Source organism: Moryella indoligenes, from assembly GCF_030812885.1.
Lineage (GTDB): Bacteria > Bacillota > Clostridia > Lachnospirales > Lachnospiraceae > Moryella > Moryella indoligenes.
The window spans coordinates 1-115343 of the sequence record NZ_JAUSTO010000004.1; the positions used below are offsets into that span (position 1 = coordinate 1).

The window sequence follows — 115343 nt, forward strand, 5'->3', positions numbered from 1 at the left end:
CATACAAAACTGGCGTTTCGCTTTCAAATATGCAGTTTTCAATTTACAAACAAGCATCTCGCCTTACAAACTGGCGCCTCAGATTACAACTCAGCACTTTCTATGAGTCTCTAAATCTAACTTAAAATATTATATCATATTCCAGGATAAAAATATAGCGTTCTCTCCATTTTTGTTTTATATTTTATAAATTTCTATATTTTCTCAATATAAATATGTGAAGTCATAAAATATAAGAAGTCGGCGTCGTCGTAAGACCACACCGACCATAAATTTATCTCTCAGCTTCTTTGCTTGCTTCTTTCTTTTCTTTTGGTTTTTCCTTATCTTCAGCCCGATGCCTCTTAATTGCTCCAATAATGGATTTCTTTTTCTCCTCCGTTTTATCCCTACCAAGATAATCATTCATATTAACTTTAAGATGTTCCAATCCCTTATGCTGTGCTGCTAATGAATTATATTTCTTGATTATCTCCTCTTGTTTAGCTTGTAATTCTTTAGAATGCTCATTTAATTTCTTGAAAAGTTTTTTACTTGATTTTGTCTTTAACTCTCCTACTACAATATGTCTTAAGTGTGGAAATTGCTTAAGGAAAATATCTATTTCCTCATAAGACTTCTGATAGGCTTCCACATCTTTTCTGTTCATCATCATATAGATTTTATCATTAGGATTTTTACGGTAGCCTTCATAATGTTCTCGCTTGCTGATGCAGATTTGAATATGCTTTACAACATCTTTTATCCTCTTCTGTTCCCATGAAAGTTTGTCAAATTCCTGTCTTAGTTCATTCTTTTCATTGGATATTCGACTAATGCCACGCTCCAATTCTTCCATTGACCTAAAGCCTTTGTTTCTAATCTCAACCAGCGTTGAAGCCGCTGTTTTAAGATTATGCTTTTTCGCCCAATGCTCATATTCTCTACTTGACTTTGCTTTATCGTTGTTCTTAATATCTACGATATTGCCAATCTCTCTATCTTTATTCAGGATTCGTTCCTTAATTCTTTCTTCGGTATAGTTAGCTCCTATGGTCTTTGCTCGGGTAAATCTCTGCTGATTTTTAGTCCTGAAAGCTATGTGTTTTCCTTGTTTAATCTCATAACCATAGCTTTCCATTTTAGATAAGAAGTCCTGCCAGTTGATGGACTGTTTTATAGTTCTATCAATATCAAACTGAAGCCTTGATTTATAGCTATTCCCTTTTTTATCCTCATTCCAGTCATACCAATTCACAAATTTTCTTCTCTTTATCTCGTTGATTTCTCTTTGTGCTTCTTGGTTGATGACAGATAAATTATGTTCCTTGCAAAGTCTGTCGCTTTGGTTTCTGATGTTCATATAGGAGCCGTAATAGGAATGGTACACCTTACCCTCATCAACATCTATGGAATTAAAGATTATGTGATTATGAATATGATCTTTGTCGATATGAGTGGCTAAGACATATTCATATTTCCCCTCTAAAATCTTTTCGCAAAGTTCAATTCCAACTTGATGGGCTTCTTCAAAACTCACTTCTTCCGGAACAAAAGATTGAATCAAATGATGTGCCAATGTCTTTGTTCTCGAGCCAAATTGTTTCTTGGTAAGTTCAAATTCTTTATGAGCATTTTCTCTGCTGCACAGGTGAGTTGTAACATAGATTTCATCGTCGGTTTTATCTTCGTTACAGATATAGTCTATCGCCTTTTTCAGTGTAGTTTTAATCGGATGTATCTTCGTAACCGCCATCAGCCAATCACCTCATTGATGATATAGTCGGAAACTTTTTCTCTAAATTCTGATAGGAAAAGCAGTTCCCCTTGCAAAGCTTTTTTGATGCTTTCAATATCATCTTTGTAAATAACTCCTGTGCTGTTTATCGCCTTTGCAATCTGATTCAAGTTCGCTGAGTTACGACTGACAAGAGAAGATAATTCCCTCAATTCTTTTCTAAACTCACCGGATATATCTATGCTGATAATTCTGTTTTTGAAAATACTGTCTCTATAAAATTCTCTTTTGCTCTTAAAATTGGTCAATGCAAATCTTCGGTTCAGTTCTTCCATATCTTCTTCGTTCACCATAAAATGAACAGTACAATTATTTTTACGATTAACGGTCTTTGCCATTTTTCATCACTCCTTTCTTCTTCGGGGTCTTAGGGTCTCCCTAAAATTGATTAAGCTGAATTGTCAGCTTACAAGCCTACTTTTTCGACTGTGGTCAAAAAGTATATGCTTGCTATCTCACTGAAAATAATACTTTTACTAATAATCTCTTATAACTATCACAGAAAAACAGTGACATTTTGTCTCAAGCGGTGCTTCTCAATATTTCCTCTGTTTTTTATTAAAGTTTGAAAGTTGTCGCTACCACTACCTCACTACCTTTCATATCAGGTAGCAGAGTAGCGGTAGCGGACTTTTTCAAAACTCTTACAATGGTATGTCCGAAGAATCAACCTCAATAAAATCAACACTTTCATTTCTCTTATAAAACTTCTTGCTAACCCGAACCACTCCGTCAATTCTCACTTTCTTACTTTTAACAGATGGTTCCAATATCCACTCGCTAGCCATTTCATTTGCCATAAGTTCCGAAAATACTTTTTCATTGGTTTCAGGATATTTGCTTGTAAACTCAGCAGAACACAACAAATTCGGTGTATCAGACTTTGTAGATTTCCATTCCATGAAGTCCAAGAAGTTTTGGATGTGTCTGTTATCACTCTTATGCGTTTGAATTACAAAATCTAAATCAGGTCGTAACTCTTTCGGTAAATAGAAATCGTGAAGTTTGTTTTCGTAAAGATATACTGCTTCTGCGATAGCTCCTTCAAAATCCCGTTTCATGATTTCCTCATGTTCGTTTCTTGTGATAGTTTCCAATATCGGATATTTTTCAGGATCATACATTAACGGGACTTTTATGTTCTCAGCATTAACCTTTACGGGCAAATATCTTCTTTCTCCGGAAAAATCACTTAAAAATGTTGCATCATTTGTAGTCGCAATCAATATGCAAGTTCGTTTCACATCAGTTGAAAACCTTTCATATGGAAGTCTTACTGTACTTGTTCTTGCAGATATAAAAAGTTTAGCTTCATCAGCACTTTTCGTATTTCTAAGAGCGACAAATTCCTCAAGCTCTACTACAACTTTTCCTACAAGATTACTGACCGCATCCTTACCCTTGATATTATTTAAGGAACAGTACCACTCGGGAAGTAATGCAAGTTTTTCTATGAAAGAAGTCTTACCCACACCTTGAATGCCCGTGAGGACCATCAGCTCATCAAACTTACAACCGGGATTAAAAACTCTCTTTACCATACCAACTAAAACATGCTTCATAATCCAAGAATTTAATGCTGTATCCTCTGCTCCAAGATATTTTGGTAAAAGCTTTTTAATATATTCTCTTCCGTCATAACTTAATGATTTCATATACATAGCCGGTAAATTAACGGTTCTCTTATGTGCAACAAAGGTAATGGCATCTTCCATTCGGTTCTTTGAGTACTTGATCCCAAATTCCCTTTCAATCTCAACACCAAGTACATTAGTCATATGATCATTCCATTTTCTTATCTCCAATTCGGAATGTTTTTCTCCTTTTAGCTTTCCATAAAACTGAATCGTCCTGCTGCATGAATCAAAAAATATATTCCCTGATATAATGGATTGCTCTTTGCAGAAAGAGGGATTAACTAACACAGTAATTAGGTTTGTTGCTGTACTTTTGACTTGACCTTTATCTGTGATTTCCAACTCACGATTTAGATAATCGTTAAGCTCCACATCATCAAATTTAAGCCAATTATTCAAGAGCATACCCTCCTCCATCTCTGTGATAGTTATAATCCCAATATCGTTTGTTTCCTCCCTGTATAGCTTTTGAAATACTATCTTCCAAGTATTTCAGATATCCTTTTTCCGTTCTTCTTTTGCTTCGATCGCCTATGCGATTAAGTGCAGATTTCAAAAATAATTCTTTCATCATTTCTGCATTTCCATGAGTAAAACTGTTTAGAAAAAGAAGCAATGAAAAGTCATCTTTACTGGCATCTCCGCTGGTATATGAGCCTTCAAACAATGCTCTTGCCCTTGCGTTATACCTGCACATCGTTTCTATAACCGTATTACTGTCAGGAACACATTCAGCTGCTTCCTGATACTTTCTAATAATTTCTCTGACACTTCTTTTTGGAGAAAATATCTTGTAGTATTTATCCAACTCCTTTTGTTTCAAGAGAACTTTTTCTGCAACAAAATCATTAAATTTATAGATATTACCTGTCATGGCAATACATCTGTTTTCTTGATACATCTCCACTTTCTCAAGTTGGTTATTAAAGTTCTTTTCTATTTCCCCCTTTGCAAAAATGTGTATTCCTATTCCCGATTGTGAAATTTCTACATAAGTATCATTGAAATCATTTATAAGCATATCCTGCTTTTTATTATTTACATTGTCCAGGTCGATACACACAAACGGATCGTCCCTGCTTAACACAAAAGACAATCCGTCACAACCACTACTTTCTATATTATTAACTGCTGTTTCAAAATCTGCCCATTGATCTTTATTATTCCAGTCATCAGATTTTAAGGTAATCGGACTCACAGGAAGCTTCAGTATTTTTTCCTTCCCTTTCAGATCCTGTTTTCTGATTTTCTTAAACCATAGCCACTGTTTGTATTCTCTTAATTCAATCGGAATATTTCGTAAGTAATTTTCCTTGTTAATCATCGTAACCTCCAATCTTTATATTGCTGATGGAAGTACAACCTGCTAAAATAATCTTGTCAGGGATGAAATACCAAGTTGTACTTTCATCTTGCCTTTGGTCTTTATGGCTAAAGGCTTTTTTCTTGTATTGCTGCTTCTATTATTTCAGTAATCATTTTCAATTCATGCCTATAACCCGCATCCAATTCTCCGTACTGCTTCACTCGTTTAAGTTCCGATAGAATTTCCTTTAGCTCATTTTTACAATTATCTATAACATTTCTTGTTGCGAATACTTTTATAGGAGCGTTAAGGATTGCATTAGTCATATATTCTTGTCTACTAAGTCCGGACATAGCAATCTTTTTGAAAATTAGCTCTCTATCTTTTTGATTTGTTCTGAACGCTATGGTTACATCCTTTTTCCTGTGATTAGCAAATCGCTTGCCTTTATCTCGTTCCTTTTGTTTCCTCTCATCCTCCAATGCTTGCCATTCTTCTTTACTCAGCAAATTTTTGGTCTTTTTCTTTTTACGATTTACAGCTTCATCATAGCTTGGAAATTTCGGTGCTTTCACTATATTCTCCCTCCTTGTCCAATTTATCAGCCATATCCACCTGTTTATTGGGGAACATATGACTATAATCCATCAACACCTTTATGCTTTCATGCCCTGTTCTCGCTGCAATGTCAACAGGTGTAAAACCCATTTCTATAAGCAGCGATATATGGCTGTGTCTCAGTGCATGAAGTTTGATTTTCTTAACTTTCGACTTTTTAATTCCTCGCTCCATTTCTTTATTGAAATAGGTTTTGCATTTAGGAAAGATTTGTTCATCTTCCGAAAAATATTCAATTTTCAGGAAATAGTCTTTAAGTTCCCTGATTAAAAAATCAGGAAGCATAATTGTTCTTTTGCTTTTCGGCGTTTTCGGATCGGTAATAATTTCTTCTCCGTTAATTCTCTGCGCTGATTTACTTATCCTCATCGTCTTTTTATCAAAGTCGAAATCAGCTTTTGTTAATGCTCTCAATTCTCCCAACCGAATACCTGTCCAATAAAGAATTTCAAAAGCATAAAATGAAATATCCTTGTCCTTAACAGCTTCTATAAACTGTAGGTATTCCTCTTTCGTCCAAAACTCCACTTCCTCATCGCTTCTTTGCTTTCCTATTCGTCCTGTTACCTTACACGGGTTTTGCCTTAATCCGTAATATTTAACTGCATGATTGAACATACAACTAAGCTGTGCGTGAATGGATTTAAGATAGGTCGGCTTATAGGCTTCTCCTTCCGCATTTTCAATGTTTAAGAGTACATTATGCCACTTCTTTACTATAACTGGCTTAATTTCACTCATTTTCATACCGCTGAAAAACGGTAAGATCTTTGTTCTTATCATATGTTCTTTTGTCATCCAAGTATTTAACCTTATTGTGCCTATGACATCAGCCTTATAAAGTTCAAAATAATCTTCAAAGAGCATATTGAGTGAACCGGACATCTTTACCGTGAAATTTCTCTCGTAAGTAATTGCCTCTTTCTTCGTTTCAAAACCCCTTTTCAGCTTTTTTCTGCTCTGTCCGTCCCAATCCTTATAATAGAATGAAGCGAACCATTTCCCGCTTTTTTCGTCCTTATATGCAGGCATTATTCTCCCTCCTTCGCTTTGTAGATTTGTTCCATAAAATATTTCTTATTAATTCTTCCCCTAAGGACAAGAAAGCCGTGTTCAGCAAGCTGCTTATTCATATCTCGGATGATTTTATAAGCTTGTTGCTGCGATATGTTTAGTAAATCGGCAACTTCATTTGAAGTAAGAAATAATTTCTCCATCGTACTTTCCTCCTTTCTTTTCAGAAGCATATTTGTTTCTATTTCTATTTTAGATTATAAGTAGCTTTTTTGTTTCTGTTAATACTTTTTCTAAATTTTATTTTTCTATTGTATTTTTGCCTATTTTCGATTATATTATTAAAGAGAAACAAATTTGCTCCTAAGGAGGTGTTTAAATTGAGTTTGGGTAAATTGATAAAGAAATTCCGTGAATTAAGAAGAATTACGCAAAAGGCATTAGGAGACAGAATCCATTTAAATGATGTAAGGATAAGACAATACGAACTTGATATTCGTACTCCTAAAGACGATGTCTTAGAAAATATTTCTGCTGCACTCCATGTAAACAAAGAATATTTAAAAGAGCCTGATTATCCCTATACGGAACATGATCTAATGCGATTTTTATTTAAGCTGGATGATAGTATTGAAGTAAATATACGACCTGTTATCCTAAATGATGAAGATCCTGAATACACCACCACAGGTATATATTTCGGCAGTGAAGCTATTCTTAGAATCCGTAATATGCTTGAACAGTGGCAGAAAATGAAAGATAAATATGAAAATAACGAAATTACCAAAGAAGCCTTACAGGATTGGAAGGCTAACTATCCTGACAGCCTGAAAAAAGATTATGTTCCTTTTGAAGAAAGCAATGTAAAATTTTATAGAAAAGGTATAACCGCTAAGGTTCCACCGGATATAAAATAAGCATAGAAAAAGCACATAGCTGAAAGATTTTATAATCTTAAAGTCATGTGCTTTAACAATGTAAATATTGTTTTGTACAGATAATCAATGCAATAGATAATCACATATTTTAACAACAGCAATCCCGTTTACAACAAAATTACATATAAAATGCGCTGTCATTGTAACATATATGTTTTTGGTTTTAATGTAGGAAACACTCAACGGCAAAGCCCATATCATACATAAGAAAATTCCCCAAATTACAAATGTATGTTCTAAGCCATATGCAAACATGCTAAACAGTGTTGTCAAAATTAAAATTTTTCTATTTTTAAAAGATGTAAGGTTTTTTCTATAAAATACTTCTTCTACTATTGAGGGTAAGACTATTGTAGAGCTTATAAACAGAACAAGCTTCAACCAATTATCCGCTTTTAAATTTGTCATTCCCGTATTAAGATATGGGAACATTTTTTCTAAGATATTTGTAAATACGAAAGCAAGACAAAAGAACAATATCGTCAACATCACATGCTTCCAAAAAGCATTTCCTCCCTTAATTGCATTCAACCATTCTTGAATGGAAAAATCTTTTCTTAACCGGAAATAAATTGCTAATACTACATAAAACAGAAAATTGATGTATATATAATATCCCTGAAATGGCAAACATGCTAATACAAACAGTACCTCAACAATAATTGGAAAGATATTTAATTTGATATATTTATTGTCCATACGCTTTACACCAATTTACCATTCACTATTTCCACAAAATCCTCCCACCAAAATGATGGAAGGCTTTCTAAACAATTTATCTAAATTCAACAACTCCCTTTTAGACCTGCTTTTTCTCATTTTTAGTATCAAAACAGTATCACTTAGGAGTTTTTTGCTCCCGCAAAACGCTGAAACGCTGTATTTTCAACAGTTTTATAATAGAAACATATTTGTCACTCTATTCAAACTCTATCGTTCCCGGCGGCTTGCTCGTGATATCGTACAGCACGCGGTTCACGTGGCGAACCTCATTGATGATACGGCTGGTGACCTTCTGAAGCAGAGGCCAGGGAAGCTCCGCGCTCTCCGCGGTCATGAAATCTACCGTCTGCACTGCGCGGAGGCAGACCGCGTAATCGTAAGTGCGCTCATCGCCCATAACACCGACAGAGCGCATGTTTGTCAGCGCTGCAAAGTACTGATTGATCTCCCGGTCAAGACCTGCATTGGCAATCTCCTCGCGGTAGATGTAGTCTGCTTCCTGAACGATCTTTACCTTCTCCTCCGTCACCTCTCCGATGATGCGGATGCCAAGTCCCGGTCCCGGGAAGGGCTGACGAAAGACAAGCTTCTCCGGAATTCCCAGCTCCAGGCCCACCTTTCTCACCTCATCCTTGAAAAGCGCGCGGAGCGGCTCGATGATCTCTCTGAAATCTACATACTCCGGCAAGCCGCCGACATTGTGGTGGGACTTGATGACTGCACTCTCTCCGCCGAGTCCGCTCTCAACCACATCCGGATAGATGGTTCCCTGCACAAGAAAATCCACCTTGCCGATCTTCTTCGCCTCTTCCTCAAAGACACGAATGAACTCCTCGCCGATGGTCTTGCGCTTTTGCTCCGGCTCCGTGATTCCTGCGAGCTTATTGTAGAAGCGCTGCCGCGCGTCTACATGAACGAAATTCAGCTTGTACGGCCCCTGCGGCCCGAAGACGGCATCAACCTCCTCCGCTTCATTTTTGCGGAGCAGACCGTGATCCACAAAGACGCAGGTGAGCTGCGGGCCAATTGCCTTGGAGAGCAGCACCGCCGCCACCGAGGAATCCACTCCGCCGGACAGCGCGCAGAGCACCTTGCCGTCTCCGATCTTTTCGCGCAGCTCCTCGATGGTACGCTTTGCAAATTCATCCATGCGCCAGCTGCCCGTGCATCCGCAGATATCAATCACAAAATTCCGGAGAATTTTAGAGCCCTCAACGGTGTGCAGCACCTCCGGATGGAACTGGATCGCGTAGAGCCCCTCTGCGCGGTTCTCAGCCACTGCGACAGGGCAGCTTGGGGAATGCGCCAGCGAAGTGAAGCCTTCCGGCAGCCGGAAGATGGAGTCAAAGTGGCTCATCCACACGACTGTCTTCTCAGGAACGCCCCTCAGCAAGGGGGAATCGTTCGGCTCCACTGTAATTTCTGTCTTTCCGTACTCTCGCTCCGCAGCGCGGTGCACCTCACCGCCCAGCTTCCAGCTCATAAGCTGTGCGCCGTAGCAGAGCCCCAGCACCGGAATGCCCATGCGGAACAGCTCCGCATCACAGGAGGGTGCGCCCTCCTCGTAGCAGCTGTTCGGACCTCCGGTCAGAATGATGCCCTTCGGCGCCATCTCCCGAATCTTTTCAAGCGGGGTCTTATAGGAATAAATTTCACAGTACACATTGTTCTCGCGCACTCTTCGTGCGACGAGCTGATTGTACTGACCGCCAAAATCGATCACAATGATCTTTTCCTGGTTCTGTATCTCCAAATTGTGCTCCTTCCTGTTCATGCCCCGCGGGGCATATTCTCAATTCACCGATGCATATACCTTCATGTGCAGCGCGTGCACGGCACTTCTGCCCGCCGGCCTTTACAGATCTTCACCTGCATCTTTGGCTGCGCCATATGCACAACACACAGTATACAGAAAAACTCAGCTCACAGCCTCCTCTTCCTCCCGCTGCGCAAGATATGGCTTCAGGTATTTTCCGGTCCACGAGCGCTCTGTCTCTGCCACCTGTTCCGGCGTTCCCTGCACAACTACTGTGCCGCCGCCTTCTCCGCCCTCCGGACCCATATCGATAATATAATCTGCAGTCTTTATCACGTCAAGATTGTGTTCTATCACAATGACGGTATTTCCGCTGTCAGACAGCCTACGGAGTATCTCCACCAGCTTGTGGACATCTGCAAAGTGCAGACCTGTCGTCGGTTCATCCAGAATATAGATCGTCTTTCCCGTGCCGCGCTTCGAGAGCTCCGCCGCCAGCTTGATGCGCTGTGCCTCGCCGCCGGAGAGCTCCGTGCTGGGCTGTCCGAGACGAATATAGGAGAGCCCTACATCATAGAGAGTCTGAATCTTCCTCGCTATGGAAGGAACGTTCTCAAAAAACTTCAACGCCTCCTCGACTGTCATATTCAGAACATCATAGATGGACTTCCCCTTATAACGCACCTCCAGTGTCTCACGGTTGTAGCGCTTACCGTGACACACCTCGCAGGGCACATATACATCCGGCAGGAAGTGCATCTCGATCTTCACAATGCCGTCGCCGGAGCAGGCCTCACAGCGCCCGCCCTTCACATTAAAGCTGAACCGCCCCTTCTTGTACCCCCGCGCCTTGGCGTCGGGCGTAGCCGCAAAGAGATCGCGTATCATATCGAACACCCCGGTGTAGGTCGCCGGATTGGAGCGCGGCGTCCTGCCGATCGGAGACTGATCAATGGCGATCACCTTATCCAGTGCCTCTGTTCCCTCAATCGCCCGGAACTTTCCGGGAATCTCATGCGCCCGGTTTAGCTTCTTCGCGAGGTACTTGTATAGTATCTCATTCACGAGAGAAGACTTTCCTGAGCCAGAGACTCCGGTCACACAGGTCATGATGCCCAGCGGAAAGCGCACATCAATATTCTTCAGATTATGCTCTCTGGCCCCGCGCACCGTGAGCCATCCCTTTGGCACACGCCGCGTATCCGGCACCGGTATCCGCAGCTTTCCTGCGAGATACTGCCCCGTGATGCTGTTCTCATTCCGCATGAGGTCCTCAGCAGTCCCCTCAGCAATAACCTCTCCTCCGTGCTCCCCTGCGCCGGGCCCGATATCCACAATCCAGTCTGCGGCGCGCATGGTATCCTCATCATGCTCCACCACGAGCACCGTGTTTCCAAGATCCCGGAGATGCTTCAGCGTCCCGAGCAGCTTGTCATTGTCCCTCTGATGCAGGCCTATGCTCGGCTCATCCAGTATGTAGGCAACTCCAACCAGTCCCGAGCCGATCTGCGTCGCGAGACGTATGCGCTGTGCCTCGCCGCCGGAGAGCGTCCCGGTCGCCCGGGACAGTGCGAGGTAATCAAGCCCCACATCAATAAGAAAGGAGACGCGATTCCGAATCTCCTTCAGAATCTGCTCGCCTATCATCCTCTGCATCTCTGTGAGCGTGAGCTGATCAATAAAGCTCCGGAATTTCACGATAGACATGTCTGTCGCGTCATAAATATTCAGATCGCCCACCGTCACCGCGAGGCTGGAACGCTTCAGCCGTTTTCCGCCGCAGGTCTTACAGGGAATAATGCGCATAAAGGACTCATACTCCTCCTTTGCGCTCGCGGAAAATGCTTCTCTGTAGCGGCGCTTTTCATTCTCGATCAGCCCCTCGAAGGCGACGTCATAGACCCCTTCTCCGCGCTGGCTCCGGTAGCGCACCTTCACCTCTGTTCCGCCGGTTCCGTGGAGCAGAATGTCCCGTATCTCCTCCGGATAGTCCTGAAAGGGTGTATCCAGACTGAAGTGATAATGCTCCGCCAATGCAGAGAGCAGTGCGTTTGTAAAGCTTCCCTTCTGATTACAGGAGTTCCAGCCCGGCGCAATAATTGCCCCCTGATTGATAGAGAGACTCTCGTCCGGCACCATGAGCTCCAGGTCAAACTCCATCTTGTAACCGAGACCCAGACAATCCGGACAGGCCCCAAAGGGATTGTTGAAGGAAAAGCTCCTGGGCTCCACCTCTTCGATGGAGATCCCGCAGTCCGGGCAGGCAAAGCTCTGTGAAAAGTGCAGCTCCTCGCCGCCGATTACATCGACCGCTGCTGTTCCTCCCGTCAGGGCAAGTGCCGTCTCCAGTGAATCTGTGAGCCGTTTTTGTATTCCCTCCCGGATCACCAGCCGATCCACCACCACCTCAATGGAGTGCTTGATATTCTTATCAAGCGCGATCTCCTCGCTCAGCTCATAAAGATTTCCGTCAATGCGGACACGGACATAGCCGCTCTTCTTCGCCTGCGCGAGCACCTTCTCGTGGCGCCCCTTCTTGCCGCGTACCACAGGCGCAAGCAGCTGCAGCTTCGTCTTCTCCGGCAGCTCCATGATTCTGTCCACCATCTGATCTATGGTCTGCTTCTGTATCGGCTTGCCGCAGTTCGGGCAGTGCGGAATCCCGATGCGCGCATAGAGCAGACGCATATAGTCATAAATCTCCGTCACCGTGCCGACCGTGGAACGCGGGTTTCTGTTGGTGCTCTTCTGATCAATGGAGATCGCCGGGGACAGTCCCTCGATGCTCTCCACCTCGGGTTTCTCCACCTGCCCGAGGAACATGCGCGCGTAGGAGGACAGCGACTCCATATAGCGCCGCTGCCCCTCCGCATAAATTGTATCAAAGGCAAGACTTGACTTTCCGGATCCGGAGAGGCCCGTGAGCACCACAAGCTCGTCTCTCGGAATATCCAGATTGATCTGCTTCAGATTGTGCTCTGAAGCACCTCTGATTTTTATATATTGTTTTGCCATTTCTTCTCTTTTCCACTCAGATATATACCTGAAACACTGCTGCGACAGCGGTACTCTGCCCACAGCCGTCGCATACCCGGCGACGAAGCACGCGGGTAATGCTCCCCTCCCGCAGCATCTTCCCACTCCGGTGAACCCAAGTGTATCACACTCCCTCCGGAATTGTGAATAGCTTCCGATACAAATACAAGGTCAGCTCCCGGATAATCCGGCGAGCGGAGAACGGAAACTTCCCGTAAAACAAAAAGTCCGGCTGCCGCCCCTTGCAGAGCAGACCTCCGGACTTTCAAAATTCATATGGATTACAGATACGCAGTCACAGTACCTTGCTTAAGAAAGACTGAAGACGCGGATCCTTCGGATGCGCAAAAAACTCCTGCGGGGCATTTTCCTCAAGAAAATATCCGCCGTCAAGGAACATCACCCGCGAAGCGACCTCTCTCGCAAACCCCATCTCATGCGTCACGACCACCATGGTCATCCTCTGCTCTGCGAGATCCTTCATAACATTCAAAACCTCTCCGACCATCTCCGGATCCAGTGCAGAGGTCGGCTCATCGAAGAGCATCACATCCGGCTTCATGCAGAGCGCCCGGGCTATGGCGATGCGCTGCTGCTGCCCGCCTGAGAGCTGGCTTGGGTAGGACTCCGCGCGATCTGCGAGTCCCACCTTCTCGAGCAGCTCCATCGCAGTCTCCTTCGCCTCTGCCTCCGACTTCCCCTGAAGCTTCATCGGACCCAGCGTCAAATTTTTCAGTATATCCATATGCGGGAACAGGTTGAACTGCTGGAACACCATGCCCATGCGCTGTCTGTGGAGATCAATATCCGTCTTCGGGTCGCAGATATCCACGCCCTCGAAAAAAATATGCCCGGAGCTAGGCTCCTCCAGACGGTTCAGGCAGCGCAGGAAGGTTGATTTTCCCGAACCGGATGGTCCGATCACACAGACCACATCCCCCTGGTTGATATCCACTGTGATATCCTGTAATACTGTCTGCCTGCCAAAGGTTTTTCCAAGATTTTTCACCTGAATCAAAGACGTCTCAGCGCTCACTCTTCTTCAGTCTCCTTTCCAGATATTTTACTCCCTGCGAAAAGAACAGCACCATGGTGAGGTAGATAACGGCAACCGCAAGCATGGGCATGAAGGCTGCATAGGTACGGCTTCGGATAATATCTCCGCCCTTTGTGAGATCCTCCAGCGCAATATATCCTGCAACCGAGGTCTCCTTCAAAAGCACGATAAACTCATTTGCCAGCGTCGGGATCACATTCCGGAAGGCCTGCGGCATGATGATATTTGTCATGGTCTGAACATAGTTAAAGCCGAGACTTCGACCCGCCTCAAACTGTCCGCGGGGAATCGACTGAATGCCCGAGCGGAATATCTCCGCCTGATATGCACCGGAGTTGATTCCGAACGCGATGACCGCGACAAAGGTCTTGTCAACTCTGACCGAGCTGAAGACGCCTAAATAGATCAGCAAAAGCTGCACTACCACCGGTGTTCCGCGTATCACAGTGAGATACAGGCCGCAGATCGCATTCAGCAGCTTCAGCTTGCCCGTGTTCTCATGCGCACTTCTCACCATCGAGACCACAAAGCCGATGACCAGCCCGAGCAACACCGCAAAGAAAGTGATCTTCAGTGTCACCCCGAGGCCATTCGTCAGATATCTCCAGCGATTGTCCTTGATAAAGTTCAGGACAATCCCCTCAGTAAATTTCTGCCACATACGGCACTCCTTCCTGATTTATATTTCACAGGCAAAACGCGGCACAGCGCCGCAGATATAAACTGCAGCGCCGCCCCCACCTGCTTCAGGCTTTTGTGGAACTTACTCCGCCTTGATGTACTTCGCTACGATCTCGTCGAGCTTGCCCTCTGCCTTCAGCTCCGCCAGCGCTCCGTTGATCGCTTCTACCATGGCAGTATTGCCCTTCTGAACTGCAATCGCATACTCCTCATCCGTGTAGGACTCATCCAGAATCTTGAGCCCCTCAACCTGCTTAAGATACTGCTTCGCAGTCTCACCGTCAATGATCACTGCATCGACCTTGCTCTGAGACAGCGCCTGCACGGCCTCCATGCCCTTTGCGTAGCGCTCTACGGAATCCTCACCGAAGTCATCTGTCACATAGATATCTCCGGTGGTTCCCTGCTGCACGCCGATGACCTTTCCCTTCAGATCGTCCGGTCCCGTAACAGTAGAATCTTCCTTCAGGATAATCACCTGCGTCGCCTTCGCGTAAGTATCAGAGAAATCCACGTTTTTCTTGCGGTCCTCCGTGACAGTCATACCCGCAGCGCCGATATCCGCTTTACCGGACACGACCTCCGGGATGATCGCATCAAATGCGATGTCCTCAATCTCCAGCTCCAAGCCAAGCTTCTCTGCGATTGCTGTGCAGATATCCACATCAATTCCGACAATCCCATCTGCATCATGGTACTCGTAGGGCGGAAACTCCGCATTGGTGCTCATGACGAGCTTCCCCTCGCTCACGGTCTTCAGCTCCGCCTTCTCTGCTGCAGAGCCGGCTTCCGTCTCCGCCGCCTGCGTCGTCGCTGCCTGCGTATCTGCCGCAGCGGCTGTCGTCGCTGCGCCGCTTCCTCCACAGGCTGTCAATGCTGCTGCCATCACTGCTGCCAGTGCCATGCCGAATATCTTTTTATTCATATTTTTTCCCTCCTGTGTTTAAAAATACATTTACTTTTGCTTTATTATAATCATTATTCCCGTATAATCAAGTGTTTCTTGCAAAAAAGTAGCGGGGCAGCCTTCCAAAAAACCGCCCCGTTTTGAATAATTATTTATTCATTTTTTAAAATACGCATGGCCCGCTCAAGCTGAGCATCACTCTCCCCATTGATTGTATCGCTCTCGCCCGGCTCCAGAAACACATCCGGCTCTATTCCCTTGCCGTGCAGATCAAAACCGCTTGGCGTGTAATAGTGCTGTGTCGTGAGCTTCACTGCCGAGCCGTCCCCAAGCGGAAGCACAAACTGAACAATGCCCTTTCCAAAGGTCTTTGTCCCTACCAGAGTGGCCCTCCCGAAGTCCCTGTAAGCCCCGGCAAATATTTCTGCAGAGCTTGCAGAATTTCCGTTGATCAGAAGCACGGTCGGAACAGAAACCTCGTGACCATCCTCAGAATAGTATTTCTCTCCGACTCCGTCTCTCCCTGCGGTGTAGACCAGCAATCCGTCCGGAAGCATGTAGTCGAGCATCTGCACCGCCGACTGTACCACTCCGCCGGGATTGTTTCTCAGATCAATAACAAGCTTTTGCATGCCCTGCTCTGTGAGTGCATCCACTGCACTCTGAAACTGTTCCGCAGTGACCACATCAAACTGGAGTATACGCAGGTAGGCAATTCCATCCTCCTTCAGCTCGTACTCCACTGTCGGCACATCAATGCTTCGGCGCGTCACAGTAAACGTGAGCTGCTCCCGTGTCTCTCCGCGGAGCACAACGATCTCTGCGCTGCTTCCCTCCTCACCGTGTATATAGGTGGACACAAAATAATCGAGCTCCGCTCCCGTGATCTCATTTCCGTCTACTGTGTAGAGGATATCTCCCTCCCTCAGTCCGGCCTCTTCCGCAGGCGACCCTGCAAAGACCGTGACCACCGTGCAGATGCCGCTCTCCTTATCCTGAGAGAGCAGCGCGCCGATTCCGGAGTAGGTTCCGCTGGTCTCCTCATTCATCCGGGTGTACTCCTCCTCCGTATAATATACGGTGTAAGGGTCCCCCAGACCTCTCAGCATACCGGCATAGATTCCATTCTCCACCTCCTCCGGATGCTCGTCAAAGAGAAAGTTTTTGCTGATGACTCTCTGAAGGAGCTTGATCTTCTTCATAATCTTATCGTAGTCCAGGTGCTCCGGATTCGGCAGCTCGCTGATCGTCGCGGTCTTCTCGCTCTGTGCCCCCTTCCGTGCACTCGCGGCATCTGGCAGAAGCCCTCTGCCAAGCTGATACAGAAAGCTGCCCGCCACAATCAATACGAGCAGAGCTGCTGCCGCAAGACCCCAGAAAAAACCCTTCCAGAAGCCACTCCCCTTCTTCCCCGTCGCACCCGCTCCGGCGCGAGCGGCGGACACAGCAACGGAAGTCTCCGCGCCATCCTTTTCTGCATTCAGCTGCTCCGTTTCACTCTTGTTCTCGTTATCCATCTCTCTTCTCCCGCCGCAGCACACTGCGGTTCTCCTCTGTCGCCGCCATACTCAGGCTCAGGCAGATATACATGACTCCGTGTGTCTTCTGTCCGGATATGCCACTCTCTGCCCATACTGCAGCTGCCTCATGGACTCACATACTCCGCCGGATTCACGTATGTCCCTCCGGCGCGCACGCCGAAGTGCAAATGCGGCCCGGTGGAGATTCCGGTCGAGCCCACCTTTGCAATGGTCTGTCCGGCGCTAACCCGCTCCCCCTGTCCCACATTCAATGTGGAACAGTGCATATAGAGTGTATACACACCGCCGCCGTGATGAATCATGACGTAATTGCCTGCGCTCCGCGAGTAGCTCGCAGTGACAACCTCTCCCGCCGCTGCTGCAGCGATCGCTGTACCGGTCGGTGCAGCAATATCGATCCCCTGGTGGAAGGAACTGGCCCCCTTTGTCGGTGAGCTGCGCCTGCCATAGCCGGAGGATACCCGGCTGCTGGCCGGGCAGGGCCAGCTGAAGCGGATGTCTCCGATGGATTTGGCTGCCGCACTGCTCTTCTTCTCCTCCGGATCTATCGTCTCCCCCGCTGCGAGACGTGACGCCTCCTCTGCCCTGCGGCGCCTCTCTTCCTCCTCGGCGCGTCTCCGCTCTTCTTCCTCCCGCGCCTTCACCGCGGCCTCCACCGCCTTGATTTCTGCCTCCTGTGCGGCGATCTGTTCCTTGTACTCCGCGAGCTCATCCTGCGCCTCTCCGATCTGCTCCGAATAGATCGAGAGCTCCTGTACCTTCTCTGCCATCAGAATCTTCAGGGAGTCCTGCTTCGCTGCGGCATTCTGCCGGAGAGCCTCAAGCTCCGCTTTCTCCTGCTCCAGCCTCTGCTGCTGATCCTGAATCTTCACACAGATCGCCTCATAGACATCCAGCTGTTTTCTGTCGTACTCCGATATCTTCTGCACATACTCCGCGTGATTAAAAAATTCGGAGAGATTTCTGGAAGAAAACAACAGCTCCAGGAAGCCGGTATTTCCCTTCTCATACATGTATTTTATGCGAAGCTTCATATCCTTATACTGCTGCTTCGCATCGCGCTCAGCCTGATCCAGCTCCTCCCGCGTGCCTGCGAGCTCCGCCTCCTTGTCGGCTATCTCCCCCTCAAGGCGCTCCAGCTCTCCCGCAACCTCCGTGAGATGCTGATCCAGTCCCTCCACATAGGCCGATACGTCAGACTTCAGCCCGCTCAGCTCAGAGATGCGCTGCTCCGTCCTTGCCTGTTCCTGCTCCAGCTGCTTCTTCTGCCCGGCCGCATTCTGAAGCCTCTCCTGCTCTACGGCATTCGGTGCTGCGAGCGCTGTCTCCCTGCACAGCAGCAAACATCCCAGCAGCCCCAGCACTGCCGCCGCTCTTCTCCCGACTCTCATCATCACAGCCCTCACACTCTCAGGTGCTTTCGTATGGTCAGAAAACTCACGCCAAAGCCGATGCCGCAGCCGAGCAGCAGCGCAGTCCCCGCCATCTGCGGGAATATGGCCCTCAGTGGAAGAAAGCGGAAAATGTCTGTCAGAAGTCCGAAGCGCTCTGTGAGGTAGTTCACCACTCTCCCGTAGAATATACTCACCGCCCCCAGCGGCAGCAGCGCCCCCACAAGGCCGATCACAGTTCCCTCAATCACAAAGGGCGCGCGTATCATTCCGTTTGTCGCACCGATCATGCGCATGATCTCATTTTCCGTCTTCCGGAATGCAGCCGCAACCGTGATGGTATTTGCGATAAGAAACACCGCAACCATCAGAAGAATGAGGATAATGCCGCCGGAGAGCAGGGTGATGACCCGATTCAGGCGCATCAGGCTGCTCACCGTGCTGCGCGCATAGTTCACCTGACGGACCCCCGGCACAGTGGAAAGCCACGCGACGAAGGCATCCTGCTCACTGATATCATTCAGCAGAATATTATAGGAAGCGCTGCCCGCGAGCGGATTGTCTTCATTAAAGCCCGCCGCAAGCTCCTCCTTTCCCGCGAAGTACTCGCTCTTAAACTGCTCCCAGGCCTCCTCCGCTGAGATAAAGCTCAGCTCTCTCACCTCAGGACGCGCCGAGATCTCTGCCCCGATCGCCCGTATCTCCTCTTCGGAGAGTGTCTCCTCAAAGAGCGCTGTGACGCCCATGCTGCTTTCCGCATTCCGCACGACATAATCTAAATTTCTCACAATGGCAAAAAACATACAAAATAAAAAAATACACGCCGAAACGGTCGCTGCACTCGCAAGCGAAAACTTTAAGTTCCGGCATATATTTTTCATTCCCTGCTTCAGGCAGTATGCAAACATGCTGAAATTCATTGACTCACCTGCTCCTCGTCACTTCTGAGTGTCCCGTGATCCAAAATGACGACGCGCCTGTGCATCCTCTTCACCGTCTCCCAGGAATGTGTGATTACAACAACCGTAGTTCCCTTCGCATTGATCTGCTCCAGCAATCCCATGATCCCCTCCGCAGTCCTTGCGTCCAGATTTCCTGTCGGCTCATCCGCCAGCAGCAGCTTCGGACGGTTCACCAGTGCTCTGGCAATCGCAACCCTCTGCTGCTCTCCGCCGGAGAGCTCACGGACATTCGCCTTGTACTTCGCAGAGAGCCCAACCAGCCGGAGCACCTCAGAGACATTGTCCCTGATCTCCCGTACCGGCTTCCCGATCACGCGCTGCGCAAAGGCGACATTCTCATACACATTCAGATGCTTCAGCAGACGAAAATCCTGAAACACGACGCCGATCGTCCGGCGATAGTTCGGGATCTGGCGCCGCGGCATGCGGTTCAGCTCAATGTCATTCACCACAAGCCGTCCCTCCGTGGGCTCCGTCTCCTTCATGAGAAGACGCACCAGCGTGGATTTCCCCGCGCCGGAGCGTCCCATAATAAATACGAACTCGCCGTCCTCTATGCTCAGATTGATATTTTTCAGCGCCCGCGACGCCCTCGGACCGCGCTCGTAGCTCTTGCTTACATTTTCCAGTACGATCATCAGTAATCGATCGTCTCCATGTATTTCATATACTTCACAACCATCAGGGCAATCTTAAAGGTGATGGCATCCTCAAAGACACGCAGATCCAGTCCTGTCGTCTTCTGAAGCTTGTCAAGGCGATAGACCAGCGTGTTGCGGTGAATGTAGAGCTGGCGCGAGGTCTCGGACACATTCAGGCTGTTCTCAAAGAATTTGTTGATGGTCTGCAGGGTCTCCTCGTCAAAATCGTCCGGGTTCTTGCCCTCGAAGATCTCACGGATGAACATCTTGCAGAGCGGAATCGGCAGCTGATAGATGAGACGTCCGATGCCGAGTCTGCTGTATGCAACGATATTCTGCTCGCTGTAGAAGATCTTCCCGACATCCAGCGCCATCTTCGCTTCCTTATAGGAGCGGGATACCTCCTTGATCTCGTTGACAATCGTGCCATAGGCGATATTGACATTCGCAATTTCGGCCCCGTGGAGGCTGTTCAGAATCTCCTCTGCTGCTCTGTCGAGATCATCATAGGTCTCGCCGTCACGGAGCTCTCTGACAAGGATAATGTTCCGTCCGTCCACAGCTGTGACAAAGTCTCTGCTCTTGCCCGTAAAGAATCCGCGCACAGTCTCGAGGACATTGACCTCTCTGTCGTTCTTCGTCTCAATGATATAGACCACGCGGCGCGCATCTGTATCGATGTGGAGCTTCTTCGCACGATTATAGATATCTACCAGCAGAAGATTATCAAGAAGCAGATTCTTGATGAAGTTGTCGCGGTCAAAGCGCTCCTTATAAGCGGTCAGGAGATTCTGCACCTGAAAAGCCGCAAGCTTTCCCACCATGTAGACGTCGTCATTGGTACCCTTCGCAAGCAGGATATACTCCAGCTGATTCTCATCGAAGACCTTGAAAAACTGACAGCCGCCAACGACCTGTGAATCCGCAGGAGAGTCTGCAAAGGCGAGGGCCGAAGCCTCGTACTCCTCCGCTCCCGGGAAGGTACCGGCAAGCACCTTGCCGTCCGTATCCGTGATGCAGAGCTCTATGCGCGTAATATTTTTCAGGCCCTCGAGCGTGGTCTGCAAAATCTGATTCGATATCATTTCCGTCTCCTTTCAGCCGCACAGGCGGATTCCGCCGGGGATTTTATACAACTCTCTCCAGTTTGAATTTTGGTCTCTTTAGAGCATTGTAAGGCACTATCACAAGAATTTCAAGCGGCTTGTTGAAAAAGCAGCTTTTTTTCTGTGCATATTTCACATTTCTTTTTTAAAATGTTGGTTATTTTGTGCTGAACTTCTGCTCAATCCCCTCTGCTGTGAGCAAAATTTTCCCTTCCCGCAGCAGACGCCCCAGCGCGCGCTTGAAGGCGCTTTTTGAGATGCCGAACACCTCGCGTATCTTCTCCGGATCGCTTCCATCCCCGTAGGGAAGCGTTCCGCCCGCTGCCGCAAGTGCCTCCATGATCCGCTCGGCATCATCTCCCATCTGCTGAAAGGCCTTTTTTCTGGGACTCAGGTCCAGCTTACCGTCCTCGCGGACACGCATGACCCGTGCGCTGATCTCCTGGCCTATGGAAAAATGCTCATAGACCTCACTCCTCGGAATCAGTCCGAAGTAACGGTCATCCACCGCCACAAAAACTCCCATATCGCGAATCTCATACACCGTACCCTGCACAACATCATCCGTCCGATACGATTCCGCCGCTCTGAGATACGGATAGACGCGCATGGTTGCCGCAAGACGTCCGCTGTGGTCCACATAGAGCGCAGCCAGAACGCTCTGCCCCGGCTTGATCTCCCCTTCCCGCTCCCGGAAGGGCAGCAGCACATCACGCTCCAGACCGATGTCCAGAAAAGCGCCGATCTGCGTAATTTCCCGGATTGTGAGCTTCCCCGTCTCACCCACCGTGAGCAGCGGCTTCTTTATCGTCGCAATTGGACGGCCGGCACTGTCTTTATATAGGAAGACGGTGAGCTCATCCCCCACCTTCGCGCCCTCCGGCAGCTGCTTTTTCGGCAGCAGCACAGAGTCGGCATCCGGCGCGTCGCTCTCTGCCAGATAAGCCCCGAAATCGCGAAAGCGGACGATGCGCAATGTCTGAATTTTTCCAAGCTTCATATTTTCTTTCCTTCCCGACGAGACTTAAGTCCCCTATCTGAGCGCAGTATAACAGCTTCACGGCGGACCGGCAATGCTTCTGCCGCACACAAGGGATACTTTGCGCCTTTCTCTGCCATAGGTAAATACCTATGGTCCAAAATATAAAAAGATATTTGAACTGTGGGACGAAGCTTTATATATTGTAACTATACAACTTTATTTCTCATACAAAAGGAGAGGTGCAATGAATCAGGTAGTTGTCGGTATTTTGGGTTTTTTATGTATTATTGCCATTGTTGTCACGCTATTCAAGAGCAGGACCCTTCCCAGCATCGCCTTCATCCTCTTCCCGTCTGTTCTGGCGCTGATTCTGGTGCTGGGCGGCTACTACAGCTTTGATGACATAGCCTCCCTGATTAAGGCCGGCTTCAAGAGCACGGGCCCCACCGCAGCGCTCTTCGTCTTCAGCGTGCTGTTCTTCGGCATTATGACAGACGCCGGGATGTTCGATGTGATCATCGGTAAACTGATGAAATTTGTCGGAGACAGCGTGATCGGCGTGACCGTGATGACAGCGATCATCGCTCTCATCGGCCATCTGGACGGCGGCGGCGCTTCTACTTTTCTGATCGTAGTCCCGTCCATGCTTCCTGTGTATAAGAAGATGCATATGCGCCCCACCACCCTGCTTCGCGTCGCCGTCCTCGCGATGGGCATTCTGAATCTCATGCCCTGGGCCGGTCCGACCATGCGCGCAGCCTCCGTGCTCGGCATGGAAGCAGGCGGTCTCTGGAATATGCTGCTCCCGATTCAGCTTTTTGGCATCGTGCTGGTGCTGGCGCATGCCGTACTCGCCGGAATACAGGAGCAGAAGCGCGGCGCCGGCCTGAACGGCAGACTGGCAAAGGAATCGCAGGCAGCTGAAGTACAGAGCGAGAGCAGCGCAGAGACTGTCAACGAGCTCGCCCGCCCGAAGCTCTTTGCCTTCAACATCTGCCTCACGATCGCCGTCATTGCACTCCTGATCTGGGACGTCTTCCCGAGCTACTTCCCCTTCATGCTGGGTGTCGGCATCGCCATCCTCGTGAACTACGGCGAGATCAAAATGCAGAAGAAGATCATCAACTCCCACGCCGGTCCCGCTCTCATGATGTGCACCACTTTGATGGGCGCAGCCGTGCTCATGGGTATTCTGGTAAAAAATGTCACAGTAAATGAAGTCGAGGTTGCAAGCGTCGTCTCCTGCATGGCAGATCTCATCACCATGGTGCTGCCACCGGCACTCGGCATGCACCTGCCGCTGGTCATCGGTATCCTCTCTGTACCGCTCGCGCTGGCCTTCGACACGGACAGCTACTTCTACGGTATGCTCCCGGTCATGATCGGCATCGGGGAGAGCTTCGGCATCTCTGCACTCCCGATCGCCATCGCCATGGTCGTCTGCCGCAACTGCGCAACCTTCATCAGCCCCATGGTTCCGGCTACTCTGCTCGGCATAGGCCTTGCAGAGGTCGATATCAAGGATCACATCAAGTCCAGCTTCTTCTATGTTTGGGGCTTCTCTGTGATCTGCATGCTCTTTGCCATTGTGATCGGAATCCTTCCTCTGTGAGCACTGCATAGCTCCGGAATGTCTTGTAACATAGGAACTTCAAGGGAAGTTCCCGTATGGGAATCACAGCACCGCATCCTCACCAGGCCGGTACTCCGGCTGCAGCAGTCGGATGAGCGCCGTCATATACTGCGGAAGATAGCGGTCCCGCCTGTGGCAGATATAAAAATGCCGCTCGCGGTCAATGCCGGAAACCGGATAGCTCACGCAGTCCCGGTAGAGCTCCGGCGATATGTCAAGATAGTTCTTCGGGCACAGAAAGACTGCCCGGCACGGTGCGACAGAGCGCTTCGCGACCTCAATGCTCTCCGTCTCAAACAGGACCTCAGGAGACATGTGCCGGTCAACGAATAGCCTGTCCTCTGTAATCCGGGTACTGTGCCCGGGCTTCAGGCGGATAAAACGCTCCGCCCTGGCCTCTGCTATATCGATCTCTGTTCCGCCCGGAATGCGTCCTGCGATTGCCGTGTGCTTCCCGGCAAGCAGCATGATCTGCTCCTGGGCGATCAGAATATAGTTCAGAGGATTGGCCTTTGCGGAGGTTGTGAGACAGGCCATGTCCAGACGATGATTCAGGAGAAGAGACTCCAGACTGTCCGAGCCTGTCTCCGTCAGTCGGATTCTGACCTCAGGATAATGCTCCTGCATCCATGGGAAAATACGCGGCACCACCTCAAGTGCGCGCTGCACCGGAATACCAAGCAATATCTCGCCTCTGCTTCCGGAGCGAATCTCATCCAGCTTTCGGCTCAGATTCTCTTGAATGCTCCGGATGGAACGGGCTGCCTGCATATAACACTCCCCCTCCGGCGTCAGCACCATCGGTGTAGTGTGACGGACAAAGAGCTCAGCGCCCAGCTCCTCCTCGACTTTACGCACCATCTGGCTCAGAGACGGCTGCGACACATACAGCAGCTCTGCAGCCCTGCTGATACTGCCCTCCCGCAGTATTGTCAGCATATACTTCATCTGTCGATCGTTCATGCCTGCCTCCAAAAGGAAAACGATATAGCTGCTTCGTGCCATCCGGCACTTTGAATACAGTATAGCACAGGAACATTGATTCTATTGGATTGGAAAGGAGCTTTTCTATGGATATTAAAAAATCTGCAGTGGCAGGAACGCTGGAATCCAGCGACTGCCAGGTCACGGTGGAGCCGGGGGACGGCGGCATTGACTTCTCTCTGGACAGTGTCGTGATTCACCAGTACGGAAACCAGATCCGCAGTCTGACCTACGATACCCTGAATGATCTCGGCATCAGCAATGTGCGCATCTCCATCGTGGATAAGGGTGCACTGGACTGCACCATACGCGCAAGAATCGAGGGCGCGGTATTCCGCTCCGTCGGGCAGTACGACAAGCTTCCGTGGGGAGGTGCGATCAGATGAGCCATCCAAACAAAAAAAGACTGAGACGTTCCATGATGTTTCTGAATGCGCAGAAGCCGTCCCTCATCAAGGATCCCTATATCTACAATGCCGACTCCCTGATGCTGGATCTCGAGGACGCAGTGGCGGTCACCGCAAAGGATACCGCCCGCTTCTCCCTCTATCATGCGCTGAAGACAATTGACTACCGCGGCTGTGAGAAGGTGGTCCGCATCAACGGGCTGGACACAGATCTCTGGCGCGAGGATATCCGCTGCTCCGTCGCGGGCGGCGCAGAGGTGCTGCGCATTCCAAAGACCGAGAGCGCAGAGATGGTGAGGACGGTTGAAGAAGCCGTACTCCGGGCGGAGCAGGAATTTGAGCGTCCCGTGGGCTCCACTCTGCTCATGGCTGCGCTGGAATCCGCGCGCGGCGTCATGAATGCCTACGAGGTCTGCACCTCCTCCGATCGTATGATCGGAATTGCGCTATCCGGCGGCGACTACACCAAGGACCTGCAGACTGTCATCACCGGAACCGGCGTCGAGCTGATGGGCGCCAGACAGCAGATGATCATCGCCGCGCGCGCAGCCGGCGTGCAGTGCTTTGACACTGTCTGGACTAATCTTCAGGACATGGACGACTTCCGGAAGGAGGTCGAAACCATCAGGCAGATGGGCTTTGACGGGAAGTCCATCATCAACCCCCGCCAGATTCCCATCGTGCACGAGGTTTTCACGCCCAGCATGAAGGACATCATATTTGCAGAAAAGGTAATCCGGGAGATCGATACCAAGAAGGCGCAGGGCATAGGCGTGTTCACAGTGGACGGAAAGATGATCGACATCGCCTTCTACGATGGAGCCAGGAGAACCATATCACTCGCCAAAGCATCCGGCGTATACAGAGGGGAGCTGTAATATGCAAAACGCAGTTGGAAGAGAAATACCAGAAGAAATTTTACGTCTCACAGGTAAGGAGCCTTTCCGCGGCACGCACAGCTGTGATGGAAAGGAATTCCGGAAGGTCGGCCCCAAAACCCGCTGTGTCATCAACTCCGATGGCGACAAGCGCGTCGCTTCGATCCGGGAAGTACTTTTAAAATGCGGCATCCGCGATGGCATGACCCTGGGCTTTCACCATCACTTCCGCAACGGCGACAAGGTGCTGAATCTTGTCATGCAGGAGGTGCATCGCATGGGCATCAGAGATCTCACCATCTGCGCCTCCTCTCTCGGGAGCCAGAACGATGAAATCGTCTCCATGCTGGACGACGGCACAATCACAAATATCCAGTCCTCCGGCGTGCGCGGGGAGATAGGCCGTGCAATCTCGGAGGGGCGTCTCAAGGGACTCGCCATCATGCGCTCCCACGGCGGCAGGGTGCGTGCCATTGAGTCCGGAGAGACAAAGGTAGATATCGCCTTTATCGGCGCACCGACCGCAGATGAATACGGCAATCTCTCCGCAAACGGCGGCAAGGCAAACTGCGGAGTTCTGTCCTACGCGGCGGTAGATGCACAGTTCGCGGATAAAGTCGTCGCTGTCACCGACTGCCTCGTCCCCTTCCCGAACCTGCCCGCGCAGATCAGCCAGATCTATGTGGACTATGTGGTCGTGGTCGATGAGATCGGCGATCCGAAGAAGATTGCCACCGGCGCGGCGAAGCCGACCTCTGACCAGAGAAAGCTCCTCATGGCGCAGTACTGCACAGATTTTGTGGTGAATACTCCCTACTTCAAGGAGGGCTTCTCCTACCAGACCGGAGTGGGCGGCGCCTCCATCGCCTCCACCATCTCTCTCGCAAGGATCATGCGGGAGCGCGGCATTCATATGAGCTTCGGAGTCGGCGGCATCGCAAAGCCGATGTGCGAATTACTGGAGGAAGGCCTCATTCACAAGCTGGTGGATACGCAGGACTTCGATGAGTACGCGATCAACAGCGCAGCGACGAATCCAAACCACTTCTACATCACGGCCGGCGAATATGCGGATCCCTTCAATAAGGGTGCCTATGTCAACAAGCTGGATTTTGTCATTCTGGCGGCACTCGAGGTCGATACGCACTTCAACTGCAATGTCGTTGTGGGCTCTGACGGCATCATCACCGGTGCGCAGGGCGGTCATCCCGACACTGCTGCCGGGGCAAAATGCACCATCGTGATTGCCCCCATCCTTCAGGGACGCATTCCGACCATCTGCTCAGATGTCACCACAGTGACCACACCGGGCGAGGATGTCGATGTCGTCATCACAGACTACGGCATCGCCATCAATCCACGGAGAGCAGACCTCATGGAAGCAGTAAAGAATGCGGGCCTTCCCTTAAAGAGCATTGAAGAGCTGCGCGATATCGCCTACAGCATTGCAGGCGTCCCCGAAAAGGTACAGTTCGGCGATCGCGTGGTCGGTATCATAGAGGCAAGAGACGGCAGCATCATGGATGTAGTCCGTGAGATCCGCCCCTTCCGGTTCAGGGACTGAGGACGATTATGAACAATGCAGAGCACAGAGAGGCGGCGGCTTCGGTATCCGTCTACGATATGCTATCCGCCAGAGAACAGCGCGCGGAGCGGCAGAAAGCCCTGCTCTCGGAATATCACAGCCCGCTGATCTGTTTCACCATGAATATCCCCGGCCCCGTAAAGAGCGGGGAACCGATACACGCCGCATTCTGTGAAGGTGTAAAGCGCATACGGCGTGCCCTTGCTTCCGGTACAGAAAACGACGCGAAGACCTCCCTTCACATTCTTCACGAGGAGTACAGCGAAGCAAAGAGCGGTTATGAATACTATGCCGCCGTATCGGGGAGCGCCGCCGCGCTGAAGCGCATCTGCACCGGAATCGAGGAAGCGGATCGACTGGGACGATTGTTTGACATCGACATTCTGGATAGAGACGGCAGGAAGGAGAGCCGCAAGACGCTGGGGCTTCCCCCGCGAAGGTGTCTTCTCTGCGGAAGGGACGCGCGCATCTGCGGCAGGAGCCGGGCACACGAGCTTCCGGCGCTGCAGCAGGAGGTGCTGAAGATCATAGAAGACGAGCTGCATTTTTTCTGAGACTTGAAAACGCCGCCGCACAGGCAATGCTTGAGGAGGTTTTCACCGCACCGAAACCAGGACTTGTGGATCGCTTTGACAACGGCGCACACAGCGATATGGATGTCCGGACTTTTCTCCTCAGCACCGCTGCCATAACTCCCTTTCTTCGGGAAATGGCAGAGCTTGGCTATCACTATGAGGGCAGTGCAGAAAAGCTCTTTCCCCTGCTTCGCCGCAGCGGAGGCGCTGCAGAACAGGCCATGTTCCGCGCGACCGGAGGGGTCAATACCCACAAGGGAGCAATCTTTACGCTGGGTCTGCTCTCTGCCTCCGCCGGACGTCTCCGCCGGAGCACCGCACAGCTGAATGCCGCAGAGATACTCTCTGAGGCACAGAAGATCGCGGCTCCCTCCATGAAAGCAGAATTCACCCGTATGAGACAGCTCTCCAAGGACAGCCCGGAGCTGAGCCACGGTGAGCGGCTCTTTCTTCTCCATGGAGAATGCGGCATCCGCGGAGAGGCCGCAGAAGGCTTCCCTACCCTTACGCGGCACGCCATTCCGGCTCTCCGCGCGGCGCTGAGCGCTAAGCTCTCTCCGGACGCAGCCCGGCTCGACACCCTTCTGCACATTCTGCTCTATCTGAACGACACCAACATTCTGAGCAGAGGAAGTCACAGGGATCTTCTCTGGCTGCGGGAGGAGAGCCGACGCATACTCTCCCTCGGCGGAGCCTCCTCCGAGGCAGGTATGAGAGCTCTGAAGCAGCTGAACTGTGACTGCATCAGAAAAAAGCTCAGTCCCGGCGGCGCAGCAGACATACTCGCAGCAGCGCTCTTTCTCTGTGCCCTTGAACATATTTAACATTTTTTCAACAACTCACAGCAGAGGACTCCCGTCACCGGCGGGAGTCCTCTGCTCCTCTATATCAGAAAAAACTGCAGCTCAGTCCGTAAGCCACAGCCCTCGTATTTTCTGTCGAAGCGGCAGGATATTTTGGGGGTTCACAGACAGCACACTGATACCCATACGAAGAAAGCGCTCTGTGAGACTCAGGTCCGCGGCGAGCTCTCCGCAGATTCCGACCTCAATGCCTCGCTTTCGCCCGGCCTTCGCCGTCATCTCAACTGCCCGAAGCAGAGCCGGGTGATGTGGATCCAGAAAACACTCAAGCGCTGCATTCTGCCGATCCAGTGCCAGCAGATACTGCGTCAGATCATTGGTACCGATGGAAAAGAACTCACACTCTGCGGCGAGCTCCTCCGCACAGAGTGCCGCCGCCGGTGTCTCAATCATAATTCCGATCTGAGGCTCAACCGCACACACACCCTCAGCCTCCAGCTCCTCCCTGCAGGATTGAAGCATGCGCTTCGCCTCACGCAGCTCCGCCGGGGAGATGATCATAGGAAACATCACCGCCAGCCTGCCGTAGACCGAGGCGCGAAGCAGTGCGCGGAGCTGAGTCCGAAACAGCTCCCTGTGCCGGAAACAGAAGCGTATCGCGCGACAGCCCAGCGCCGGATTGTCCTCCTTCTCTGCGGGAAGATAGGAGAGCTGCTTGTCTGCGCCGATATCGCAGGTGCGGATCACAACTCTCCTGCCCCTCATTGCATCCAGCACCTCGCGATAGGCCGCGAGCTGCTCCTCCTCTGAGGGGGCCTCACTTCGACCCAGATACAGAAATTCCGAGCGCAGCAGTCCGACGCCCTCCGCGTCATTCTGAAGCAGAGCCGGAATATCCTCCGGCCCGCCAATATTTGCCAGCAAAGTGACTTGGCGTCCATCCCGCGTGACACTCGCCTTTCCCTTCAGGGTCCTGAGCCTCTCATCTGCCTCTCTTTCCTGTTCTATCCGCGCCTCATAACACCGGAGCAGCTCCGGCTCTGGATCGATATAGACGCGCCCCTGCTCCCCGTCGAGAATCGCAGACCTGCCCTCCCAGCTCTCATCAATTTCCGCGCACTGTACCAACGCCGGAAGATTCATGCTGCGCGCCAGAATCGCACTGTGGCTGTTACAGGAGCCTTCGCGGGTGATGATGCCGCAGAGCTTCCCCTTGCCTAGCCGCATGATCTCCGAGGGCGTCAGCTCCTCTGCAACCAGTATCACAGGCTCGGTCTCCTCCGGCAGCTCAACGGCATTCCCCGCCAGAGCATCCAGCAGGGCCTGTCTGATATCGTGAATATCCGCTGCGCGCGCCTGCATATAAGGATCATCCATATCAAGAAAGGTCTGCGCCTGACGCCCACAGGCCGTACAGACCGCCTTCTCCGCACTGCATCCCTCCTCGCGGAGACAGGCACGCACGCTGTCCGTCAGCAGTGCATCCTCCAGTATCATGGTATGAACCTCAAAAATCGCAGCCTCCGCCTCGCCAAACCGCTCCCTAGTCTCTGCCGCCAGCGCACGCTGCTGTAAGATCACCCGCTGTAGCGCAAGCTCAAAGCGCGCTGTCTCCTCCCTCGGAGAGACTCCACGCTCCAAAGAAAGCCTGAATCCACAACCCCTGTAGATTCGCAGCTTTCCGATGGCAATTCCGTTCAGAATACTCTTTCCGTCTGCAATCCGCATTCCAACCTCCGCTCTCTCCGCTCGCCCTTGTAGATCCACGCCATCTCCACGCTGTCATGAAGATATCGCTGCTCTGTGATCCGCTTCTTCTCCGGTCCCAAAGCGCGCAAACGCCCTTTTCTGCACGATCAGAAAGCAGATCAGCTGTACTGCCGCCGTCAGGGCCCACGAAATCGGGTAGGAAATATAGAGAATAAACTGCGTGGGCTCAGCCCGAAAGACTGTCATAATCCACACAATTCTCAGCAGACAGGAACCGATGAAGGATACAAGCATAGAGAGAAAGGAGTATCCAAGTCCTCTCAGTCCTCCGGTGGAGGTGTCCATCAGCCCGCAGAGAAAATAGGTCGTGCATATCACGGACATTCGTGCCATGCCGTACTCGATCGTCGCCGCATCATTTGTATACACAGAGAGCAGCGGACGTCCAAGTGCGTAGACGCCCTCTCCGGTGATGAGCCCCACCACCAGAACCACCGCCAGGCAGGAAAAGAGCGCCCGGTTCACGCGCCTTCTGTCCCTCGCGCCGTAATTCGCAGAGATAAAGGTGACGCTCGTCTGCATCAGCGCGTTCATAGCAAGATACACAAATCCCTCCAGATTCTGCGCCGCCGCGTTTCCCGCCATCACAGTGGAACCAAAGGTATTCACCGAGGACTGGATCATCACATTGGAAATGCTGAAGAGAGCTGTCTGCAGACCTGCCGGAAAGCCGATGCGAAATATTGCCGCAAGCCTCCGCGGGTTGACAAACAGCAGCTCCCGGACCGTCCGCAGAAAGCGACGCAGAATCCCCTCAGCCTGTTTCTCTGCTGAAGTACAGAGCGTAAGCTGAATGGCTCCTTCGTAATGCATAAGACAGCGCAGCACCAGCGCTGCGGACACCACCTGTGACAGTATGGTCGCGAGCGCCACTCCTGCGACACCGAGCCTGAACACAATGACAAAAATCAGATTCAGAACAACATTCATCGCACCGGCAATACTCAGGTAGAGCAGCGGTCTTCTGGTATCTCCGACACCGCGAAGCACAGCACTTCCAAAATTATAAAGCATAATAACCGGCATTCCGAGAAAATAGATTCTCAGATAACGTGCTGCAAGACCGATCACATCCCCCGGCGTTCCCATAAGCGCAAGCACCGGATGCGCCAGAAGAAAACCCAGTGTCGCGAGAATAAAGCCCGCGAGCAGAGAGAGCACCACTGCAGTCTGAACGGTCTCCCGGCTGTTTCTCTCATCTCCCGCGCCGTAATACTGCGCAATCAGCACATTGACGCCGACAGACAGCCCCATGAAAATGCTGATCATCAGATTCACAATTGCTGTCGTCGAGCCCACCGCCGCGATAGAGGCCGGACCGGTAAAACGTCCCACCACGATAATATCCGCAGCATTAAAAAGCAGCTGCAGCACCCCGGAGAGCATCAGAGGCAGAGAAAACAGCAGAATCTTTCCGAGCATCGGCCCATGCACCATATCGATCTCGTAATTGGCGCCGTGCCCGTGCTGCAGTATACCGGCCATACTCAGACCCCCTCTGCCGCCTCTTCCGGCACGCCATCTTCACCCTCAGCAAGAATGCGATCCAGAGTCTCCCGCAGAAACTCTCTGGAGCGCACAGTCACAGACGGAATCCCGGCACTCCTTGCGCCGTCCGTATTCACCCTGCGATCATCAAAAAACAGGCTCTCCTCCGGCTTCAGCGCATAGGTATCCAGAAGATATTCATAGATGTCTCTGTTGGGCTTTAAGAGGTGCATGCGGTAAGATATCACAGCGCCGTCCATGTCCTGCATAAAGGGCTGAAATGCCGCGTGCGCCTCCCACATTTCCTTCCCGTAATTTGAGAGAATGAAGAGCCTGTAGCCCTGCTTCTTCAGCTTATGCACCCTCTCCCATATCTCCGGGCGCGGTACATAGAGTGTCTCCGGATGTTCCATCATCCACTTTATCTTATCCCCCTGCTCCGGATAGACAAGACGCATCTTCTCCGCCACCTCCAGGGGCGTCATGACCCCGTAATCCATCATAGTCCAGATCGGATCATGCACCATGCGCCGTCCCAGTGTCCGCGCCTCCTGTTCGGGAAGACCGAGAGCCATCAGCGCCTCCGGCCAGCGATACTCAAGCAGAACATCGCCCACATCAAAAATAATATTTTTCAGCATACTTCTGTATCCTTTCACAAACTTGTTAAGGCTCCGGATATGACTCCTCCATTATACCCCCGCAGCTAAACATCCGCATCCAGATATTCGCTCGGGGTCCTTCCCGTAATGCGTCTGAAGCTCGCAGAAAAGTACGCGATATCGCGGTAACCGCTCTGCTCCGCAACCTCATAGACCCGGTAGTCTCCGCTCTTCAGAAGCTCTATCGCTCTCCGCATCCGGTAGCGTGTCAGATAGGCGAGCAGCGTGAGTCCCGTCTCCTTCTTAAAAATATGGCTCAGATGCCCTTCGCTGATTCCGAGTGCCTCCGCAATGATGCCGACGCTGAGCTGTACCTCTGCGTAATGCGCAGCAATATAATCTACCGCGCGAACCACATGGCGGCTCATACCGGACGCCCCCAGCTCCGGCAGCCAGTCCTCTCCCTGTAGCGCAGGCTCCGACGGTTCCTTTTTTCTGAGCCGCAGCACTGCCTCCTCCAGCTCGCCGTCGCGAAAGGGCTTCAGCAGAAAATCCACCGCGCCGAGACGCAGCGCGCTCTGCGCATACTGAAAGCTGTCATAGGCTGTAAGTATGATAACCTGCGCGGCGCAGCCGCGCTCCCTGAGACGCGTGAGCATGCCGATTCCGTCGAGCTTTGGCATCTTCAGATCTGTGACGATGAGCTCCGGTCTCAGCCTCTCCTCTGCCTCCAGCCCCTCCTCACCATTGGCGGCCTCTCCGACCACCACGCAGTCCAGTGATGCCCAGTCCACTGTGAACACGATGCCCCTGCGTATCATCTCCTCATCTTCAACAATCAGTACCCTGCGCATCCTGACGCACCTCCTCACGGCTGCCCAGCGGAAGCAGCGCTATCACCACAGCTCCCGGCTTCCCGCTCCGATTCCGGAGCCAGAGTCCATACCGCTCTCCGTAATGCTTCTTTAAAATTGTATCAACATTGTAAAGCCCCAGGTGATGCCGCGCCGCTTCTCCCTCCGGGGCCCTGTACGGCCCGCACAGCTCCTCCGGAAGTCCACAGCCATTGTCCTCCACCGTGATACAGAGAATCTCTCTGCCGCTTTCCTCTATGCGGTCAGTTCCATCTGCGCAGAAGGTGGCTGCGCTTTTTGTGATATTCTCCGCCATGCACAGCTCCACAGCTGCCTCCGCTGTCATTTTCCGCGCTCTGACGCTCACCGCTCCCTCGCTGATGCCGTCGAGTCCGTGTAGGATCGCATTCTCCACCAGCGGCTGCAGCAGCATCTTCGGCACGGGCAAAGGCTCCAACTCCGGCGGAATATCGAGCGCAAACGAAAGTTTTCCGGAATGCCGTATCTGCTGAATTTCAAGGTAACGCTCCAGAACCTCTGCCTCCCGCTTCAGACTCACGAACTCTTCCGGGGAGATCGCAAAGCGCAGGATATCCGCGAGATCCGTAGACATCAATGCAATCTGCGGAATTCTGTGTATCTTCCCCATCCACTTCATTGTGTCCAGCGTGTTGCACAGGAAGTGAGGGTTCAGCTGTGCCTGCAGCATGCGAATCTCCGCCTCATTCAGCTCCCGCTGGTTCTGCACAAGCCGCGCCTGATTCTGAAACAGCGCCTCCCGGTTCTCCCGCAGCGCCTGTATCATGAGATTGAAGCGGCCCGCCAGTTCTCCGAGCTCATCCTCTCCCTCCTCAACCCGGGTATCCAATCTGTCCAGTGTGACCTCCCGCATCGCGCTGTGCAGACGGTCTATCGGCCGTACCAGCTGTCGACTCAGATGATAGCTCATGATGAGGGAGACAAGAAACCCCAGCAGTATCGAGAGCACTGCAATACTCAGCAGCAGGATATCTGTGCCCCGCGTAAAAACATTTGGGCGCCGCAGTACCGCATACAGTCCGCTCGCCGTCTGCGGCGAGACGCTGTAGATCACCTCACTGTCCTCGCCGCCTCTCGGAAGCTGCCCATCCGAGAGCAAGTGCTCCCGCAGACGCTGTGCCGGGCCAAGCAGCAGGGTAGGGTCCGCACAGTAGACTGGGCGCCAGTAGCTGCTGAGCAGCAGCAGGGCATTCTGTGCGCCATAGCTTCCCTCCAGAAGCTCCTGAAAATGCTCCCTGTACTGCTCCATCACGACATATCCAAGGATCTCTCCGGAGTCTTCTTTCCGAAGCGCAAGCGCGCCTCGCATCAGCGGCACACTGCTGTCAGCGCTGTCCTCCGTGGTACTGTAGACCAGCCCCTCCTGCAGTCCCGCCTCCTTCAGCACACCCCAATCCACCGAAAGCGGCTCTCTTCCCGGACGGTTCAGCGTGGAAAATCTGCGTCTTCCCTCGCTGTCACAGAGCTCAAAATATGCAGCCTTCCTGAGATTCTCCGTCGCAGAATAAAGCGTCGCATTTACTGCCGTTGTGCTGACAGCCTCTCCCCCCAATGCCTCTCTGACCAGCGAGGAGGACGCGAGCAGCTCTGCCGCCTCAGAAAACCCCTCATGCACTGTATTGAGCCGCTCCACAATTCCCTGAAGCTCCCGGGCCGCCTCCTGCTCTGACTGAAGCCGCTGACGGCTGCGAAAGGCTCCGCTCATCACGATCAGCGCAAGGGAAAGCGGAATCAGCGACACGCAGAGCATCGCCGCGAACAGACGCAGACGAAAGGACGCGCGAAATCTGGTTTTCACTGCCCTGCCTCCTCCTCCGGTGTTCCGAAATAGAACTCCCAGCTCATGAGCAGCGCATCCCGTTCCATGCTGATCTCTTCCAGGTCATAATTGATAGGATGAAGCTCCTGCAACGCGGGAAATGCTGCTCCTCCCTCTGCCTGTTCCAGAAGCCTGGCTGCATCTTTTCGCACAGAACGCCGGCAGAGCCTTCTCTGTAAAAGCCGCTGTACATCCTCTCCGCTCACAAATTCCAGAAACCTCTCGGCATTTTCTCTGTGCCGCGCACCGCACAGCACAGCACTCCCGTCCGGAATCACACTGGTTCCCTCCGCAGGATAAACCAGTGCAATATTCTTTCCCGCGGCAATTCCCTTCAGAGCACTCTCCTCCAGAGTGATTCCTGCAAGTGCTTTTCCGTCCGCCACAGTGCTCATCACATCTCCGGAATTGTCCAGAAGCACACCGCCCAGCTGCGCCGCAAACTCCTTCAGCACCTCTCGCTCTCCATCCGGGCCCGGCTGCTTCGCAAGCACCCGGCAGAGCGTCACAAGTGCAGTGAAATTAGAGCCGGATTTCGCCGGATCCGCAAACGCGAGCTTCCCCTGGAACATTGGACGCATGAGATCTTCCCAGCCCCTCAGCTGACCCGGCTCCAATAGCTTCGTGTTATAGATCAGAACCACAGGAAGTGCAGAAAATGCTGTCCAGTAGCCATTCGGATCTCGAAATTCCGGCGCGATGCCGGAGAGTCCCAGAGGCTCGCAGGGCGCAAAGAGCTCTCTGCTGGACTGAAGGGTATCCACACCGCCCCCAAACATGAGGTCCGCCTTCGGCTGTCCACTCTCCTCCGCAATCCGCTTCAGGAGCTCGTTGCTTCCTCCCTCTGTGACCTCCGTCCAAATGCCGCTGCGCTCCTCAAATTCCTTGACGATCGGCCACCATACCTCCCGCTTATGCGAGGTATAGATCACAAGGCGCTGCTCCTCGGAAGGCAGAAGCTCTGTCTCTAAAATCCCTTCTCTTTTCCCGCAGGCAGAGAGCAGCATGAGCAATAAAACAGAGAGCCACATCTTTACCAGAATGCTGCTGCAACGCTTCTTCCTCTGTCTCTCTGCTCTCTCCATCTATCCCTCCCGCAATTTCTATTTTATTATAACATCATTCCCTTTAAAACAGAGCTCCGAAACCGAAGTTCCGGAGCTCTGGTTCACATAGCTTTTATTGAAATTTCAGCTGGCACGGAGACAGTAAAAACACTCTGCTCCGTCTTACAGCTTTCTGAAATCCGATGCCGGATGATGGCATACCGGACACTCAAAATCTGCCGGGAGCGGATCTCCCTCGTAGATATATCCGCAGATCGTGCAGATCCAGCCCTTCTTTTCTGCGGGCTTTGCCTCCGGCTTCGGCTTGATGTGCGCAAAGTAGTAGGCATAGGTCGCAGAGGGTGTGTCAGAGAGCCATGCACCATCTGTCACCTCCGCAATAAACAGAGTGTGGCTGCCCAGATCTATGGTCTGAAGCACTCTGCCGGAGAAATACGCATTGGTATCGCTGCTGTCCAGATATGCAACGCCATTTTCTGCGCGCTTGCACAGAAAATCTTCAAACTTATTGACATCTCTGCCGGACTGGAATCCAAAGCGGCGGAAGATATCAAAGCTTGCGCTCTCGCTGAGAACAGAGATGTTGAAGACCTTCGTCTTCATGATCATATCGTGCGTGTAGTTCTGCTTATTGATCGCAAAGGACACCGTATTCGGTGTGCTCGCCACCTGAATAAAAGTATTGGTTATGCATCCGTTATCCTTCTCTCCATCCCGTGCCGTCAGTACAAACAACCCGTAGGAGAGCTTTTGCATCACTCGATCTTCCATAGCTCAGATTTCCGCCTTCCAGAGACCGTGCAGGTTGCAGTACTCATAAGCTGCAACCGGAGCATCACCCTCTGCTACGCAAAAGACTGCCTCCGGAGCCTCTCCCGGCTTCAGGAACTTGGTCTGATAGCCCTGCTTCGTCTCAAGCACGATCCACTGAATGGAGTGCTCCTCAAGCATCGGGTGTGCAACGCTTCCGACCTTCACTGTGACCTTGCTGCCCTCTAAGGCAACAACAGGAACGTGCTTCTCCTGCGCGGCATCCGTGGTGTTTGCCGTGAGCTCGCCCATCTTCTCGCCGCAGCACTCTACGCTGACACCCGAGTCCTGAAGAAACGTAACAATATTGCCACAATGGGAACTTCTGTAGAACTTCATAATTTTCTCCTTCTTTTACGCGGTCTCAGCCGCATTTTATATTGAAATGCCTGAGGAAGCTTCCTCAGATTCTGCCGGGCGATATCAGTCCCACCAACAGCGCCCGCCTGACTCCGAATCCCTGCTCAGATCACAAGACTCGGTGCGGCATAGACGCGGGCCGCCAGCTCCTGATTCAGTGCATACAATCCCTTCGGATCCTTTCCGAAGAGCTCATACTTGCGGATCATATCCTCCGCATTCTTCTCTTCCTCGCCCTGCTCCTTGATGAACCAGTCAAAAAACTGCATGGTGCGGTAGTCATTGATATCATCTGCCGCGCGGTAGATCTTATTGATCTCCGCAGTAATGTAATTCTCATGCTTCAGAGAAGCCTTCAGCGGCGCGGCAGTGTCCTCATACTTCATATTCGGCTGATCAATCACACCGAACTTCACCTCTGCGCCGTTGTTGTGGAGATATGCACGCATCAGCATCGCGTGATCCCGCTCCTCCTGCGCCTGAATATCATACCAGTTTGCGAAGCCATCCAGTCCCTGCTCATAGTAATAATTGGCAAAGTCCAGATAGAGATACGCAGAGTAAAACTCCTTTGTAACCTGCGCGTTGATCAGCTCACTTAGCTTTGGGTTTAACATTTTGTGCCTTTCCTGAAATAACGTGAATACTGTGATTAGTAATTTTCCAGATGAATCTCGAAATAGCTCTGCGGGTGGTTGCAGGTGGGACATACCTCCGGAGCCGCGGTGCCGACAACGATGTGTCCGCAGTTGCGGCACTCCCACACCTTGACCTCACTTCTGGCAAAGACCTGTGCCATCTCCACATTCTTCAGCAGAGCTCTGTAGCGCTCCTCGTGGTGCTTCTCAATTGCTGCCACCAGACGGAACTTTTCTGCGAGCTCCTTAAAGCCCTCCTCCTCGGCGGTCTTCGCAAAGCCCTCATACATATCTGTCCACTCGTAATTCTCGCCCTCTGCCGCATGCAGCAGGTTCTCCGCTGTATTGCCGATGCCCTTCAGCTCCTTGAACCAGAGCTTTGCGTGCTCCTTCTCATTGTCCGCGGTCTTTAAGAAGAGAGAGGCGATCTGCTCATAGCCCTCCTTTTTCGCAACAGATGCGAAATAGGTATACTTATTGCGCGCCTGTGACTCCCCTGCAAACGCAGCCTGAAGATTTTTTTCGGTCTGTGTTCCCTCATAGGGATGTAACTTTACCTTCTCAAAAGCAGATGCCGGCTGCTTGCACTTGGGACATACAAAATCCTCCGGAAGCTTCTCTCCCTCATAGATGTATCCGCAAACCTTACATTTCCACTTTGCCACGCGCTTACCTCCTTCTATGCGTACCCGCCCTTATCCGGCAGATATCTGTGATGCCTGTCTATATACATACAAGGTTACTGTACCACTTCCCTGAAGCAAAAACAATCCATCCTCAGCTACACTTTCTTAGGCAGCACTGATTAAATCTGCAAGAGCTTCATATTGTCCTCAACCGAGCCAATGCCCGCAATTCCAAAATTCTCTTCCCTAACGAAGTCTCTTGCTCTTATAGCCTTGTGCCACCTTCTTTCGCTAAAACAGAACCCTTACAGCTGAAAGCATAGGACAACACAAAAAGGAAAGCTGTTACAATGGCAACAACTCCCCACAAAATCGGTATGTTTTGAACTCACTACCTCAAATGACACGGGTAATGCCGGCAGCGGCTGACAAATCTCAGCCCGCGCTGCGCACTGCGGAGCCAACGAGTGCCGCCGCTTCCTCCGCTTTTGCCGTAAAGCTCTGCCCCTGAAGTTCTCCGGAGAGCCGCAGCGTATCCCCGGCTGAGAGTCTCCATGAAGCCCCGTCGGAAGCCACAATCTCCACCACTCCGCGCGGGCAGTACAGAAGAAGCTCTTCTGCCTCCGGAATAGCCTTCATAAGCTGTTCGCTGAGTGCAGCAGCCTCCCCTTCCTTAAGAAGAAGCGGAAGCACAAAGCCCTCACATTTCCCCTTCCGCAGCATCAGATTAAAATCCACAACCTTGCCCACACTGACGGTCTCATCCCCACCGTCAAAGTCGTGCGTCTCAAACTCAGGAAGACTGATCCACTCTCCGCCGTTATGTCTCAGGCGTATCCCTCCCTGCAGGGTCATGATAATGCGATTGTAATCCGGAAGTGCTGTAAAATTGCTCTCCTCGACATCAACTGTCGCGGAGCTGAGTCTCCAGAGAAAGTTTCGCTCCGCATAGATACTGCCTCTCGGCGCAATTGCGAGCTCTGTCGTCGTCCCGCCGCTCCAGTTTGTGACGCTGTAATCCTCTCTGTGCAGTAATTCCGCTGTGTAATTCTTCATTTTCTCCTCCACACGTCCTTTTTTCTTCCGCTCTGCTGCATACTTCCGGAAACACTTTTTCCCGCCGGCAAAATGCGCGCTCCGTCTGCATTTTCCGCGCAGTACCCTATTCAGAGTATAACACGCAATGGAAAGTTCCTGTGAACGGATTTTTACCGCGCAGGCAAAAAATGGGTTATAATAGAATCAACGCGTAATCATAAAAACTTTCAAAAGTGCCGCCTCACGCAAGTCTGTTTGCAGCCGAGTGAAGGCACAGCGTATAATCGACTTTCAGCGCATAAATCATGAGATATATGTGCATATTTATATACGGAAAGGCGGTCCAATGATGGATAATACCGATCTGAAAATCATCAACCTCCTTCAGGAAAACTGCAAAATCTCAACTCGGGACCTCGGCAAAAGCGTCGGGCTCACCGCCCCGGCTGTCGCAGAGCGCATTCACAGGCTGAAGGAATCCGGTGTCATAGAGGGTTTTCACGCACAGATCAACGAATCGCTCCTCGGGAACAATATCACGGCCTTTGTGCAGGTCAATGTCCCCCCCAGAGAATATGAGCACTTCTGCCGCTTCTGCCTTGATGAGCCCTCCATCACGGAGCACCACCACATCGTCGGCTACAACAATGTGCTCTTAAAGATACGCGTTGCAAACTCCAGCGCCCTCGATCACCTGCTGGAGCAGATCCGAAAATACGGTCTCTCCAACACCTCAGTTGTGCTTTCGACCTATTTCACCCGCAAGCATTTTCCACAGCGGGAAACGGAAGAGAATTGAAACAGGCCGGGCAGGTTTAAACCGTACTTTTCACGAGACAGGAAAGGAGTGCTGACCATGGAATTCACTCTGGATATCATCATGGCGGATCCCGCCGGAAACCGCACTGCTTTTGTGGAGACTCCGGTAGCACCGGAATATTACGCCCCCATCGGCGCGGCGCTGCTCTCCGTCCCCTCCCTGCAGGCGGAACAGGCAGGCTTTCTATGTCCCCCGCTTCGGGGCGCAGCCGGACGGCTTGTGATGAGCGGAGGGGAATTCTGCGGCAACGCAAGCCGAAGCTTTGGCCTGCTGCTCGGAAGAGAGAGGGGACTGAAGGACGGCGATACCGTCGAGATCGAAATATCTGGCTGCGATCACCCGCTCACCGTGTCCCTCCGGACCGAGGGCGCGGCAGTTTGCATGCCCCTGCCCCGCGCACTGCGAAGCATTGCAATTCCGGAAAAGAACAGCGGTCAGCTCACCCTGCCCGCAGTTGAATTTGAAGGCATCACCCATGTAATCATAGAAAACCGGAAAGCGGAACAGAAACTCGCTGAACACGCAATTGAGGCAGTCCGGGCTCTGGGAGCGGTTGATGCTGTCGGCGTCATGTTTTTAAACGACAGCTCTATGGTTCCCTGCGTATGGGTACGCGAGACCGGCACCATGATCTGGGAGAGCAGCTGCGGCAGCGGGACTCTCGCCTGCGCAGTGGTGCGTGCCCAAAAGACAAGTGATGACGCATTCTGCCTCTCACTCCGCCAGCCCGGCGGCGTCCTCTGTGCTGAGCTGAAAAAACAGGGCGGGAAAGTTCTCTCTGCGCAGCTTTCCGGTCCCGTCACACTGGAACCTCGCGTCACAGTACAGCTCACAATCTGAGCTTACACACCAGCATAGCGGCGGCATGAACAAAATGTTCATGCCGCCGCTGCTATTTGTCCATTGTTTTGTTCCTTACTTACTGGGAAATTTCCCAGCGGTCACGCTCCGCCGAGATAGGCCTCCTTCACCCGGCAATTGCTCAGAAGTCCCGCAGCTGTATCCTCCAGCACGACCTCCCCGAGCTCCATGCAGTAGCCGCGCTGCGCAATGCGAAGCGCCTGATTTGCATTCTGTTCAACCAGAAGCACCGTCGTCCCATCGCGATTGATCTTCTCTATAGTCTCAAAAACCTGATCCACAATGACAGGCGCAAGTCCCATAGACGGTTCATCCAGCAGCAGCATCTTCGGACGGCTCATCAGCGCCCGGGCTGTTGCAAGCATCTGCTGCTCTCCTCCCGAGAGCGTCCCGGCCAGCTGACGCCTTCGCTCCTTCAGTCTCGGGAAGGTCTCGTATGCCCGCGCCATATCCTCGCGCACAGCCGCCTTGTCCCTGCGAAAATACGCTCCCAGCAGAAGATTGTCCTCCACAGAGCTCCGTGGAAAGACATGTCTCCCCTCCGGCACCAGCGTCATCCCGCTCCGCACGATCTGAGCCGTCTGCTTTTCTTCAAGCGCCTCGCCGCAGAAGGAGATACTCCCTCCCGCGATCGGAATCTGCCGCATAATCGCAGACATAAGCGTAGTCTTCCCCGCACCGTTTGCACCGATCAGCGAGACAATCTCTCCCTCATTGACGTGGAGGCTGATGCCGCGCAGCGCATGAATCGCGCCGTAATATACCTGAAGCTTTTCTATATTGAGCAGCTGCTCCATTCACGCGCTCCCCCTTTTCCGAGATAGGCGTCCACCACAAGCGGATTGTTTCTCACTTCTGCGGGTGTCCCATCCGCGATCTTCTCTCCGTGATCAAACACCACCACGCGCTCCGCCACATTCATAACCACCTGCATGGCGTGCTCGATCAGAATGACAGAATAGCCATCCCGGGAGAGCTTCCGTATCAGCTGAAGCAGCTTTTCTTTCTCATTCGGATTCATCCCGGCGGCAGGCTCATCCAGCAGAAGGAGCTTTGGTTCCGTGGCGAGCGCCCGCGCAATCTCAAGCCTGCGCTGCATCCCGTAGGGCAGGTTCCCGGCCCGCCACTCCGCCTTATCTAAGAGCCCCACATACTCCAAAAGCCGCTCCGTGACGACGGCATTTTCTGCATCCTCTCTCTTCTTCTTTGCTGTCCCAAGCAGCGCAGCCAGGATCCCGGCCGAGCCGCGGCAATGCCGTGCGACAATCAGATTCTCGCGAACCGTCATGTTCCCGAAGAGACGGATATTCTGAAAGCTCCGGCATATGCCAAGCTGTGTGATGCGATCCGGCCTGAATCCTGTGATATTTCTGCCCTCAAAGAAGATCTCTCCCGCACTGCTCTTTGTGATACCGGTCAGCAGATTGTAGAAGGTGGTCTTTCCGGAGCCGTTCGGACCGATGATTGCGACAATCTCTCCCTCATCGATGTGAAAATCAATATTGGAATTGGCCACAATTCCGCCGAAGGTCTTTGTAAGTTTTTTTGTTTCCAGCAGCATAACGACCTCCCCTACTCCCGCACTCCAAACAGTCCCTCAGGCCGAAAGCGCATGATCAGCACCAGCATCAGCCCGTAGAGTATGTACCATGGATCGAAGGCAAGCCCCAGAACCCCCTGAACAGAGCGCAGAAGCTCCGGCAGAATCACAGCGATAAAGGCGCCGAGGATTGCTCCCTTTATGCTCCTCCTGCCGCCGATCACCAGCATGGTAAAAATATTGATGGAGAGCGTCGCACTGAGGAGTGTCGGATCCACCAGATTGGAGAAGACTGCGTAGAAGCTTCCCGCCACACTGCACACCACCGCCGACATCACAATCGCCTTCAGCTTATATGCCCTGACATCAATTCCCATCGCCTCTGCAGCGATCTCATCCTCCCGTATGGCTGCGACCGCGTAGCCTCCCCGGGAGTGCACAAAGCGCCAGCTGAAGAAGGCAAGTGCTGCAACAATCGCATAGAGAATCAGGATATATCCGTCCTTATTGGAAGGCAGAAAAGGAAGCTTTGTGATCTTCACGCCGAAGATCTTCGGCGCCTGAATTCCGGCAATACCCGAGGTGCCGCCCAGCGCAGCGGAGTTAATCACGGCATAGCGGATGATCTCACAGAAGGCATAGGTGATCACAACCATGAAGGAGCCCCTGACGCGCCGCCCAGCGAACGCCACCGGAACCGCCGCGAGCGCCGCCGCGCACATGCCCAGCGGGACCGTGAGCCAGAAGTCGAGACCTGCGTGCACCGTAAGATATCCCGTCACATAGGCCCCGATCCCATAGAAAGCCGCATGTCCCAGCGAGGTCTCCCCGAGATAACCGGAATAAAAGTTGATTCCGAGACTCGCAATCGCGTAGATCAGGCTGTCTGCGACTATGTACTTGACATAATTTGGGATGATATCTCTGCCCGGGATCAGCATATCTGCAAAGCAGAACACCAGCACCAGCAGAAGAGAGCCGAGAAATGTCTCCCGACCGCTCAGGCCGAATAACCACTCTGTCTTTTTTTCTGTTCTCTGCATGGCGACCTCAGACCTTTTCCTCAAACTTATAACCCATGAGTCCCGTCGGGCGTATCAGCAGAACTAGAATCATGATAGCAAAGCTGACGGCATCCTTGTAGCCCGGGGAGAGGAGACCGGAGGTCAGATTTTCCGCGACACCGATCAGAATCCCACCAATCAGCGAGCCGGTAATGCTTCCAATACCGCCGAGAATTGCACAGGCCCAGCCCTTCAGGCCGGCCAACGCGCCCATCGTCGGAAATATCGTGTAGAGCGTCCCCATGAAAAATCCTGCGGCCGCCCCCAGCGCGCCGCTGAGCGCAAAGGTAATCTTTATGAGACGCTCTGCATCTGCGCCCATCAGTGCAAGCGTCTTCATATCCTGCGAGCCCGCCATCATCGCCTTTCCGATCAGAGTCCTTGTGAAAAAACACTGGAGCACCGCCATAATAATAAGCGAGCCCAGAAGGATCTTCAGATGAATGGAGCTCACGGTGATCTCATTTCCCCCCATGCAAAACAGTGTGATGAGCCGATACTCCATGAGCTGCGGATATACTCTCGGATCTGCGGTAAATGCAGCATTTGCCGAGTAGCGCACCAGCGTCGAAAGCCCGAGCGCAGTGATAAAACCGGACTTCACAAGTGCTCCCTTCTTCCGCAGCGGCACATAGCCAAACTGATCCAGCAGCACAGCAGCCGCAGCCCCCGCAACCATCGAGATGAGCAGTGCCGGCAGCAGAGACAGACCTGCGCAGGCGGTCAGAAAGTAACCTGTATACGCGCCAATCATATAGACCTCGCCGTGTGTCCAGTTGATGATGCCGACTATCCCAAACACCGTCGTCCAGCCAATCGCTATCAGCGCATAGATTCCCCCTGCCGCAAGTCCGTTGATAATCTGTTGTATCAGTACCGCCATAATCCTGCCTCCGCACCGACTTTCCGGGCCAGCAGCCCCGCACTCTGTTTCCGCCGACCGCCAGCGCCTCTCTTCTGCTTACTCCGCCAGCGTAAAGGCACCGTCCTTTACTGTGAGCGTCAGATAATCGCGCTCCCACTCATTGTCCTCGGTAAAAACAACCGTTCCCGTGACTCCCTCATGATTCGTGGCTTCCATGCCCGCCTTCATGCCTTCCCGGGTCACCTCACCGTCGTCTGCACGCATCGCGTGGTCTGCCGCTTCTGCCAGTACATAGGCCGCATCGTAGGCCATCGCTGCAAAGCTGTCCGGGGTCTGTCCGTACTTCTCCTCAAACTTCTGCACAAATTCCTGCACACGCGCAGCCGGATTGGTAGAAATATATACGCTCACACAGGAGGCACCCTCCATCGCATCTCCCGCGATTTCCAGTGCTTTCTGACTGTAGAGGGAGGTGTGGCCGATAATAAAGCTCTCAATACCGAGATTCTTCATCTGCTTGATGATGAGCGAGCAGTCCGTGACTGTGCCACAGAGTGCCACTGCCTCGGGCGCATCGTTCTTCACAGTAGTAAGCATTGCGGTAAAGTCCTGATCCGCAGGATTGTACTCAATGCTGTTGATGATCTCGCCGCCGTTTGCTTCCACATAGGCAATCAGGTTCTGAGACAGATTCTTTCCAAAATCATTGTTTGTATACAGCACATCAAACTTTTTGTGCTGCCGGCTCAGCGCCGCCTTCGCCATCTGCGGTCCGACCTGCGCATCCTGCACCGCCATGCGGAAGAAATAATCACTGCTCTTCGCGAGCGAGGGGGAACTGGAGGAAACCACGCACTCCACAAGTCCCGCATCGTCAATGATCGGAACAATCGCGAGTGTGCAGGAGGTGAGGCTGGAGCCCAGCATCGCGAGTATGCTGTCATCATCTGCGTACTTCTGCGCGCCCTTTGCCGCATTCTGCGGATCTCCCTGATCGTCGTACTCGTCCAGCACAAGCTTTGCTCCATTCACGCCACCCGCCGCATTGATCTCCTCAAATGCGAGCGTCATGCCGCGCTCCTCGCTGAGTCCGTAGAGCGCATTGTCGCCGGAAAGCGGATTCACCATCCCGATGTGAAGCTCCGACTGCTTTGCCGTGACCGCGGCGGCTGTATCCACAGTGTCCTGCGCTGCTTCAGATGCCGGAGCTTCCGTCCCCTCCGCCGCAGCCTGCGTTCCTGCTCCTTTCGCGCCGCAGCCCATAAGTCCCGCTGCCAGAACGCCGGTAAGCATCACTGATATACATGCTCTCATATACTTCTTCATAATCTGTCCTCCGTTTTCAGACTCTGTGTTGAGAGATAACTATATGTATTTTAGCTTTTTTTCTTTCAGAGCACCACAATATTTACATAAAAGAGGAGGGAAATGCAGAAAAATCCATCTGTTTTTCCGTCATTTCCCTTGTTTTATCCTGCGCTTCATCCTGAAATCCCGTTTCTGCCTCCTCAGACAAGTCCTGCCTCCTGTGCGGCCTGCTTCCGCTTCAGCTCCCTCAATATACTCCGCGTGACAAAGAATGCAATCACCGCAGCGAAGCTGTCGCTGATCGGCTGCGCCGCCTGCAGTCCCAGAAGCCCGATTGCCCGGGGCAGTATAAGCAGCACCGGAATCAGACAGATTCCCTGTCTGAGCGAGGCAACCAGCGTTGCCTTCAGCCCGTAGCCTGTCGTCTGCGAGAACATATTGGCCATGGTGATCTGCGCCGAGAGCGGAATCGTGAGTGCCTGAAGCCGCAGCGCCAGAGTCCCGATGCGTATCACCTCCGCATCCTCCCGACGGAACACGGTCACGATGGGTTCTGCAAAAGCAAAGGCCAGCACGGCAAAACTCAAAAGTATCATGAAGCAGACGCGCAGACTGAAGTAATAAGCCTCCGCGACGCGCTTATAGTTCCGCGCCCCGTAATTGTATCCGCAGACCGGCTGAAAGCCCTGTCCGAATCCGATGATCGTCGAGTTAATGAACATAGCGACCCGCATCACAATGGCAATCGCGGCAATTGCGGCATCCCCATAAGGATGCGCCGCGAAGTTCATGATGATGCTGGAAACACTAGAGATCCCCTGCCGTGCGAGACTCGGAAAACCGATATGCAGGATATCTCTGTACATTCTCCGTGTCGGTCTGAAGTTCCGAAACCGTATCGGGAGACAGGCCGGCATCATATTGCACTGACAGCTCAGGATTACAAAAGAAATAATCTGACTCACCGCAGTAGCTACCGCCGCCCCGGAGATCCCCATATGAAGGCCAAAGATCAGAACCGGATCGAGGATTATATTCAGCACGCCGCCAAAGCCGATACCGATCATGGCATAGAAGGAATTCCCCTGAAATCGGAGCATATTATTGATGCCGAAGGAACACATCAGAAACGGAGTACCGAGCAGAATATAGCGCACATAATCTATGGCGTAGGGTGCGATGGTTCTGGTAGAGCCGAGCATATACACGAGCTTTTCGATGTTCAGAAGACCGAGCAGTCCCAGCACCGTGCCAACAATGAGCTCCGTAAAATAACCCAGCGCCGCGTAGCGCTCCGCCGTCTCCACATCCTGCTGTCCCAGAAAGCGTGCGATCATATTTCCGCTGCCCATGCCTATCGTAAAAGCGACCGCCTGAAAGATAGCCATCAGAGAAAAAATAATGCCCACCGCCGCTGAGGCGGAGGTCCCGATCTGAGAGACAAAAAAGGTGTCCGCCATGCTGTAGACAGCAGAGATCAGCATGGAGACAATAGATGGAATGGCAAAGCGGGGAATGAGCGTCTGCACCGGCTCGTGCATCATCTGCTCATAGCGCTCCTCCTGTGTAATAGCCTGTCGCTTTGCCATCTCTCCCCCCGTTCTCCGCTGCTCCACGCCCCGATATCCGTGCATCAATGCAGCGCTGTTTCATGCAATACTTAAAACTTCCAGCTGTCCTTCAGGGTGAGCCAGCGCTCATCCTTCTCACTCAGATTGAGCTTTGTGCCGTCCGCGAGCGCGTAGCCCGCAGCAGCTGCGCTTCCCGCATACTCTCCCACAAGCCCAGGCCACTGAATGCCGATCTCCGGATCATTCCATGCAAGACCTCCCTCATCTCCCTGGTGCCAGAAGTCCGTGACCTTATAACAGAATTCCGCAACATCGCTCAGCACAAGGAAACCGTGCGCAAAGCCCTCTGAGATATAGAACTGCTTTTTGTTCTCCTCTGTGAGCTCCACGCCGTACCACTGACCAAAGGTTCTGCTGTTCGCCCGCAGATCCACTGCGACATCAAACACTGCTCCCCGGATCGCCCGAACCAGCTTTCCCTGCGGATACTGCTTCTGATAATGCAGACCGCGCAGCACACCTTTTGCAGAGCAGCTCTGGTTGTCCTGCACGAATACCATATCCAACCCGGCCTCGTGCATATCCTTCTGATTATAAGTCTCCATAAAGTAGCCGCGCGCGTCTCCGTGGACGGTCGGTTCAATCACATAAAGTCCCTCAATCGGGCATCTGCTGACCTTGATCTGTCCCATAGCTTCCTCCTGCTGTTGTTTTGCGTAGTTTATTATAGTCGCTTGTACCACCGCCGTCAAAGTGCGGAGAAAATGGCTGGGCGCCTGGATACAGGCCGCGTCCCAAGAAACAATTTTACGGCAGAAAATGCGAACTCTTCTCCTTATATGCAAAATGCAAGGCGGTAGTAAGCTCAAGTAACGTCTGCGCAGCCGCACTCTGCCGCGCGACGATTCCGCAGCAAGAAGCTCTAACACCTCTCTTCGTGCGCGAAACACAGGACGGCAGCTGTGGGACTCGCTTCACTCAAACAGTCCTCGCCGCTCGTCCAACGCGCCCTCAGACAGGTTAAGAGCTTCTAAGCCTTGTGCATATTGTCGCGCGGGCAGAGCGGGGCACAGACTTTCTTAGACTACTACACTTGTCTCACTTATATTCAGCGGGGGCAGCGCATAAGCAGCTGCCCCCGACATTCATATCCTTTTTCCCAACATTACCCGCGCCTTATATATTACAGCTCATTACTGCTTACCACAGGCGATGAGAGGCCACTGCCTGATAGCCCTCTGCAAGCTGCAGATCTCCGGCGATCTCTGGTTCTCCCAGAACCCATCCGTACCCGGCCGCATTATAGTGAGAATACACAACATGAAAATTATACATTGTCGCGCCCAGTCCGAGCTTTCTGTCCTCCTCAGAGACCATATCCTCTTCCTTCTCACAGAGAATCAGCTCCCTGTCCCGGATGATATAGCGATAGGTCTGCCGATTCAGGAAACTCGGCGCCAGCGTCGCCGCATAGAGAGCCTTGTCAAGGTAAGGATCGAACTGCCCCTCCTTCCATTCCGGACTCACGCCCCACTGCCCCTCATAGACCATCTCTCCCTGAGAAATCTTCGGGGCAATGTGTCCCTCACGCTTTTCAAACTTCACATCTGCCGGGGTCACAATATCAATTCTCTGCGCCGCTTTCTCTTCAACTCCATAGCCGCAGGCCAGCACCGCCGCCACGGTAAGCTTTGAGTCCAGCAGCAATGCCTTCTTCACCGCGTCGCTGTTATCGACTGTAAGCCAGCAGCTGTCCAGTCCCATATCCGTGAGTTTCAGGGAAATGCCCTCCGCAAGAAAGCCTGCATTCTCCAGGTAGCCCTCCTGCTCCTCAGAGAGCAGAACCAGGTACATCGGAGCAAAAAAGGCGTTCCCGCGATAACCCACAACTCCCTCCATTCTCGCTCCGGCTCCTTCCGCGCAGAACTCCACTGCGAGCGAGATCTCCGGACAGAGCTTCTTCGCCTTCTCACAGTACTCTGTGATTTCTTTGATCTGCTCTGTGCTCAGTTCTTTTTCATAAAAGGAGCGTATCGACTGTCTGCGTTCAATAAGTTCCTCGTATTTCATCATTATCCTCCTGATTTTACACTTTTGAATAAACTTACTGTTCTCTGATTAAAGTATACCGCTTGGAAGAGAAAAAGGAAATGAAATCTGTGTCATTCCTCCAGAAACCTTTTCAGCTCCACCATCCTCCGGAGCGCTGCGCCTCGGCCGAGCTCATAGACGCGCATCAGCTCTCCTGCATCCCGACAAGCACGGCTTATGTGGAGCGCTGCCTCCGGCTGAATGACAAAGGCCCTCCCCTTTGCCTCCTCCGTGCGCACGTACGCTACATTCTGATTGTAGTTCAAATGTCTGGCACGCATGGCGAAGACCACCGCCGGATAGTTTCGCAAGGCCAGCGAGAACAGCGCAGCCATGCGACTAGGCTTCTTTCGGTAATCCGCGGGCTGTGTCAGAATGACAACATTTTTATCATATCCAAGGGAGATAAACTTGCGCAGCGGAATAGAATCAGAAATACCGCCGTCCAAAAGCCTGTATCCATCCACCTCAACAACCCTTGATACCAGCGGCATGGACGCAGAAGCTCTCATGTACTCCACATCATGCCTGTCCCCGTTTTCGCACTTCTTATAGAAGGGACGACCGGTCAGCACATCCGTACACACCACATAGAACTCCATCGGATTTCTGCGGAAGGTCTCCGAATCGAAAGGATAGAGCTCAAAAGGCACTGTCTCATAGGCAAAATCTCTGCTGTACAGATCACCTGTCGTCAGCAGAGAATGCAGCCCCCCGTAGCGCGGATCGTCACAGAACTCCGTATTGTAGCGAATCACTCGGCCCGGCTGCTTCGACTTGTAGTTGCAGCCAAAGGCAGCGCCTGCGGAAGTACCGATCCCTCCGTCAAAGACAATCCCATGCTCCATCAACACATCAATCACACCGGCGGTAAACATGCCGCGCATTCCGCCGCCCTCCATTACCAGACCTCGCTTCAAATTCATGCCTCCACACTGAGCGCTTCCACAATCCTCCGGCAGCAAAAGCTTTCTGCCCGGCTGCATACCAAAACAGGGACCGGCAAAGCACCGATCCCTGTTATTGTAACACTTTTTATTTAGTTCAAATATTTTTTTAATGTTGCTCTCACGGCGCCCGGTCCTGCCAGCTCCTCCGCAAACAGCGCCTCGATCCGCTCACCGATTCCGGCGGCATAGAGATCGGAGCCGAAAATATTCGCATTGGAAAGAATCGGCCTCAGCTTATCTCCGACACTCTCCGGCTTTCCGAGCTCTATCCCCTTAAGCTGCTCCGTGAGCTCCGAAAGCATTGGATCCGGGGAGCGCTCAAAAGCTTGTCCTTCATCGTCCACGCCGATCAGATAGCGGAGCCAGCCCGCAATGGCCAACGGGATCGCCTGAAGCCTGCCCGCGTCCCCATATCTCTCCACATAACTCCTGATCGTCTCACCGTAGCGTATCCCGACCTTCTGACTCGTATCCGTTGCGATGCGCTGCGGCGTATCCGGCATAAACGGGTTCGGTATACGGACATGAATGACCTCATCCACAAAGCGTTCCGGTGACAGTATGCCGGGATCCGTCACCACCGGCATTCCCTCCACCGGGCCTATTCTCCGCACCAGCTCCTTCAGTTCCCTGTCCTTCATCTCATCTGCGATCAGGGTGTAGCCCAGCACACAGCCATAGACCGCCAGCGCCGTGTGCAGCGGATTCAGACAGGTCGTAACCTTCATCCGCTCTACCTTGTTTACTGTATCCCGATCCGTCATGTAGACGCCTGCCTGTTCAAACGCGGGGCGTCCGTTCGGGAACTTGTCCTCCACAACCAGATACTGCGGCCCCTCCGCATTCACAAAGGGGGCAATGTATGTGTTCTTTGAAGTAATGACCGGAGTCATCCCCTCGATTCCGAGCCGCTCCAGCTCCTGCTCCACTGACTCCGCCGGACGGGGTGTGATCTTATCAATCATGGACCAGGGGAAGGCAACCCGCGCCTCATCCTTCAGATAGTCCACAAAGCTCTGCGAAACAAAACCTTTTTGCTTCCAGCTCTCCGCCATGGTAAGCACAGCGCTCATGAGCTTCTCCCCGTTGTGGCTGCAGTTGTCCATGGAGACCACCGCAAGCGGATACTGCCCCGCCTGAAATCTCTCATACAGGAGCGCAGTGACGATCGCCATGGCACTCCCCGGCTTCTCCGGACCATGGTCAATATCCGCCTGCACAAAGGGGAAAAACTCCCCCGCCGCATTTTTCAGCGCATAGCCCTTCTCCGTGATAGTAAAGGAGCAGAGCTGCAGCTCCGGATTCCGGAAGATTGCTTTAAGGCGTCCCCAGCTCTCCGGATCCTGTGACCTTGCCCGTATAGCCTCCGTGAGCGAGCCGATCACCTGCTTTTCCGTGCTGCCGTCCGCCTTCAGCGTGACGCCAAGCGCCAGATTGTCGTATGGATCATAGATCTTATCGACCACATCAAAATCAAAGCTCTCCACACAGGTGATGCCCTTCTTAGACGCTCCTTTTTCCAGGAGCTGATCTGCAATCCCGCCGATGAAGATGCGGAAAATATTCCCGATGCCAAAATGTACCCACAGCGGAGACTTCTTTGTCTCCTCCGCCACCACACACAGGTCATAGGAGGGAAGCCGCACTCCGGCCGCCTCCCAGTCTGCTTTCTGTGTTCTTAAGGATTCAAGACTTAGCTTCATTGCATTATCCTCACTTTTCCAGATCGCGCCGTGCAATCCCGCCTCGCGTGATTCCGCGCTTACTGATGCTCATTCTCCCGCACGATTGCCTCCCAGAGACCGAGCAGATACTCCGCCCCCAGCGCTCTGTCATAGAGGCCATATCCCGGTCTCCCGACCTCGTCCCATATCATTCTGCCGTGATCCGGGCGAATATAGGTGTCCGGACAGGTATCATAGACTGCCTTCATAATGGCATACATATCCAGATCTCCGGACGCGGAATAGTGTGCCGCCTCGCGGAACTTATGATATCCCAGATACTTTACATTCCGCACATGCAGGCAGCCGATCCGGTTCATCTCACCAAAGTGACGGATTACCGCCGGAATATCATTCTCCGGATTCGAGCCCAGGGATCCGGTGCAGAGGCATACGGTATTACAGGGGGAATCATGGAGCGCAACGATTTTATCAAAGCCCTCCTGACTGTGCGCAATGCGCGGCAGTCCAAAGATCGGCCATGCCGGATCGTCAGGATGGCAGGCCATCTTCACGCTGCACTCCTCGCAGGTCGGCATGATGCCATCCAGAAAATACTTGTAGTTCTGGAGCAGAATCTCCGGGGTGATCTTCTCATACTGCTTCAGTGTCTTCTCAAGCTCCGCAAGGCGCTCCGGCTCCCAACCCGGAAGTGAAAATCCATTGGAGCTCTCCGCGGTCTTCCTCACGATTTCCAGCGGCGTCATGCTTCCGAGCTCCGCCTCATCAAAATAGAGGCTGTTCGAGCCATCCTCCGGAATCTCGCGGGCCAGATCTGTCCGCAGCCAGTCGAGCACCGGCATAAAGTTATAGATGATCACCTTTACACCGACCGCCGCAAGGTTTCGGATCGTCTCGCAGTAATTAGCAATATACTGATCCCGGGTCGGCAGCCCCATCTTGATGTCTTCGTGGACATTCACGGACTCAATCACCTCACACTCAAGTCCCGCCGCATGGATCTCGTCTACGTATTTTCTGCACTCTTCAAGCGTCCAGACTTCTCCCGCCGCCTTATAATCCAGCAGACCCATGACACCGGACATACCGGCAATCTGCCTGATCTGCTTTAAGGAAACGTTGTCACTGTCTGCGCCGTACCAGCGAAATGTCATTTTCATAGCTTTTCAGCTCCTTATCTTAATTTTACCTCATCCGCTTCCTGTCTCACCCTTTTCCTGACAGTCGGCTCTCTCCCGAATTTTGGATGTCCTCAGTCCAGATCCTCAAAGGTCAGGGCTATTTTACGGATACTGGGGTCTCTGCTGTCAATAAAATCGAAGGCCTTCTGCGCGTCGGTCAGCTTGAAGGTATGAGACACTGCACCGTTCAGATCAATCTGTCCGGACTTTAAAAGCTCTATCGCCTCGCCAAATTTTCTATTCTGAAGGCGGGATCCCCGTACATCCAGCTCCTTCGAGGTGATCACAAACTGATTCACCACCGTATCTGCAACCGAAAAGCCCATCGTGACCACGCGGCCCGCATTGCCCGTGCACTTCAGCGCATTCATCAGAGAATCCTTTGTGCAGGCAGCGTCGATCGTCACGGTCGCTCCATAGCCATCCGTGTACTCTCTGACCTTTGCCTCCAGATCCTCCCTCGCGATATTCACCTTCCACCGTGCGCCGCGCTCCAGCGCCTCATCAAGCTTCTCCTCTACGACATCCGCCACTATGATATTTTTGCAGTGCAGACGCGCAATTTTTAAGATAGAGGAGCCCAGCGCTCCGACACCGATCAGCAGCAGCGTATCCTCCTCGGAAAGCTCTGCTCTGGAGCAGCTCTGAATGGCAATCGTGGTCGGTTCGATCATGATGGCATCCGTGTCCGAGATGCTGTCGGGCAGCAGATAGCACTTATCCTCCGGAACTGCAATCCACTGGCGATAGCCGCCGTCAATATGCACGCCGCGTACCTTCAGGTTTCCGCACACATTCGGACGTCCCTTGCGGCAGGCGTAGCAGTGCCCGCAGGCGGTCACCTGATCCACAATCACACGGTCTCCCTTATGCACCGCAGTCACGCCCGCGCCGGTCTCCTCCACCATACCTACGATCTCATGACCGATGATGCGCGGATAGGTCGCTGCCGCGTTGGTTCCGTGATATATCCCGACGTCAGAGCCGCAGATCCCGGCGGCGGTCATGCGTATCAGAACATTATTCTCCCCGTCCAGTACCGGCTTTGTCTCGTCAACAACCCTAAGCTCACCCGGCCGCATAATTCTGACTGCCTTCATGCCCCATTCCTTCTTTCTTAAAATAGTGCGGATATTCCGCTCTCAGTCTCCGTTCATTCACAAGCCATCGATCCAGATGCTGCTCCATCAGCCGGCAGGCCTCCGCCGGATTTCTCTCCCTGACGGCGCATATCATACTGGAATGATCCCGGATCGAATCCAGATAGGTGTCATAAAAGGATTCCAGCACCCGCACTCTGTCGTAGTGAATCATCGGCCCTCTGGTGCTACGATAGACATAATCAAAGCCTGCCAGCTCATAAAACTTCCTGTGCAGCTGATTATCTACCTCCACGGCCTGCTGCATCTTCTTCTGTCTGTGATAGAAATGCTGGAGTGCAACATTTTCCTCCATCCAGAGTATATCCTCCTCGCAGGCAATATCACAGCAGCGCCGTATCATCTCCTTTTCCAGCACCATGCGCATGAGGCGCACATTGCGGATAATGTTGATGTCGATCAGCGCTACCTTCATGCCGCGCTGCGGATATATCTCGATGATCTCCGACTCGCCCTTCAGCTGATTGATCGCCTCGCGCACCGGCGTGCGGCTGATACCGAGCTGCGCCGCAATATTGGTGTCGTTCAGCGTGCAGCCCGGCTCCAGATTCAGGTTCGCGATATTCTCCCGCAGCATGGAATAGGCGTATTCTCTGGCGGTTTCTCCCTCTCGTCTCGGCTCACAAATTAAATTCATTTTTCTGTCTTTCTAAAACAAAATTATAATCTGATATCACTGTGAGAACGCTTCGCTCTCCGCTCAGTGCCCGCCCATAATCAGATTCGCAACTCCGATGGAAATTGCCGGAACATAGGTGACCAGCGCCAGTACTGTGAAATTGGATATCAGGAAGGGCACGAGCGCCTTCACATTCTCTGACAGCTTATTTCCTCCTATCGCAGTCGCCGCAAAGAGACACACCCCGACCGGAGGCGTGCAGAGACCAAGCACCAGGTTCATGACCACAATGAGACCAAACTGCACCGGATCCACACCCACAGAGGTTGCCACCTGCAGAAGCACCGGGAACAGAATGAGCAGCGCCGCGATCGTCTCCATAAACATTCCGACAAATACCAGGAAGAGATTGATCAGCAGCAGAATCAGGAACTTATTGGTCGTAATTCTCAGGAGGCCGTCCGCGATCATATTCGGAATGCGTTCCTTCGTCAGAATGTACGCAAACACATTTGCAAAGGCCACCAGCCCCATAATTGCTGCCGCACTCGAGAGAGTCTGCTTCAGGCAGGCATAGAAGCTCTTCAGATTCAGCTTTTTATAGATAAAGAAGCTGACGATGGTTCCGTATGCCACACACACAATCGAGGCTTCGGTCGGCGTCATCACTCCACCCATAATACCAAAGAGGATGATAAAGGTCATGAGTATCGCCCAGAAAGCTTCTCTTCCAGACTTTATAATCTCCTGCATCGATGCTCTCCGGTCGCGCTTCGGATAGTTGTGCTTCTTTGACTCATACCAGCACACAAAGCACATGCCGCCGCCCATCAGTATGCCCGGAACAATGCCGGCCATGAACATTCTGGAGACAGAGAGTCCGGTCATGGTGGCCGCAATAATCATGGGAACAGAGGGCGGGATGATGGGCCCCATGCAGGAGCTCGCCGCCGTTACTGCCACGGAGAACGGCACGTCATAGCCCTGATTGACCATCATCGGGATCTCGATTCCGCCGAGCGCCACTGTGTCCGCGAGCGCAGTTCCCGAAATACCTGCGAATACCATGGAGGCCAGCACATTCGCATAGGCAAGACCGCCGCGCAGGTGCCCCACACAGGTCTCAGCAAAATCCAGCAGCTTATCGGAGATGCCGCCTTGGTTCATCAGGTTCCCGGCAAGCGTGAAGCCCGGAATGCAGAGCAGCGTGAAAGAATCCATGCCCGCAAAGAATTTCTGCGCGAACATATTGATCGGCATGCCCGCTCCGATAAAGTAAATGCAGGAAGCCACGCCAAGGCTGAATGCGACCGGAATACCGATGGCAAGACAGATCACAAAGGATATAAACAGCACCGATACCATATCAGCCAACCTCCTTATTGAAGTCGCGGAACATCTGGATGAGCCGCATCACAAGACTGATGCTCAGGAAGGAAAAGAGCAGAATCTGAGAGAAGTAAATATACTGCATCGGAATCTGCATTGCAGTAGAGACCATACGAAACTTGATAAAGCAGAAGGTCGGTTCCGCCTTTATCAGAATATAGACGCTGACTGCCAGCATCACTGCCGTACAGAAGATGCGGATCAGTTTGTTGGTTCTGTGCTGTCCCTTGACCTCCAGCATATCCTTCAAAAATTCAACAAAGACAAACTCATCCCTCAGTACCGCAACCCCGCAGCCGAAGGCCACCATGTAAATGAAGGTATAGCGCGCCGCCTCCTCCGTCCAGGAAGGTGCGGAGGGCAGAAAGTTTCGGCTGATGATCTGAATCAGCACACAGGCGCAGAAGGACAGATAAAACAGACAGCCAAAGGCGCACAAAACCTCCGTGTAGCCCTTCACCAGCTTGTCGAAGCCGCTTTCGCTCTTCATAATATTCCCCTCTCTTTCAAAACCGGCGGCTGAATTTGCTCAGCCGCCGGGATCTCTCTCAAGTCGATGCGCAATACAACTGACCTGTATTTCTCAAATCTCTTGATTACGGTGTCAAAAGCTCTGAGATCGCACAGCGCATAACCGGCTTCTGACACTCAGATCATTACTTGCTCGGATTTGCAGCCTCGATCTCGTCATACAGCTGCTTCTGGCTCTCGGTCAGGATCGGAAGCACTCCGGCGATCATCTTGTCCGCGAACTCCTGCTGATCAACATCGATGAAGGTCATGCCCTCCTCCTGGAGCTGCTTCTCAAACTTCTTCTCATTCTCAAGGAATATCTCGTGCTCACATGCCTGCGCATGCTTTCCTGCGTCCAGAACGACCTGCTGGAGCTCTGCCGGAAGTGCATCAAACTGTGCCTTGCCCATCGCGATATAAACCCATGCACGAAGGTGTGCGGTCTTTACGAGATACTTCTGAACCTCATAGAAAGACTGGTTCTGAATCATGGCGAAGGGATTCTCCTGTGCCTCGATGGTGCCGGACTGAAGAGAGGTAAATACCTCGGACAGCGCCATCGGTGTCGGCTTTGCGCCGAGCGCCTCGAATGCCGCAACCGTCATCGGAGACTGCGGGGTGCGGATCAGAAGGTTCTGGCAGTCCGCCGTGCTCTTGATCTCCTTATTGGAGGTGATGTAGCGGGGTCCTCTGGTGAAGTAACCGAGCACCTTCATGCCGGCCTCCTCCATCATGCCTTCAAGCTTCTTGCCGACCTCGCCCTCAAGCACCGCGGTCATGTGCTCGTCGGACTGAATCAGATACGGCATACCGATCATGCCGAGATCCGGAGAGTAGGTCTGCATGGACTCGCCTGTGTAGGTGATATCACAGCCGCCCTGCTGCAGGATGGACTGGATCATATCGATCTCGGAGCCAAGCTGAGAGTTCGGATATACCTCAACCTTGATCTGACCGTTGGAATTCTTCTCGACCTGCTCCTTGAAATCGAGAGCCGCCAGATGCCAGGAATCATTTTCGGCATTGATGTGACCGATTGAGATTGTGTAAGCTGCGTTGCTGGTGTCTACTGCGTCCGCAGCAGCCGCACTCTCCTCTGCCTTGCTCTCCGCTGCCTCAGCGGGTGCTGCCGTCTCAGCGGACGCCGCTGCTGTTGTGGCGGCTGTTCCCGAACCTCCGCAGGCCGCAAGAGTTGCTGCCATCGCTGCACTGAGTACCATTGCTGCAATTCTTTTTTTCATAGCGTTTCTCCTTTTTCTCCCTTGTGAAAATTGATATACTAATATATCACTCAGGAGTATAATACCATGTATATCTTGCTTGTCAATAAGAAAGCCTGTCATTCCGCTCAATTTTTTGAGTTTTATTCGGAAGTATCTTGTTTGTTTTTTAACATTATCCTCTTATCTCTGCTTTTTCACTCTGACCACCAGCCTATTTAGCTGTGCTGCAACCGCCTGCGGATCAAGCCCTGTCTTCTCCTCACTGACCTTCTCCCGCAGCAGCTCCACAAGCTGCTGCCGCGTCATAACCTCACGTGCACTGTCGGCTCCGATCGCAAGCACCGCACTCCGGTTCGTAAAAACAGCCAGAATCTCAAGCCCGACCTCCGTCATCCCCTGTGCGTTCATCGCCTTTCTCAGCAGCTGATACTGCTTCCTGTTCAGCACCCTTGGGTTGGGAATCTCGATATCTGCTCCGTTCATGTGCTGATTCCAGCTCTCACCCTGCCGCCCTGCGGTGATGGTTCCCGCAAAGCCAAAGCAGTTGATCCCGATCACCTCAGAGCGCGTGACCAGAAGCGCCAGCAGCGTCGTGCTCTCCCCATCCACCGGCACAGTACCTGGATAGACCAGCGTCAGCCCGTTCCTTCTTGAAAAGGTGAGCAGGGTAGATAACAGCTCCATCATCTCCCCCTTACCGCCATTTTTCAGATGCGGCTCCGGCCGCTCCTTCCCTGAGCGTATCCGTCGCTCCTCCGCCGCAGCGCGATCCCGCTTCCCCGTCCCGGAAAAGAGTGCGGAAAAGAGATCCTCCCAGCTCCAGCCATGCCTCCGCATCAGCATGGGCAGAATAAAAATAAGCAACAGAGCCAGAATCAGCGGCAGTATCTGTTCATACTGAAGCCCTGCGTATCTCTGTTCCATCAACACCTCCCATATCACCTGCGCCACTCCGGCCTCATCAGTCTGTCAGCACAACGACCTTCATATAATTGCCCGGGTGCTTCTCTATATCAATAATAGTCTCCGGCGCCTCCGCCAGTGAAACCGTCTTCGTCAGTAGACGTGTCATGTCCACGCGCTTTTCGTGAATCAGCTTCAGTGCCTCCTCAAACTCTCCCGCACTGGTTCTGGCTCCCCGGATATCAATCTCTTTTTTGGTAATCATATCTGTCGGGATGGCGGTCTCCTGCTTCGGCCATCCGGTCAGGGTGATGCGTCCCGCGTGACTCACATAGTCCAAAGCAGCACGTATCGCCGGGTTGGCCCCGCTGCACTCCATCACCTGCTGCGCCATCACTCCGCCTGTGATCCTGCGGATCTCCTCCGTCGGATCGCAGTCCGCGGAGTTGATCGTATATTCAATTCCCAGCTCCTTCGCGAAGTCCAGCCTCTCCTGCACGAGATCCAGAAGAATCGCGTGCGCGCCGTAGGCCTGTGCCACCAGCGCCGCCGCAAGCCCGATCGGCCCCGCACCGATCACCGCGCAGTACTCTCCGGCCTTCAGACCGCCCCTGTGAATTCCATGCAGAGAGATGGTGAGCGGCTCCGCCATTGCGGCCTCTGTCCAGCTCATTCCCTCCGGAATCGGGATCAGCATATCTGCCGGATGGCAGTAATACTCCGCCATGCCTCCGTCCACATGCACCCCGAGCACATGAAGCTCCGTGCAGCAATTTGTCCTGCCGATGGAACAGGGGTAGCAGTGACCACAGTACAGATAGGGGTCTATCACAACCCGATCCCCCGGCTTCAGCCCCCGTGCATTGTGCTCCGGGATCGAGACGATCTCTCCCGCAAGCTCATGGCCGATGATTCTCGGATAACTTACCAGCCCGTTCGTGCCCCGAAACGCACCGATATCACTCCCACATATGCCCGCCGCATGAATCCGGATGAGCGCCTCGCCCTCCCCCGGCTTTGGCATCGGCAGCTCCACACAGCTAACTTCCCACGGCTTCTCCAGCTTGATTGCTTTCATTTTCCTCTCCTTTTCCCTTCTCAGCCCCTCTGCGCCTTGCAGCCTCAGAGCTGTCTCTGACAGTGTCTCATGCTTTTTACTGATATATTAATATATTTATTTATTATAATAACTTTTCTGGTATAATGGTATCGCTTTTTGAGAACTTTTCCGCTGCACCGTCCGGGCGGCAGGAATCAGGCAGCTTTCAGAGCTCTTTACGAGGGTAATGCTGACATCTGCCAAAGAATTCTCAAATTGCGGCCACCGCGGGTTTCCCGCAAAACCGTTTCGTCGTATCTGCGAAAGGCAGAATGACAGAGGAGGAAAACTGAATATGCAAAGCAGAAAATTCAACGCAGTCTTTATCGCTGAAATGGGACTTCTGATCGCCATCGAGTTCGTCATGAAGCTCGTAGGCCTCGGCAGCGTGCCGGTGGGCCCGCTGTACATGTCCTTCCTGACCGTACCGATTGCAATCGGCGCCATGCTCTTCGGCCCGGTCGCAGGCGCCATCACCGGTGCAGTCTTCGGTTTTGTGAGCTTCTATGATGCGATGACCGGCGTCTCTGTTATGACCGGCGCCTTCTTCCAGCTGGATCCTGTCAACACCTTTATCTTATGCGTGGGCATGCGCGTGCTCATGGGTGTTGTGGTGGGGATACTCTTTCAGCTCTTCCACGCACTGGATCACTCAAAGACCGTCTGCTATCTGCTCGGAGCAGTCTCCGCGCCGCTCCTGAATACCCTGTTCTTCATGGGCTACATAGTCCTCGTATTCTATAAGACTGACTTCATCCAGTCTCTGGTCGCGAAGCTCGGCGCCGCAAACCCCGTGTCCTTTGTCATCATGCTGGTCGGCGTACAGGGGCTCATCGAGGCGATCGTCTGCGGTGTTGTCGGAACCGTCGTCGCAAAGACACTGACTCACTTCATGGCGACACAGCAGAAGCGCGCATAAAGTATTCATAAAAAGCTGCGGCAGTGGGACTTTAATCCCGCTGCCGCAGCTTTTTTATTTCTCCCGGAATGATACCGACGTACCGCTCTCAATCACTGCAAGCACCCGCGCGCTCAGCCGACATCACCCGCTTCCTCTACATGCTTTGTCACAATGAGACTGACCTCCAGCCCCAGAAAGTGATCGTTCAGCACTGTTCCGGCCTTCACCGGCGCCTTCAGCCTGTATTTCCGTATCTCCTGCATCGCCTCCGGAATCCTGCCCTTTGGGATCGGCGCAGTGATACGCACACTCGCAAGCGGCAGCACACCGCCCTCCACCGGCACCGTGGAGGCTATGGTTCTCTCCGGACTATCCAGCTCCTTCTGCACATAGCGCTCCCCCCTCTTACAGGCCTGTCCCTCTGCAGCAAGAAACCGCGTGCTTCCGTCCGCTCTCCGCTCGAATTCCGCGCTGATCTCACATCCGTTCGGACAGATAATACAGATGTAGCTTTTCTTCTCTACCCTATTCATTCCAGAACCACCTCCAACGCCCCGCTGCGCTGCAGCCTCTCCGCAGGGATCTGCATCCGTATCATTTCCGCCGGAAGGGCCCGCTTCATTTTCTTTACAGCCAGCTCTCTGCCATTCTGTCTCACAACAATACGGCAATCTCCTGCCGGCCGGCTCACCCGCAGGGAGAGACACACATCCTTCTCCCCGCTGACCCGCATCGGAACGGTGTGGTTGATGCCGCTCCCGGCCCGGATCTCCAGCGGACACACCGGCAGCCGGCCTTCCATACAGCCCACGCAGGACTCCACCAAAGTCTCGGCCTCCAGAGACACAAAATCCACCAGATCGTGGACATGCAGAACATTTCCCGCCGCAAATATTCCCGGCACAGTGGTCTGCAGATACTCATCCACCACAGCCCCCCTCGTCCGGGGATCCAGCTGAACCCCCGCATCGAGAGAAAGCTCATTCTCCGGAATCAGGCCGACCGAGAGTATGAGCGTGTCGCAGCTGTAATCCCGCTCTGTCCCCGGAATCGGTCTGAGCCGGTCATCCACCTCCGCCACTGTGACAGCTGTGAGCCGCCTGTTTCCGTGAATCCCCACGACAGTGTGACTCAGGTACAGCGGAATCCCGTAGTCGTTCAGACACTGCTCCACATTTCTCGGAAGTCCGCTCGCGTAAGGCTGAAGCTCAAAGACCGCCTGCACCCGCGCCCCCTCCAGTGTGAGACGCCGCGCCATGATCATGCCGATATCTCCCGAGCCGAGTATCACCGCCTCCTTCGCCGGCATGCGGTTATAGAGGTTCATATAGGCCTGCGCCACCCCCGCCGTAAAGACACCCGCGGGACGTTCCCCCGGAATGGCAAGCGCGCCGCGCGTCCGCTCCCTGCAGCCCATAGTCAGAATCACGGTGCGCGCCCTCCACCGAAGCAGCCCGTTCTTTGAGACTGCCGTGACCTCCTTCTCTGCCGTGATCCGTATCACCGCACAGTCCGTGATGTAGGGAATGTTGAGCTTTTGCAGCTCATCAATAAAGCGCTGCGCATACTCCGGCCCACTGAGTGTCTCCCCGAAGCGCGTCAGGCCAAAGCCATCATGTATACACTGCCGCAGAATGCCGCCGAGCTGCTTCTCCCGCTCCAAAACCAGTATATTGCGGACGCCTCTCTTCCAGAGCGCCACTGCGGCGGCCAGTCCCGCCGGGCCGCCGCCCACGATCAGAACATCTACCTCTCTCATGCCTGCTCCTCCCGCACCCTGCCAAACAAAAGCTGCGCACCCGCGCGGTTATACAGAACCTCCTCCGCGCGCCTCTTCTTTTCCTGCTCAATGAGCTGCTCAATCCGCATCTGACAGTAGCCCCCCTGGCAGCGCCCCATCATGGCGCGCGTCCGGTACTTGATTCCGACCATGGTCTCCACTCCCAACGGATTTCGTATCGCCTCAAGAATCTCCGCCTTTGACACCTTCTCACAGCGGCATATCAGCTCGCCGTAGTCCGGATCCTTCCGTATGGCCTCCTCCCGCTCCTCATCTGACATATCTGCAAAGCGGCGTATGCCCCTGCGCCTTCCGTTGAACTCCGGATTCAGGGAGAAGTGCTCCCGCTCCTGCATCAGTTGAAGCACATAGCGGGCGATAGGTACTGCCGCAGTGAGGCCCGGCGACTCAATCCCGACAAGATTCACTGCCCGCGGCGCAAGCTCATCCCGTATCTCTATCTTGAAGTCCTGTATCACACCGTTCTCGTCCACCCACTTCGGAAGTATGCCGCAGTAGTTGCGGATATAGTCCTTCCTCTCAATATGCGGCCACAGCCTCGATGCATCCTCCGCAAGAAAATCAATGTTCTTCTGCGGCACATCATAGCGCTCAAAGCAGCTTGTCTCCTCCGCATCCGGCCCCACGATCACATTTCCGTCTGTCGTCGGCGTCACATGAATGCCCATATAGGTATTGGAGGGAACCGGGTAGACCGGCATGGGCAGCAGCGCTCCGGTCCGCTGATCCAGTATGATGTAATGATCCTTAGATCCGATGACCCGATAGCCATGGATCCCCAGCATCTCCGAGATCTCCCTGCAGGAAAGCCCCGCACTGTTGATGATCCAGCGCGTATAGAACTGCTCTCCGGAGGCTGTCACACAGTAAACACCGTCGCCGTTCCTTACGATCTCCGTGACCTCACGGCCGAAAAAATAACGGACGCCGTTCATTGCGGCATTTTCCGCAAGGGCAATCGTACAGCCGAAGGGATCCACAATCCCGCTGTTTTTTGACCACATGGCAAAGCGCCCGTTCACTGTCGGAACCAGCTCATGGAGCTTCTGTTCATCAATCAGCTCCAGCCCCTCCACGCCATTTCTCTCACCCTGCTGCATGGTGCGCTTCAGGGACTCCATATCCTCCGGCGTATTCCCCACCAGCACCTTCCCGCAGCGCACAAAGCGAAAATCCAGCTCCTCGGAGAGCTCCTGCATTCCCCGGTTGCCCTCCACGCAGAGCCGCGCCTTGAGGCTTCCCGTATCGTAAGCAAAACCGCCGTGTACCACGCCCGAATTGCGCCCGCTCGTCTCATAGCACACATCCAGATTCTTCTCAAGCACCGCACTCTTCAGGCGGTAGCGCGCCAGCTCCCTCGCAATCGCACTGCCCACCACGCCGCCGCCGATCACAAGACAGTCAAACAGCTCCTTCATAGCCTTCCTCCGCTCTCAGTTCGCAGACCTTTCATTCCGCGTATATTCATCCTATGTATTTTACTATTATATCTTCTTTTTACTCTAAAGCAATTCTTTTTTACTGGCTTTTCAAAAATAATGCCTTATTTCTCTTCTCTCATCTTTCAAAGCCGTTAAAGTCATAGGATGTATCTAAAATTTCGATATTCATATCTGAAGAGGCTGCATGCTCAAGCTCTAAATGCCCGCTCTCTTTCCTCCGTCCGGGCAAACGGCTTCATGATGCCATCCATGCAACCGATATGCTATAATCACTCTATCACCTGTCAAAGGAGAGCAGAATGAATACCATCTATGCAAACTACGAGCTGACCATGAGCGATTTTCGCAAGGCTTCCTACTTCGGCCTGTTTCTGCGCCACCGCCTGCCGCTCCGCATCATGTTTATTGTACTGCTGATCTCCCTCCTCTACAGCATCGCGGCCGCCGCAGGCTTCGGCAGCGCAAACCCGCTGGTCTTCTTCATCGCCGCGGGCTACCTCGGCTGGGGACTCCTGCTGTTCGCGCAGACAGAGCTCAATATACTCCGCTACATTCGCTCGCCGCAGTCCCTGATCGACAGCCACTGCAGCTGTACCGTGGACAGGAGCAGCTTCCACCTCCGCATTCCCGATCACGCGGTTGATGTCCGCCATCCGCTGTCTCAGCTCACCTGCGCCTTCGAGCTGAGCCACCTCTTCCTCTTCTACATCAGCGCCCAGGACGTCTACCTGCTCCCAAAGCGCAGCCTGAAGGCGCAGGAAATTACCGCGCTGCGGCAGCTCCTCCGCCGGAAGCTCGGTGTAAATTTCGGATCCCGTTTTGATAAAGCTGTTGCCATGCGATTATGATTGCCGGGTGAAGACTCTGATTCCAGGAGTAATGAATGCCAAATCCTCAGTTTTCACTCTGTTCCAGCCTTCTTTCTGCGACATGGTAAATTCCATTCTCGCCACTATACCAAAAGAGAACCCAGCCGCAACTGGATTCTCTCTTTTTGTCATGTCTATTCTTTTTTAATATGCAACGCCCCAGTAGACCATCTTCGTTGCGGGCTTTCCGCAGCAGACGCAGGTATCGGAGAGCTGCTCCTGCCGGAATGGGATGCAGCGGCTGGTCGCACCGGTCTGCTCCTTGATCTTGTCCTCGCACTCCTGGCAGCCGCACCACATGGCGCGCACAAAGCCCGGACGGTTTTTAACCGTGTCCGCAAACTCCTCCATGGTCTGCACATCGTAGGTATGTGCCTCACGATGTGCCTTCGCTCTCTCGTACATATCGCGCTGTATGGTCTCCAGCAGCTCTGTCACAGTTGCAGCCAGATTGTCGAGAGAGGCAGTGATCTTCTCTCCGCTGTCGCGGCGCACCAGCACACACTGCTCCGCCGCAATATCCTTTGGTCCGATCTCCACGCGAAGCGGAATGCCCCGCATCTCACAGTCCGCAAACTTAAAGCCCGGACGGCGGTCGGAATCGTCCAGCTTCACCCGAATTCCCGCTGCCTTCAGCGACTCCGTAAGCTCGGACGCCTTCTCCAGCACGCCCTCCTTATTCATCTGAACCGGTATCACGATGACCTGCGTCGGCGCGATATGCGGCGGGAGCTTCAGCCCGGAATCGTCTCCGTGCACCATGATGATGGCCCCGATCATGCGGGTCGTCATCCCCCAGGAGGTCTGGTGCATATACTTCAGACTGTTGTCCCTGTCCTGAAACTGCATGCCGAAGGCCCTTGCGAAGCCGTCCCCAAAGTTATGGCTGGTGCCGCTCTGCAGCGCCTTGCCGTCATGCATCAGGGATTCTATCGTGTAGGTCGCAACTGCTCCTGCGAACTTCTCCTTATCGGTCTTCTGTCCGCGCACTACCGGAATTGCGAGATCCTCCTCACAGAAGTCCGCGTAGACATTCAGCATCATCTCTGTGCGCTCCTGCGCCTCCTCAGCTGTCGCATGGACAGTATGTCCCTCCTGCCAGAGGAACTCTCTCGAGCGGAGGAAGGGACGGGTCGTTTTCTCCCAGCGCACCACGGAGCACCACTGGTTCAGGTTCTGCGGGAGATCCCGGTAGGAATGTACTGTTCTGGCGTAGTAGTCACAGAACAGCGTCTCCGAGGTGGGACGCACGCAGAGACGCTCCTGAAGGGGCTCCAGCCCACCCTGCGTGACCCACGCGACCTCAGGTGCGAAGCCCTCGACATGATCCTTCTCCTTCTGCAGAAGGCTCTCCGGAATAAAGAGCGGCATGGAGCAGTTCTGCACACCGGTCGCCTTAAAGCGCGCATCCAGGTTCTGCTGAATGGCCTCCCAGATTGCATAGCCCGCCGGACGTATGACCATACATCCCTTGACACTTGTGTAATCACAGAGCTCCGCCTTGCGCACAATATCTGTGTACCACTGGGCGAAATCCTCGTCCATGGAAGTGATTTCCTTTACCAGCTTCTTATCGTCTGCCATCTTCTTTTCTCCCCTCATCCCTGCTTTCCGGCTGCCTGCGCCGCTCTGTGCTTCTCCAGAACGCGGTGTATGCGCTCGCTTGGCTGCAGCAGCTCGCTGATCGAGGTGTCGTGATTCAGGCTGTCGATCAGAAGTGCAATATACTTGCTCATCTCCACGCTGACGTAGTAAGGTCTGCTGAGAAGCTCTGGGGACTGATAGACAAGATTTGTCGTGAAGACGCGGTCTATCAGACCTTCCTCGTAGTAGCGGTCAAAACGGGTCAGTCCATTCGTAAAGAGACCAAAAGTTCCGCAGATGAAGACCTTACCCGCCTTTCTGCGCTTCAGCTCTCTCGCGACGTCCTGCACACTCTCTCCGGAGGAGATCATATCATCCACCACGATGACATCCTTCCCCGCGACATCCGCACCGAGGAATTCGTGCGCGACGATGGGATTCCTGCCGCCGACAAGACGCGTGTAGTCGCGGCGCTTATAGAACATGCCGACATCCAGCCCCAGCATATTGGCAAAGTAGATCGCCCGGCTCATGCCGCCCTCATCCGGGCTGATGACCATCATGTGCTCCGCATCGACCCGAAGCTCCGGCTCGGCTGCAAGTATTGCCTTGATGAACTGATAGATGGGCTGTACGGTCTCAAAGCCCTTCAGCGGGATGGCATTCTGCACGCGCGGATCGTGTGCATCGAAGGTGATGATATTCTCCACGCCCATGTTGACGAGCTCGTGGAGCGCCAGTGCGCAGTCCAGAGACTCTCTGCCGTTCCGCTTGTACTGGCGGCTCTCGTAGAGAAAGGGCATGATGACATTGATGCGGCGCGCCTTGCCCGCCGCCGCCATGATGATGCGCTTTAAGTCAGAGAAGTGATCGTCCGGCGACATATGGTTCGTCATGCCGCAGAGAGAGTAGGTGAGGCTGTGGTTGCACACATCCACCATCAGAAACAGATCTCCTCCGCGGACAGTCTGAAGTATGGTTCCCTTCCCCTCTCCGGTCCCGAAGCGGCTGATCTGTGTGTCTATAATGTAGGAATCTCTCTGATAACCCGCAAAGGCGATGGTGTTCTTGTGCTCGCTCTGTCTTGCGCTTCTCCACTGCACCAGGTAGTCGTTGACCTTCTTTCCCAGCCCCTCGCAGCTCTTTAAGGGTACGAGTCCCAGCGGGCCTACCGGTATCGTCTCGATCTCTTTATCTTCGTTTGCCATGTTCTCTCCTCTTTCTCCCTTCAGAGTCCCAGTTCTCTTTTTCTTTTCTTGGCGCGAATATCATCCCCATAGAGCATGAGTATATCATATCCGCTGGTAATGCGCGAGGTGGTTCTGTCTGAATAGCTGTCCCGCAGCATGCGCATGGAGAGGTTGGTCGAAATCACCGTTCCCTTCTGCGCGTTCAGGCGGAAATTTACAAGATAGAAGAGCTGTGATGCGGAAAAGGTATTTACTACCTCAGTCCCCAGATCGTCGAGGATCAGGAGATCACAGCTGAATATATAGTCGTACAGCTCCTGGAGCTTCAGATCATCTGTCTTCTCAATGCGCACCTTCGCCATGCAGTCAAAGAACTCTGCAGCCGTGAGGTAGATCACAGACTGTCCCCGCTCGATCAGCTCCTTCGCAATGCTGTTGGAGAGAAAGGTCTTTCCGACACCGGTATTTCCCTGAAAAAGTATGCTTCCGTGCTCTCTGGGAAAGTTCTCGACAAAGCTTCTGCAGCGCTCCTCGATGCGGCGCATCCACGCGCGCTCTGTCATGCCGATGGCATTCAGCACCTGGCTGTCATCGTACCACTCGAGGGAAAAGGTCTCAAAGTTCTCCCGCTCCATGATTCTGTCAAGATGCGACTGGGCATAGAGAAGCCGGATGGCTCTCGTGTGAAAGCAGTGACATTTCTGTCCCTCGATAAAGCCTGTATCCCTGCAGTCCGCGCAGTGGTAGTGCGGCTCCAGCGCATCCGGAGGGAAGCCTGCCTTCTTTAGCAGGGCGGCCTTCTGCTCCTCAATCGTGCCGATCTCCTCGGAAAAGCCCTGTACTGCGAAGCTGTCGCCGCCGAGCACGCTCCTCTTAAGCCGCTCCATCGCAGAGACGGCGGCTCTGTCGTCCAGCTGCTTCAGCTCCGGGACAGCCTGCATCACCCGCGCCCTTCGCGCAGCGTACTCCCGGCGATTCTCCGCCTGCAGCCGCTCATATTCACGCAGTATCGCATTGAACTGCGAATTGCTCAGTGCCATAGTGACTCCTTTGTCTGTAAGCCATGCTGCGCTCTGTCCGCAGCAATGCTGACTCTGCTCACGCCTGCTCCAGCTGCTTCTTCATCATCTGAAGCGCGAGCGCATCAATATCATCGTCCCGCTGCTCAAAATTGCTGAAGCGCGTGCCGCCGCCCCGCGGGTTTTTCTGCATCTCCCCCGCCCCGCTCTTCCGGCCCCGCTTTGCGGAGCGCTCCTCCTCCAGCCGTTTTGCCTCCTCCACAGTGTGAATCCCGGCGCTGTGCCACTCTGTGAGTATCCTGTCAGCATAGACAAAGCTCGGGTTGTGCGCCCGGAGCAGTGTTCTGTCGCAGGCGAGCAGCACCAGCTCCTTGGCGAAGCCATAGTCCTCAAACCACTTTCGAATGTAGCGCAGCTCCTCTGTTCCCGGATCTCTCCGCTTCAGGCCGAAGGCCTTCATCACTGCATAGACCTCTGTACTGTAGCTGTCTGCGCTGTGTTGTGCCTGCTCCGCAGTCCGAATACCTCTCCGGTACCAGTCCAGCGCGACGCTCTCAAAGTAACGGAGAGAGGTCTTTCTGTTCTGTGCACAGCGCTCTGCGAGATACACGAGCAGCTCTGACGGGAGCTTCAGCACATCGTAGAGATAGGCGATGGTCTCACTGTCCGTCTGCGAAAAAATCTTTGAGAGATAGCGCTGAATGACATAGAGAAGCTCCGTAAATTCCTGATCCTTCCGAAGCTTTGCGAAATTCACACCCGACTTGTCCGGGATCTCCGGGAGCGGATTCAAAAGCGCGTTTTCCGCCCCGGATGCTGTCCCGGTGACTGCCTCCGGGCTCTCCTGTTTCGCAGCGCAGACCATGGCCTCCGGCTGTTCTGTCGTGCCCGCCTCTTTAAGGACTGGCTCCTGCGGCAGCTCTCCGCCGCTTAGAGCCTCCCCGGCAGTCTCTCCCTGCGCTGCGAGCAGGCCGTCCTTCTTCCAGCGTGTCAGCGCCCGACGCACATCTCCCTCGGTCAGCTCCAGCGCATCGGCGATCTCCGCCGTGGTAATTTCCTCCTCCGCATGGCGGAGAAGATAGAGGTATACCTTTACATATTCCCCGTTTGCCGAAGGCATGTATCGATCGATAAATTCATTCGCGACCAGTGTGGCTGTCGGCACACAGGGACCGGTGAATTTAATTTTCATCCTCTGTCACCTGTTCCTTTCAAAGCGCAGCACCGCACAGAGTTCTGTGCAGCGCCCCGTTCCCGCCTAGTTTAGCACAGCGGTACGGAATTGAGAACCCAAAGCGCCGCCTCCCTGTCCACAACTTTATCCACAATGTTGATAGCTTTTTCCTGTGGATTTTGTGGATAAGTTGATAAGTTCCGCCTCCTCTTGTGGAAAAGCCGGGTGTCTTTCCGACATCCCGGCTTTAAATCTTTAATTCTCTTCACTTTTTGCTCTTCTGAAGCAACTCCTCGCCGACACGGTAGATATCTCCCGCCCCCATGGTTATGCACAAATCGCCGGGGGACAGTTTTTCCATGAGATAGCGCTCAATCTCCTCAAAGGAAGAAAGGTAGAGGGCCTTGCCCGGCGTATCCGCGTTGATTGCACGCTCCACATCCGCGGCACTGACGCCGAGGGTATCGGTCTCCCGCGCCGCGTAGATGTCTGCGAGCAGCACGTGATCCGAGAGCTCCAGCGCTCTTCCAAACTCCCGCAGCAGCGCCCTGGTTCTGGAATAAGTGTGCGGCTGGAACACACACCACAGCTCCCGGTGCGGATAATGCTCCGCCGCGCGAAGGGTGGCTTCGATCTCCTGCGGATGATGTGCGTAGTCGTCTATGATAGTCGCGCCGTTCAGCTCCCCCTTCTTCTCAAAGCGGCGCACGGTTCCCCGGAAGTCCTGAAGTCCCTCGCGGATACGCGCAGCCGGAAGTCCGAGCTCCAGCCCCGCCGCGATTGCCGCCATCGCGTTGAAGATATTGTGCTCTCCAGGCACAGCGAGCTGTACGCGCGAAAGCGCCTCCCCAAATGCAACAGGCACAAAGGAAGGATGTCCGTATTCATCGTAGAGAAGCTCCTCTGCGTAGATATCCGCCCCCTCCGTGCCGACCGTCACAACCCTGCCGGGGAAATCCCGGACGAGCTCCCGGTACGCACGGATGCGGTTGTCGATAATCACGGTTCCGTCCTCCGGAAGCCGCTCGACAAAGCGGTGGAAGGAGCTGCGGATATCGTCGATATCCTTGAAGAAATCGAGATGATCCGCCTCGACATTCAGTATAATCTCCATGGTCGGAGAAAAGGAGAGAAAGCTGTTGGTATACTCACAGGCCTCAAGAAGGAAGGTGTCGTTACCGCCGACGCGGATATTCCCTCCGATCAGAGGCAGCACCCCACCGACGGAAATAGTCGGATCTGTACCGGCTTTCACAAGTATATGGGAGAGCATGGAGGTCGTCGTGGTCTTTCCGTGCGTACCGCTGACTGCGATGCTCCGGCGGTAGCGCCGCATCATCTGTCCGAGCAGCTCCGCCCGCGTAAGCATGGGAATCTGCTTCTCCATGGCTGTGCGGTACTCCGGATTGTCCGGATGAATCGCGGCAGTATAGACGACGCAGTCGATATCATCCGTGATATTCTCGCTCCGCTGCCCGTAGACAACCGTCGCGCCCAGCGCGCTGAGCCGGTCCGTAAAGCTGCTCTCCTTTGCGTCGCTTCCGCTGATGCGAAAGCCCTCCTTCAGGAGTATCTCCGCGAGACCACTCATGCTGATGCCGCCGATTCCCATAAAATAGATATGATTCGGATGCTCAAAATCGATCCGGTAGCTTCCCATAATATTCCTCCGCAGATGGAAAATGAGCCCGGCTCCGCCGGGCAATTTCCAGTCTTACATACCTCTCGGCACCACCAGCTGCCTGCCGTAGCGCAGCAACAGCGTGCGCAGCATATTTCCGAGTATTCCCACTGAAATCACCTCTCCGATACCGACCGTCAGCATCATGAAGGGAATCATATCCTCCGCGCCATAGGCAAAGCGCAGCACAAAGGGGATAATCAGCGCATTGGCGGCAATCGGCGGCAGCGCCGCGAGTGTCCCTCTGTTCCGCAGTTTCCAGCTTCCGTAGGCACCGATCAGCGTCGCAAGACTTCCGAACACGACATCCATGGGGGCAGCGCCCGACATGAAGTTTGCGAGAAAGCAGCCCGCAAAGAGCCCCGGAATTGCTGCCGGCGTGAAGACCGGAAGGATGCAGAGCGCCTCGGATATCCGGAACTGAATCGGCCCAAAGCTGATGGGTGCGGTGAGATAGGTGATCACCGCGTAGATTGCGGCGAGCATCGCGCCGTAGGCAAGCGTGCCCGCGCCGTCCTTGCTTCTGTAACTCATATCCTATTACCTCCGTAGTTTTGTTTTAAGTGAGGATGGTCACGAACTCACTTTTTGAACCGCTGTATTATAGCACTCCCTGGGACGAAGCGCAAATACTTCTCGGCACTTATTTTCTCTGCGGCTTCTTTCGCACGGAATAGCCGAAGCTCCCGAGCAGCCGCCCGAGGCTGTAGTACTCTCCGTGAGAGTAGCTCACAAGCTTTGCCCGGGAGAGCTCCAGCTTCCCCTTCTCATTCAAAAGGCTCCTGTCGACATCAACCGCGAGCACTTCCGCGAGAAAGAGGTGATGCGAGCCGAGCGGGAGTATCTCCTTCACGCGGCATTCCAGATTCACCGGGCTCTCTGCGATGAGCGGCGCCTTCACCCTGTGCCCGGGCTCCGGCGTGAGCTTCAGGAGCTCCCACTTGTCCACATCTCTCCCGGATTTCACACCTGCCTCATCTGTCTGCCGCACGAGGGACTCCGTCGTGAGATTGATCACAAACTCTCCGCTCTCCTGAATCATCCGATAGGAGTGACGCTCCGGGCGCACGGAGATCGAGACCATAACCGGATCCGAGCACACAGTACCCGCCCACGCCACGGTAATGATATTCTTATTTCCTTCTCTGTCTGCGCAGCTCACCATCACCGCCGGAACCGGATAGAGAAGATTGCCCGGCTTCCACAACTCTTTTTCCATGTCTCTTTCCCTTTCCTGTACTGCTTTGCGGCTGCTGTCTGCCGCTTCGCGTCCTGCCGCCCGACTCTGCTCTTCCAGCTGCAGCTTTCCGCTTCCCTGTCTTTCTGCCTCTTAGCCCGGTGCTGCCTGTCGATGTCTCCGCTTTTTTCTCCGGCAGCGCCTCGCCCACCGCACGCGCGATGGCCTCCACGACCTGCCGTGTATTCATTCCGGTCTCATCCACCACGATATCCGCATATTTCTCATAGAGCTGCACCCGCTCGTCATAGAGCTGCCTCAGTGTCTGACCAGGCTTTATGCTGACGCCCCGCGCCGTGAGATCCCCGAGCCGCCGCCGTATGGCCGGGTAGGAAAGCTTTAAATAAACCACCTGTCCTAGCTCATGAAAGCGTCGCATGGCCCGCTCCCCGTAGACGATGCTTCCGCCCGGCGCAATCACAGCGCGCTCTGCTTGTATACCGGCATTGATCTCCTCCTCCAGCGCGCGAAAGCCCTCGTCCCCCAGCTCTTGGATGAGCTCCTTCAGAAGCTTTCCCGTCTGTCCCTGAATCAGGAGATCTCCGTCGATAAACTGCCGTCCCGTCTTCTTCGCGAGCACCACGCCGACCGAGCTCTTCCCGCAGGCCGGCATTCCGATGAGGGTAATGCAGCCGCCGCGAACCGCCGCATCAGCCATACAGCTTCTCCGGGTATACACCGTCTGCGATGAGCTTCCGGATCGAGGCCACCACAGTGGGCTTGTCCTCCTTGTAGGTGACACCGAACCAGCGGTCATTCGTCGGAAGCACGCGCACCCTTCCCTTGCCGCTCTTAATGCAGTGATCGATGATGGAAGGCAGGAGATATTCGCTCTTCAGATTCCCGGAATGCGCGGCAAGGAACTCCGGAAAGCCCCGTTCCAGCTCGGACAGGAAGCGCGGCGGAAGTCCCCACATATTCATGGAGACAAACTGCTCCGGCTTGACGCTTCTCGGCGCTCCCGCCTCGTCCTGCGCTCTCAGAACGCCGTCCTCCAGCTGTATATTGTAGGTCTCTGTCACATCCGTGAGCTCCTGTGCTTCGGAGACCTCGCATACACCGCGCGTCACTGCGCCGTTCTCCGAGAGCGTGTTCTTCAGAACAAAGCCCGCCATGCACATGTCATAAATGTCGGCATCCGACCGCATTTCACGCACCATATACTCATGAATCGCGCGGAAGCCCTCCGGACCGTAGTAATCGTCCGCGTTGATTACGAGAAAGGGCTCATTCACCTTTCCGCGGATCGAGAGCACCGCCTGCCCAGTTCCCCACGGCTTTTTACGCCCCTCCGGCACCGTGAAGCCCTCCGGGAGGTCAGAGAGCTCCTGAAACGCGTAGTCCACCTCCATCACCTGCGCAATGCGGTTTCCGATGATCTCCTTGAAATCCTTCTCGAGATCTCTGCGGATAATGAAGACGACCTTCTCAAAGCCTGCCCGCCGCGCGTCGTAGATCGCATAATCCATAATGATCTCGCCGTTCGGGCCCATGGGCTCCAGCTGCTTGATGCCTCCGCCGAAGCGGGAACCGATTCCGGCTGCCATTACTACCAGTGTTGTTTTCATGCCCTGTTCTCCCTCTGAAGACGGCTTGCCTGCCTATCTCTCCTCCGGCCGGAATGCCCCCGGCCCTCTGCCTGTACTGCCTACAGTGTAGCATAAGTGCGCGGAAAATGCGCCGATTGAATCAGCGCCTTCTTAAAAGCTGCGAATCTCGTCGTCCGTGTGGTCCTCACGTATCGAAAGTATCTTAAGCTGATAGCCGCCCAGCTCCGTCTTTACCTGCACTGTATCTCCGACACGGTGGCGCAGCAGGCTCTTCCCGAGCGGCGACTCGATGGAGATGCGGTTCTCCATGGTATCGCCGCGGATCGGCGTCACGATCTTGTAGCTCTCCTTCTCGCCCTCCTCCACAAAGAGCACCTCCACCACCTTGTTCAGACCTACCTCATCCGCCCGGGAATGATCCTCGATCACGGTGGCGCTCTTCAGCATCCGCTCCAGATAGCCGATGCGGCTCTCGTTTCTGTTCTTCTCCCGCTTGGCGGCGTAATACTCGAAGTTCTCGCTCAGATCCCCCTGCGCTCTGGCCTCCTTCACCGCCGCGATGAGCTCCGGGCGGAGTGTGAGCTTTCTGTGCTCGATCTCCTCCCGGATTTTCTGAATATCCGCTCTTGTAAGCTTCTCTCCCATCTCTGCTCCAATCTCTCAGAAGAGCCGCAGCGCCTTCTCAGCGCTGCGGCTCAGTCCATATCCTTCTTTCCGATCCCCAACAATACCTCCGGCTGTGCCGCAGCTCACTGTACCGCGGCGCAGCTCTCTGCCTTCTCCCTGTAGTGATGTGCCTCCTCCAGCATCATATCCTTCACCTTCATGAGGCGTATCTGTGAGCTGCGCTCATTCTCATCAAGCTTCATGGTGATGAACTTGATGGTTCTCTCCATTTGCGGAATGAGCACATGCTCCAGCGCATTGACGCGGCGCCTTGTCTTCTCTATCTCCGAGGCCATGAGCTGACAGCTCTTCTCGCTCTCCGCGAGGGCGAGCATATCCGGCAGAAGCTCCGAGAGCCCGCTCACCGCAGCATCCAGATCCGCAGAGGTGAAGGCAAAGCCGTAGGAATAGATATCGTTGCCGTCACCGGTACGGGTACTTGCACTGTACTGCGGCACATCGACGCTCATGATATTCCTGTAATTCACCTCCAGTGTGAGCTCCTGACGCGGCTTCATGAAGGCGACGCGCACGGCTTCATCCGACATCGAGGCGCCGGCGAGCGCAAAGCTCGCATTCGTCTCCCGTATGCCCTGCTCCACCTTCTCGCGAAGTGCCTTGTTTTTTCGCACCAGCTCCAGAAACTGCCGCATCAGCTCGTCCCGCTTATCCTTCAGGAGCTTGTGTCCCCGGCGTGCGGTCATAAGCTTCCGCTTTGTCCGGGTGAGCTCCATCCGGGTGGGGTTCACTGTCTTACCCGCCATTCCTAAACCTTCCTTCCTGTCGCCGCACTGCGCGGTCTAAGCAGAGCATCCCGGCCCTGCTCCCTTTTTGCAATGCGCGCTCACTGCTGCACGTAGTACTCATCGAGATACTGATCCTTGATGCGCTTCAGCTCCGTTCTCGGGAGTATGCTGAGCAGCTTCCAGCCGATAGAGAGCGTCTCCTCTATGCTGCGGTTTGTCCGGTAGCCCTGATTCACATACTCATTCTCGAAGGCATCCGCAAACTTCGCATACAGCTTCTCTATGTCCGTGAGGGCTGCATCGCCCAGTATCACCGCGAGCTCCTTTGCGTCCTTTCCGCGGGAATAGGCCGCAAAGAGCTGGTTCATGGTGTCCGCGTGGTCCTCTCTCGTCTTCCCTTTCCCGATCCCCTTGTCCTTCAGTCTGGAGAGACTCGGCAGCACATCGATCGGCGGCTCCAGTCCCTTTCTGTAGAGCTCACGGCTCAGAATGATCTGCCCCTCCGTGATATAGCCCGTGAGGTCCGGAATAGGGTGAGTCTTATCGTCCTCCGGCATGGAGAGTATGGGAATCAGGGTGATGGAGCCCGGCTTTCCCTTCTGACGTCCCGCTCTCTCATAGAGGGAGGCGAGATCCGTGTACATATAACCCGGATAGCCGCGGCGACCCGGAACCTCTTTTCGCGCCGCAGAGATCTCGCGGAGCGCATCCGCGTAGTTTGTGATATCCGTCATGATAACCAGCACGTGCATGCCCTTCTCAAAAGCAAGGTATTCCGCTGCGGTCAGCGCCATGCGCGGCGTCGAGATGCGCTCGACTGCCGGATCGTTTGCCAGATTGATGAAGAGCACCGCGCGGTCGATCGCGCCGGTCTCCTTGAAGCTCTGAATGAAGTAATTGGACTCATCAAAGGTGATGCCCATGGCCGCAAACACGACTGCAAAGGGCTCATCTGTCCCGATCACCTTCGCCTGACGCGCGATCTGCGCGGCGAGCTGCGCATGCGGCAGTCCCGAGCCGGAGAAAATGGGAAGCTTCTGTCCGCGCACCAGTGTGTTCAGGCCGTCAATCGCGGAGACTCCGGTCTGAATAAACTCCGCCGGGTACTCACGCGCCGCCGGATTCATGGCAAGTCCGTTGATATCCCTGCGCTCATCCGGAAGGATCTCCGGACCGCCGTCGATCGGACGTCCCATGCCGTCAAAGACACGGCTCAGCATATCCTCGGAGACGCCGAGCTCCATGCTCCGCCCGAGGAAGCGCACCTTACTGGACTCCAGGTTCAGACCGGTGGAGCTCTCAAAGAGCTGCACCAGCGCGTTTCCGCCGTCGATCTCCAGCACCTTGCAGCGGCGCTTCTCGCCGTCTGCAAGCTCTATCTCTCCCAGTTCATCGTAAGCGACCCCGCTGACGCCCCGCACCAGCATCAGCGGTCCCGCAACCTCTTCTATTGTTCTGTATTCCTTCGGCATTTCGCTCCGTCCTCCTTTAAACAGCCTCGCTCATTTCCTGCCTGAGCTGTGCAAGGACTGCCTCATATTCCTGATCCAGCCTGTCCTCCGTCGTGTACTTGTAGCGGCCGATCTGCTCCCGGACCGGCAGCGCGGCGAGCCTGTTCACATCCGCGCCCCGCTCCAGCGCCTCTCTCCCCTCGTCGTAGTAGGCGAGAATGAGCTGCATCAGGAGATGCTGCTTCTTTAAGGAGGAGTAGGTATCCACGTCGTGGAAGGCGTTCTGATGCAGATAGTCCTCGCGAATGGAGCGCGCCGCCTCCATCTTTAAGCGATCCGGTGCGGAGAGCGCATCCATTCCGACGAGCTGCACCATCTCATTCAGCGCATCCTCCTCAGTGAGCAGGAGCATCAGCCGGGCGCGAAGCTTCATCCAGTCGCTGCCCTCAACATGCTCATTGAACCATTTTCCCAGATTCTCAAGGTAGAGGGAGTAGGAGCTGAGCCAGTTGATTGCCGGGAAATGTCGCTTGTAGGCGAGTGCGGCATCCAAACTCCAGAAGACCTTCACCACGCGAAGCGTCGCCTGCGTGACAGGCTCCGAGATGTCGCCGCCCGCCGGGGATACCGCACCGATCACGGACAGCGCGCCCTCTCTCCCCTCGCTTCCGAGCGTCGTCACTCTGCCTGCTCTCTCGTAGAACTGCGCGAGGCGGGATCCCAGATAGGCGGGATAGCCCTCCTCGCCCGGCATCTCCTCCAGACGGCCGGACATCTCGCGGAGCGCCTCCGCCCAGCGGGAGGTGGAATCGGCCATCAGCGCCACGGAGTAGCCCATATCCCGGAAATACTCCGCAATGGTGATACCCGTGTAGATACTCGCCTCACGCGCCGCAACCGGCATATCAGAGGTATTTGCAATCAGAACGGTTCTCTGCATCAGAGACTCGCCCGTCCGCGGGTCCTTCAGCTCCGGGAACTCATTCAGAACATCCGTCATTTCATTGCCGCGCTCACCGCAGCCGATATACACGACGATATCCGCATCCGCCCACTTTGCGAGCTGATGCTGCACGACCGTCTTGCCTGAGCCGAACGGCCCCGGAACCGCCGCGACACCGCCCTTTGCGATCGGGAACATGGTGTCGATCACTCGCTGACCGGTGATAAGCGGCGTAGAGAGAGATTTCTTCTCCCTGTAGGGACGTTCGCGACGCACCGGCCACCTCTGCATGAGCGTGAGGCTGTGCTCCGCGCCCTTCTCGTCCTCAATCACCGCAATCTCCTGCTCAACGGTATAGGAGCCGGAGCTGATGCTCTTTAAGATGAGCGTACCTGCATAAACCGGCGGGATCATGATCTTCTGCAGCACGGTCGCCGTCTCCTGCACGGTTCCGATCACATCGCCCGCGACCAGACGGTCCCCCGGCTTCGCCGTTGCCACGAACTCCCATACTCTGTCCCGCTTCAGCGAAGGAACCTCGACCCCGCGCTTTAAAAGATTGCCGCCTGTGACCTTCAGGATATCGTCCAGCGGTCTCTGAATCCCGTCATAAATGCTGCCGATCAGTCCCGGTCCGAGTTCCACGCTCATGGGTACTCCCGTGCTCTCCACCGGTGCGCCCGGCGCGAGACCGGAGGTCTCCTCGTAGACCTGAATCGAAGCCAGTTCACCGTGCATCTCGATGATTTCGCCGATCAGCCTCTGGTCGCTGACGCGGCACACGTCAAACATGTTTGCGTCACGCATCCCCTCCGCGACCACAAGCGGCCCGGCGACTTTCTTGATCGTTCCTCTGCTCATGCTGCTATTCCTCCAATTTTGATGGCTGCAGGGTGCTTTTGCCTCCGGCAGTCACTGACTCGTCTCAGTTGTTCCCGAAGATGATATCGGAACCGACTGCCTGCTCCACGGAGCGCTTCACCGCGCGTATTCCCTCCCCGGTATTGCCTGAAATTCCCGGAATGAGTATCACCGCCGGCATGGGCTCTGTCCGCAGCGCATCGATCGTCTCCGGGATCCTTGCCGCGAGCGCTTCCGTGATGTACACGACTGCAAAACCCTGCTCCTTCAAAAGAAGCAGCTTCTTTGCAGCGTCCTCCGGAGAGGCGCCGTCCTCATTGACTGTCGTGAGTCCCAGCGCGCCGAAGCCGTAGATTGAATCCCAGTCTCCCATCACCGCGACCTTATACATACATCTCCCTCACTCTCTCCCGTATCACGCCCTCTTCCATCCGGTTTCGTTTCCCGGAGAGGATGATGCGGACGGTCCGTATCTCATTCTCCCGCGCCAGAATAAATGCCGCAAGCGGTCCCGGACCAAAGGAATTGTACAGCTGCGGACGTATGCTCCGGATCACGGAATTGTCGCACCAGCGCTCAAAGGCGGATGGGCTCTTCTTCAGCTCCCCTACCGCATCCGCATAGTCTGTGTGCTCCAGATAGGAGCAGATCGCCTCCATGCCGCTCATCGCCGCCTCTGTCAGCTGAGACAGGTTCAGTGTCTCGCAGGGCGCGAGGGCATGCTGAAGAAACTCTCTGTCCTTCCCTGTGCGGCAGGCGCGAACAGCCGTCTTAATATTCGCAGCTGCACAGCGCAGCTCACCGTAATGCGCCAGCAGCTCCTCACCGCTGCGCTTTCCGGCCTCCCTCATGTCAATCAGCGCCGCCCGGTCCAGCACACAGTCACAGAGCTGTCCGTCTCCTGTCTTGAGAAGAAGCTCCATCGCCTCCGCCCCCGCTGCCGCCATCTGCTTCGGCAGCGCGGAGAAATCATGTGTCTCTGCCGCCTCCCGTATGAGCTGCGCCGGGATCACACCGTCCTCCACATAGATCCCCGGAATATGCGTCTCCGAGCAGCTGTCCTTGACTGCGGCCTTCAGGTTGTGATAATCACTTTCACAGCGAAATACATCAAATATCTCCATCTGCCCGCCGGTCAGCTCAGAGATCAGCGCCCAGGTCTTTCTCCGCTCCTCAGAGAGCACGGTCCCTGCGTCCTGTCCCGCGGATCCCCAGCCATGTTCATTCAGGAGCTTCAGACCGGCAGCTTCATCCGGCAGCGCGAGCAGCTGCTCAAGAAACGCAGCGGAGAGGAGCGAGAGCTCCTTCGCACGTATGCGCGCAACCGCATATACAAAATCATTTTCTGGCATATTCTGTCTCCTGTCTCACGCTCCTCAGAACAGTATCCTGTGTATCCTGTCCTGAAGCTGCTCCCTCTTCTCTGCAAACACGGCATCAAAGGAGCCATTCTCCTCCACCCCGTCATAATCCAGCAAAAAGCCGCTCTCAATCTCCGCAGGGCGCTCCGATACAGAGAGCTCCGCCCCCGCCGGCAGCAGCTTCTTGAGCCGCTCTGCAAAATCCGCCGGAAGACACTTTCTGTCCGACTCTGAAAAACGGATCTCTCCACGCTCGCCGCCATGCGCGGCGGCCGCGCTCATCTTAAGAATGAGTGCGAAATATTTCTCTGCCGGAAGCTCCCGCACGGCCTGTTTCGCCGCAAGCATCACCTCCGAAATCAGCTCCTGCTTCGCAGAGAGAAGCGCCCGTCTTCTCTGAAGCTCCGCAGTAGAGCGGGTTCTCTCCCCCGCCTCCGCGATGCGCGCCGCACTCTCCCTCTCTATCCTCTCGCACTGTGTCCTGGCCTCGGCCTCCGCTTCCTCAGCAACTGCCGCTGCCTGAGACCTCGCCTGCCTTAAGACCGCCTCCGCCGCCTCTCTGGACTCCGTGCGAATGTCCTCAATGATCTTTTCAAGCCCTGTCATATCGTTCCCTTTCAAGAAATCCCTCTGTCCGCTTCATCCGGCTCAGACATTCAGGGCGCCGACGCCGAAAATCGCAAGGATGGAAATGAGCAATGCAAGAATTGCATAGGTCTCAACCATCGCCGGGAATATCATCGCCTTACCGAACTGATCCGGTCTCTTCGAGACAAGGCCTATGGAAGCCACTGCCGCCTTGCCCTGCGCAATCGCAGAAAAGAGGCCCACTACACCCATGGGAAGGCAGGCCGCAAGGTACAGAAGTCCCTTCGCGAGAGACATGTCTGCACTTCCGCCCATCACACCGATCTGGGTCATGGTGATGAAGGCAATCAGCAGGCCATAGATACCCTGGGTTCCCGGAAGCAGCTGCAGAATCAGAACCTGACTGAACTTATTCGGATCCTCCGTCGTGACACCTGCTGCCGCCTGACCGGCAATTCCTACGCCCTTTGCGCTTCCGACGCCGGAAAGAAGTGCGGACAATGCAGCTCCAAGCAATGCAAATGCAACTCCCAAGCTACTCATAATCATAGATCCTCCTTGAATTTGAAGTATTTCGTATTAACAGCAAACGGCGCAAATCTGCGTCCGCCACCTTCATAAAATTTGCCGAAGAACTCGACATAAGTGAGACGGTTCGTGTGGACGTAGGCGCCCAGCGCGTTGATCAGTATATTCATCGTGTGGCCAATGAAGAACACCAGAACAAAGACAATCATACCGAACAGATTTCCGCCGAGCATGGAGCCCATCTTATTGAAAACCTGCGCGATAACGCCCGTCGCAAGACCGAGCGCCATGAGTCTCGAATAGGAGAGGATATCACTCAGATATCCACTGACTCCATAGAGCGAGTAAAGTCCGGAGCCGAGACGCGCGCCGATATTTTTGCTCTCTCTTCCGCCGGTCAGCACGATCCCCACCGCGCCGACAATTGCGCACCACTTTGCCGGCTCCGCCATCACTGCGTTCCATGGGGCGATGCCGAACATATCCGCGGCCATCTGCTGCGTCATGAGAAGGACGATGAGTCCTCCCACGAGAAGGTACCAGAACACCACATCAAACACCGCTCCGGCATAGTCCTTCTTCCGTATGCAGATCCAGAGCTTGCAGCCGAGTCCCACAAAGAGGTGAATAATCGCAATCGCAAAACAGACGACCAGCATCTTCATCGGTGCGTTGATCGGTTCCATCCACAGTGCGCCAAGTCTTAAGTCTGGGCGGTGGAAGAAGGTCGTTGCGATCACATTGACCGCGTCCCCAAAGAAGGATCCGAAGAGAAAGCCCGCAACCGTCGTCGCGATTCCGCAGTAGAAGAAGAGACGTATGTTGCGCTTCAGCCCCTTCTCCATATTTGGATATTTCCTGAGCAGCAGCCCTGTTGCCGTCGCCATGATGATGCCATAGGCCGCATCGCTCAGCATGATGCCATACAGGATATAATAAAACAGCGCCACGATGAAGCTCGGATCAAAGGAATCCGCCGCCGGAATCGCGTAGCCCTCCACAATGCTCTCACAGGGCTCCGCAAAGAGATTGTTCTTAAGCAGCACAGGAGTCTCCTTTGCGTCCTCCGGCTCCTCAAATTCCAGTACGGCGTCATACGGGGATAATGCCGCCTGAAGCGCTGCTTCCTTCTGCTCCGGCAGATAACCGCTCACCAGGAAGGTACGTCTGCTCTGCGACAGTGTACTGAGCAGCTGATACTTCTCTGCGCGAAGCGTATAACAGTCCGCCGCGAAGCGTATTGCCTCCCGGTGCTCCGCTTTTTCCCGAAGCGCCTGCTCTGTGTCCTCCTTCTCTCTCTGCAGCCGGCTTTTCTCCTCCGTCACAGCTGCACTCTGCGCCGCCGGGTTCACATCGGACGCCGGGGGGCGCGCAAAGCCGAGCTTCCGGAGCGCTGTGAAGACCTGATCTCCGTCCTTCTTTCCACAGACCACAAAGATACAGGTCTGCTCCTTCGCTGCGCTCACAATATTCGCATCAAAAGCCGTATCCGGAAGCGCTGCGCTGAGCTTCTCTGTCAGCTCCTCAAGATGTACTTCATGCGGCAGTGTGCCTGTAAAGACGGCTGTCTTCTCCGTCCCGACATAGCTCAGCGGGAGATCGTACAGCAGCCAGGGCTGCAGCGCGATGAGCTGCTGCTCCAGCTTTGGAAGCTCCGCCGCGAGCTCCGCGTGCCGCTTCTCGAGCCCCAGTATCTCCTCACAGTGCGCGAGGGCTTCCTCACAGTGCACTGCGCGCCGCCGGTACTCCTCCTCCGTGAGAACCTCCCGTCCCGCGAAGCTGTCCAGCATACCGCTCTTCTCCGGAGCCCAGAGCTCCAGCACAGAGAGTGCGCGCTGTGCGGTCTGCGCCTTCTGTCTCAGCAGAAGAACTGTCTCGCTGGTGTCCTCTCTCCGGAACACCTCGTCCTCCTCGCCTCCCGGAGCTACCTCCATGAGCTCCATGCGCTGCAGGAGCTCGAGTATGGACTTGCGATCCCGCTTCTTTGCGAGTATCACCGCCCGCTTCATCTTCATAATTGCCATAAAACGCCGCTCCTTTCCGCCGCGCTTATTCCGTCAGGGACTGAAGCACGCTCTCCACAGCCTCCGGAAGCTTCTTCTCCGCGCGATTTTTCAGCAGCTGGATCTCTGCCTCCGTCTCCTTCTGTTTTTCAGAGAGAAGCGCTGCATTCTCCTGCTCTGCGATCTGCATTGCCTCCGCAGCCTGCGCCGCAGCCTCCTCCACCTTCTTTTCTATCAGGGCCTTTGCCTCCTCCTGCGCTTTTCGGAGCAGCTCTCTGGCCTGTCTCTCTGCTTCTGCCTCTGCATGCACAGTTTCCTGCTCTGCTCTGCGAATCGCATCTATTGTTTCCTTCGCCATTTTGTCTCCCTCCGTTCTCCTCAGGCTGTATTGCCTTCGCCCTCGGAAAAAGCATATGCATTTATTTTAGCACATCAATATGCCCCCGTAAACTTTACGGGGGCACACAGTATTGGCTGTTTTGTCCATTTTTAACACACGCACAGCGCTCCTGTTTATTTTCTGCGCACATCAGCTGGCATTTTTCACTTAAAATACTGCTCGATTCCGTCTGCCAGTCCCTCGGCAAGTGTATCCAGTGTCCCTGTGCTGTGATCCGAGACCTTATCCCCGAGCTCTATATCCACGCTCGGAACCGTGGAGTAGGAGGTCTGTGTGAGATCCATATCCATCGTTCCGTCACCGTAGATTCTGACGCCGCGGCCCTTCAGTCCCGCGATGAGCTCCGCACCGAAGCGCTCACTCTTCTGCCAGGTGGAGGCGACCGGTTCCATGGACTTCAGCGCATCGGGAACGCTCATGAAGAAGGCGCCCTTATCCGAGCTTGTGGCATCCCAGTGTATCGCGACGTGACAGCTCGCGTAATTGTTTGCGAGCACCGTGCGGGCGATATTGTCCAGCTGGACATCGCTTCCTTCCCGTATCATCAGCACGCTGTAGCCGCGGGCGAGAAGCTTCTTCTTAAGAAGCTGCGCCTCCTTCAGATTCACCACATGCTCCGGCGTTCCGTCCGCAAAATCCATCCCGGAGGAGACCGCCATGGACTGCACCATGCCGTGCGCATTGGTTCCGCCTGTCACCTTTCCGCTCCCGTCCGGATGCGACTGCGTCTTCACGGACGCACCGCCCTTTGTGCCGTGACCGGCATTTACCGCGATCACGATATCTCCGTGCGCCCCCTTCGTGTTCCGGTAGAGCTGCGCCGCGCCGCTGTGGATCTTTGAAAACTCCGCATAGCGAAGGCCGTCCGTCAGCGTGATCTCTGAGACAGTGACCCCCGCCGGAAGCTCTGCCGCAGCACCCTCTGTCGCGCCGGCTCCGGCGGTCGACGCCGTCCCGGCCGCGGGAACCGTCTCCGTGAGATAGCGTCGCGCCACATAACTGCTGCTTCCGTTCAGCTCAATCCGCGCCCACTCGCCATCAAGTCCCGTCACCTTCACCGCCTCACCTCTGTAGAGCTCTCCCCGGACTGCGCCGGAGAGACTTGGCTCTGCGCGCACATTCAGCGCGCTCGCCGCCACATACATGGTCTGACGCACAGCTGTGAAGCCTGCCGCCTGCGCGCTCACGGCGAGTGCCGCGGAAAGAAGCGCAGCCGTCCCGACCACCGCCCAGTGATTATTTCTCTTCATCTCAACTCCCCCTCCTATTCCAGAACGATGGTCTGTGTCTCCGGCAGCTGCCGCCAAGACGCCCTAAACTCTCCCGCTGCAGCCGCTCCCGTCTCTGAATATGCTGTATATACTGACTCAAACTGACTCTCCGGTGCCTGCGCGACGTAGAGCCCGCCCCTCGCATAGAGACGCAGTATGCCCTTCATCGCCTCCGGATCCATGGCGACGCAGCCGGCAGTGGAGGGCTTTCCGGCCTTCGTGCAATGCAGAAAGAGCGCCGTTCCTGTTCCGGGCTGCGCCCGGTCCCTGTTGAAGCCGGAATTCAGCGCATAATCGTAGATCGTCGTGGCCCAGTCCGCCCAGAGCCGCTCTCCCTTCTGCGCAGCGATATCGCCATTCGTCTCCAGGCGGTTGCTCATATCCGACCAGAACTGTTTTCGCGCACTCCGTGAGATCTGTATGTAGTCCGCCGGAAAACCCGGCTCCGCAGCTTTCAGACCAAAGGGAGTGTCCGCCTTCCACAGTCCGATCGGTGTACTGCCGTCCCCCGAGTGACGATGGTTTGACATGCCTCCCCAGCCATACACTGCCGCAGACTGGATTTTCTCTGTCCAGCTTCCCTCCGTATTCTTTGTAAAGACTGTGACCCGCGCGCGGTTCCAGAGCTTTGGATCCGCAGTATACTCTGCCTGATAGACACTCCGTCCGCCATTCACCGCAAAGCCCTCCACGACAACGAGCGCCCGGGCATCCTCCGGCAGCACAAAGCGGGACGGCTCAAAGCTCAGCTCCGCAAAGCGCTGCTCCGCCTGCGCCGTATTTTTCGTGACGACAGCCGCTTCTGCACTGTCGCTCCCAAGCAGCAGCGCCCCGCAGAGCAGTGCCCCCGCCGCCAGATATCTGATTCCGATGTTCTTTTTCCGCATTCCAGTCTCCCCTGCATATGAGCTTATACTGTGACGTATACGTCTCAGCTGCTTTCACGTATTTATTACACTTTACTTTAGCGCAAAGCAGACGGCAAGTGTTTGCTTCTTTCTTTTCATTTCCGGTCGGTTTTATGAACCGAACGCTCCTCTCGTTGACTGCCGGCGGGAAATCCCTATACTTATCTTTAAGAAGAATTTTCCCGCCCGATAAAGGGGACAGGTGCATATTCAGCAGAACAAGGACAGCGGGATATCTGTATTTGAGAGGAACACGTCCCTCACAAACGCAGGTACGCAGTAAAACACGTGCAGAGAGGAGAGACATGGAGCAGAACTACAAGCTCACGATCAGCTATGACGGCAGCCGCTACTTCGGCTGGGAGCACCAGAAAAGCACAGAGAACACCATACAGGGCAAGCTGGAGACAGTTCTCGCCAGAATGCTCCTCGCGGATCGAGAGGAAAGCAAAACAGAAGCTCACAACACAGACTCAGTCAATAAGACAGCGCAGACGGAAGCATTACCCGCAGTCAGTGTAACAGGCGCCGGAAGAACCGACGCAGGCGTCCACGCGAAAGCCATGATCGCGAGCGTTCGCCTGGACACGCCGCGCAGCGAGGCAGAAATTCAGGACTACATGAATCGCTATCTCCCGGAGGATATCAGCGTGGACGGTCTGCGACGCGCCGCGGAGCGCTTTCACGCCCGCTACTCGGCAGTCGGAAAGACCTACTGCTACAGCTGCTACGCCGGAAATGCAAAGCCGGTGTTCGAGAGAAAATATCTGACGCTGCTGGAGCAGATGCCGGATGTCTCCCGCATGAGAGAAGCCGCCGCACTGCTCACCGGAACGCACGATTTCCGGAGCTTCTGCGGAAATCCGCGGATGAAAAAATCCACAGTCCGCACTGTGGATTCCATAGAGATACGCGTATCCGGTCCCTATCTCCGCATGTACTTTCACGGCAACGGCTTCCTGCAGCACATGGTGCGCATCCTAAGCGGCACGCTTCTGGAGGTGGGCTTTGGAAAGCGCAGCCCGGAGGAAATGTCTGCGATTCTGGCGGCCAGGGACCGCACTGCCGCAGGCTACACGGCCCCCGCGCAGGGACTCTGCCTCATCCGGGTGGATTACTGACGCGGCAGATACCCATGCCATGCCATGCCATGCCAAAACAGGAGTATAGGACTCCAGGAATAAAAAGTGTCGGGTCTCCACCAAGATAAGCGACACTGAAGCTGAAAAACCATTTCCACCTACCTTTTGTGGTGGATGGAAAACCGACTACATCATGAAGCAAGTATATACTCATGCCATGCAGAAAGACGTGAAAGAAAAAGCCGAGAAATCCGGTGCAGAGCCGGGGGCAATTCTGGGGCAAAATGATTTCCCAAACCGCAATAAAAATGTTTCATCGACCGGAGACGATGTTCCATATATGAGACCGCAAAGTTTTATAAACACCACAAAAAAAGAGCAACAGCCTTAAAACCGTTACTCTCTCGTTAAAGCGATAGACGGGGCTCGAACCCGCGGTCTCGACCTTGGCAAGGTCGCGCGTTACCAACTACGCCACTATCGCACGTGCCGTTCTTTACGACACAAAGATATTATCATATTTTTACTGTCACGTAAAGTACTTTTTATTGTTTTTTACGCCTCTGTCCGGAACACGCCGGCTGAATCTCCAAAGACACGGAGCGTGAGCACGCCGTCCCGCACGGGATATTCCATAGCTCCCACATTGTAGCCCACCTCGGAGGTCAGCATCGCCCGATTCAGATGATCCTCATCACTGATGCCGAGCAACCATACGGGAAACTCCAGCGTCGCAGCCTCCTCGCCGGTGTAAACAAAGGTAAGCACTCTGTCTCTGCCGAGAACGCGCCCGTAGCAGACGAGGTTTTTCTCCATGCGGAGGGGTATGAGAGAGCCGCGCCGCAGTGCAGCTGAGTCCCGGTGTACCCTGCACATGTAGCGATGAAAGTCCAGCAGGCCCAGATTCTCCCGTCCCCAGGGGTAGCTTCTGCGGCTGTCCGGATCTGTCCAGCCGCAGACACCCGCCTCATCTCCGTAGTAGATGGTCGGCGCCCCCGGCCAGGTCATGAGCATCACCACTGCCTGGCGCAGCACTGGTATCCGCACGCCCTTCTCTGCAGCTGCGCCTCCCTTGCCCTCCAATCTCCCGACCACGCCGTTGGTCCGCGTCAGAAAGCGCGAGTGGTCGTGATTGGAGAGCTGATTCATCGCCGTGAGCAGCGAGCTCTCCGGAAGTCTCGCCATACCTGCGCACATGCTCTCCCAGAAATGAGCACCATCGCCGCGAAGCGCGGGCTCCGCTCGATCCGAGTGCTTCTCCAGACCGGTCAGGAACCAGCTCACCGGCTCCATAAAGGCATCGTAGTTCATCACGCTGTCCCACTCCCTGCCATTCAGCCAGGAGGAGGGATCTCCGTAGTGCTCGGCGAGAATCAGCGCATTCGGATTGACTCCCTTCACCGCGCTGCGGAAGCGCGCCCAGAAGCTGTGATTAAAACGCACGGAGTGCCCTAAATCTGCCGCAACGTCAAGCCGCCAGCCATCTGCCAGATAGGGAGCGCTGATCCACTTTCTTCCGACTCCGAGTATCGTGTCCACCAGCTCATCGCTCGCCTCATAGTTCAGCTTCGGCAGAGTCTCATTGTCCCACCAGCCGTCATAGCTCGCATTGTCCGGCCAGGCAGAGGACGCATCATCCGCAAAGGCAAAGTAATCATGATACGGACTCTCCATGCTCTCATAAGCGCCGGGCGCATATCCTCCCTGCCTGCTATAGATTTTCTCCCTGTCCATCCACTTATTGGAGGAGCCACAGTGATTGAACACACCGTCCAGCAGGACGCGGAAGCCCATTTTATGTGCCTCCTCCATGAAGGAGACAAAGAAACGATCGCTCGCCTCCAGATTTTCGCGGTCTGCGGTACGGCAGATATAGCGCGTAGCCCCCTCGTTATTGACCGCATCCGGCGACAGCAGCTCCCCCTCATCCTTCACAATTACCCCCAGATGCGGGTCAATATGCTCATAGTCCTGCGTATCATACTTGTGATTGGAGGGCGAGACAAAGAGCGGGTTGAAGTAGAGCACCTCGACGCCGAGAGCCTTCAGATAGCCGAGCTTGCTCTGCACGCCGATCAGATCCCCGCCGTAGAAATAACCCACATCAAAGGTCGAGGGCATCTCATTCCAGTCATCAATATGCCGCACCGGAAGACCAATATAGAGATATTCATCGTCCAGCACATCGTTCTTTGAGTCCCCGCTGCAAAAACGATCCACAAAAATCTGGTACATGATCGCGCCCTTCGCCCAGTCCGGCGTATGGAATCCCGGAATCAGCTGAAAACAGCTGTGACGCGCGGTCTCCGAGACACCAAGACGGTCATAGTAGCGCAGCTCCTCCCCCTCTGTGATGCGAAAATACCAGCGAAGCGGTTCATTTCCCATCTCCTGGCTTGCTTCATAGTAGCGAAAATAGCGGTCCCTTCTCGTCTCAGACATAGGAACCGCCACACCCGTCTTCTCATTTACAAGCTCAACACGAAGCACATCCCCCGCATAAGCCCGGAAGCGGATGCGCACGCGCTGCCCCGCCTCCGGCTCTGCCGGTACACAGTAATTCTCACTCGTGTCACTGAATAAAGCCTCAGTCTTCATATCTTTATGCCGATACTTCAGCAAACAGAGCCTCAAACTCCGCCTGCCCTATCTTCTCCTTTTCCAGCAGCAGCTCCGCACAGCGATCCAGCACCGCTCTGTGCTGAAGAATGATCTCCTTCGCCTCGCGGTAGCACTCATCAATAATGCGCTTCACCTCTTCGTCGATAACGGTCGCCATGTGCTCGCCGTAGGACTTGGTCTGTCCGAAGTCCCGGCCGATAAAGATCTCGTCGCCCTCGCTTCCGTAATTCACCAGTCCGACCCTCTCGCTCATTCCGTACTCCATCACCATGGACTTCGCAATGGCGGTCGCCTGCTTGATATCCTGGCTCGCGCCCGTGGTCACATCGCCAAAGATCAGTTCCTCCGCGATGCGGCCGCCCAGCGACACCTGAATATCCCGGAGCATACGTCCGCGTGTATTGAACATCTCGTCCTTGCCCGGCAGAGGCATGGTATAGCCCGCCGCGCCGTTTCCGGTCGGTATGATGGAAATAGTGTGCACCGGTCCCATATCCGGCAGCACATGAAAGAGTATTGCGTGGCCGGTCTCATGATAGGCGGTGATGCGCTTCTCCTTCTCCGAGATGATCCTGCTCCGCTTCTCCTCACCGATCCCCACCTTGATAAAGGCGCGGTCGATGTCGGCCTGCGCGATATACTTTCTCCCCTCGCGCGCCGTGAGTATGGCCGCCTCGTTCAGAAGATTCTCAAGGTCGGCGCCCGTGAAGCCAGCCGTTGTTCTGGCAATGCGCTCCAGATTCACATCATCTCCCACCGGCTTATTCTTCGCATGAACCTTCAGAATGGCCTCTCTGCCCCGCACATCCGGGCGACCGACGGTGAGCTTTCTGTCAAAGCGCCCCGGTCGCAGAATTGCAGGATCCAGTATATCCGGGCGGTTCGTCGCTGCCAGAACGATAATTCCCTCATTCACACCGAATCCGTCCATTTCCACCAGCATCTGATTCAGCGTCTGCTCTCTCTCGTCGTGTCCGCCGCCGAGCCCCGAACCTCTGCGCCGCGCAACCGCATCAATCTCATCAATAAAGACAATGCAGGGAGCAAATTTCTTTGCCTCCTCAAAGAGATCCCGCACACGGGATGCGCCGACACCGACAAACATCTCCACAAAATCCGAGCCGGAGATCGAGAAGAAGGGAACTCCCGCCTCTCCCGCAACCGCCTTTGCGAGCAGGGTCTTACCGGTTCCGGGCGGGCCTGTCAGTATGATACCCTTCGGAATTCTGGCTCCGAGCTCCGTGTACTTCGCCGGGTTTTTGAGGAAGTCGACGATCTGCTTCAGATCCTCCTTCTCCTCGTCCAGACCGGCAACCGAGCTGAAGTTCTCCTTATTCTCCTTTGTCATGCGCGCACGGCTCTTCCCGAAGTTCATCATCTTCGAGTTGGATCCCCCTGCGCCGCGGTTTTGCAGGAGATAGACGATCACAAGCGCACCGCCGACCGCAATCAGCGCCGGCAGTATGTAGCTCATCCAGTCACTGCTCTCCGGAACATCCTCCAGCACATAGTCGACCCCCTTCTCCGTGAGCTCAGTCTGAAGTGCATTGACATCCGAGACATAGTAGCGCTCCCGGCTCTCCTTCCCCTCTGCGTCGCTGTAGATAAACTGAACCTTTCCTGTCGGTGTCTCCCGGTTCTGGTGAATCACGACCTGCACCACGGTTTCACTGCCGAGCAGAGAGTCGAACTCCGCCTTTGACAGCCGCTTCTCAAGTACCTCACTGCCGAGACTTGTGACCATCCAGACCACAATCATAATCACGAAGAGGAAGGTAAAATTCCGAAATGGATTTTCTTTCTTCAAGTCAAAACCTCTTTTCATCTGTATCTGCTGTACTTTTCAGAACGCCACTCACGCCTTGGCCGCATTCTCTGGATCAAATTCCACCACGCCGATAAAGGGATAGTTTCTGTACTTCTGGTCGTAGTCCAGACCATAGCCCACGACAAACTCATCCGGAATGGTAAAGCAGGTGTAATCCACTCGGACCTGCTTTTTCACGCGGCGCTCCGGCTTGTCCAGAAGCGTGCAGAGGTGAATATCCTTCGGCCCGCGCTGATTCAGTATGTCAATGAGATAGGCGAGCGTGCGTCCCGTGTCGATGATATCCTCCACAATCAGGACATGCTTGCCCTCGAGAGATTCATCCAGATCCTTGATGATGCGCACCACACCGCTGGAGCAGGTGCCGCCGCCGTAGCTCGACACACTCATAAAATCAAAGGATACCGGCATGGTGAGGCGCTTCGCCAGCTCACACATGAACATCGCACCGCCCTTCAGAATACAGATGAGATGCAGAGGCGTATCGCCGTAATCCGCATTGATCTGATCCGCCACTTCCTGTATCCTCCGCTTGACCTCTTCCTCCTGAATCATCACTCTGACACGCTCTGCCATCTTACTCTCCTTCATAGCGCACCTCAAGGACACGCCTCGTTCCACTGTCTATTCTATAGCCCGCGCTGATTCTGTGCCCCACCACCCAGAGCACATCCGATCCCACAGTGAGCAGGGGAATGGAATTCCTCTCTGCGGCAGGAATCTTCTCGTCCGCCATCAGCGCCTTGACTGTTTTTCTTCCACCGCTCTCAAGCATGATGTAATCCCCTACCCGGCGCGGTCTGATCTCCATAATATCACCAATCTTGTCATAATCGAACCACTTTATCCGCTCTCCCGTCGGAATCTTCATATCCGGACCGTAGTCAAAGACGTCAAAGTGAAAATTTTCTCTGTAAAAGCCCTCCTGCCCCGCTCCCGCTTCCTCTGAAACTGCTTCCCCGGCAAAGCCCTTCTTTCCGATCCAGAGCATGTCATAGGTACGGACCGCCTGCATCCCATACGGAAGATCCAGCCGCTTTCCTGTCTCTGCCTCTGAGAGCCGCGCAATATCCTCGATGTGCTTCGCCGTAATATTCTTCATGCTGCGGTTCACCCTGCCTATCATGATGCGCAGCATATAGCTTTGGATGATGGACTCCTGCCGCAAGAGCTCCGCAGTTGAAATCCCGACGCTGTCTCTGTCTTCCACCAGCGTGTCCCAAAGAAAGCGCTCCGCCTGTCGCATGAGGTAGCGATCCGCCTCGCCGATGAGCCGCCCTGCGCGGGTGATGTTGTCGATCGCACCGCGGTTCACCTCCCCCACAAGCCGCGGAAGAATCTCATGCCGTATGCGGTTTCGCGTGTAGTCATCATGAAGATTGGTAGAATCTGTGCGCCAGGAAATTTCCTCTTTTCTGAGATAGCTCTCAATTTCTGCTCTGGAGACAGTGAGCAGCGGGCGGATAATGCGGCCGCGCACCGGCTTCATCCCAGCGACGCCCTTCAGTCCGCTCCCGCGGGAGAGCTGCATGAGTATGGTCTCTGCATTGTCCTCCTTATTGTGAGCGACGGCGATCTTCACTATCTTTTCAGTGTCTGCCTCTCGCTCCCAGGCCTGTGCCGCCTCCTCAAACACAGAATAGCGCAGCACACGCCCCGCCTCCTCCACAGAAATACGGTGCTTCTCCGCGAACTCCTCTGCCTGCACCTCCACGATACGGCAGGGAATCCGGTAGCCCGCACAGAGGGACTCGACAAAGCGCGCGTCCTCCTCTGCCTCCGGGCCTCTGATACCGTGGTTGATATGAATCACCCGGTACTGTGCCTTCAAAATACCGCCCAGCTGTACCAGAATATGCAGCAGCGCAGTGGAATCTGCGCCTCCGCTGACCCCGATAATCACGCGATCTCCGCGCTTTATCATGTGAAAGCGGGTGATGTTATTTCTCACTTCATTCTGTACCTGACGCATACGATGTCCCCGCTCATTCTCAAATGAAGACCTCCGACCCGTTTTGCAGGGCCGGAGGTCTGGCTGTGTCCCAGGCTTACTGCTGCTCCGGCTTCAGCAAAATCTCATCCGGATTGACAAGGCCCAGCTTTTCCTTTGCCGTCTTCTCAATATATTCCTTGGTCTGGACGTAGATGCGGTACTGCTCAAGATCTGCAGCCCGCTCCTCCTCCTTTGCGACCTGCTGCGAGAGCGCCTCCTCTCTCGCCTGATATGCCGCGGCCTTCTCCTTGAGAGAGGCCACCTTCACATTGACGACCAGTGCCATGCAGATAACCACAACCGTGATCGCAAACATCGCGATGCGGTTGCTGTCGCGATCCGCCGTCTTCCTTCTCACAGCTCTCTGTCTCCCCACAGCACGCCTCCTCTCTCGGATAATCCGTGTTTTTCACGCAGTTCCATGCAATTCGCACATTTATTTGTATGATAAGTCATTCCAAGCTGATTTTCAAGACTTATCGCAGCAATGCGGTCTGTCGCATGTCTGCGCTCCACCGACATGCAGAACAGACGCAGATATCGGCCGCCGCAGCGGAACGCCCGCATGCGACAGCCGATATCTCAGAATCATACATATCTGAAGAGCTCTTTTGCATCTTCCTTTTTCGTCGTCTCAGCGATGGCAGTCACCTCCGCCTTCACCGACTTCTGTCCGAAGAGGATTTCAATGATATCCCCCTCCTTCACATCATAGGAAGCCTTCACAGCCTTTCCATTCACCAGAACTCGGCCCGCATCACAGGCCTCATTCGCCACAGTGCGGCGCTTGATCAGTCGGGAGACCTTCAAAAACTTATCAATTCTCATTCCAGCTTACGCGTTGACAGCGTCCTTTAAAGCCTTTCCTGCCTTGAACTTCGGCGCTTTAGCCGCGGCGATCTCCATCGCCTCACCGGTCTTCGGGTTTCTGCCCTGTCTCGCCGGTCTCTCAGATACCTCAAAGGTACCGAAGCCGACAAGCTGAACCTTGCCGCCCTGGACAAGCTCCTGCTCTACCGCCTCTGCAAATGCCTTCAGTGCAGCCTCCGCGTCCTTCTTGGAAAGTCCGGCCTTCTCTGCGATCGCAGCTACTAACTCAGTTTTATTCATCGTAAAATCCTCCTGTATTGATTCAATTCAGACACCGCGGCCTTCATTCCGCGAAGTAAACTGTATGCATTATTTATAACGATCACACCCTGCATTGTCAAGTAAAACTCCCATATTTCAGGCTTTTTCCGGGCTTTCCGGCCGCAGCATGCCAAGCCCCTCGATCAGCTGTCTGACATCGGAGAGGACGGCCGTCCGGTCTCCCCTCCCTTCTCCATCCGAAAGAATGAAGCGCACCTGCTCTCCCGGCCGCACCGAGAGCTTTCCTCTGTAGCTGCTGATAAACTCCGGGATCCGCGCAGCATCCAGCACGGCCTCCTTTGTCATTGTGACTGTCGTCTCGCTCTTTCCGACATTTACCTCTGAGGCGCCGAGCCTGTGCGCCGCACTGCGTATCCGTGCAATGAGAAGCAGATTTGTCACAGACTTCGGAATATCCCCGAAGCGATCCAGCAGCTCATCCTGCATGTTGAGCTCATCCTCCTCCGTCTCTACCGAGGCGATGCGCTTGTAAATATCAAGCTTCTGCTCCTCGCTCCTTATGTAGGAAGCCGGAATATAGGCATCTGCAACTGCATCCACCGTTGTCGTGAAGTCCTGCTCCTCCGCCCTGCCGGAGAGGTGGCGCACCGCCTGATTCAGCAGCTTGCAGTAGAGCTCATAACCAACTGCCTGCATATGTCCGTGCTGCTCCGCTCCGAGCACATTGCCCGCGCCCCGTATTTCAAGATCCCGCATTGCGATGCGGATACCGCTGCCCAGCTCGGTGAATTCGCGTATCGCCCTGAGACGCTTCTCTGCCTCCTCCGTGAGCATGCGTCCGCGCCGGTACAGAAGAAAGGCATAGGCCGTCCGCGCGGAACGCCCCACGCGGCCGCGCAGCTGATAGAGCTGAGAGAGGCCGAAGTGATCTGCGTCCTGAATGATGATTGTGTTGACATTCGGGATGTCCAGGCCGGTCTCAATAATGGTTGTGGATACCAGCACGTCAATATCGCCGTTCATAAAATCCAGCATGATGCGCTCCAGATCCCGCTCGTTCATCTGCCCGTGCGCATAGGCGACCTCTGCATCCGGCACCAGAATCTTAAGCCGCGCTGCAATATCAGAAATATGATTCACCCGATTGTAGACAAAATACACCTGGCCGCCGCGGGCTATCTCCCGGCGCACCGCCTCCCGCACAGTCTCATCGCTGTACTCCATCACATAGGTCTGAATCGGCTGGCGGTCCTGCGGCGGCTCCTCCAGTATGCTGAGCTCCCGTATCCCCGCAAGACTCATGTGCAGCGTTCTCGGAATTGGCGTCGCAGTGAGCGTCAGAACATTCACATCTCTTTTCAGCCGCTTCAGCTTCTCCTTGTGCGTCACGCCGAAGCGCTGTTCCTCATCCACAATGAGCAGCCCCAGATTCTTTGGTTTGATATCCTTTGAGAGCACGCGGTGTGTCCCGATCACAATATCTACCTGCCCCTTTGTAAAATCTGCGAGTGTCTTTCTCTGCTCTGCCGCTGTGCGAAAGCGACACAGCAGATCGACCCGGACAGGGAAGTCCTTCATGCGCTGCGTAAAGCTGTTCCAGTGCTGCTGCGCGAGTATGGTCGTAGGCACGAGGAAGATCACCTGATACCCCTCCTGCACTGCCTTGAAGGCCGCGCGAAGTGCGATCTCTGTCTTTCCGTAGCCCACATCTCCGCAGATCAGGCGATCCATCACCTGCCCGCTCTCCATATCCCGCTTCACATCTGCAATTGCTTTCTTCTGATCCTCCGTCTCCTCGTAGGGAAAGAGCTCCTCAAACTCCTGCTGCCACACCGTATCGGGGCCATAGCTGTGCCCGCGCTGCTTCATGCGGCTGGCGTAGAGCTCCACCAGCTCCTTTGCAATCTGCTTTACCGCACCCTTCACCTTCGCCTTGGTTTTGCCCCACTCCGGGCCGCCGAGGCGGTTCAGCTTCGGAGCGGGCGCGTCTCCCGCCGCATATTTCTGTATGGCATCGAGTTTTGTCGCAGGAACATAGCAGTTATCTCCGCCGCGGTACTGAATCTTTATATAGTCCCGCACCACACCATCCGCCTCTATCTTCTCGATTCCCTGATAGATGCCGAGACCGTAGTCCTCATGAACGACATAATCCCCGATAGAGAGCTCGGAGAGACTGGAGATGCGACTCCCCTCCGTATATTTCTTTTTCCTGCTCTTCCGCTTTGTCTTCCCAAAGAGATCGCTCTCCGAGAGCAGTGCAAACTGAAGCAGCGGATACTCAAAACCCCTGTGCAGATTCCCATGCATCACCATGATGGAGCCGCGCACAGCCTCGGGAAGGGCTGCATCTCCCCCATCCGGCGCATCCGGACAGAAGGCAGAGAGTCCGTACTCCCGGAAGCTCTGTGCGAGACGTCCGGCCCTGGTCCGCGACGGCGTGAGCAGCACCACACGCCACTTCTCCTGCTCATAGCGCTTCATATCCGCAATCAGAAGCTCAAAGCTTCCCGGGAAGGATGCCACAGTCTTTGCACCGAGAGAAAAGTATTCACGGATTCCGTACTCCGGAAAACGCGCGTCCAGTCCGGAGAGGCACAGCGTGACCTCTGTCTTCAACTCCTCCAGTATCTCCTCTGCAGAGAAAAGCTGCGGGATCTCCGCCTCCGTGAGCTGGCCGGAAGCTAAGCGCCCTGCCATGCCCTCCCGGAATTCCTGCTCTATATTTCGCGCGCGCTCCTCACAGCGCACCGGCTCATCAAAAAAAATCAGCGTATCACGAAGGTCAAAATATCGGAGAAAAGATGCGCTTCCGCCGAGCTCCCGCTCCCGCGCAGGGTAGACCGTCACAGTCTGAAGCCGCTCCACAGAGCGCTGACTCTCCGGGTCAAAGCTCCGGATCGAGTCAATATCTGTATCCCACAGCTCGATTCTCACCGGGAGCTCCTCTGTCACCGGGAAGAAATCAATGATGCCGCCCCGGATCGAGAACTGACCGATGCCATCCACCTCCGCGGTGCGCTCATAGCCGAGCGCCGTGAGTTTTTCTGCAAATTTCTGCGGATCCAGACGGTCGCTCTCATCTATGGTAAATACCGATGCGCGAAATTCCTCCGGGGTATCGAGCTGATCCATCAGAGCATCAATGGTAGTTACTACGACGCCGCCCGGCTCCTCCATGAGATGCCCCCACAGCTCGATGCGCGCAGCGGAGAGCTCATGCCCGCGAATATCTGCCGCAAAGAAGAGCAGATCCTTCGCGGGATACAGCCACGCCCGCTCGGAGAAGCAGCGGCAGTCATCACAGAGCTCCTTTGCCCGGCCCTCATCATAGCTCACCACCAGCTTCCACCTGCGGGAGTTCTCGCAGAGACTGCTGATGAGATGAGCCTTGGCCGCATCTGCGATGCCGGTCACCGCAAGCGGGCCCCCAGCCTGCTCTGCTCTCCGGCTCAGCGCAGCATAGCTCTCCAGATCCTTCAGAGGATTTTGGAATATGCTCATGACAGTGCCTTTCGATTATAAAGATTCATGGCCCGCTCGCCGCCATCGGAGAGTAGGACCTCCACTGCCTCTGCCGCAGTGCGGTAGGCCTGCTCCATGGCCTCTGCATCATTTCCCTTCAGCTTCCCGAGCACATAATCTGCGAGATCCCATCCCTCCGGCTTTCCTCCGATTCCGACGCGCACTCGCATAAACTCCTGAGAATTTAAGTGGGAAATGATGGACTTCAGCCCATTGTGGCCTCCGGCGCTGCCCTTCAGACGTATCCGGAGCTGCCCCTGTGCAAGGTCGATATCATCCGAGATCACAATAATCTCCTCCGGCGGAACCTTATAGAAATCCGCCGCCGCGCGGAGACTCTGTCCGGAGTTGTTCATATAAGTCTGCGGCTTTAAGAGCAGCACCTTCTCGCCGCAGAGCAGACCGCGCCCGCAGAGCGCAGTAAACTTCCTCTCTGTCAGCTCTGTACCAATTCGCTCTGCGAGGCAGTCTATCACGTGAAATCCCACATTATGCCTCGTATTCTCGTACTCTGCTCCCGGATTTCCAAGTCCTGCGATAATATACATTGATCTCTCCTCTGTGAAGCGCGCGCCTCATCTTTCCCCATATTCTGTCTATATCCAGTGTATCGTCTCTCCCCTGACAGCAGAGGCACGGAACAAAGAGGCTCCGCGTCCGCGGGGCCCCTTGCTGTATCCTGTTTCCGGCTTGTTTACCTGTACTGCTGCTGTTCTCCACAGAATTTCTGCTCCCTCACCGCCGTGCAGGAGTACATTCCGATCTGGTCTGAGCTCACTCCTCGACGGAGAACTCGTCCTTCCCGACGCCGCAGAGCGGACATACAAAATCCTCAGGGAGCTCGTCCCACTTTGTGCCCGCTGCAATTCCGTTATCCGGATCTCCTGCTACCTCGTCATAGATATATCCACATACCTGACATACGTACTTCATAAGCTTCCTCCTTGTGCGCCGTCTTTCTGACAGCTCTGTTATGCACTGCGGCTGCCTCACCGCACTCTGCATCCCGCCCAGCTGTCTTCAACAGCTGCAGCAACAAGACAAGTGTAGCAGAAAGCGCCACGGTACACAAGTTCTCAAAATCACAGGAAATGCCGGCTCTATTCTCTCGTTTATCGTCGAAATAGCTCAGCCGCAGGTTCTCAGAACATCACGCGGTAGCTCTCCGGGTTCAGACAGAAGGAACTCAGATCGCCGCGGTATACAGAGCAGCGCCCGCGTCCTGTCTCGCGGTCAAAATCATAGAGGCGATACAGGCGGTAGTGCTCTGCGTCCCGCGCGCTCCGAAGGCGCTCCGCCTCAGAGATGCGAAAGCTCTCATTCTCCGGTCCTGTCGTGACCTTCACTGCAATGTGCAGCTCCTCCCCCCTGCGGTCATAGGAAAGAAGATCATAGCCCTCTCCGCGCGCTGTCCCTGCACTGAGAAGCTCCGGCTGCTTTCTGGCTGAAAGGCGGTAGCTCCTGACTCTCAGCCGTTCCTGCGAGAGCAGAAAGTGAAGTCCGCTCTCCCTGAGCTGCGCCTCGTACTGAGCGATCTCCACCGCATCATAGAAGGGCACAGCTTCCAGCGGCAGCTTCTTCTGCACCGGCGTGAGGCGAAAGCGCTCCATCTCCTCTGCCTCTCCGCGCTCCGAAAAGAGCTCCGGCGCGGTATAATAGGTCGCCGCACAGATCAGAATATCCTCTGTCAGCAGTCGATATGCCGGATCTGCCTCCGGATAGCGCGCTCTTCTCTCCTCCTCCCGCCGAAGGAGCTCCGGCGTCGCAAGCAGGTGCTCACGTATCTGATCGCAGAAGCGATAGAACTCCGAGAGATTTCTCGCGTCGCTTCGCTGTGGAACATAGCGATAATCCAGAAGCTGCGCCGTCTTCCTGAAGATACTGTACTTATATATGTAGTAATGTGCCGGGTCATGAAAGGAGAGATATACTGAGACCGCGTGCTCGTCCTGGTCGTCCGCAGGAAGCTCAGTCTGCGTAAAATATTTTCTCCGGAGCTCCCGCGCCTTCATCATAAACACAGTGACCCGGTCAAAGAGCGCATCCTCCTCACAAAACAGATCCTCAAACATCAGTCTGACTGCCTCCGGGTCGCGGGAGAGGAGCATGCTGAGCGCTGTCCGCGGAAAATAATAGCCGGAATCGAGCAGATTCCCTGCCTTTTTCAGGCCCTCGCGGAGCGTCACCGGAAAGAGCTCTGCCTCTGCACGCATCGGTGCAGCATTCTGAAAGGCCATCACTGCCTCCCATTTATAGTTCTCTCTGCTTCGGATCTCCTCGTAATGGCAGAGATAAAATTTAATCACTTTGTTCAGCTCTGTATAATTCATGAAAGTCCCCTCTGCTTCCGGCAGTCGGCATTTCCCGACGCGCTGCCGGCATGATCCGCGATATAGCTTTCTTTTTTACAGTGAATATCAAAAATAAGCTGCCATTTTCTATAATTATAGGGCTCTGGATTCTTCAATTCAATCTCTGTTTGGTGTATGATAGGGAACATAGGCGCAGTGACGGACGTTGCCGCGCAAACTGTTTTGTATACAGGAGGTTTTTATGAAAAAACAGATCGTCTTAACTGCACTGATAGTCGCGCTCAGCTGCGGAGCCGCTCTTTCCTCTCTCGCCGGCGCATGGGTCCATGAGACCGGCAGCGGAAACTGGCACTACGACTACCTCGGAAGAGGTGTGTCCGAGGGCTTCTTAAAAAATCAGTGGGCGTGGCTCGACGGAAACCATGACGGGGTCTCCGAGTGCTACTACTTTGACGCAGAGGGAGTCATGCTCGCGAACACCACAGTGAACGGTTCCGCAGTAAATGCAAACGGACAGTGGACGGTAGACGGGATCGTCCAGACCAGAGTGAACGGCGTTGCAGGCTCCCTGGAAAACACAACGGAGCTCGTTAACACCACACCGAAGGAAAGCGCCTACTACGAGCGCTTCGAACAGGCGGAAACCGCATCCGGTCTGAGTTGGACGGATGGCTTCCGTCTCTCCGGTGATTTGAGCCATGCCGCCTATGCGAGCTTTCAGCTCGATAAGCAGTACTCCCTCCTGACCCTCACCTTCTCTCCCGCAGCAGGACAGAGCGGAAAGCAAAAGGGCCGGGTCTCTGTGACCGGACTCACCAGCGGCAGGTCTCTGTACCGCTCCGATACGCTCTCACCCGACAGCGCGCCCGTGAGCGTCACGCTCAAAGTCACAAATGAAGAGGCCGTCCGCATTAATATGATACGCGGCTGTGATTTCCTCTTCGACTCTGTCGCAGTACAGTAAAAAAGATTATCCTCGATTTTTCAGCTTAATTTAAGCTAGGCAGCGTATGATACCAGTAGTTAAAGAGCAATCTTTAACTCTCATACCCACCCTTTATCGAGGCGTCCTGTTCCCACAGGACGCCTCATCCCCTTTTGTCCGGAAAGTTTACCTATGAAGCAAATCGACTTTGAGAACGGGCGCACCCGCGACAATGTGCTGAAGGCATCCCTGCCCATGCTGGTCGCACAGATACTGAGTCTGCTCTACAGCATTGTGGACAGAATCTATATCGGCCGCATTGAGGGCGTGGGCACACTCGCTCTGAGCGGCATCGGCCTATGCTTTCCTGCCGTAATTCTGATCACCGCCTTCGCAAATCTTTACGGTTTCGGCGGAGCGCCGCTCTGCGCAATGGAACGGGGCAGACACAAGTACAAACAGGCAGAGCTTATTATGAACAGCTCCTTTTTCATGCTGCTCCTGCTCGGCATCCTGCTGACCGCGCTGGGGGAGCTCTTTTCGCGTCCCCTGCTTCTCGCCTTCGGCGCGTCGCAGCAGAGTCTCCCCTATGCAGAAAGCTACTTAAGGATCTATCTGCTCGGCACGATTCCCTTTATGCTCTCTACGGGGCTGAACCCTTACATCAATGCACAGGGCTTTGCCCTCACCGGAATGCTCACCGTGCTCACAGGTGCACTCGCCAATATTCTTCTGGATCCGCTCTTTATCTTTGGACTGCATCTTGGCATACGGGGCGCAGCCACGGCGACTGTCCTCTCCCAGCTGCTCTCCATGTGCGTTGCGCTTTTCTTTCTCCGCTCGGACACGGCAGAGCTGAAGCTTAGGCTGCTCAGACCCTCCGAGCTCCGCCCTGCACTCATCCGGGAGATCACCGCTCTTGGAACTGCAAATTTCATCATGCTGTTTACCAACAGTCTCGTAGCAGTTGCCTGTAATCACATGCTGTCCCGCTTTGGCGGCGATATTCAGGTATCCGTCTACGCCATCATATCCTCGGTGCGGCAGATGCTTGAGGTTCCGCTGTTTGCTGTTGCAAACGGCGCGGGGCCGGTGATGAGCTATAACTACGGTGCGCGCCGGGATCGGAGGCTGAAGGAGGCCATACGTCTCATTACAATCTGGGGACTCGGCTACACTTTGGTTGTCTGGGTGCTGGTACTTCGCTTTCCCGCCTCCTTTATCCGACTCTTCAGTCCGGACTGGAAGCTCATTCAGGCGGCGATCCCCGCCCTGCACATCTACTTTTTTGCTTTTATCTTTCAGGTCTTCCAGTTCGGTGCGCAATCTGTCTTCAAGTCTCTCAATATGAAGTACCGCGCGATCTTCTTCTCACTGTTCCGCAAGATCGTGCTGGTGCTCCCGCTCTCCCTGCTCCTCCCCTACGTCGGCGGGCTGGGAAGCGCCGGAGTCTACATGGCCGAGCCCGTTTCCAATGTCCTCGGCGGACTGGCAAGTTTCACTACCATGATGCTCACTGTCTATCTGAAGCCTGACCGGGAGGGAATCGCATGAATCTGTATATACTGCTGTGGTATTTCTGCATCTACTCCTTCCTCGGATGGGTCACAGAGGTTGCCTATCACGCTGTGACCCGGGGAAATATCGTGAACCGCGGCTTTCTGAACGGACCTGTGTGCCCGATCTACGGGTTCGGGCTCTGTGCTGTCCTCCTCGCCATTGTCCGTCTGACACACACAGACAGCACACGACTCCACGCAGCCATTGTGTTTTTCGGCGGTATGCTGCTCGCCTCCTCAGTGGAATTCCTCGCAGGGTGGGTGCTTGAGCTCCTCTTTCACGCGCGCTGGTGGGACTACAGCGATCAGCCCTTCAACCTTCGCGGCTATATCTGTCTGAAGTTCAGCCTCCTCTGGGGACTCGCGACCGTCTTTGTGGTGCGCATTGTCCATCCGGCAGTACAGCTCGGCGTCTCCGTCCTGCTGCCGCAGCGCATCGGCTGGCCGCTCCTCGCCCTGCTCTATCTCATCTATGGGGTGGATCTCGTCCTGACAGTGAGCACCGTGCGCAGGCTGAACCGTGAGCTCCGGGAGCTGGAAGGCTTTCGCAGAAGGCTTCGCGGCTTCAGCGACAATATGAGCGAGATCATCGGCAGACAGACCCTGCACACACAGCAGCGTCTGGAGGAGCAGCAGCTTCAGGCGGCGCTCGCCTCTGCGGAGCTGCGGGACAGCGTGGAGGAGCTGGAGCAAAAGCTCTCCGCCTACAGAAGCCGTGCAGAGCAGCTCCGCAGACGGCTCTCCTCAAAGCACTGGGGCTCCGGCCGACTGCTCCGCGCCTTTCCAAGGCTTCATTTTTACAACTGTACGGAACTCATCGATGAGCTAAGAACCCATCTGGAGGAGTTGTAGCTTCATTTGCCGATACCATTGAAATTTCATGACTTCTTTCAGACGACGGCAAACCAAAGAATACCGCCAGCTGATTGCTCAACTGACGGTATCCAATGATTTATTATTCCGTATTGCCTTCTTGATATCTCACTTTGCAGCTTCTGCACCGGCATTCTCTGCCTGAAACGCAAGATACTCATTGACGTAATCCACAACCTCATCTGCGTTCATGCCGTGAACCATGCTCGCATCGGAGAGGGACTCCGCCTGTGATGCCGGGCAGCTGATGCAGCCCATGCCGCACTGCATCAGAGCAAATGCCGCATCCGGATACTTACTGATAATCTCTCCGACCAGCATATCCTTGGTCACAAGAGCCTTCTTTTCTTCTGCCATAACAGTCTCCTTTCATCTGAACGAATCAGATCATTCATCTGCTTACTGCGGCGCTCCTCCGAGCGCCTGTGCTTATTCTAACACAGGCACTTCCTCCGCCGCAATACGCGCAACCGGAACTCCGCATAAATTCACTCTTTTTTCACTTTATGAGAAGCTGAGCTTCACGCCCGTCCGGAAAATAATATCTGCACGCATGACGAAACTCAGCTGTGCTAAGACGCACGGGCACGCTTTGCTTCGAAAGCACATCAGCGCTTCAAAGATACACCACGCATCGCATCTCCGCGCGCATTGACGCCGAAGTGGTAATCATTGCCCGGAAGAATCGCGTTCAGAAGTATGCCTGTGATAGATGCAATAGCGAGGCTCGTCAGCGTAATCGGCGTTCCGCCCACAGTGAAGGTCACACCGGAGGAGAAGCCGAGGCCAGAGACCAGAATCACAGCTGCAATAATCAGGTTTCTGCTGTTTGCAAAGTCCACACGGTTCTCGACAACATTTCTCACTCCGATCGCAGAGATCATCCCATAGAGAATGAAGCTGATGCCGCCGATGATCGCAGACGGCAGAGAGGAGATGATGCTTGCAAACTTCGGCACAAAGGAGAGCAGGATCGCATAGCAGGCCGCAATGCGAATGACACGCGGATCGTAGACATGCGAGAGCTCCAGCACGCCGGTATTCTCTCCATAGGTCGTATTCGCGGGGCCGCCGAAGGTTGCGGAGAGCGCTGTCGCGAGTCCGTCGCCGACAATGGTGCGGTGCAGACCCGGGTTCTCCAGAAAGTTTTCTCCCACAGTCGCGGAGATCGCCGAGATATCCCCGATGTGCTCCATCATGGTTGCGATTGCAATCGGCGCCATGACGAGTATCGCTGTGATATCGAACTTACAGAGCTGAAAAGGGGGAAGTCCCGCCCAGCTGGTGGCGACAACACTGCTGAAATCAATGACTGCAGAGCCGTCCGGGTTTGTGAGTCCTGTAAACTGCATGACAAGCGCCGCTGCATAGGAGATGACAACACCCATGAGTATCGGAATAATCTTAAATATTCCCTTTCCCCAGACATTGAAAATAACGATGGTCGAGAGGGCAATCAGCGCAAGAAACCAGTTTGTCCGCGCATTATTAATGGCAGAACCCGCAAGCGACAGCCCGATACAGATGATGATCGGCCCTGTGACAACCGGCGGCAGATAGCGCATAACCCGCTTCACGCCGACCAGACGGATAACCACTGCCAGCACGAGGTACAGAAGACCCGCGACCACAATACCGCCACAGGCATAGGGAAGCTTCTCTCCGTAGCTCATATTGGCATAAATTCCGGTATTCAGCTCCGCGATGGTCGCAAAACCGCCGAGGAAAGCAAAAGAGGAACCCAGAAAGGCCGGAACCTTAAATTTGGAACAGAAGTGGAAGAACAGTGTCCCTAGGCCCGCCATAAACAGCGTAACCTGCACAGACAGCCCCTCCCCCTGAAAATAGCTGTTCACGAGTATCGGCACCAGCACTGTCGCGCCAAACATTGCGAACATATGCTGAAGACCCAAAAGAAACATCTTCGGCCTGCCCAACTCTCTCGCATCATAAATCGCATCTCTCTTTTTTTCAAACTGTTCGCCCATAAAACCCCCTGTGATGACAAAGCCCGCCAGTTCCACCGAAAAGGATACAACGATTTCTGATTTAAGTCCAGCGCGTATTACAAAAGCGAAAAATGTACTTGAAATTCCTCCTGCAAAACGCTAAGGTACTTTTTAACAACAGAGGGGGAGCCGCATGAACCTTGATTTTTTCTTTGTATTTGCAAATCTTATCAGCTTATTTCTTCTGATTGCCGCCGGCTACGCGGCAATGCGTCTCCATATGATTCCGGATCATGCCTCTCCGGTGCTTTCTGCCCTGCTCATGCGGATCACGCTTCCCGCAACTATCTTCATCTCGCTCGCCACAAAACAATACGATCCCGGCTTTCTCTCCGACAGCATAGCGATCCTTCTGATCGGCTTTCCGCTCTACGGCGGAATGCTGCTCCTTTTTTATAAAATTGCAGAATTCATTCACGTTCAGGAAAATCATCGCGGCCTCTGGGCCTTTGGCGTTGCATTTTCAAACAACGGCTTCATGGGATTTCCCATCATCCTCGCACTGCTTGGCTCCGACGGACTGGCGCTCGCAGTTGTCTATAATATCGCCTTCAACCTTACCCTGTACACCATAGGAGTCGTCATCATATCCCGGGACAGCACAGCTGAAAATCAGGGTATAGATCTGAAAAAAACTCTGCTCAGCGAGATTAATCTCGCTGTTCTGCTGAGTCTTATCTTTTATCTCGGACGCATCCCGCTGCCCTCTTTCACTGGCTCCGCGCTCACACAGCTCTCAAATATCACCACTCCGCTCTCCATGTTTATCACCGGAATGGCGCTCGCCGGGAACAGCGGACGCGCATTGCTGACCGACAGGGATGCATACAGCTGTGCTATTTCACGCCTTCTCCTGCATCCCATTGCAACTCTTTTGCTTTTGCGGCTCATTCCAGAGCTCAATCCCCTGATCTTTCAGGTTGTGATCCTGACTGCTGCTATGCCGACTCCAGGGGTTATGACTGTACTGGCAGAGAGCTACCACAGCGATCTCCGCTTTGCTGCGAAGGCAAGCTTTGTATCAAATATTCTCTCCATTGCAACCATACCGCTGATCTGTCTGCTGCTATAAGATACAGAAAACAGGAGGAAAGACATGAACTCTCTCACACTTCGGGGGCTCACCCTCGGCGAAGGAAAGCCCAAAATCATCGTTCCGCTCTGTGCCGGAAATCAGGAGGCCCTGCTGCAAAAGGCGTCCGCACTCTCCTCCCATCCCTTCGATCTTGTAGAGTGGCGCGCGGATTTTATGGACGCGGTTCATGCCGCTGACACGCCGGACCATGCCCTTGCCGCAGAGCTGTCCCGCTGTGCAAAGGCACTCCGCGGACTTCTCGGAGACACCCCGCTCCTCTTTACGCTGCGCAGCCAAAAAGAAGGAGGGGAAGCTCTGCTTCCCCCCTCCCGCTATATGATACTGAATCAGGCTGCCGCAGAGAGCGGCGCTGTGGATCTCGTCGATGTGGAGCTCTCCTGCGGTGCGGACTGCGTCCAGGAGAATATCCGCCGCATCCACGCCGCCGGTGTCCATGTCATCGCCTCAAGTCACGATTTTCAGAAGACCCCCGAACAGGCAGTACTCACAGAGCGTCTTCTCGCCATGCAGCGCTGCGGCGCGGATATCGCCAAGCTCGCTGTGATGCCGCAGAGTGCCGCTGACGTGCTGACTCTTCTCGCAGCGACGGAGGAGGTGCACCGTCTGCACCCGGAGCTCCCGCTCGTGACCATGAGCATGGGAGAGCTCGGCGTTCTGTCCCGCATCTCCGGTGAGCTCTTCGGCTCCTGTATGAGCTTTGCAGCTGCCGTCGAGAGCTCCGCACCCGGACAGCTTCCGGCAAAGACGCTCTCTCAGCTCCTCTCTGTACTGCACGAGGACGGACGCCCTTCTGTCTCCTAAGTCACAGCCGCTGCCTCTGTGCCTTAAGCAGAACCGCTCCCCTGCAAAACGCGCTCTGCTCTCTGAATTAATCCCTGCTCCCGGCGCGCGAGAGCTTCAGATACGCTCCTCGCAGCGCATGGTACAGCCCCGGCAGACGGTACTCAAGGCTGATGAAAAAGCGCTCACGGAACGGAAGCTCCCGATAGTAGCGCCGGTAGCGGGGATCAAAGATCCCCTGAAACTCCCTCAAATTCACCCGCGTCAGAAAGTAGACCCGATGCGAGGCGGAGACTGCCTCGCTGTGATAACGCCCCTCCGTGCTCCTGTCGAAGCCCTCGTACATCTCCCGCATTTCCCGCGCGTAGCGATCCTGCTTTTTCTTAAAATCCCCACTCTTCATGCTCTTCGTCCATGAGCCTGCACCGTTGAAGCGGTAAATGCTGAGCGGCCGGTCAATATAGTGGCAGTAGCCCCGCGCCGCCGCCATAAGCTCCAGCGGTCTGTCTCCCACCGGACAGTTTACATACCAGTCCGGAAGCTTTTGCACCAGCTCCGCGCGCAGCAGCATGGAGCCAAAGGGAAAGCTCCCCGCCTTGTCCACAAGCTCTGCCGGACTCAGATCGCGATCCCCGCGGTAGGGACGCATCAGCGCGCGATTCACAAGCTCCCCGTTCTCATTCACCACCTCCGCGGCGTGCACACAGAGCTGACAGTCCGGATGCGCCTCCATGTACTCCAGCTGAAGCTTCAGCTTCTCATCGCTCTGCCAGTAATCATCACAGTCCATCAGCGCGATGTACTTTCCCCGCGCCCGCGGGAAATTAAACGCACCGGAAATATTGGTGATCCCCTGTGAGTACTGATTCTCCGTCTGCAAAATTGGAAAGATCAGCCCCGGGCAGCGCTTCTGATATTCGCGGATGATGTCGGCCGTCCCGTCTGTGGAGGCATCGTCGTGCAGCAGGATCTCAATGCCGAAGCTCCTCTGCTGCGAAAGGAAGTGTTCCATCGCCTCGCGAATATAGGGCGCATGATTATAGGCCACTGCACAGATGCTGACCAGCGGACGCGTTTCTTCCGCCTGTGCCTCTCTGCTCACTGTCTGAACCTGTGTCTCTCTGTCTCTCTGCTTTTCAGCCTTCTCCACGCGCTCCCCTCCTTCCTCTCAGAATTTTCCAAAGATACCGCACGCTCTCCCGATTCAGGATGAGAGAGAACAGTACATAGATCAGGACACCCGCCGCAATCTGTATGAGCAGTGCGAATCCGGCGGACTCTGTGACCTGTGACAGCTTAAGAACAGCCGCTCCCATGAGCAGCGCACTCGCCGCGGAGGGCAGCATATCGAGATACTGCTCGCCCGCTCCATAGCCGATGAGCCTTCGCAGCGGCCACGCATTCAGAAAGGTGCAGAGGAATTCGTCCAGCGCCTTCAAAAGCAGCATCGCCACAATGCCGTAGCGGAGACTTAAGACCAGTATCACCGTGCCCAGCAGCTTCTTCAGGAGCTCCAGCTTCAAAAAGAGATCGCTCCTGCCGAGCGCCGTCACCATCTGCAGATTGGTCACATGCACCGGCCAGAAGGCGTAGCAGAGACACATCACCCGCAGATAAGGCACACAGAAGAGCCATTTCTCCGTGAGCAGCACCCGGACCAGAGGCTCTGCGCAGCCCGCAAGCCCCGCCATCATCGGGAATATCACAAGGGAGGAGAGGCGCATGCTGCGCTTCATCATCTGCTTCAGCATCCCCGGCTCACCCTGATGTTTCGCGTAGGCCGGCAGCAGCACGGACTGAATCGCCGCCGCAAGATTGGACGCGATGAGCTTTGGGAACTGCTCTCCGCGGTTGTAACCGCCAAGATCCGCCTGTGAGTAACGCTTCCCTATGATAAGACCGTAGGCATTGTTCCAAATGGTGTCGATGAGTCCTGAGAGCAGGATCTTCCAGCCAAAGTGAAAGAGCAGCCTGACCCGCGAGGCGTCAAAGCCGCCGCGTGGACGCCACGGCACTGCGACGAAAAGTCCCAGCATCAGCCCAAAGCAGTACACCAGCTGCTGCGCAGCCATCGCCCAGACTCCATAGTGAAAAAAGGCCATGGCGACTGACACAGCTCCGGAGAGCAGCACCGCAAACATTGTCGCCTCAAAGAGCCTGCGAAAATTCAGATTCCGCGCGACATAGGCACTCTGAATCGAAATCACCGCACCGGGAAAGAGCACCACTCCCATTACACGAAGCAGCGCTGTGAGTACCTCCGTCTCATAATACGCCGCCACGAGCGGGGCCCCGAACCACAGAAGCAGATACACCGGAATGGAGATCAGGATGCTGATGCGAAACACAGAGGAATAGTCCTCCTCCCGCACCTCCGGAGCCTGAATGAGCGCCGTGGCAAAACCTGACTGCACAAAGACATTTGCAATGGTGATGAAAATCATGATGAGGCCTATGGTTCCGTACTCACGGGGAGACATGAGCCGCGCGAGCAGCAGTGCCACGACAAACTGCACGCCCTGCGCCCCGGTGAGCTCCAGGAGCTTCCAGAACAGGCCGTGCACAACTTTCTGCTTTAAGCTTCCATCTGATGCTTGTATCATAGGAACAGGCACTCCCCCACCGTGCGGTGAAATCTGTTGAAGGTGAAACCGCAGCGGAGTATTCCGTATATTTTCCCAGCCCGGCTCTTATGCCTTAGAGACAAAAACTCCCGCAGCGTCCTGCGCTCTGCTGCCGGCATCTCCTTCCCGTACTGCCGGAACAGCTCCGCCGCCTGTGAAAAGAGTGCGGCATAGGCGGCCTGTGAGCGGAGATTCATCTCCGCGCGCGTCCTGCCATCCTTCCGAAAGAGTCCCAGCCGGTCAAGGATCTCCCGCACCCGGCTTCCCTTTGCCGCGCCGAGCACATTCTCCCCGTGCTGCCGGTAGTCATACAGTGCTGCGTCAAGAAAAACGATTTTCCCAAAAGCAGCGGCCACCAGCGCAATCCAGTGATCGTGCATGACCGCGCACTCCGGCAGCGGATGTCTCCAGAGAAGCTCCGCCAGCGCCCGGTTCATCATCAGCGCCCCACCGGTCACATTGTTCTGAACCAGAAGCTGATTCAGTCTGTTTCGCTCCGGGCTCATCCCCTGATAGCGCACATAGGAGGAGGCGAGCTCCGCTCCCGCCGCGTCCGTGACGCGCATATCACAGTGAACCAGCAGCGGCGTGCTGCGTCCATACTGCGCCTCCGCATGCTGCATGGTCTGAAGCGTCCGCTCTATCTTGTCGGGATGCCAGTCGTCGTCCTGATCCGCGAACATGATATAATCTGCCGCGCCGCGCAATGCCGCAGGCTCCGTCTCCTCCCCGTCCGGAGCCGCCGCCCCGGACGCCCCCGATCCATCAGCCCCCATGTCCGCATTACCCGCGCAGCACTTCTCACCGTATGCCTTCAGCACCGACAGAAAGTGCCGGGCAGCTCCCCCGGACGCTTCGGTGCGCCGCCAGAGCTCCACCCGCTCCGGGAAGCGCTCTACATAGCCCGCAGCGAGCTCTGCCGTTCCGTCTGTCGAACAATCATCCGAAATAAGCAGACGAAAACGTGTTTCCGTCTGCTTAAGTATGGAATCGAGCTGCGCCATCAGATAGCGCGCTCCGTTATAGCTGCACAGTATCAGCTGAACCTTCATATGCGTTATGCCCTGTGTGCGAATTTCTCCGCCTGGGAGCGAATCAGCTCCACATCGTCAAAATAGTTGATCTGCATGGCGTCCTTCACCTCGTGCAGGGTCTGGGCCGCAATCTCCCGCGCTGCCTCGCTTCCCCTCTTCAGGATATTGTAGACCTCCGGAATATCCTTCTCGTACTCCGCGCGGCGCGCACGAATTGGCTCGAGCTCCTCCTGAATCACACTGGTCAGGAACTTCTTCACCTTCATGTCTCCGAGGCCCCCGCGGGTGTAGTGATCCTTCAGCTCCTGAAGATTTGCATACTCCGGCCAGTAGCGCGCAAAGTGCTCGTCTCGGCAAAAAGCATCAAGGTAGGTAAAGACCGTATTCCCCTCAAGATGTCCCGGATCAGAGACCTTCAAATGCTCCGGATCCGTGTACATGGTCTTGATCTTTGCGGTGACTTCATCTGCACTGTCGGATAAGTAGATGCAGTTTCCGAGCGACTTCGACATCTTTGCCTTGCCGTCCGTTCCCGGAAGCCTGCGGCACGCATCCTCCTTCGGAATCATCGCCTCCGGCTCCACAAGCACCGGTGCATAGATGGCATTAAAGCGGCGGACGATCTCTCTCGTCTGCTCGATCATGGGCAGCTGATCCTCTCCGACCGGCACAGTTGTAGCCTTAAAGGCAGTGATATCTGCCGCCTGGCTGATCGGATAGGTGAAGAAGCCCACCGGAATATCCGCCTCAAAGTTCCGGATCTTAATCTCATTCTTTACCGTGGGGTTTCTCTGAAGACGCGCCACAGATACGAGATCCGAATAGTAGAAGGTAAGCTCCGTGAGCTCCGGAATCTGGGACTGAATGAAGAGTATGGACTTCGCAGGATCCAGCCCGACACTCAGGTAGTCCAGTGCCACTTCTATGATATTCTGGCGTATCTTCTCCGGGTTGTCAAAATTGTCCGTGAGCGCCTGCGCGTCCGCAATCATAATCATGGTGCGCTTATACTCCCCTGAGTTCTGCAGGGTGACTCTTCTTCTCAGAGAACCTACATAATGCCCCATATGCAGCTTTCCTGTCGGCCGGTCTCCAGTCAGAATGATTTTGTCCATTGAAATCAACTCTCCTTTTTCCTGTTCATTGCTCCAGTATAACACTTTTTTCTGCTTCTGCTCTCACTATGATTCGGATCCGGACGCGCGATCATCAGTGCGATGCTCCGCTCCGGCATCACATAGAGCTGCTGATCCGCAAGACAGCGCGCCTCCTCCTCTCTGCCAAAGCCCTCTTCTGCTGTACTCACCAGCAGGTGCCAGGCCATGCCGCGCTCCGGGTGCGGCAGCGCAAATTCATGCGGCTCCCAGTGCATATTACAGAGCAGATAGAAGCTCGCGTCCGCTGTCCCCTCTGTGGTTTGTGCGTAGTGCCCGCTGTAGAGTACGCCGAGCTGCCGCCTCCACGGCTCAAATTCCGGCTGCCATGCCCGCGTCCCGTGATAGGACACATCCGGAATGCCGCAGCCGTCCGGATCCAGAAGCCGCGGCTCCTCCTCCATATGAAAGGCCGGGTGACGTCTCCGGAAAGCGATACAGTCTCTGACAAAACGTAGGAGAGCTGCCTCCTTTTTCTGCTGCTTCCAGTCGAGCCATGAGAGTGCGTTGTCCTGGCAGTAGGCATTGTTATTGCCGCTCTGACTGTTTCCAAACTCATCTCCCGCGAGAATGAGCGGTGTCCCCTGGCTTAAAAACAGAAGCAGAAAAGCATTTTTCAGCTGCCGATGCCGGAGCTCCAGAACCTTTTTCCTTCTTGTCGGTCCCTCCGCGCCGCAGTTCCAGCTGAAGTTCTCGTCCGTACCGTCCCGATTGTCCTCGCCGTTTTTTTCGTTGTGCTTCACATCGTAGCTCACCGCATCCATCAGCGTGAAGCCATTGGTTCCCGCGAGGTAGTTGATGACAGCAGCATGGCGGGGATTATTCTTCGTGTGATAGATAAGTGCTTGAAGGAGGCCCTCGTCTCCCTTCAGATAGCGCCGTATATCCCGCAGGAATCCGTCGTTACAGCTTCCGAGCCGTCGGCCTCCGCCGCAGTCTCTGCGCGCCATTGCGCCTGCATGCTGCCCTACAGCCTCCGGCTGCAGCTCCCCATTCCTCATCCCGAAAAATGGATAACGTTCCCCTGGCTTCGGCGGGCTCCAGCCATCTGCAATCAGCTTGATATCCGCAAGATATGGATCCCGGGCGACAGCCTCCGTGTCCACGTGTCCGCTCAGCCTCACACCGTCCACATGAAAGAAGCGCGCATAGTAGCGCAGCACCGCGAGCACATAGGCGATATCCTCACTCCCGTCAAAATAGAACTCCGGTATGAGCTCCATCCCGGCGCGATGCAGCTCCCGCACCAGAAGCCGGAACTCGCCCGCCGGATCTCTGTCCTTTCTCCGGCAGTAGCTCGCCTTCGGTGCAAAATGATATGCCTTTGTGTAGCCCCAGTAGTTCAGCCGTCCGCCTGTCTTTCCCGCCGATGCAGCATCTGATGCGGAGGGAAAGCCCTGCTGCCCCGCCTCCCGCGGCATGAGCTCCTCAAATTCCTGACAGGGCAGTAGCTCGACAGTCGTGATACCGAGTGCCTTCAGATAGGGAATCTTCTCAATTACACCGTAAAAGCTTCCGCGCTGCACCACTCCGCTTGTAGCAGATTTCGTAAAGCCGCGCACATGAAGGCGGTAAATGACGCTGTCCGAAAACGGAAGCCCCGGCCTCCTGTCCTCTCCCCAGTCAAAGGGCTTCAGAAAGACCGGGCTCCGGAGCACCGCCCCGTACTGCTCCTCCCTGCCCCAGCTGTCGCGTCCGCTGAAGGCAAGACCAAAGGGATCTGGAAAGCTCCCCCGATCATCCGCAAAATGATACTCGGCGCTCTGCAGC

The 115343-nt window shown here is 54.4% G+C and carries 110 protein-coding genes and 1 tRNA gene (1 of these 111 running past the window's edge); 18 read left to right on the forward strand and 93 right to left on the reverse strand.

From position 1 onward, the window contains the following. Nucleotides 1–274 precede the first annotated feature (274 nt). The 7 genes from J2S20_RS12215 to J2S20_RS03865 form a co-directional block, all read right to left on the reverse strand. The gene (locus J2S20_RS12215; protein ID WP_307253361.1) at nucleotides 275–1735 is read right to left on the reverse strand and encodes a relaxase/mobilization nuclease domain-containing protein; all 1461 of its coding nucleotides are present in this window, start codon (nucleotides 1733–1735) and stop codon (nucleotides 275–277) included. Next, the gene (locus J2S20_RS03840; RefSeq protein ID WP_307253364.1) at nucleotides 1735–2115 is read right to left on the reverse strand and encodes a plasmid mobilization relaxosome protein MobC; all 381 of its coding nucleotides are present in this window, start codon (nucleotides 2113–2115) and stop codon (nucleotides 1735–1737) included. Before J2S20_RS03840 ends, J2S20_RS12215 begins: the two co-directional genes overlap by 1 nt. 306 nt (nucleotides 2116–2421) lie before the next feature. Then, entirely contained in the window at nucleotides 2422–3813 is a 1392-nt protein-coding gene (locus tag J2S20_RS03845) for a VapE domain-containing protein (protein WP_330692744.1), read from the reverse strand. Next, nucleotides 3806–4738, reverse strand: a complete 933-nt coding sequence (locus J2S20_RS03850; protein ID WP_307253366.1) for a DNA primase — start codon at nucleotides 4736–4738, stop codon at nucleotides 3806–3808. Before J2S20_RS03850 ends, J2S20_RS03845 begins: the two co-directional genes overlap by 8 nt. Before the next feature lie 107 nt (nucleotides 4739–4845). Further along, nucleotides 4846–5295: a plasmid mobilization protein gene (locus J2S20_RS03855; protein WP_307253368.1), complete on the reverse strand. Its 450-nt coding sequence runs from the start codon at nucleotides 5293–5295 to the stop codon at nucleotides 4846–4848. Next, nucleotides 5267–6370, reverse strand: coding sequence for a site-specific integrase (locus J2S20_RS03860; RefSeq protein WP_307253371.1), 1104 nt, complete (start codon nucleotides 6368–6370; stop codon nucleotides 5267–5269). The genes J2S20_RS03855 and J2S20_RS03860 overlap by 29 nt, the downstream gene beginning before the upstream one ends. Next, the gene (locus J2S20_RS03865) at nucleotides 6370–6555 is read right to left on the reverse strand and encodes a transcriptional regulator (protein WP_009529244.1); all 186 of its coding nucleotides are present in this window, start codon (nucleotides 6553–6555) and stop codon (nucleotides 6370–6372) included. Before J2S20_RS03865 ends, J2S20_RS03860 begins: the two co-directional genes overlap by 1 nt. A gap of 183 nt (nucleotides 6556–6738) precedes the next feature. Here J2S20_RS03865 and J2S20_RS03870 point away from each other — a divergent pair, with 183 nt between their 5' ends. Beyond that, nucleotides 6739–7269, forward strand: coding sequence for a helix-turn-helix domain-containing protein (locus J2S20_RS03870; protein ID WP_307253377.1), 531 nt, complete (start codon nucleotides 6739–6741; stop codon nucleotides 7267–7269). An 84-nt stretch (nucleotides 7270–7353) separates the two neighbouring features. On the opposite strand, the gene J2S20_RS03875 is transcribed toward J2S20_RS03870, so the two are convergent. The 12 genes from J2S20_RS03875 to J2S20_RS03930 all read right to left on the reverse strand — a co-directional run bounded on the left by J2S20_RS03875 (nucleotide 7354) and on the right by J2S20_RS03930 (nucleotide 22091). Beyond that, nucleotides 7354–7989, reverse strand: a complete 636-nt coding sequence (locus J2S20_RS03875; RefSeq protein WP_307253379.1) for a CPBP family intramembrane glutamic endopeptidase — start codon at nucleotides 7987–7989, stop codon at nucleotides 7354–7356. 220 nt (nucleotides 7990–8209) lie between these two features. Beyond that, the gene (guaA, locus tag J2S20_RS03880; protein ID WP_330692745.1) at nucleotides 8210–9766 is read right to left on the reverse strand and encodes a glutamine-hydrolyzing GMP synthase; all 1557 of its coding nucleotides are present in this window, start codon (nucleotides 9764–9766) and stop codon (nucleotides 8210–8212) included. Nucleotides 9767–9931: 165 nt separating this feature from the next. Further along, nucleotides 9932–12784 (reverse strand): excinuclease ABC subunit UvrA, encoded by a 2853-nt coding sequence (uvrA, locus tag J2S20_RS03885; protein ID WP_307253382.1) that lies wholly within the window; start codon nucleotides 12782–12784, stop codon nucleotides 9932–9934. Nucleotides 12785–13100: 316 nt separating this feature from the next. After that, nucleotides 13101–13841 carry an amino acid ABC transporter ATP-binding protein gene (locus tag J2S20_RS03890; protein ID WP_307253385.1) on the reverse strand — a complete coding sequence of 247 codons (741 nt, stop codon included), beginning with the start codon at nucleotides 13839–13841 and terminating at the stop codon, nucleotides 13101–13103. Continuing rightward, nucleotides 13831–14523: an amino acid ABC transporter permease gene (locus J2S20_RS03895; protein WP_307253389.1), complete on the reverse strand. Its 693-nt coding sequence runs from the start codon at nucleotides 14521–14523 to the stop codon at nucleotides 13831–13833. The genes J2S20_RS03890 and J2S20_RS03895 overlap by 11 nt, the downstream gene beginning before the upstream one ends. A 102-nt stretch (nucleotides 14524–14625) precedes the next feature. Next, nucleotides 14626–15468 carry a basic amino acid ABC transporter substrate-binding protein gene (locus tag J2S20_RS03900; RefSeq protein WP_307253391.1) on the reverse strand — a complete coding sequence of 281 codons (843 nt, stop codon included), beginning with the start codon at nucleotides 15466–15468 and terminating at the stop codon, nucleotides 14626–14628. A gap of 134 nt (nucleotides 15469–15602) precedes the next feature. Further along, complete coding sequence (locus tag J2S20_RS03905) at nucleotides 15603–16967, reverse strand: S41 family peptidase (protein ID WP_307253395.1); 1365 nt, start codon at nucleotides 16965–16967, stop codon at nucleotides 15603–15605. Nucleotides 16968–17095: 128 nt separating this feature from the next. After that, on the reverse strand, nucleotides 17096–18385 hold the full coding sequence (locus J2S20_RS03910; RefSeq protein ID WP_307253398.1) for a murein hydrolase activator EnvC family protein: 1290 nt from the start codon (nucleotides 18383–18385) through the stop codon (nucleotides 17096–17098). An 8-nt stretch (nucleotides 18386–18393) separates the two neighbouring features. After that, nucleotides 18394–19302, reverse strand: coding sequence for a cell division protein FtsX (locus tag J2S20_RS03915; RefSeq protein ID WP_307253400.1), 909 nt, complete (start codon nucleotides 19300–19302; stop codon nucleotides 18394–18396). Further along, nucleotides 19299–19982: a cell division ATP-binding protein FtsE gene (ftsE, locus tag J2S20_RS03920; RefSeq protein WP_106611272.1), complete on the reverse strand. Its 684-nt coding sequence runs from the start codon at nucleotides 19980–19982 to the stop codon at nucleotides 19299–19301. The genes J2S20_RS03915 and ftsE overlap by 4 nt, the downstream gene beginning before the upstream one ends. Beyond that, nucleotides 19982–21070, reverse strand: coding sequence for a PucR family transcriptional regulator (locus J2S20_RS03925; protein WP_106611271.1), 1089 nt, complete (start codon nucleotides 21068–21070; stop codon nucleotides 19982–19984). The genes ftsE and J2S20_RS03925 overlap by 1 nt, the downstream gene beginning before the upstream one ends. 178 nt (nucleotides 21071–21248) lie before the next feature. After that, nucleotides 21249–22091 carry a CvfB family protein gene (locus J2S20_RS03930; protein WP_307253408.1) on the reverse strand — a complete coding sequence of 281 codons (843 nt, stop codon included), beginning with the start codon at nucleotides 22089–22091 and terminating at the stop codon, nucleotides 21249–21251. 226 nt (nucleotides 22092–22317) lie between these two features. Here J2S20_RS03930 and J2S20_RS03935 point away from each other — a divergent pair, with 226 nt between their 5' ends. After that, on the forward strand, nucleotides 22318–23685 hold the full coding sequence (locus J2S20_RS03935) for a CitMHS family transporter (RefSeq protein ID WP_307253410.1): 1368 nt from the start codon (nucleotides 22318–22320) through the stop codon (nucleotides 23683–23685). Between the two features lie 63 nt (nucleotides 23686–23748). Here J2S20_RS03935 and J2S20_RS03940 read toward each other — a convergent pair whose 3' ends face one another. Then, the gene (locus J2S20_RS03940) at nucleotides 23749–24669 is read right to left on the reverse strand and encodes a LysR family transcriptional regulator (RefSeq protein WP_307253413.1); all 921 of its coding nucleotides are present in this window, start codon (nucleotides 24667–24669) and stop codon (nucleotides 23749–23751) included. A 107-nt stretch (nucleotides 24670–24776) separates the two neighbouring features. Between J2S20_RS03940 and citD the strand changes: the two genes are divergently transcribed. Genes citD through J2S20_RS03965 form a run of 5 tightly spaced genes read left to right on the forward strand, consistent with a single transcriptional unit; the run spans nucleotide 24777 to nucleotide 28959 of the window. Then, entirely contained in the window at nucleotides 24777–25076 is a 300-nt protein-coding gene (citD, locus tag J2S20_RS03945) for a citrate lyase acyl carrier protein (protein WP_307253415.1), read from the forward strand. Next, nucleotides 25073–25975 (forward strand): aldolase/citrate lyase family protein, encoded by a 903-nt coding sequence (locus J2S20_RS03950; RefSeq protein WP_307253417.1) that lies wholly within the window; start codon nucleotides 25073–25075, stop codon nucleotides 25973–25975. The genes citD and J2S20_RS03950 overlap by 4 nt, the downstream gene beginning before the upstream one ends. Before the next feature lies 1 nt (nucleotide 25976). Beyond that, nucleotides 25977–27539 carry a citrate lyase subunit alpha gene (gene citF, locus J2S20_RS03955; protein ID WP_307253419.1) on the forward strand — a complete coding sequence of 521 codons (1563 nt, stop codon included), beginning with the start codon at nucleotides 25977–25979 and terminating at the stop codon, nucleotides 27537–27539. 8 nt (nucleotides 27540–27547) lie between these two features. Further along, the gene (gene citX, locus J2S20_RS03960) at nucleotides 27548–28114 is read left to right on the forward strand and encodes a citrate lyase holo-[acyl-carrier protein] synthase (protein WP_307253421.1); all 567 of its coding nucleotides are present in this window, start codon (nucleotides 27548–27550) and stop codon (nucleotides 28112–28114) included. Then, nucleotides 28000–28959: a triphosphoribosyl-dephospho-CoA synthase gene (locus J2S20_RS03965; RefSeq protein ID WP_307253424.1), complete on the forward strand. Its 960-nt coding sequence runs from the start codon at nucleotides 28000–28002 to the stop codon at nucleotides 28957–28959. Before citX ends, J2S20_RS03965 begins: the two co-directional genes overlap by 115 nt. Nucleotides 28960–29040: 81 nt before the next feature. On the opposite strand, the gene ptsP is transcribed toward J2S20_RS03965, so the two are convergent. From ptsP to J2S20_RS04020, 11 genes are all read right to left on the reverse strand, one after another. After that, the gene (gene ptsP, locus J2S20_RS03970) at nucleotides 29041–30666 is read right to left on the reverse strand and encodes a phosphoenolpyruvate--protein phosphotransferase (RefSeq protein WP_307253426.1); all 1626 of its coding nucleotides are present in this window, start codon (nucleotides 30664–30666) and stop codon (nucleotides 29041–29043) included. Nucleotides 30667–30720: 54 nt separating this feature from the next. After that, nucleotides 30721–32193, reverse strand: a complete 1473-nt coding sequence (locus J2S20_RS03975; protein WP_307253428.1) for an MATE family efflux transporter — start codon at nucleotides 32191–32193, stop codon at nucleotides 30721–30723. Between the two features lie 2 nt (nucleotides 32194–32195). After that, nucleotides 32196–32837: an HAD family hydrolase gene (locus J2S20_RS03980; RefSeq protein WP_307253430.1), complete on the reverse strand. Its 642-nt coding sequence runs from the start codon at nucleotides 32835–32837 to the stop codon at nucleotides 32196–32198. A gap of 65 nt (nucleotides 32838–32902) precedes the next feature. Continuing rightward, nucleotides 32903–33652, reverse strand: a complete 750-nt coding sequence (locus J2S20_RS03985) for a response regulator transcription factor (protein WP_307253433.1) — start codon at nucleotides 33650–33652, stop codon at nucleotides 32903–32905. Beyond that, a complete protein-coding gene (locus J2S20_RS03990) occupies nucleotides 33630–35489 on the reverse strand; it encodes a sensor histidine kinase (protein ID WP_307253435.1) in 1860 nt (619 codons plus the stop codon). Before J2S20_RS03990 ends, J2S20_RS03985 begins: the two co-directional genes overlap by 23 nt. Beyond that, the gene (locus J2S20_RS03995) at nucleotides 35486–36595 is read right to left on the reverse strand and encodes an extracellular solute-binding protein (RefSeq protein WP_307253437.1); all 1110 of its coding nucleotides are present in this window, start codon (nucleotides 36593–36595) and stop codon (nucleotides 35486–35488) included. The genes J2S20_RS03990 and J2S20_RS03995 overlap by 4 nt, the downstream gene beginning before the upstream one ends. A 144-nt stretch (nucleotides 36596–36739) precedes the next feature. Further along, nucleotides 36740–37348: a flavin reductase gene (locus J2S20_RS04000; protein ID WP_307253440.1), complete on the reverse strand. Its 609-nt coding sequence runs from the start codon at nucleotides 37346–37348 to the stop codon at nucleotides 36740–36742. Nucleotides 37349–37351: 3 nt separating this feature from the next. Next, nucleotides 37352–37726 (reverse strand): desulfoferrodoxin family protein, encoded by a 375-nt coding sequence (locus tag J2S20_RS04005; protein ID WP_106611258.1) that lies wholly within the window; start codon nucleotides 37724–37726, stop codon nucleotides 37352–37354. A 125-nt stretch (nucleotides 37727–37851) separates the two neighbouring features. Next, nucleotides 37852–38364, reverse strand: coding sequence for a ferritin (locus tag J2S20_RS04010; protein ID WP_307253443.1), 513 nt, complete (start codon nucleotides 38362–38364; stop codon nucleotides 37852–37854). Nucleotides 38365–38399: 35 nt separating this feature from the next. Beyond that, nucleotides 38400–39050 carry a rubrerythrin gene (rbr, locus tag J2S20_RS04015; protein ID WP_106611256.1) on the reverse strand — a complete coding sequence of 217 codons (651 nt, stop codon included), beginning with the start codon at nucleotides 39048–39050 and terminating at the stop codon, nucleotides 38400–38402. 396 nt (nucleotides 39051–39446) lie between these two features. After that, a complete protein-coding gene (locus J2S20_RS04020; protein ID WP_307253446.1) occupies nucleotides 39447–40067 on the reverse strand; it encodes a HutD family protein in 621 nt (206 codons plus the stop codon). Between the two features lie 328 nt (nucleotides 40068–40395). Between J2S20_RS04020 and J2S20_RS04025 the strand changes: the two genes are divergently transcribed. Both J2S20_RS04025 and J2S20_RS04030 read left to right on the forward strand, forming a co-directional pair. Then, nucleotides 40396–40848: an Lrp/AsnC family transcriptional regulator gene (locus J2S20_RS04025; RefSeq protein ID WP_307253448.1), complete on the forward strand. Its 453-nt coding sequence runs from the start codon at nucleotides 40396–40398 to the stop codon at nucleotides 40846–40848. A gap of 57 nt (nucleotides 40849–40905) precedes the next feature. After that, nucleotides 40906–41709, forward strand: coding sequence for a hypothetical protein (locus tag J2S20_RS04030; RefSeq protein WP_307253451.1), 804 nt, complete (start codon nucleotides 40906–40908; stop codon nucleotides 41707–41709). A gap of 101 nt (nucleotides 41710–41810) precedes the next feature. Here the strand turns inward: J2S20_RS04030 and J2S20_RS04035 are convergent, their stop codons facing one another. The 18 genes from J2S20_RS04035 to J2S20_RS04120 form a co-directional block, all read right to left on the reverse strand. Continuing rightward, on the reverse strand, nucleotides 41811–42527 hold the full coding sequence (locus J2S20_RS04035; protein WP_330692749.1) for an ABC transporter ATP-binding protein: 717 nt from the start codon (nucleotides 42525–42527) through the stop codon (nucleotides 41811–41813). Continuing rightward, nucleotides 42506–43291, reverse strand: a complete 786-nt coding sequence (locus J2S20_RS04040) for an ABC transporter ATP-binding protein (RefSeq protein WP_106611253.1) — start codon at nucleotides 43289–43291, stop codon at nucleotides 42506–42508. The genes J2S20_RS04035 and J2S20_RS04040 overlap by 22 nt, the downstream gene beginning before the upstream one ends. Nucleotides 43292–43302: 11 nt before the next feature. Next, nucleotides 43303–44313, reverse strand: coding sequence for a branched-chain amino acid ABC transporter permease (locus tag J2S20_RS04045; protein WP_307253453.1), 1011 nt, complete (start codon nucleotides 44311–44313; stop codon nucleotides 43303–43305). A 7-nt stretch (nucleotides 44314–44320) separates the two neighbouring features. Further along, nucleotides 44321–45217 carry a branched-chain amino acid ABC transporter permease gene (locus J2S20_RS04050; protein WP_106611251.1) on the reverse strand — a complete coding sequence of 299 codons (897 nt, stop codon included), beginning with the start codon at nucleotides 45215–45217 and terminating at the stop codon, nucleotides 44321–44323. Nucleotides 45218–45295: 78 nt separating this feature from the next. After that, complete coding sequence (locus J2S20_RS04055) at nucleotides 45296–46525, reverse strand: ABC transporter substrate-binding protein (RefSeq protein ID WP_307253457.1); 1230 nt, start codon at nucleotides 46523–46525, stop codon at nucleotides 45296–45298. Between the two features lie 182 nt (nucleotides 46526–46707). Next, on the reverse strand, nucleotides 46708–48096 hold the full coding sequence (locus J2S20_RS04060; RefSeq protein WP_307253458.1) for an MATE family efflux transporter: 1389 nt from the start codon (nucleotides 48094–48096) through the stop codon (nucleotides 46708–46710). Nucleotides 48097–48167: 71 nt separating this feature from the next. Continuing rightward, a complete protein-coding gene (gene rfbC / locus J2S20_RS04065; protein WP_307253460.1) occupies nucleotides 48168–48770 on the reverse strand; it encodes a dTDP-4-dehydrorhamnose 3,5-epimerase in 603 nt (200 codons plus the stop codon). Between the two features lie 508 nt (nucleotides 48771–49278). Continuing rightward, nucleotides 49279–50148 carry a nitroreductase family protein gene (locus tag J2S20_RS04070; RefSeq protein ID WP_307253464.1) on the reverse strand — a complete coding sequence of 290 codons (870 nt, stop codon included), beginning with the start codon at nucleotides 50146–50148 and terminating at the stop codon, nucleotides 49279–49281. 92 nt (nucleotides 50149–50240) lie between these two features. Further along, entirely contained in the window at nucleotides 50241–51095 is an 855-nt protein-coding gene (locus J2S20_RS04075) for a patatin-like phospholipase family protein (RefSeq protein ID WP_307253466.1), read from the reverse strand. A 113-nt stretch (nucleotides 51096–51208) separates the two neighbouring features. Further along, nucleotides 51209–52822 (reverse strand): mannitol dehydrogenase family protein, encoded by a 1614-nt coding sequence (locus tag J2S20_RS04080; RefSeq protein WP_307253468.1) that lies wholly within the window; start codon nucleotides 52820–52822, stop codon nucleotides 51209–51211. Between the two features lie 59 nt (nucleotides 52823–52881). Continuing rightward, the gene (locus J2S20_RS04085; RefSeq protein WP_307253470.1) at nucleotides 52882–53964 is read right to left on the reverse strand and encodes a mannonate dehydratase; all 1083 of its coding nucleotides are present in this window, start codon (nucleotides 53962–53964) and stop codon (nucleotides 52882–52884) included. Nucleotides 53965–54056: 92 nt separating this feature from the next. Further along, the gene (locus J2S20_RS04090) at nucleotides 54057–55085 is read right to left on the reverse strand and encodes an alcohol dehydrogenase catalytic domain-containing protein (protein WP_307253473.1); all 1029 of its coding nucleotides are present in this window, start codon (nucleotides 55083–55085) and stop codon (nucleotides 54057–54059) included. Beyond that, nucleotides 55054–55782: a GntR family transcriptional regulator gene (locus J2S20_RS04095; protein WP_307253476.1), complete on the reverse strand. Its 729-nt coding sequence runs from the start codon at nucleotides 55780–55782 to the stop codon at nucleotides 55054–55056. The genes J2S20_RS04090 and J2S20_RS04095 overlap by 32 nt, the downstream gene beginning before the upstream one ends. A 63-nt stretch (nucleotides 55783–55845) precedes the next feature. Further along, nucleotides 55846–57129 (reverse strand): TRAP transporter large permease, encoded by a 1284-nt coding sequence (locus J2S20_RS04100; RefSeq protein ID WP_307253478.1) that lies wholly within the window; start codon nucleotides 57127–57129, stop codon nucleotides 55846–55848. 1 nt (nucleotide 57130) lies between these two features. After that, nucleotides 57131–57643, reverse strand: coding sequence for a TRAP transporter small permease (locus tag J2S20_RS04105; RefSeq protein WP_106611235.1), 513 nt, complete (start codon nucleotides 57641–57643; stop codon nucleotides 57131–57133). Nucleotides 57644–57809: 166 nt separating this feature from the next. Then, nucleotides 57810–58907 (reverse strand): TRAP transporter substrate-binding protein, encoded by a 1098-nt coding sequence (locus J2S20_RS04110; RefSeq protein ID WP_307253481.1) that lies wholly within the window; start codon nucleotides 58905–58907, stop codon nucleotides 57810–57812. 162 nt (nucleotides 58908–59069) lie between these two features. Next, the gene (locus J2S20_RS04115; protein ID WP_307253484.1) at nucleotides 59070–59813 is read right to left on the reverse strand and encodes a hypothetical protein; all 744 of its coding nucleotides are present in this window, start codon (nucleotides 59811–59813) and stop codon (nucleotides 59070–59072) included. A gap of 37 nt (nucleotides 59814–59850) precedes the next feature. Next, complete coding sequence (locus tag J2S20_RS04120; RefSeq protein ID WP_307253486.1) at nucleotides 59851–60870, reverse strand: zinc-binding alcohol dehydrogenase family protein; 1020 nt, start codon at nucleotides 60868–60870, stop codon at nucleotides 59851–59853. A gap of 316 nt (nucleotides 60871–61186) precedes the next feature. Between J2S20_RS04120 and J2S20_RS04125 the strand changes: the two genes are divergently transcribed. Next, nucleotides 61187–61810 carry an ECF transporter S component gene (locus tag J2S20_RS04125; protein WP_307253488.1) on the forward strand — a complete coding sequence of 208 codons (624 nt, stop codon included), beginning with the start codon at nucleotides 61187–61189 and terminating at the stop codon, nucleotides 61808–61810. Nucleotides 61811–61923: 113 nt separating this feature from the next. Here the strand turns inward: J2S20_RS04125 and J2S20_RS04130 are convergent, their stop codons facing one another. Genes J2S20_RS04130 through J2S20_RS04140 form a run of 3 tightly spaced genes read right to left on the reverse strand, consistent with a single transcriptional unit; the run spans nucleotide 61924 to nucleotide 65011 of the window. After that, a complete protein-coding gene (locus tag J2S20_RS04130) occupies nucleotides 61924–62325 on the reverse strand; it encodes a DUF1667 domain-containing protein (protein WP_307253491.1) in 402 nt (133 codons plus the stop codon). Then, nucleotides 62322–63551: an FAD-dependent oxidoreductase gene (locus tag J2S20_RS04135; RefSeq protein ID WP_307253495.1), complete on the reverse strand. Its 1230-nt coding sequence runs from the start codon at nucleotides 63549–63551 to the stop codon at nucleotides 62322–62324. Before J2S20_RS04135 ends, J2S20_RS04130 begins: the two co-directional genes overlap by 4 nt. Continuing rightward, nucleotides 63548–65011, reverse strand: coding sequence for an NAD(P)/FAD-dependent oxidoreductase (locus J2S20_RS04140; protein ID WP_307253498.1), 1464 nt, complete (start codon nucleotides 65009–65011; stop codon nucleotides 63548–63550). The genes J2S20_RS04135 and J2S20_RS04140 overlap by 4 nt, the downstream gene beginning before the upstream one ends. A 323-nt stretch (nucleotides 65012–65334) precedes the next feature. Here J2S20_RS04140 and J2S20_RS04145 point away from each other — a divergent pair, with 323 nt between their 5' ends. Then, nucleotides 65335–65883 (forward strand): YcxB family protein, encoded by a 549-nt coding sequence (locus J2S20_RS04145; RefSeq protein WP_307253501.1) that lies wholly within the window; start codon nucleotides 65335–65337, stop codon nucleotides 65881–65883. Between the two features lie 165 nt (nucleotides 65884–66048). On the opposite strand, the gene proS is transcribed toward J2S20_RS04145, so the two are convergent. The 22 genes from proS to J2S20_RS04255 all read right to left on the reverse strand — a co-directional run bounded on the left by proS (nucleotide 66049) and on the right by J2S20_RS04255 (nucleotide 87044). Beyond that, nucleotides 66049–67488, reverse strand: a complete 1440-nt coding sequence (gene proS / locus J2S20_RS04150; protein WP_307253505.1) for a proline--tRNA ligase — start codon at nucleotides 67486–67488, stop codon at nucleotides 66049–66051. A gap of 14 nt (nucleotides 67489–67502) precedes the next feature. Further along, nucleotides 67503–68696 (reverse strand): ribose-phosphate pyrophosphokinase, encoded by a 1194-nt coding sequence (locus J2S20_RS04155; RefSeq protein ID WP_307253508.1) that lies wholly within the window; start codon nucleotides 68694–68696, stop codon nucleotides 67503–67505. Nucleotides 68697–68716: 20 nt separating this feature from the next. Further along, nucleotides 68717–69718 carry an ATP-binding protein gene (locus J2S20_RS04160; RefSeq protein WP_307253512.1) on the reverse strand — a complete coding sequence of 334 codons (1002 nt, stop codon included), beginning with the start codon at nucleotides 69716–69718 and terminating at the stop codon, nucleotides 68717–68719. A gap of 58 nt (nucleotides 69719–69776) precedes the next feature. After that, nucleotides 69777–70889 carry a DnaD domain-containing protein gene (locus tag J2S20_RS04165; RefSeq protein ID WP_307253515.1) on the reverse strand — a complete coding sequence of 371 codons (1113 nt, stop codon included), beginning with the start codon at nucleotides 70887–70889 and terminating at the stop codon, nucleotides 69777–69779. Nucleotides 70890–70960: 71 nt separating this feature from the next. Next, nucleotides 70961–71140 carry a hypothetical protein gene (locus tag J2S20_RS04170; RefSeq protein ID WP_147286863.1) on the reverse strand — a complete coding sequence of 60 codons (180 nt, stop codon included), beginning with the start codon at nucleotides 71138–71140 and terminating at the stop codon, nucleotides 70961–70963. Next, nucleotides 71137–72531 carry a UDP-N-acetylmuramate--L-alanine ligase gene (murC, locus tag J2S20_RS04175; protein WP_307253520.1) on the reverse strand — a complete coding sequence of 465 codons (1395 nt, stop codon included), beginning with the start codon at nucleotides 72529–72531 and terminating at the stop codon, nucleotides 71137–71139. The genes J2S20_RS04170 and murC overlap by 4 nt, the downstream gene beginning before the upstream one ends. 54 nt (nucleotides 72532–72585) lie before the next feature. Then, nucleotides 72586–73086, reverse strand: a complete 501-nt coding sequence (locus tag J2S20_RS04180) for a QueT transporter family protein (RefSeq protein ID WP_106611220.1) — start codon at nucleotides 73084–73086, stop codon at nucleotides 72586–72588. A gap of 109 nt (nucleotides 73087–73195) precedes the next feature. Then, a complete protein-coding gene (locus J2S20_RS04185) occupies nucleotides 73196–73771 on the reverse strand; it encodes a flavin reductase family protein (RefSeq protein ID WP_307253523.1) in 576 nt (191 codons plus the stop codon). Continuing rightward, nucleotides 73686–74447 carry a shikimate kinase gene (locus J2S20_RS04190; RefSeq protein WP_307253525.1) on the reverse strand — a complete coding sequence of 254 codons (762 nt, stop codon included), beginning with the start codon at nucleotides 74445–74447 and terminating at the stop codon, nucleotides 73686–73688. The genes J2S20_RS04185 and J2S20_RS04190 overlap by 86 nt, the downstream gene beginning before the upstream one ends. Further along, on the reverse strand, nucleotides 74440–75357 hold the full coding sequence (locus J2S20_RS04195; RefSeq protein WP_307253526.1) for a nucleotidyltransferase family protein: 918 nt from the start codon (nucleotides 75355–75357) through the stop codon (nucleotides 74440–74442). Before J2S20_RS04195 ends, J2S20_RS04190 begins: the two co-directional genes overlap by 8 nt. Before the next feature lie 132 nt (nucleotides 75358–75489). Next, nucleotides 75490–75984: a transcription elongation factor GreA gene (gene greA, locus J2S20_RS04200; RefSeq protein ID WP_307253530.1), complete on the reverse strand. Its 495-nt coding sequence runs from the start codon at nucleotides 75982–75984 to the stop codon at nucleotides 75490–75492. A 104-nt stretch (nucleotides 75985–76088) separates the two neighbouring features. Next, complete coding sequence (locus J2S20_RS04205; RefSeq protein WP_307253533.1) at nucleotides 76089–76769, reverse strand: V-type ATP synthase subunit D; 681 nt, start codon at nucleotides 76767–76769, stop codon at nucleotides 76089–76091. A gap of 80 nt (nucleotides 76770–76849) precedes the next feature. Next, a complete protein-coding gene (locus J2S20_RS04210; protein WP_307253536.1) occupies nucleotides 76850–78223 on the reverse strand; it encodes a V-type ATP synthase subunit B in 1374 nt (457 codons plus the stop codon). A 16-nt stretch (nucleotides 78224–78239) separates the two neighbouring features. Next, complete coding sequence (locus tag J2S20_RS04215) at nucleotides 78240–80006, reverse strand: V-type ATP synthase subunit A (RefSeq protein ID WP_106611213.1); 1767 nt, start codon at nucleotides 80004–80006, stop codon at nucleotides 78240–78242. 64 nt (nucleotides 80007–80070) lie between these two features. Further along, nucleotides 80071–80397, reverse strand: a complete 327-nt coding sequence (locus tag J2S20_RS04220) for a V-type ATP synthase subunit F (RefSeq protein WP_106611212.1) — start codon at nucleotides 80395–80397, stop codon at nucleotides 80071–80073. Beyond that, nucleotides 80390–81358 carry a V-type ATPase subunit gene (locus tag J2S20_RS04225; RefSeq protein ID WP_307253541.1) on the reverse strand — a complete coding sequence of 323 codons (969 nt, stop codon included), beginning with the start codon at nucleotides 81356–81358 and terminating at the stop codon, nucleotides 80390–80392. Before J2S20_RS04225 ends, J2S20_RS04220 begins: the two co-directional genes overlap by 8 nt. Before the next feature lie 24 nt (nucleotides 81359–81382). Continuing rightward, on the reverse strand, nucleotides 81383–81973 hold the full coding sequence (locus J2S20_RS04230; RefSeq protein ID WP_146137113.1) for a V-type ATP synthase subunit E: 591 nt from the start codon (nucleotides 81971–81973) through the stop codon (nucleotides 81383–81385). Nucleotides 81974–82015: 42 nt separating this feature from the next. Then, on the reverse strand, nucleotides 82016–82498 hold the full coding sequence (locus J2S20_RS04235) for a V-type ATP synthase subunit K (RefSeq protein WP_106611702.1): 483 nt from the start codon (nucleotides 82496–82498) through the stop codon (nucleotides 82016–82018). Between the two features lie 2 nt (nucleotides 82499–82500). Beyond that, complete coding sequence (locus tag J2S20_RS04240; protein WP_307253545.1) at nucleotides 82501–84507, reverse strand: V-type ATP synthase subunit I; 2007 nt, start codon at nucleotides 84505–84507, stop codon at nucleotides 82501–82503. Nucleotides 84508–84532: 25 nt separating this feature from the next. Next, nucleotides 84533–84844, reverse strand: a complete 312-nt coding sequence (locus tag J2S20_RS04245; RefSeq protein ID WP_106611208.1) for a hypothetical protein — start codon at nucleotides 84842–84844, stop codon at nucleotides 84533–84535. Nucleotides 84845–85029: 185 nt separating this feature from the next. Beyond that, a complete protein-coding gene (locus J2S20_RS04250) occupies nucleotides 85030–86136 on the reverse strand; it encodes an N-acetylmuramoyl-L-alanine amidase (protein ID WP_307253548.1) in 1107 nt (368 codons plus the stop codon). Nucleotides 86137–86150: 14 nt separating this feature from the next. After that, a complete protein-coding gene (locus J2S20_RS04255; protein ID WP_307253551.1) occupies nucleotides 86151–87044 on the reverse strand; it encodes a L,D-transpeptidase family protein in 894 nt (297 codons plus the stop codon). 326 nt (nucleotides 87045–87370) lie between these two features. Here J2S20_RS04255 and truA point away from each other — a divergent pair, with 326 nt between their 5' ends. Both truA and J2S20_RS04265 read left to right on the forward strand, forming a co-directional pair. Continuing rightward, nucleotides 87371–88186 (forward strand): tRNA pseudouridine(38-40) synthase TruA, encoded by an 816-nt coding sequence (truA, locus tag J2S20_RS04260; RefSeq protein WP_307253552.1) that lies wholly within the window; start codon nucleotides 87371–87373, stop codon nucleotides 88184–88186. 154 nt (nucleotides 88187–88340) lie between these two features. Beyond that, on the forward strand, nucleotides 88341–88538 hold the full coding sequence (locus J2S20_RS04265) for a hypothetical protein (RefSeq protein WP_307253555.1): 198 nt from the start codon (nucleotides 88341–88343) through the stop codon (nucleotides 88536–88538). Nucleotides 88539–88558: 20 nt separating this feature from the next. Here the strand turns inward: J2S20_RS04265 and J2S20_RS04270 are convergent. From J2S20_RS04270 to J2S20_RS04325, 12 genes are all read right to left on the reverse strand, one after another. Continuing rightward, nucleotides 88559–88631: transfer RNA gene (locus tag J2S20_RS04270), tRNA-Gly, on the reverse strand. 71 nt (nucleotides 88632–88702) lie between these two features. After that, complete coding sequence (locus J2S20_RS04275; protein ID WP_307253557.1) at nucleotides 88703–90769, reverse strand: glycoside hydrolase family 13 protein; 2067 nt, start codon at nucleotides 90767–90769, stop codon at nucleotides 88703–88705. Then, on the reverse strand, nucleotides 90750–92594 hold the full coding sequence (gene ftsH, locus J2S20_RS04280; RefSeq protein WP_307253561.1) for an ATP-dependent zinc metalloprotease FtsH: 1845 nt from the start codon (nucleotides 92592–92594) through the stop codon (nucleotides 90750–90752). Before ftsH ends, J2S20_RS04275 begins: the two co-directional genes overlap by 20 nt. A 30-nt stretch (nucleotides 92595–92624) precedes the next feature. After that, on the reverse strand, nucleotides 92625–93173 hold the full coding sequence (hpt, locus tag J2S20_RS04285; protein ID WP_106611199.1) for a hypoxanthine phosphoribosyltransferase: 549 nt from the start codon (nucleotides 93171–93173) through the stop codon (nucleotides 92625–92627). 1 nt (nucleotide 93174) lies between these two features. After that, on the reverse strand, nucleotides 93175–94569 hold the full coding sequence (gene tilS / locus J2S20_RS04290; RefSeq protein ID WP_307253565.1) for a tRNA lysidine(34) synthetase TilS: 1395 nt from the start codon (nucleotides 94567–94569) through the stop codon (nucleotides 93175–93177). A gap of 76 nt (nucleotides 94570–94645) precedes the next feature. Further along, nucleotides 94646–94966: a septum formation initiator family protein gene (locus J2S20_RS04295; RefSeq protein WP_211292110.1), complete on the reverse strand. Its 321-nt coding sequence runs from the start codon at nucleotides 94964–94966 to the stop codon at nucleotides 94646–94648. Nucleotides 94967–95178: 212 nt separating this feature from the next. Further along, nucleotides 95179–95418 (reverse strand): RNA-binding S4 domain-containing protein, encoded by a 240-nt coding sequence (locus J2S20_RS04300; RefSeq protein WP_106611196.1) that lies wholly within the window; start codon nucleotides 95416–95418, stop codon nucleotides 95179–95181. Nucleotides 95419–95424: 6 nt separating this feature from the next. After that, nucleotides 95425–95718, reverse strand: coding sequence for an HU family DNA-binding protein (locus tag J2S20_RS04305; RefSeq protein ID WP_318261013.1), 294 nt, complete (start codon nucleotides 95716–95718; stop codon nucleotides 95425–95427). A 99-nt stretch (nucleotides 95719–95817) separates the two neighbouring features. Then, nucleotides 95818–99186: a transcription-repair coupling factor gene (mfd, locus tag J2S20_RS04310; protein WP_307253570.1), complete on the reverse strand. Its 3369-nt coding sequence runs from the start codon at nucleotides 99184–99186 to the stop codon at nucleotides 95818–95820. Beyond that, nucleotides 99183–99755, reverse strand: a complete 573-nt coding sequence (pth, locus tag J2S20_RS04315; RefSeq protein ID WP_307253573.1) for an aminoacyl-tRNA hydrolase — start codon at nucleotides 99753–99755, stop codon at nucleotides 99183–99185. Before pth ends, mfd begins: the two co-directional genes overlap by 4 nt. Nucleotides 99756–99981: 226 nt before the next feature. Beyond that, complete coding sequence (locus tag J2S20_RS04320; RefSeq protein ID WP_106611192.1) at nucleotides 99982–100140, reverse strand: rubredoxin; 159 nt, start codon at nucleotides 100138–100140, stop codon at nucleotides 99982–99984. Nucleotides 100141–100349: 209 nt separating this feature from the next. Continuing rightward, nucleotides 100350–101537 carry a protein NO VEIN domain-containing protein gene (locus J2S20_RS04325; protein ID WP_307253576.1) on the reverse strand — a complete coding sequence of 396 codons (1188 nt, stop codon included), beginning with the start codon at nucleotides 101535–101537 and terminating at the stop codon, nucleotides 100350–100352. A 223-nt stretch (nucleotides 101538–101760) separates the two neighbouring features. Here J2S20_RS04325 and J2S20_RS04330 point away from each other — a divergent pair, with 223 nt between their 5' ends. The 3 genes from J2S20_RS04330 (at nucleotide 101761) to J2S20_RS04340 (ending at nucleotide 104855) form a co-directional block, all read left to right on the forward strand. Continuing rightward, a complete protein-coding gene (locus tag J2S20_RS04330; protein ID WP_307253578.1) occupies nucleotides 101761–102483 on the forward strand; it encodes a hypothetical protein in 723 nt (240 codons plus the stop codon). A gap of 153 nt (nucleotides 102484–102636) precedes the next feature. After that, complete coding sequence (locus J2S20_RS04335; protein WP_307253580.1) at nucleotides 102637–103998, forward strand: MATE family efflux transporter; 1362 nt, start codon at nucleotides 102637–102639, stop codon at nucleotides 103996–103998. Then, nucleotides 103995–104855 (forward strand): putative ABC transporter permease, encoded by an 861-nt coding sequence (locus tag J2S20_RS04340; protein WP_307253582.1) that lies wholly within the window; start codon nucleotides 103995–103997, stop codon nucleotides 104853–104855. The genes J2S20_RS04335 and J2S20_RS04340 overlap by 4 nt, the downstream gene beginning before the upstream one ends. A 129-nt stretch (nucleotides 104856–104984) precedes the next feature. Here J2S20_RS04340 and J2S20_RS04345 read toward each other — a convergent pair whose 3' ends face one another. Next, a complete protein-coding gene (locus J2S20_RS04345) occupies nucleotides 104985–105233 on the reverse strand; it encodes a DUF1858 domain-containing protein (protein WP_106611187.1) in 249 nt (82 codons plus the stop codon). A gap of 251 nt (nucleotides 105234–105484) precedes the next feature. Beyond that, the gene (locus J2S20_RS04350) at nucleotides 105485–106864 is read right to left on the reverse strand and encodes a uracil-xanthine permease family protein (RefSeq protein ID WP_106611186.1); all 1380 of its coding nucleotides are present in this window, start codon (nucleotides 106862–106864) and stop codon (nucleotides 105485–105487) included. 154 nt (nucleotides 106865–107018) lie between these two features. Between J2S20_RS04350 and J2S20_RS04355 the strand changes: the two genes are divergently transcribed. Continuing rightward, nucleotides 107019–107957, forward strand: a complete 939-nt coding sequence (locus J2S20_RS04355; protein WP_106611185.1) for an AEC family transporter — start codon at nucleotides 107019–107021, stop codon at nucleotides 107955–107957. A gap of 24 nt (nucleotides 107958–107981) precedes the next feature. Then, complete coding sequence (gene aroD, locus J2S20_RS04360) at nucleotides 107982–108782, forward strand: type I 3-dehydroquinate dehydratase (RefSeq protein WP_106611184.1); 801 nt, start codon at nucleotides 107982–107984, stop codon at nucleotides 108780–108782. A 67-nt stretch (nucleotides 108783–108849) separates the two neighbouring features. Here the strand turns inward: aroD and J2S20_RS04365 are convergent, their stop codons facing one another. The 5 genes in view from J2S20_RS04365 to J2S20_RS04385 are tightly spaced (at most 34 nt apart) and all read right to left on the reverse strand, a layout consistent with a single transcriptional unit that may run on beyond the window. Continuing rightward, entirely contained in the window at nucleotides 108850–109863 is a 1014-nt protein-coding gene (locus J2S20_RS04365; protein ID WP_106611697.1) for a glycosyltransferase, read from the reverse strand. Nucleotides 109864–109897: 34 nt separating this feature from the next. Beyond that, nucleotides 109898–111364 carry a lipopolysaccharide biosynthesis protein gene (locus J2S20_RS04370; protein ID WP_106611183.1) on the reverse strand — a complete coding sequence of 489 codons (1467 nt, stop codon included), beginning with the start codon at nucleotides 111362–111364 and terminating at the stop codon, nucleotides 109898–109900. Beyond that, entirely contained in the window at nucleotides 111361–112437 is a 1077-nt protein-coding gene (locus J2S20_RS04375; RefSeq protein ID WP_106611182.1) for a glycosyltransferase family 2 protein, read from the reverse strand. The genes J2S20_RS04370 and J2S20_RS04375 overlap by 4 nt, the downstream gene beginning before the upstream one ends. Nucleotides 112438–112442: 5 nt before the next feature. Then, entirely contained in the window at nucleotides 112443–113534 is a 1092-nt protein-coding gene (gene trpS, locus J2S20_RS04380; protein ID WP_307253594.1) for a tryptophan--tRNA ligase, read from the reverse strand. 5 nt (nucleotides 113535–113539) lie between these two features. Further along, nucleotides 113540–115343, reverse strand: partial view of an alpha-amylase gene (locus J2S20_RS04385; RefSeq protein ID WP_307253597.1) — the 3' portion only. 284 nt of this gene lie beyond the right edge of the window; the window shows 1804 of its 2088 coding nt (coding positions 285–2088); its start codon lies beyond the right edge, outside the window; it ends in the stop codon at nucleotides 113540–113542.

Coding starts and splice junctions, on each gene's coding strand:
- J2S20_RS04135 (WP_307253495.1), bottom strand. CDS start 63,551: ATGAGAGAGGTAGATGTTCTGATCGTGGGCGGCGGCCCGGCGGGACTG.
- J2S20_RS04025 (WP_307253448.1), top strand. CDS start 40,396: ATGATGGATAATACCGATCTGAAAATCATCAACCTCCTTCAGGAAAAC.
- J2S20_RS04210 (WP_307253536.1), bottom strand. CDS start 78,223: ATGCCGAAGGAATACAGAACAATAGAAGAGGTTGCGGGACCGCTGATG.
- J2S20_RS03980 (WP_307253430.1), bottom strand. CDS start 32,837: ATGCTGAAAAATATTATTTTTGATGTGGGCGATGTTCTGCTTGAGTAT.
- J2S20_RS03985 (WP_307253433.1), bottom strand. CDS start 33,652: ATGCGCAGGGTACTGATTGTTGAAGATGAGGAGATGATACGCAGGGGC.
- J2S20_RS04045 (WP_307253453.1), bottom strand. CDS start 44,313: ATGCAGAGAACAGAAAAAAAGACAGAGTGGTTATTCGGCCTGAGCGGT.
- J2S20_RS03930 (WP_307253408.1), bottom strand. CDS start 22,091: ATGAAGCTTGGAAAAATTCAGACATTGCGCATCGTCCGCTTTCGCGAT.
- J2S20_RS04375 (WP_106611182.1), bottom strand. CDS start 112,437: ATGAAGGTTCAGCTGATACTGTGCAGCTATAACGGAGCGCGCTATCTG.
- J2S20_RS04340 (WP_307253582.1), top strand. CDS start 103,995: ATGAATCTGTATATACTGCTGTGGTATTTCTGCATCTACTCCTTCCTC.
- J2S20_RS04035 (WP_330692749.1), bottom strand. CDS start 42,527: ATGGAGCAGCTGCTCAATATAGAAAAGCTTCAGGTATATTACGGCGCG.
- J2S20_RS04040 (WP_106611253.1), bottom strand. CDS start 43,291: ATGCTGCTGGAAACAAAAAAACTTACAAAGACCTTCGGCGGAATTGTG.
- J2S20_RS04125 (WP_307253488.1), top strand. CDS start 61,187: ATGCAAAGCAGAAAATTCAACGCAGTCTTTATCGCTGAAATGGGACTT.
- ftsH (WP_307253561.1), bottom strand. CDS start 92,594: ATGAAAAGAGGTTTTGACTTGAAGAAAGAAAATCCATTTCGGAATTTT.
- J2S20_RS03915 (WP_307253400.1), bottom strand. CDS start 19,302: ATGAATTTCAGCATGTTTGCATACTGCCTGAAGCAGGGAATGAAAAAT.
- J2S20_RS03860 (WP_307253371.1), bottom strand. CDS start 6,370: ATGCCTGCATATAAGGACGAAAAAAGCGGGAAATGGTTCGCTTCATTC.
- J2S20_RS03935 (WP_307253410.1), top strand. CDS start 22,318: ATGAATCAGGTAGTTGTCGGTATTTTGGGTTTTTTATGTATTATTGCC.
- greA (WP_307253530.1), bottom strand. CDS start 75,984: ATGGGAGAGAAGCTTACAAGAGCGGATATTCAGAAAATCCGGGAGGAG.
- J2S20_RS04240 (WP_307253545.1), bottom strand. CDS start 84,507: ATGGCAATTATGAAGATGAAGCGGGCGGTGATACTCGCAAAGAAGCGG.
- J2S20_RS04145 (WP_307253501.1), top strand. CDS start 65,335: ATGAATACCATCTATGCAAACTACGAGCTGACCATGAGCGATTTTCGC.
- J2S20_RS03905 (WP_307253395.1), bottom strand. CDS start 16,967: ATGGATAACGAGAACAAGAGTGAAACGGAGCAGCTGAATGCAGAAAAG.
- pth (WP_307253573.1), bottom strand. CDS start 99,755: ATGTATATTATCGCAGGACTTGGAAATCCGGGAGCAGAGTACGAGAAT.
- J2S20_RS04220 (WP_106611212.1), bottom strand. CDS start 80,397: ATGTATAAGGTCGCGGTGATGGGAGACTGGGATTCAATCTACGGCTTC.
- J2S20_RS04100 (WP_307253478.1), bottom strand. CDS start 57,129: ATGGTATCGGTGCTGTTTATATCCTTTGTGATCTGTCTTGCCATCGGT.
- J2S20_RS04155 (WP_307253508.1), bottom strand. CDS start 68,696: ATGGCAAACGAAGATAAAGAGATCGAGACGATACCGGTAGGCCCGCTG.
- J2S20_RS04000 (WP_307253440.1), bottom strand. CDS start 37,348: ATGGAAGATCGAGTGATGCAAAAGCTCTCCTACGGGTTGTTTGTACTG.
- J2S20_RS04230 (WP_146137113.1), bottom strand. CDS start 81,973: ATGACAGGGCTTGAAAAGATCATTGAGGACATTCGCACGGAGTCCAGA.
- J2S20_RS03875 (WP_307253379.1), bottom strand. CDS start 7,989: ATGGACAATAAATATATCAAATTAAATATCTTTCCAATTATTGTTGAG.
- J2S20_RS03900 (WP_307253391.1), bottom strand. CDS start 15,468: ATGAATAAAAAGATATTCGGCATGGCACTGGCAGCAGTGATGGCAGCA.
- J2S20_RS03940 (WP_307253413.1), bottom strand. CDS start 24,669: ATGAACGATCGACAGATGAAGTATATGCTGACAATACTGCGGGAGGGC.
- J2S20_RS03950 (WP_307253417.1), top strand. CDS start 25,073: ATGAGCCATCCAAACAAAAAAAGACTGAGACGTTCCATGATGTTTCTG.
- rfbC (WP_307253460.1), bottom strand. CDS start 48,770: ATGGGACAGATCAAGGTCAGCAGATGCCCGATTGAGGGACTTTATGTG.
- J2S20_RS04075 (WP_307253466.1), bottom strand. CDS start 51,095: ATGAATTTGAAGCGAGGTCTGGTAATGGAGGGCGGCGGAATGCGCGGC.
- tilS (WP_307253565.1), bottom strand. CDS start 94,569: ATGCGTCAGGTACAGAATGAAGTGAGAAATAACATCACCCGCTTTCAC.
- citX (WP_307253421.1), top strand. CDS start 27,548: ATGAACAATGCAGAGCACAGAGAGGCGGCGGCTTCGGTATCCGTCTAC.
- J2S20_RS04165 (WP_307253515.1), bottom strand. CDS start 70,889: ATGAAAATTAAATTCACCGGTCCCTGTGTGCCGACAGCCACACTGGTC.
- J2S20_RS04215 (WP_106611213.1), bottom strand. CDS start 80,006: ATGAGCAGAGGAACGATCAAGAAAGTCGCCGGGCCGCTTGTGGTCGCG.
- murC (WP_307253520.1), bottom strand. CDS start 72,531: ATGGGAAGCTACCGGATCGATTTTGAGCATCCGAATCATATCTATTTT.
- J2S20_RS04205 (WP_307253533.1), bottom strand. CDS start 76,769: ATGGCGGGTAAGACAGTGAACCCCACCCGGATGGAGCTCACCCGGACA.
- J2S20_RS04185 (WP_307253523.1), bottom strand. CDS start 73,771: ATGGAAAAAGAGTTGTGGAAGCCGGGCAATCTTCTCTATCCGGTTCCG.
- J2S20_RS04070 (WP_307253464.1), bottom strand. CDS start 50,148: ATGAAATACGAGGAACTTATTGAACGCAGACAGTCGATACGCTCCTTT.
- J2S20_RS04005 (WP_106611258.1), bottom strand. CDS start 37,726: ATGAAGTTCTACAGAAGTTCCCATTGTGGCAATATTGTTACGTTTCTT.
- J2S20_RS04020 (WP_307253446.1), bottom strand. CDS start 40,067: ATGAAGAATTACACAGCGGAATTACTGCACAGAGAGGATTACAGCGTC.
- J2S20_RS04250 (WP_307253548.1), bottom strand. CDS start 86,136: ATGAAGAGAAATAATCACTGGGCGGTGGTCGGGACGGCTGCGCTTCTT.
- citD (WP_307253415.1), top strand. CDS start 24,777: ATGGATATTAAAAAATCTGCAGTGGCAGGAACGCTGGAATCCAGCGAC.
- J2S20_RS04320 (WP_106611192.1), bottom strand. CDS start 100,140: ATGAAGTACGTATGTCAGGTATGTGGATATATCTATGACGAGGTAGCA.
- J2S20_RS04120 (WP_307253486.1), bottom strand. CDS start 60,870: ATGAAAGCAATCAAGCTGGAGAAGCCGTGGGAAGTTAGCTGTGTGGAG.
- J2S20_RS03850 (WP_307253366.1), bottom strand. CDS start 4,738: ATGATTAACAAGGAAAATTACTTACGAAATATTCCGATTGAATTAAGA.
- J2S20_RS04195 (WP_307253526.1), bottom strand. CDS start 75,357: ATGAAAACAACACTGGTAGTAATGGCAGCCGGAATCGGTTCCCGCTTC.
- ptsP (WP_307253426.1), bottom strand. CDS start 30,666: ATGCGGATTGCAGACGGAAAGAGTATTCTGAACGGAATTGCCATCGGA.
- J2S20_RS04010 (WP_307253443.1), bottom strand. CDS start 38,364: ATGTTAAACCCAAAGCTAAGTGAGCTGATCAACGCGCAGGTTACAAAG.
- proS (WP_307253505.1), bottom strand. CDS start 67,488: ATGGCAGACGATAAGAAGCTGGTAAAGGAAATCACTTCCATGGACGAG.
- J2S20_RS04180 (WP_106611220.1), bottom strand. CDS start 73,086: ATGAGTTACAGAAGCAAGGACGGCGCGGGCACGCTTGCCTACGGCGCG.
- J2S20_RS03865 (WP_009529244.1), bottom strand. CDS start 6,555: ATGGAGAAATTATTTCTTACTTCAAATGAAGTTGCCGATTTACTAAAC.
- J2S20_RS04355 (WP_106611185.1), top strand. CDS start 107,019: ATGAACCTTGATTTTTTCTTTGTATTTGCAAATCTTATCAGCTTATTT.
- J2S20_RS04050 (WP_106611251.1), bottom strand. CDS start 45,217: ATGGCGGTACTGATACAACAGATTATCAACGGACTTGCGGCAGGGGGA.
- J2S20_RS04190 (WP_307253525.1), bottom strand. CDS start 74,447: ATGGCTGATGCGGCGGTTCGCGGCGGCTGCATTACCCTCATCGGAATG.
- J2S20_RS03840 (WP_307253364.1), bottom strand. CDS start 2,115: ATGGCAAAGACCGTTAATCGTAAAAATAATTGTACTGTTCATTTTATG.
- J2S20_RS04330 (WP_307253578.1), top strand. CDS start 101,761: ATGAAAAAACAGATCGTCTTAACTGCACTGATAGTCGCGCTCAGCTGC.
- J2S20_RS04235 (WP_106611702.1), bottom strand. CDS start 82,498: ATGAGTAGCTTGGGAGTTGCATTTGCATTGCTTGGAGCTGCATTGTCC.
- J2S20_RS03925 (WP_106611271.1), bottom strand. CDS start 21,070: ATGATATCGAATCAGATTTTGCAGACCACGCTCGAGGGCCTGAAAAAT.
- ftsE (WP_106611272.1), bottom strand. CDS start 19,982: ATGATCGTACTGGAAAATGTAAGCAAGAGCTACGAGCGCGGTCCGAGG.
- J2S20_RS04300 (WP_106611196.1), bottom strand. CDS start 95,418: ATGAGAATTGATAAGTTTTTGAAGGTCTCCCGACTGATCAAGCGCCGC.
- J2S20_RS04325 (WP_307253576.1), bottom strand. CDS start 101,537: ATGAATTATACAGAGCTGAACAAAGTGATTAAATTTTATCTCTGCCAT.
- J2S20_RS04090 (WP_307253473.1), bottom strand. CDS start 55,085: ATGAAGGCAGTCAGAATTATGCGGCCGGGTGAGCTTAGGGTTGTTGAC.
- J2S20_RS12215 (WP_307253361.1), bottom strand. CDS start 1,735: ATGGCGGTTACGAAGATACATCCGATTAAAACTACACTGAAAAAGGCG.
- J2S20_RS04055 (WP_307253457.1), bottom strand. CDS start 46,525: ATGAAGAAGTATATGAGAGCATGTATATCAGTGATGCTTACCGGCGTT.
- J2S20_RS04060 (WP_307253458.1), bottom strand. CDS start 48,096: ATGGCAAAGCGACAGGCTATTACACAGGAGGAGCGCTATGAGCAGATG.
- aroD (WP_106611184.1), top strand. CDS start 107,982: ATGAACTCTCTCACACTTCGGGGGCTCACCCTCGGCGAAGGAAAGCCC.
- J2S20_RS04110 (WP_307253481.1), bottom strand. CDS start 58,907: ATGAAAAAAAGAATTGCAGCAATGGTACTCAGTGCAGCGATGGCAGCA.
- J2S20_RS03995 (WP_307253437.1), bottom strand. CDS start 36,595: ATGGAGAGAGCAGAGAGACAGAGGAAGAAGCGTTGCAGCAGCATTCTG.
- J2S20_RS04245 (WP_106611208.1), bottom strand. CDS start 84,844: ATGGCGAAGGAAACAATAGATGCGATTCGCAGAGCAGAGCAGGAAACT.
- J2S20_RS04085 (WP_307253470.1), bottom strand. CDS start 53,964: ATGAAAATGACATTTCGCTGGTACGGCGCAGACAGTGACAACGTTTCC.
- J2S20_RS04335 (WP_307253580.1), top strand. CDS start 102,637: ATGAAGCAAATCGACTTTGAGAACGGGCGCACCCGCGACAATGTGCTG.
- J2S20_RS04130 (WP_307253491.1), bottom strand. CDS start 62,325: ATGAATAGGGTAGAGAAGAAAAGCTACATCTGTATTATCTGTCCGAAC.
- J2S20_RS04225 (WP_307253541.1), bottom strand. CDS start 81,358: ATGCCAGAAAATGATTTTGTATATGCGGTTGCGCGCATACGTGCGAAG.
- J2S20_RS04105 (WP_106611235.1), bottom strand. CDS start 57,643: ATGAAGAGCGAAAGCGGCTTCGACAAGCTGGTGAAGGGCTACACGGAG.
- hpt (WP_106611199.1), bottom strand. CDS start 93,173: ATGGCAGAGCGTGTCAGAGTGATGATTCAGGAGGAAGAGGTCAAGCGG.
- J2S20_RS03910 (WP_307253398.1), bottom strand. CDS start 18,385: ATGATGAGAGTCGGGAGAAGAGCGGCGGCAGTGCTGGGGCTGCTGGGA.
- J2S20_RS04265 (WP_307253555.1), top strand. CDS start 88,341: ATGAAGCAAGTATATACTCATGCCATGCAGAAAGACGTGAAAGAAAAA.
- J2S20_RS03975 (WP_307253428.1), bottom strand. CDS start 32,193: ATGGCCGGTATACTGCAGCACGGGCACGGCGCCAATTACGAGATCGAT.
- uvrA (WP_307253382.1), bottom strand. CDS start 12,784: ATGGCAAAACAATATATAAAAATCAGAGGTGCTTCAGAGCACAATCTG.
- J2S20_RS04030 (WP_307253451.1), top strand. CDS start 40,906: ATGGAATTCACTCTGGATATCATCATGGCGGATCCCGCCGGAAACCGC.
- J2S20_RS04370 (WP_106611183.1), bottom strand. CDS start 111,364: ATGATACAAGCATCAGATGGAAGCTTAAAGCAGAAAGTTGTGCACGGC.
- J2S20_RS04160 (WP_307253512.1), bottom strand. CDS start 69,718: ATGGCACTGAGCAATTCGCAGTTCAATGCGATACTGCGTGAATATGAG.
- trpS (WP_307253594.1), bottom strand. CDS start 113,534: ATGGACAAAATCATTCTGACTGGAGACCGGCCGACAGGAAAGCTGCAT.
- J2S20_RS04345 (WP_106611187.1), bottom strand. CDS start 105,233: ATGGCAGAAGAAAAGAAGGCTCTTGTGACCAAGGATATGCTGGTCGGA.
- citF (WP_307253419.1), top strand. CDS start 25,977: ATGCAAAACGCAGTTGGAAGAGAAATACCAGAAGAAATTTTACGTCTC.
- mfd (WP_307253570.1), bottom strand. CDS start 99,186: ATGAGCATATTCCAAAATCCTCTGAAGGATCTGGAGAGCTATGCTGCG.
- J2S20_RS04080 (WP_307253468.1), bottom strand. CDS start 52,822: ATGAAGCTAAGTCTTGAATCCTTAAGAACACAGAAAGCAGACTGGGAG.
- J2S20_RS04095 (WP_307253476.1), bottom strand. CDS start 55,782: ATGAATTTAATTTGTGAGCCGAGACGAGAGGGAGAAACCGCCAGAGAA.
- truA (WP_307253552.1), top strand. CDS start 87,371: ATGGAGCAGAACTACAAGCTCACGATCAGCTATGACGGCAGCCGCTAC.
- J2S20_RS03895 (WP_307253389.1), bottom strand. CDS start 14,523: ATGTGGCAGAAATTTACTGAGGGGATTGTCCTGAACTTTATCAAGGAC.
- J2S20_RS04140 (WP_307253498.1), bottom strand. CDS start 65,011: ATGAAGGAGCTGTTTGACTGTCTTGTGATCGGCGGCGGCGTGGTGGGC.
- J2S20_RS04115 (WP_307253484.1), bottom strand. CDS start 59,813: ATGGAACAGAGATACGCAGGGCTTCAGTATGAACAGATACTGCCGCTG.
- J2S20_RS04255 (WP_307253551.1), bottom strand. CDS start 87,044: ATGCGGAAAAAGAACATCGGAATCAGATATCTGGCGGCGGGGGCACTG.
- J2S20_RS04350 (WP_106611186.1), bottom strand. CDS start 106,864: ATGGGCGAACAGTTTGAAAAAAAGAGAGATGCGATTTATGATGCGAGA.